The following is a 115,343-nucleotide window of genomic DNA, read 5'->3' on the forward strand; positions in this document are numbered from 1 at the left end:
GTATTGCTCTTCAAATGGCTGAAGCCAAGCTTACTTATGCTCAGCTCGATCAGACGTCAGATCAGTTAGCACAGCAAATTAGGACTCGTTATCAGCAATTGGCAGGAAAACATCTTTCACCGGATACGTTAATTGCGGTGTATATGGACCGTTCGTTTGAAATGGTGCTTAGTCTCTTAGCTATTTTAAAGGCAGGGGGGGCTTATTTACCATTAACTCCAGAGTCACCGGACGACAGAGTTCAGTTTATTGTAGACGATGCCAAGCCTGTTATGCTTCTCACGCAGGAGGAGTACATTGGAAAAATGGACTTTGTACTTGGTAAGACGCACCAGCAACCAGTAATTCAGACCGTTTGTTTGCCCGCTTTATTAGCAACTTCTTCTCCCAGTAAACTTAATATTATAAACGATCCACAAGATCTGGCTTATGTTATATATACATCTGGCACTACTGGGAAACCTAAAGGTGTTATGCAGACGCACTGTAATGTCTTACGACTATTTTCTGCCAGTGAGGAAGGCTTTAAGTTTAATGAGAGTGATACCTGGTTGCTGTATCACTCTTTTTCTTTTGATTTTAGTGTGTGGGAAATCTTTGGCGCCCTGTTATTTGGCGGGCGACTGGTCATTCCTGAGAAAGCGTGTATTCGAGACTTTTCGCGCCTGGCTCAGCTTTGCGCACAGGAAGAAATTACTGTATTGAATCAAACACCGGAAGCATTCTATGCTTTCTCGGATGTTGTGCTGTCAGAGTCGATTGTTTTTCCATCGTTACGCTATGTTATTTTTGGTGGGGATAAATTAAATATTCATCAGCTGAAACCCTGGTGGAATAGATTTGGTGATGAAGTGCCCAAACTCATCAACATGTATGGTATTACGGAAACCACAGTTCATGTGACTTATAAATCACTTTCCCGACAAGATTTAACTGCTCAGTCATTAATTGGAAAACCACTTTCTGATATGACAGCCCATGTTCTTGATGAAAGAGGAAGACCTTTGCCCATTAATGCGGTAGGCGAACTTTTCATTGGTGGAGGAGGCCTGGCAAGGGGATACTTGAATCGTGATAGCTTAACGCGTGAGCGTTTTATTGATACTTCTCAATACGGTAGGTTGTATAAGACTGGGGATTTGGCCCGCTGGCTACCCAATGGTGAGTTGGCTTATGTGGGGCGTAATGACCACCAAGTTAAAATTCGGGGCCACCGTATTGAGTTGGGTGAAGTTGAGCAGGCATTATTAGCCATTGATGGTATAAAATTATCAGTCGTTATTGCACTTCAGCGAGCTGGAAAACAAGTTTTGGCTGCTTACGTTGTGATGGAAGACGGTTGCGTGTTTATCGCTCAGAAAATCGCAGATGCGCTAAATCAGAGTCTACCAGAATACATGCAGCCAGCGAGTATAAATGTGTTAAATGCGATTCCATTGACGGTAAATGGTAAGCTCGATAGGGTAGCATTACCCGAGCCGTGTTTTAGTGCACCGGATCAATTTCATCCACCCCGAGACAATCTGGAAAAGCAGCTTTGTGAAATATGGCAGTCAGTGCTTGGAGTAAATCGAGTCGGTATTCAAGATAATTTCTTTCAGGTTGGCGGTGATTCTATTCTTGCAATACGACTGTTGGGTCGTCTTTCATTAATAGGGCTACAGTTGCCATTAAATGTTTTCTACGCAAACCCCACGATTTCAGGCATTACAAGTGGTGTTAATCAATCAGATGTGAAAAGCGACTATCAAGCGTTTAGTCTTCTTTCAGATGATAAAAAGAAAAATTTGATTAATAATATTTCAGATAATTTGACTGATGCTTATCCAGCAACACAGCTTCAGCAAGTTATGTTATTGGAATCGTCATTAAGCCGAGGTGTTTACCATGATGTTTTCCGTTATTCCATCAATATCCCATTTGATTACAAACGGTTCAGAAAAACACTTTTTGACCTGATACACCGTCATGAAACGTTACGAACTGCGTTTATTGAAGATGATGAACATGGGTATATCGGTGTGGTTCATCAGCATGTTGACCTCGTGATAGACATTGTTGAATCTCAAGACTGGAGCACATTACTTGATACGCAACATGATAAGCCATTTGATACGACTCAGCCTCAACTGCTCCGCTGTATTATTAGCGACATAACAACAGGCGGCTTTGAATTAAACCTGGCTATCCATCACGTCATTTTAGATGGCTGGAGTTTGGCAAGTTTAGTGACCGAACTACTGAATATTTATAGCAGTCATTGCGTCACTGAGCTAGTGTCAAATCCGCCAATGGGAATGTATGCTGAGTCGGAATTGGCTGCCATGTCGGATGAAGAGTCAGTGTCTTTCTGGAAACAGTATTTAGCTGGCTATGAGATGCCGGATTTCCCTATTGTGTCGCAGGATTGTCCACAACACTCTGAACTGGACAAAGCGGTCTATGAGCTTTCTGATGCCGAAAGTAGCGCGATACTAACATTGTCTTCAACATTGAATATTTCAGTTGATACTCTCTTTTTGGCTATTTATCACCATACAATTTCTAAAATACAAAACTGTGATGATACTGTTATTGGATTGATTGCTAATAACAGGCTGGAAATACCTGGTGGCGATAAAATGTTAGGCGTTTTCCTGAATGTTTTGCCCTTCAGACCCCAAATTTCATCGAACATGGGTACCATCGCTGACTGGTTAAAAAGTTATTCATATGAGAAAGACAGAGTTTTGCGACACAAACGAATTCCTTACACCAAAATAAAGGAATCTTCATTAAAAACAAATGTCACTTTAAACATCTCGTTTAACTACACCCATTTCCATGTTTACGATGAAGTCAGCCAAGATAAACGGATTCTTCAGAAGGGGCAGGGGTATGATAAAAATGATATTCCCCTGACGCTGAATGTTGTTCGGCATCAGGACCGTTTTATTCTTTCATTGCAAGCACATAAGCAGTCAGTCAGCAAGGTTGTTTTTCAGCAATTACATCAATATTTAGGAATGATGGTCAATGAGATGAGCAAAGTGTCAGCTCAACATCCATTTCATCATTTATCAAGATTAACTATTGAAGACCAAAAAAGACTAAGAGATTGGCAGTATGGAACGCGTTCCAAAGTAGTTTCTGATAGCTTGAGTGATTTATTTGAACGTCAGGTGGCTCGTTCTCCAGAACATATCGCATTGGTGTTCGGTAATAAAGTAATAACGTATAAGACGTTAGATGAAAAAGCAAATCAACTCGCATGCTTGATATCTGAACAGTATCAACAACAATGTGGTCAACCCTTTGAGGCGGGAACCATGGTTGGGCTTTTTTATGACCGTGGCATTGAAATGGTTATTGCGATGCTGGCAGTGTTAAAAGCAGGCGGTGTCTATGTGCCAATCTCACCGTCTTACCCGGATGACAGAGTTGGATTTATTGTATCAGATATTCAGTCACCTGTTCTGCTGACACAGCCGGCTTTGAAAACGAAATTAGTAAAATGCCTGCAAGATCCCGGCAGCTATTCGTTACTGACTCTGGAACAATCAGCGCAAAGTGAAAAATATCCACACCATAGACAAGTAACAGAGAGTGATTTGGCATATGTCATATATACATCAGGTACAACGGGAAAACCGAAAGGGGTTAAAGTTACCTCATCAAGCGTATTGAACTTACTTAACAGTGAACATTTCAATACCAGTTACGCAAGGTGTTGTTGCTGGACAAACTATGTGTTTGATATCTCGGTGGTTGAAATATTCTCATCCCTGCTTAATGGCAGTACATTGCATATTCTGAACGATGATACTCGTTCAGATCAGCAACGCTATTTCGATTACTTACAGGATCATTCTATTGAATCTGCCTATGTTCCACCGTTTTATATCGGGGCACTGTCGAGGTGGTTAGAAGAAAATACTGGTCAACTGCATTTGAAACGCGTACTGACAGGGGTGGATAAAATCTTGCCTGAGCATGCAGCAGGCCTGCTTAAGCAGGGCGTTGTTCTGATTAATTCGTATGGTCCGACGGAAACAACCGTAGCCAGCACTGCTTTGCATGTCACCGCAATAAATCCGGAGTGGTCAGTGATACCAATCGGGAAACCCACGGACAATGAAATCTGTTATGTACTTGATAAACAATTGCTGCCTGTTCCAGTCGGTACGGTCGGGGAACTTTATATTGGCGGAGCAGGTGTCGCGCAAGGTTACGTAAATCGACCTGAGTTGACCTGCGAGCGTTTTTTACCCGATCCTTACGCAACATTGGCTGAGAAGGAAAATGGCTGGACACGAATATATAAAACCGGTGACTGGGTTCGGTGGCTGCCAGATGGAAACCTTGAGTATCTGGGGCGTACTGACGGACAGGTAAAAATTCGTGGGCATCGTATCGAATTGGCTGAGATCAGGGCAGTATTGGCAGAGTTGCCACAGGTTGCTGATACGACTGTCATATTACAGACTGTGGCGAATGAGCCGGCCATAGTGGCATACGTGGTGCCAAAGCCGGGTTGTATTTTGGAGTCTGGCTCGTTGGCTGCGTGGGTGGCAGAGAAATTGCCTGTGTATATGCTGCCGCAATACTATGTAGTGATGAAATTACTGCCATTAACGATAAACGGTAAGCTGGACAAGCAGGCATTACCTATACCAGAAGTGACGGAAAGCCAATCACATCACTTACCTCAAACTGATCTTGAAATTAGCCTTGCTCAGATTTGGCAATCGGTTCTTGGGATTAAGTCGATCGGCTTAACGGATAATTTTTTCTATATTGGCGGGCATTCACTACATGCCATACGTGTGCTGGCCAAGATAAAAGAAGACTTGCAATTGGAAGCCACTATAGGATTAATGTTCTCTTATCCTACCATTGCGGAAATTATTCCTCATTTGCAGCCACTTGCCAAGTTATCTGCGGTAATCATGCCGTTGGGTATGTCAAAATACCCCCTCTCATACGCACAGGAACGAATGCTGTTTCTAGATGCTTATGGTGCCGCGGGAAGCGCTTATAACGTGCCATATTTATTGATGCTGGATGAAGATGTGGGTGTAAACTGTCTTCAGCAGGTGCTCAATATTGTAGTTAAGCGTCATGCAGTGTTGCACTCAGTGTTTAACATTGATGAGAATGGAAACACGTATCAGCAAATAGTAGAGGCCGCCCCTGAGCTTGTTTGCCATCATTGTGAAAGCCAACAGGAAATCAGAGAGTATACTGAGAAGCAGTCTGCGATTCCTTTTGTACTCTCAAAGGAAATTCCGCTTCGAGTATCATTGATCGATAGTCCCGACGGTTGCTATGTCTTTTTTCTTTGGCACCACATCGCCATTGACGGTTGGTCTGTTGATATTTTTATCAATGAATTTATGTCGTGTTATCAGGCGATTAAAGCGCATCAAATATGGCATGCTCCAGAACTAACCATAAACTATGGTGACTATGCTTACTGGCAGCGTCAGCAAGAGAAAAAGGAACGGTATGCAGTATCTCAAGCGTTCTGGTTTGATGCCCTAAAAAATCTCACCCAACTGGAATTGCCAACCGATCACCAACGTCCTTCTCAAATCGATTACACTGGTAATAATGTCAGTATCAACTTATCTGAGGAACAGGCTGAAAATCTTCTTTTACTGGCTCAGCAAGAAGGCGTTACTCTGCATTCTTTATTATTAAGTGGATTCATGCTGACATTGTCTGTGCTGAGTCGACAGGAAGACATTGTGGTTGGTATTCCTGCTGAGTTGCGGGATATGGCAGAGGTTCAGTCTCTGGTTGGCCTTTTCGTTAACAGTCTGCCAATCAGGGTATCGGTAGACCAGACATGCAAGGGTTCTGAGTTTATTCATCAGGTTCATAATAATGTCGTACAGGCTAAATCTCAGCAGAACCTGCCATTTGAAAAGCTTCTGGATGTTTTACAAATTCCTCGTGATCCTTCAAGACATCCTATATTCCAGGTAATGTTTACTTTGGAACAGCAGCAAGAGAGAAACACAGCGAATATACCTGAGGGGGAGCAGAGAGATATATCGGGCCTTAACTCAGCGAAGTTTGATTTGAGTATGCATTGGCAAGCATCGCCAGGCAGCTTACAAGGGACAATGAACTTTGCATCCCGGCTATTTGACAAAGAAACTATCGAGAGTTGGAGTAAGCTTTATATCCACGTACTAGATCAATGGATAACTAAGTCAGAGCAACCAATGACAGCGCTGACTTGGCTATCAGCGAGAGATCATCAGGATTTGATAACCCGCGATATCTTTCAGTCTGAACAAATACCGTATTCTTCGTTGCCAGCGGCGTTTGAAGCGCAAGTTAGCCGGTATCCTGAGCGTGTTTCGCTTGAATTTGGCGATAAGAAACTGACATACCGGGAGCTGAACAATAAAGTCAATCAGATGGCTGTTTATTTGAGTCATTGTGGTGTGCAGCGAGGCAATTTCGTTGGTTTACTGTTACATCGCTCTATGGAACAAGTCATTACTCTGTTGGCTGTCCTTAAAATCGGGGCAAGCTATGTTCCTATTGACCCAGTTAATCCTTTAAATCGTATAAAGTATATTATAAATAATGCAAAGCTTTCATATTTGCTGACTCATGATGAGTACTCTGATGCTCTTCTGGGTGTTGTGCTGTCAGTGATTGACGTGGATAAAGTACTGGAGGAGAGTTCGTTTTGTTCTCAAGTGTTCGACTTAAAAGAAACTGAAGTGACTGGGGATGATACGGCCTATGTGATTTATACATCAGGTTCAACAGGGGAGCCTAAAGGAGTAGCAGTCAGCCACCATAATGTTCTTAGATTGTTTCGGGCTTGCGCAGAATATTTTGAATTTTCTTACCGTGATACTTGGACGCTTTTTCATTCTTATGCTTTCGATTTTTCGGTATGGGAGATATGGGGGGCCCTACTGAAAGGAGGACGCTTGGTGATTGTGCCTGATGAAATCGTGAAATCGGCTGAGGCAATGGTGCAACTGGTGAGCACAAAACAGGTTACTGTACTCAGCCAGACACCATCTGCCTTTAATCTATTTTCTACAGAAGCGGTCAAAGCCGGTATTCGAAACTTCTGTCTGAGGTACGTGATCTTTGGGGGTGAGGCCCTTAAGCTGAAAAAACTACAGCCCTGGATAGAGACATACGGTGATGAAACACCGCAACTGGTGAACATGTATGGTATTACAGAAACGACTGTGCATGTTACGCATCGTGTTATCCGACATAGCGACATGGAACGTTCAGCGAGTATTATTGGCAAGTCATTATCTGATCTATATACCTATGTATGTGACGATCAGGGTAGGCTACTTCCACAAGGTGCAGTTGGAGAATTGTATGTCGGTGGCGATGGGGTGACTACAGGGTATTTACATTTACCAGAATTAACCGTGCAGCGATTTATACCTGATCCTTTCTCTGAGGGGAAAGGACGAGTTTATCGAAGCGGTGATTTGGTGCGGCGAATTCATGATGGAGAACTTGAATACTTGGGGAGAATGGATCATCAGACCAAGTTAAGAGGTTATCGTATTGAGTTAGGCGAAATTGAGCAGGTTATTTTACGCAGTAAACTGGTAAAAGATTGCGTTGTATTGCTGAAATCTCATGGTATAGGTGAGCCTCAACTTATCGCATTTATTGTGAATACATCGAAGGAAACCCAAGAAATAGCATCGAGTATAAGATCTTTTCTTCTGACCCTGTTACCCGATTACATGATTCCGGCTCACTACGCAGTTATTCCTGAGATACCGTTGACAGTAAATGGTAAAGTCGACCGCCAACGGTTGCTTAGTGCTACAGAAATACAGGTTGCAAGTGCAGCTTACGTAGAGCCTGGCGACGAAGTTGAATCAAAGCTTTGCAGTATCTGGCAAAGCTTACTGGGTCTTGAACGTGTTGGAATCCATGATAATTTCTTTGCGATTGGTGGTGACTCAATGAGCGTAGTCAAGCTGGTGATGCAATCCAGCAGACAAGGTCTTCACTTTTCAATCAAGGAGTTATTTGAATATCAGACTGTTGCTCAGATAGCAAAGGTAGTCCGTGTTAATAGCAATGATCTCTCTAGCACGTTAAAACCTGCTCCAATGGCCTTGCTAAGTACTAAGTTGTCTGCTGATGATAGGTACCTGGCTCACCAGGTTGGTGCTGAAGATATTTACCCTGTAAGCAGTATGCAGGCGTTAATGATCCATCACCATAAAGCTTCCTCTGATATCGGCATCTATCAGCCGCAGGTTCTATTTAGCCTCAGTGGCTTACATGTTAACGTCTCCGCCGTCACACATGCTATGAAAGAAATGCTAGAGAAGCATCCTACGCTTCGGACTATCTTTATTCGCAGTGACAACAGTGAGTACAGGCAGTTGGTAATGCCAGCTGATGTTGTGGAAATATCGGTGAACGATGCTGATCAGATCCCTCATTCGGAAAGAAATGCATTTTCACTGGCCATTTGTAAACAGGAGCAGGTCCAAAAGTTTGAGCTAGGTAGTGCAAATACGAGAGTGAAAATTCTTCGCTACGATGACTCTCGAGTAGACTTCATGATGACCACGCACCATGCAATTGAAGACGGCTGGGGCCTTGTTGAACTGTTAAACGCATTATTCTCAGAAATAGAGAATAATGGAAAAGGCATAATTCAACCGAAAAATACGTCAGTGGTCAATGTGTTTAAAGAAGCCGTAGCCTTGGAGTTGGAAGCTGCTTCAAATAACACTTTTAAGTCGCAATGGACAGAATTATTGTGTGACTATTCACCTATGCCTCATTTACCAACCAATACTCAATCGACGGGTTATCAGAAAGTGACTCGTTCTATTGATACCCTTCGCTGGCAGAAAGTATCAAGAGTGGCTAGTCATCTTGGTGTACCGGTAAAAACACTCTTTCTCTATGCTTATCATAAAGCGCTGGGGAACGTACTGAATACCTCTTTGGTAACCGTTGATGTGGTGTCAAATGGGCGTTCCGAGCGTTTAAGCAACCCGCTCGATGGCGTTGGTCTTTACTGGCGATTTTTGCCACTTACTCTCAATGTAGGCTTGCCTGTTGAACAAGCAATAGAAAAATTGGCAAAAAAGCAGATCCAAGCTGAAATGTGTGCATTGTACCCAGTTGATGATATTGCAGGGCTTGTTGGAGAAAAGTCGTTAACATATGCTGCGTTTAACTTCATGCATTTTTCAAATATCGCTAGCAGGAAGAACGATAATGAAATGGATGTACGTTGTTTATATTCGGCGGATAGATTTCATCATGCAATTAAGCTCAGCCTTAATGTTGACCCAGTTTCCAAGCAAATTAATGCTGAGGTTGATTACAATTCTTGTTATGTATCATTATTGCAATCCGAATGCATTATGACGATGTTTGAGGGTCTGCTGAAACAGATTCTATCAATGTATGAAACTCAAACTACATAGGTGTTATGGTCACAAAAGAACAGTATTTTATTAACCTGACTTCACTGAGTATGATAACCTCATGAAGTCAGCTATGAACGGTGAAGATAAAGAATAATATGAGTGTTAATGGAAGATTTGTTTGTTATAAACCTAACGCCACCGCCAAAGTAAATTTAATTTGTTTTCCGTTTGCGGGCGGAAGTGCGTCTGTATTTTACCCATGGGCAGCCAGACTGCCTGCTCATATTCAGCTACTGGCGTACCAACCGCCAGGAAGAGCACAACGTATGGCTGAACCTGCGTGTATGAGCATACAAGATTATATGGATGATATTTGGCAGGACATTAAGAGTATTACTGATAAACCTTTTATTCTATTCGGCCATAGTATGGGCGCACTACTTGCTTATGAAGTAATTAAAAAATTGGATGTCCATAAGATATGCATGCCTGTGAAAGCTGTATTCTCTGCCGCAAAGTCACCATGGAAAAACAACAGGGCAAAACTCATCAGCCATCTTCGCGATAATGATTTTATCAATGAGTTGAAAATAAAAGGTGGCTTTCCTGAACAAATCCTTAACAACAAAGAGTTGATGGAGTTGTGCACTCCCTATATTAAATCTGATTACAGTATAGTTGAGGATTATTGTTCTGAGAAAAAGTATAAACTATCTGTGTCATCAATAGTTCTTTCTGGAATGGATGATGAAATTTCTGATAATGAGTTAGCCGAGTGGGGAGATGTTTTTTCGCAAGTGCCAGAAATTCACAGTTTCCCTGGCGGTCACTTTTTTATTAACAATGATAATGTATTAGATGATATTATTTCTCTAATCACGAAACAACCTTGTGAGTAAAGATATCTGCATTCACCCACTTAATTGAGGATGTTTAGTTGCAGTATGTTACTTTAAATTGAGTTTGAGTAGGGGGGACATTCTAATAATCTTAATAATCGATATGGCTACCACAGAAATGGTTTTCTCACAAAGCTGATACTAGTTCTGTGTTAACAGAAAGGCCTTCTTTAAGATGTTTTTATTTCAAACAGGTTAAGAAACAGCCTAGGTTTATAGATATAGATATAGATTAGGTTGTTGCATTTTATTGCATGTGCAGATAGAATTTATGAATGATAACTAGTGATTCCCTGAAAGTCCTTTCAATTTTTTGGTGGCGTTCTTCTTAGAACGGCACTGAATTTTCACGTTCATTTGCCGTCATTTGGCTGCTGATGAACGCACTACATTTCTTTCGAATGAATGTTTCCTTAGTAGCCACTGGCGTTTACTACACTGAGGAAAACAGATGAAAGAACAAGTACTGACTGGTGACAGACCGACCGGCCCCTTGCATTTAGGGCACTTTGCCGGTTCACTTCAGCAACGGGTCGCGCTTCAGCATACCCATCAACAGACCATACTGGTCGCTGACTTACAGGCGTTAACCGATAACGGTCATAATCCGGGAAAGGTGGCAGAAAACATTTTGAATGTAGTGGCTGATTATCTTGCCGTGGGTATTGAGCTGGATAAGACCACCATCTGCCTTCAGTCTTCGCTACCGGCTCTGCCTGAGCTCGCCATGTATTATGCCAACCTTGTGTCTATTGCGCGCTTAGAGCGTAATCCGACGGTAAAAAATGAAATCCATGCCAGAGGATTTGGCAGGGCAATCCCGGCTGGTTTTCTTACCTATCCAATCAGTCAGGCTGCTGATATTACAGCATTTCGGGCTGGTCTTGTTCCTGTGGGTGACGATCAATTGCCTATGATTGAACAGACGAATGAGATTGTTCGGCGTTTTAATCATGTTACTGGGCAACGCATTCTTGAGGAGTGCAGCCCTTTGATCAGCAATGTACCCAGATTGCCAGGGCTGGACGGTAAAGCGAAGATGTCCAAGTCACAGGGGACGGCCATCACGCTTGGTGCAAGTGCAAAAGAGATACGTGCGGCTGTGAAAGCAATGTATACCGATCCAAACCACTTAAGGGTTGAGGATCCCGGGCAAGTCGAAGGCAATGTGGTGTTTACCTACCTGGATGCATTTCATCCGGATACCGCTTACGTAAGAGCACTGAAGCAAGAGTACCGTCAGGGCGGACTGGGTGATGGTAAAACGAAACAGATACTGGAAGAGTGCTTACAAACGCTGCTGGCACCCATCAGGCAGGAGAGAGAGCGGTTACTGTCAGATAAAACCATGCTGACTGATGTACTGAAAAAAGGGACGGAGAAAGCCAATTTAGTCAGTCAGGATGTGCTGCATGATGTGAAGCGTGCGTTAGGGATAGCCATGTTCTGAAGAACACAGAATGCTGAAATACAAAATCAAAAATCCGGCATAAAAAGCCGGATTTTTGAAGTAACAGTGAAGTCTGGATTACAGACGAACCCCTTCGACATGCAGCTCCATGTCTGCGTAGCTGGAAGTGCCCATCACCTGGATACCAAAGTCAGCCAGCTCAACACGGGTTGTGCCCATGAAACCAGCGCGGTAACCACCCCATGGGTCTTTGCCTTCACCGACTAACTCAGCATCAATCGTGATAGGTTTTGTCTGGCCGTGTAGTGTCAGGTTGCCATCGATGGCCAGTTTACCGTTACCTTTGTCAGTGACTTTGGTGCTGGTAAAGGTGGCTTTTGGATACTTGCTCACTTCCAGGAAATCTTCGCTGCGAACGTGCTTATCACGATCCGCGTGATTGGAATCAAAGCTGGTGGTATCAATGTTCACAGCCACTTTTGACGCGGCAATGTTTTCAGGGTCATAGCTGAAAGTACCATCAAAGGTATTGAAACGTCCTTTAATCCAGCTGTAGCCGAGGTGGCTGATTTTCAGGTTAACTGAGGCGTGAGCGCCTTTGTTATCAATGGCATAATCGGCAGCATTTGCGATGCCAGGTAAAACTAGGGCCGCAGCCAGGCTCAACGCGGTAAGATGCTTCTTCATTTTTCCTTAACTCCCAACATTTTCTTTAAGGTATTATCTTTATTAACAAAGTGGTGTTTCAATGCAGCCACCGCATGTAGGGTAGCTAATCCGATTAAGGTGTAGGCGAGGTACTCATGAATTTCGCCTGCCACGTCGGATTGATCCGGAAAGAGTTCACCCATTGAAGGAACGGTTAACCAGTCAAATACATCTATGCCACGTCCGTCCGACGTTGAAATGAGATAACCACTGACGAATAAACCGAACAACAGAACATAAATGACCAAGTGTGCCAGCTTGGCGAGTGCTTTTTCCCAAGTAGCTCCTTCAATAGCGGGTTGTTGCTTCACTGTTTTCCATAGCAGTCGGAACAAGGTCACAGCTGCCAGTGTTAAACCTACTGACTTATGCCAGTGGGGCGCAACTGTGTACCAGGATGAATAGTAATTGAGATCCACCATCCACAGGCCAACAGCAAATAGCCCAATGATGACAACAGCACTTGCCCAGTGGAGGGTTACTGAAACCCAATCATAATGATTGACTGCTTTTTTCATGTACTTGGGTACCCTGATTAAAAACTACCTACCTATTCTAGTGGTAAATATTTCAAAAATCAGTGTATTAACTTGAACAACCTGGTCAAAGAAATTGAACAAGCTCGAAAAAGAGTAAGAAGATATTTCAGCCCTCTGTATTTAAGGGCTGAATAGCAAAAACAGGCTTACAGAAGGGTTATCGTTGAATGTCGTTTTCGTGATGCCAGTTCATTATGGTCCATTCCTGCATTTGTGCATGTAATGCAAGAGCCGGATCAGGATTCACAGCAAAAGGATGATCAACAGCCTGGAGCAGAGGCAGATCGTTAATCGAGTCGGTATAACAATACAGCGCATTAAACGAGCTGGCGTGCGCTTCCAGCCAGGCTTCCAACCGAACCACTTTGCCTTCTCTGTAGCTTAAGGTGCCGACTGTATTCCCTGTCAGGGTGTTGTTTTGGGTTTCAAGGTTGATAGCCAGTACGTCATCGACCAGCAGCAGTTTAGCAATCGGATTGACCAGATGTTCGCCGGTTGCAGAAATAATAATGACGGTATCACCGCGGCGTTTATGCCAGTCAATTCGTTCAATTGCGGCCGGAAACAGTGCAGGGCGAATGCATGTCTGAACGAATTCTTCGATTAACGGTGTCAGCTCATCGGTGCTCATACCTGCAATGGGCGCTAATGTCGCAATCATGTATGACTGCATATCCATGCTGCCTTTCGCGTAATCTTTCATCAGGTTTTGTTCTTGCTCAATAAGAAGTGGCGATGCCAGTCCTTTATTGACAATAAACCTGACCCACAGTGAAGCTGAATCAGCGGCAATAAGCGTTTCATCTAAGTCGAAGATGGCAAGGTTAGGCAATTTAGTTATGGGTTGTGTGTTGGATAGCAACGTGTTTTTCCTTTTCATTGGATCTAGTGGCACAGGTTAGGTGTAAATAATGACACTAATGTTTCAGGCAGGTGTCGTTTTGAAGTCAGAAACATGCGTGGAATACATAGATTTAACTTTTTTGTGACATTTTCCTGAGGAATATCGCATAAAATTATTCTGTCTCAACGTTAAGACAGTTTCTGGTCGTTAATATCTATATATTCGGCATTTTTTATTTAGCGGCGCAGGCCATAACATGCGATCCGCTAAGTGTATGCCTTCCCGTTTTCATATGAAGAGATGACGTGTGAGTGAGATTATTGCCACATTGGATGAGATTAACAGGTACTTAACTACAGAGGCTGATGGCAGTTACAGTGCTGTGTATGATACTTATCATTTGAAGACGGCTTTCCAGCCCATTCACCAGATGAATGGTGACCTTTTCGGGTTTGAAGCGCTGGTAAGGGTGTTTAATGAATGCGGCGACGAGTTAAACACTGAACCTTTTTTCGCCCCTGAATACTACGATGAAATCGATCAGGTCAATATGGACAGGTTGGCCAGAGTGATTCATGTGAAAAACTTTGCTCAGTTTTTCGCGTCTTACACCTTGTTTATCAATATGGTGCCAGATGCCTTGCTGATACACAGCAAAAATGTGCCGGCAGCACTGCTTCATCAGCGCCTGAAAGCGTTAGGATTGAAATCCGAACAGGTGTTTTTTGAGTTACTGGAACACGATTGCACCAGCAATATAGAGCTGTTAGATATATTGCAGCAAATGCGGGCACAAGGTATGAAGGTCGCTCTGGATGATTATGGCGTTAAAGCATCATCTGAATGCCGTGCTCGCTTTTTACGGCCCGACATCATTAAAGTGGATCGTTCACTGCTGGCGGATTTTCTCTCTGGTCAAGAGTCACCTTTACGTAAAGTGGTAGGACTTGGCCGGGAGCTTGGCGCAAAGCTGCTGATTGAAGGGGTAGAAAACGCAGCAGGTTTGAAAGTGGCCAGAATGCTTAATGCTGATTATATCCAGGGCTTTTATCTGGGGCGGCCACAGCTGCTTTCAGAGATCTTATTGTCAAGGGTCAGCTGAGGCTAACCCTTGACAATTATGATGCTGAACGCCGTTTTGTGACGATAAGGCATTAATGCTTAATGCTTGTGTTAATGAGCAACACCGCCTGTGGTGAGTTTTTGCGGGTCAAGCAAACGTTCAAGTTCCTGCCGCGACAAATCGGTTTCCTCTTCCGCGACATCCAGAATATCTCTGTTCTCTTTGTAGGCTTTCTTGGCAATCTCAGCCGCTTTCAAATAGCCAATAACCGGGTTGAGCGCTGTTACCAGAATCGGGTTTTTCGCCAGAGCTTCCTGCAGTTTATCTTCCCGTACATTGAAACTGGCAATGGCTTTATCGGCCAGCAGGTTGAAAGTATTCGACAAAAGTTCAATGCTTTGCAGCAGGTTATAGGCAATAACAGGTAACATCACATTGAGCTGAAAATTCCCGGACTGACCGGCCACTGTGATAGTGCTGTCGTTGCCAATCACCTGGGCGGAAACCATAGCCGCGGCTTCAGGTATCACAGGGTTCACTTTACCCGGCATGATGGATGAACCTGGCTGCAGCGCTTCGAGTTCGATTTCTCCCAGGCCAGCCAGAGGGCCTGAATTCATCCAGCGCAGATCATTGGCAATTTTCATCATAGCTACAGCGGCGGTTTTCAACTGACCCGACAGGCTCACGATAGCGTCCTGGCTGCTGAGATTGTAGAAAAAGTTATCGCTGCTGGTAAACGGAATTTCTGCCGACACTGAGAGGTTATTGGCAAACACGGCCGCAAATGCCGGATCGGCGTTTATCCCGGTGCCGACTGCCGTTCCCCCCTGAGCCAATGCTGAAACATTGTCCAGACTATGCAGTATGCCCAGGCGTGCTTTTTCGAGCTGCGTCTTCCAGCCAAGCAACTCTTGCGCCAGCGTGACCGGCATGGCATCCATCAGGTGTGTCCGGCCGGTTTTGACGATATGGCCGACAGCAGAGGCTTTCTCATCTAGGGTATGACAGATATGCGCCATCGCTGGCAGCAATTGCTCGTGGCATGCCAGCGCAGCGCTGACCTGAATCGTAGTTGGGATCACATCGTTACTGCTCTGTCCCATGTTGACGTGATCATTCGGGCTAACAACTTGACCCGCACGCTTTGACGCGAGCGTGGCGATGACTTCGTTGGCATTCATATTGGAGCTGGTTCCTGAGCCGGTCTGGAACACATCGATCGGGAACTGGTCAAGGTGGTGACCATCAATGATTTCCTGACAGCTGTCGATAATGGCATGGGCGATGTCTGAATCCAGCAGCTCAAGGTCGAGATTGCTTCTTGCGGCCGCTTGTTTCACAAATGCCAGGGCTTTAATGAACTGGACAGGCATTGTCAGCCCGCTGACGGGAAAGTTGTTCACGGCTCGCTGGGTTTGCGCCTGATAAAGTGCATCTTTCGGGACGTTCACTTCGCCCATGCTGTCTTTTTCAATGCGGTAGGATATCGTCATTTCCGTGGTTCCTTATAATCCGGAGGAATGATGTAACTGTAGAAGGCTTTGTTTCAGAGACAGGAATTTACTGACGTGATTGTCGCCATAACATTTTTTCAGAGCGAGCAAGGGACAATGCAGATAATCCAGGCAAATACGGCGAAAAACACGGGATTGGTGTTTATCTTCAACACTGTTGCACAAATGAAAGAAGACGCGCCTCAGAAACAGCTCCTGAAGCAGAGGGTTGCGCAATGCGTTCTGTTGCCCGTAGTACGCTGCCAGATTCATTCCGGCCTGCGTCATGTCAACGATGACATCCTGTTCGAACCCTGGGATAAGAGGGTGATTCAGAAAACGCTCTTCTGCCAGAAAGAACTGTCGGTACAGCGTACTGGATCTGCTCATCAATCGCTCCACACTTAATAAACTTTAATGATAATTATTATCATTGTTATGGCGGGGTTACAAGTCTGTGCCTGAAGTTTATACAAGACCCTAAGTTTAGGAGATAAGACGACTGCCTGTGTTTTCGGATGTCGGAATGAGGATCACCATAGAAACGGGCCGGACCAGGCAGTCTGACTGGTGAATATTCCGAGCAGCCAGCTGATCCTCGGCGGTATCAACCAGGCAAGTCCAGCTGTGCAGTGACGATGGCAAGCAGAAGCGTACCGGATAATCATCAGGGTTGAACAGATAAAACAGGGCGTTATTTTCGTCGGCCTGAATCAGACAGGAAAAAGGCTGGCGCATGGCCCAATTCTGGTCATCCATAGGTGTTCCTGTGGGAGTCAGCCAGCTAATCGTGGCTGGTGCAGACGTCTTGCCTGTCATTGCTTTCATGATAACTGGCATGACAGTCTGACGTTGCTGAATCAGTGACTGCAGCCAACTTCTGAACTTGTACTCTTCACTGGAGAGTGCCCAGTTTACCCAACTGGTGTCATTGTCCTGACAATAAGCATTGTTATTTCCCTGCTGGCTGTGCGAGTGCAGGTCAGCACCTAACAGATGGGGAATACCCAGGCTGAACAATAAGCTGGTCATCAGGTTGCGTTTTTGCTTTTCCCGTCTTTTTTGAATGGCGGCTGTTGCAGCTAAACCTTCTGTCCCCTGATTATTGGATCGGTTATCAGGATGGCCGTCCCGATTATTTTCGCCATTGGCATGATTATGCCTGTCATTGAATGACACCAAATCCTGCAGGGTGAATCCGTCGTGATAACAGATGTAATTAATACTGTATTTTTGCGGCCAGTGTTGGGCAGGAAACTGTGCTTGCGAGCCCAACAGGTGAGGGGCAACCGCAAAACCAGGGGCGTTATGCAACCAGAAGCTTCGCCAATTGTCCCGGAACTGGTCGTTACATTCATGCCAGCCGGCCGGAAAAGCGCCTGACTGATAGCCATCCGGCCCTATGTCCCAGGGCTCGGCAATCAGTTTTACGTTGCTGAGCACCGGATCATTATGTATGGCAGTAAAGAAAGCAGACTCTGACGAAAAATGACTCTGGCGTCGGCCTAGTGTCGTCGCAAGATCAAACCGAAACCCATCTACCTGATAATTCAGTACCCAGCTACGCAATGACTGCAATATCGCCTGCAACATGGGCGGGTGGCTGACATCCAGAGTATTGCCACAGCCGGTATAGTTTTTGAACTGCCCCAGCTCATCCTTTAAATAGCTATGGCTGTCGAGTGTTTTAAAGTGAAATACCGGGCCGCCATCCCCTTCTTCGGCGGTATGGTTGTACACCACATCGAGAATGACTTCTATGCCATGGGCATGCAGGGTGCGAATCATGGTTTTACACTCTCGCACCGGATCGGTTGAGGCAAAGCGTTCGTCCGGTGCAGACCATGCGATAGGGTTGTAGCCCCAGAAATTGGTCAGACTCTTGGCAGAGAGGTGCGTTTCATCCGCTTTTGCGGCAATTGGCATTAGCTGTAGGCAAGTGATGCCTGATTGTCTGAAATGGGCCAAAGTTGCAGGGTGGCACAGACCTGAATAAGTGCCGCGCAGATTGGCGGGAAGATCCGGGTTGGCCTTGGTATAGCCTTTCACATGCACTTCGCACAGAATGGTTTTCTCCGGAGCAATTGCAGGCCGCTCACACCCTTGCCAGTCGAAATCATGGCAAGTGGTGTAGGCTATCCATTCAGGGTTAGTAACCAGATCAGAGCCCGGATGGGATGCTGGTTGGTGCTGCACCCTGTGTGCATGGGGATCAAGCAGCCATTGCGCTGAAGGGCCAGTTGCTGTAGTCACAAGAAAGGCATAGCCGGTATTTTCACCGATACCCCGAATGAAAACATGCCAACTATTACTCTCTTGGCGCTCAAGACTATGACGCGCAGTGGCAATGCCTTCCTTGTCGAATAACACCACCTCTAAAGTAATAATATCCGGGCTATGTAAACGAAAATGGCACCCTTCGCTGGTGAGTGTGGAGCCAAAGCCAATGTCGGTATGCTGCATGAAAGACAAGTTTGTAATTCCCTGAAAAGCAACAGCCAGTCAATAGCGACTGGCTGTTTTTAACACACGGTATCAGTGTTTGATTACCACCAGGCTTCAACCTGAGCACCAATGTTGTACTCAGTATCGTTACCAGTGCCGAAGGCATTGTCGTTATCGTAATCAGACAGGTAGCTGGCGTAGAAACGCAGTTCAGGACGTGCCCAGAAGCTTGGTCCTGCCGTTAAAGCCTGAGCGATAGTCAGCTTGCTGCCAGATTTGTCGACGCCAGAATTGTCTTCGTCATAGTAACCGGCTTCGAAGATAGTCTTTACGTTGTCGTTCCACTTGTACTCAGGGCGGATAACGGCACTAATGATAGTGTGGTCATCCTTGCTGTCGTAGCTGGTGTTTGCGTAAATCAGCTGGTGGCCAATTTCCCAGGTTGAAGAGGGTGCAATAACGCCCCAGTTGATCAGACGGTAACCCTGCGCACCATCATTTGAGGTGGCATTGAAGTAGTGACCCGCACCCAGGCCGGCCATTTGCTCACCGTAACCTTCGGTACCAAACTGCAGCACAGTTTTATTGAAACCGTCCAGGAATCCGCCCTGAGTCAGCTCTGCTGTCAGCATTACACCGTCGTTGAAATCACTGGCTGCATCTTGAGCGTCAGTTGCGTTGACCAAGCCGTAGTTCACGCCCAGCTCCAGGCTGGCATCGTTCCACAGACCCAGACCGGCATAACGCAGATCAAAGTTGTTGACGTTCACCTCGCCGGAATCATCACGAATCACAGCCACAGACATTTTACCCGGACCTACACTCAGGTTTTCCAGACCGGCACCGGCGCCTGAAGTGTCCCAGTAGTAGAAGTCAGAAATATGGATATCGTGGCGCTGGTAGAAACGCTTACCTGCCCAAACAGCGGCATCCTGATCGCCTGCAATGAAACCTTTCGCCACCACATTGAACTGGCGCAGTGCAGCAGTGAAATCATCTTTACAATTTACTTTCGATGGGTCATTACTATCGACTTCGCAAGAAGGTGATGTCCCTTCCCAGTCATTTGAGCCATTGGAGGTGACTGCCAGCATTGAGTCTAGATAAAAACTTTTACCATTCTCGTTGTACACTTCCTTGCCAAGACCCAGTTCGCCATAAACGTCATTTTCATTGCCCAGACGACCGACTTTATTTTTCTCATAAGCGACAGTTGAACCGTTTTCACCGCTCACACCAACACCCGCACGCATATAACCGTGAAAGTCCACTTCTGCATAAGCAGCGGCAGACATCAGTGCCGCGGAGACGGCAGCAGCTGTCAGGCAGATTTTGTTCAGTTTCATTGCTTAACTCCTTGATGGATGCGTTTTTATTATCATGTTTGCTTTCGGCTCCGCCGAATGCAGTAATCAGAATGCTCAGGTACAGGTAATGCTCACCCTGATTAGCGCGCCCTTCAGTCAACTTTCACACTGCTGAAATTAATCCTAGTGCTTTTTTGAGAAGGATTGCGTCCGTAACGGATGTTTTTATTTTGCGCCTGCAATAAAGGCGTAACATCCTCCCTGAAGCTACTGATTTATGGAGTAGCAGGGGGGCTGAGTGTGTGGATCACACTTTGTAGGGGGGGATTCAAAAAAATAGGATCAAGAGTAATTTTTTGATTATTGGATCACGAAATTTCACCAATGCGCTGTTAGCCAAGTTGAAAATGGATAGTGAGATCACGTTTTGTCCGGGAGGAGAACAATAGTTCGTCAATCATGATCTGTGAACAAACACATGAACGCTGTTTGTAACTGATTTGTTTGTTATCACTCCATGATTTAGAGGGTGCCCACAGTTTAATAGTTCAACTGCCGGCCAGGCCGAACTTTGTTGGTTGTAATCAGCAGAGTTGCATATCTTTTTCTATGTTCTTCAATAATGATTTTGTGCAAAGGATTGGCAATGCGGTTTTTTGTATGTTTATTCGGGTTACTGGCTTTTCAGGTGCAGGCAAACTGGTTCAGCGCTGAATATGCACATGGTGTGACTCAGGAAAAGGTTGAGGTGCTGGCTAAAGCACAACGTGAAGGGGCTGTACTGTTCATTGATACCCGAGAACCGGATGAATATGCAGAGTCGCACATTCCGGGCGCAATAAATATTCCACTGCGAGAAATCAATGAGCTTAATGTTTCATATATGGAAGGCTATGGCTATGTTGTCCCGTATTGTTTGAAAGACTTCCGTGGTTTTGAAACAGCAAAAGCACTGCGGAATAAAGGGCTTAAGAATGTTGTTTTAATGGAACCTGCGGGTTTAAACGGCTGGCGTTCCGCCGGACTCCCAACTGAAAATTAACCATGAGCCAGGGAGCGGTGATGTTGAAAATCAATCGGGTGCAATGTCTCTTTGTAACGTTGTTTGTCGTGTTTCTGCCACTGATCGTATGGAGCAAAAATACCGGCAATCCGTTTCTGTATTTCACTGATGTCGTCCCTGCTGGTCAGGGGTTTTACGTCCTGTCTAAACTGGCGGCGTTGATTTCTCTGCTCCTTTTTGGTGTTCAGGCGCTCATCGGACTATTTCACGTCAAATTCAGTTTTGCAAACAAGCAAAAGGTGCATCGTTGGGTCGGGGCAAGTGTGCTCCTGATGATCTTGCTGCATGTCAGTGGCTTTATTGCGGCAACCTCACTCAGAAGCGGTCATTTTACAGGCCATTTTTTACTGCCGGATATTGACGATTATTACCACGCGCGAATTACGGTAGGGCTGGTTGCGCTGATTCTGATTTTGTCGGCTGTTTTTGCCAGAATCTGGCTGTCCGGGACATTGCAAAAATGGGGTCACCGGTTTGCGATTCCAGCGTTTTATCTGGCGGCCTGGCATGCGTTGACGATCGGGACGGAGTCGCGTCATCCCATCATACAGATGGTGTTGATTGTGCTGATGATACTGATTGGTCTCGGTATTCTCCGAAGGTTATTGCTTCGTCCGAAACCGATGCGAAGGGCCAGTACAGGATGAAGGCATGGCTCATCTTCCTTGTTGCTCTGTGGCTACCGTCGTTGAGCCTAGCACAGGATTTATTACCCCGCGGAATGTCGTTTATTGGTCTGACAGCCGAAGGCTGGCGGGCATTTACTGTGGATGAAAATGGTCTGCCTGAGCGAGTCAGTGACTTAACCGAACCCCGGGAATTCACCTGGTCGCCGTCAGCAAATCGCATGGTATTTATCCGTGCGGACGGCACGATATCGGACAGACAAAACGCCGTCACGAACACTTTAGTACCCAGTGATGCTGCGGATGCTTTTACGCAAATCCGGCTTGGTGAACAAGGTCAGTCGCTGATTGCCATTCGGTTGTTTGAGCGGAAAAGTGAACGGACAGCGTTGACTGTATGGCAATCCCGGCAACAGCGTTTTTCTGATATTCATCAGCAGCTTGGAAAAATTTTTGATCCCGATTTTAATGATGAAAATTTCCTGTTCAGTGTGGTGAGCTGCATGCTGGACTGCGGCGGTATTGTTCAGGAAGCCTGGCTCAAAAATCGGGTCACACACCGCGCAAAGCAACTGACGCTGCACAATGGGATCGTCAGATATCCGGTTTGGGATACGCAACAGCAACGCACTGTGTATAGCTTCAGAGCGTCAACTCATTTTCAGTTGTGGCAAACGGATTCATCCGGCCGGTCGACGCAGTTAACCCATTCCGAAGGCACGGATCTCTGGCCATCGCTGTCCCCATCCGGAGTGCTCTATTTCGTGCGCCGGGCCGAAGGCCGGGGCCGGTTGATGCGATTGGGGGCGAGCGGGGCTGTTGAAATCAAGCTGGAACATATTCTTGATATCCGGGATTTGGAGATTACACAGTGAAAATAGTGGAAAGTCGTTATGCTTGGTTAGTGATTGTCATGATGACAGTGTTTCCATGGTTTGCTCAGGCTGATTCGCATCCTTTTGTAATAGAATCCTTTACTTCTCATACGTTTGATATTGCACGCGATAAACAATTCCCGGTGTTGATTCGTGTGACCAAAGCGGTTGAGTTGCAGGTGGATATTGTCTCGCCTGATGGTGATTTGGCGAAGACGTTATATCCGATGCAATCTACAAATGCAGGTGTACTCAAGCTGTCCTGGAACGGGACGGACATGCGGGATCAGCCAGTGCCAAACGAAGCCTGGTTCCCTGTGGTGCGATACCGGCAAAATAACACCCAGATTTCGGTGTCTCCGCGAGACAGTTCCGGTGGGGAAGTGATCGCGCATGTACCGCTCTCTATCGAGTCTCCCTATCGATTGAAAATCACGCTTGAGAAACCAGCGCGCGTATTAATGCGGGCAGGTATTCAATCCGGGGCAATGTTAAGAACGATTGTGAACTGGCAGCCGAAAGCTGCCGGGACGCATGTGATTCAATGGAACGGGCGTGATCGTTCTGAAGTCTTTCCATTTACCGGGCTGGCGAATTTTGCGGTGATGGCCACGGCCTATCAGCTTCCCGAACACAGTATCCTGACCTGGCAGAATGAATCCATCAGCTACACGCAGTGGCGTCGGTCGCTGGGGTATCCGGAACAGTCAGCGGATCAGCGAGCCAGTATTCAGGAAACAAGAAAGGGGCAAGTACTCTCAAAGGTATTTTTCAAACCCAAGTACCTCCCTTTAGATCCCCGGGTTCAACTGGCGCTTCAACAAAATCCGGACAGTCAGCTGACCACCGTTGAAGTGGATATTCCTCTCGCGGATCGGGGGCTGGTTGAAGAGAGTTTATATGAAGTCGGCTTTTTCATTGACGGTGAATTCGTTTCGGAAGAAGAACAGGGTTATGTCCCTTTTACCTGGCAATTTAAGCCTTCGAATTATTCAAAGGGCGTGCATTATCTGACCGTCAACATTACCGGATTCGACGGGCAAGTGGGTGTTTCGTCCGTCAAATTTGTGAATGAATAATTGTTGATCAGGGCAAATTGCCAGCACGTTTCCTGATATTTCACTGACCGTCATACTGCGCACAAATCAAACAAGCCTCTGAAAGAAACTGATGGAGTTGTCATTTTCATAGCAAATTGCTGCTTCTCACCTTTCTGATAATCCACATTAAAAAGTAAACAAACAGCGGCTCTCGTTGTCTAGGCTTTTTCTATTCATTTATCCTCAGGTTCATTCTAAGGAAGCATGATGAAAGCTTTTCATTATGTCGCTTTGGCAATTGTATTTTTTACGAGTTGTCAGGCGGTAGCCGTTGAATTATTTGATGCTCCCCCATGGCAGGAAACCCAGATTTACCGCGGAAAGGATCTGGTGGTCTATGACGAGCATTTATATCTGGCGAAGTTCTGGAACCGGGGCGAACAACCGGACGTGTCTCCGCATGTTTGGACGCCGGTTTCTATCAATGGTCTGCCGCCTGCCTGGTCTCGCCATGAAGTGTATCGCCACGGGGATGCCGTATTTTTCCATGGGAAGATTTATCTCGCAGCCTGGTGGACGATTTGGCTGGAACCAGGCAGTTTATCGCCCTGGGGGCCATGGGTCTATCTGGGCGAGGCAGACTTGACCGGGCCAGAGGTAGCGCTTATCAGCCCCGAGCCAGGTGAACCGCTGACGAATGAATATCAGCCAGTGATTGTACAGGTGACAGATGCACATCTGTCTCAGGAACCTGCAGACTATAGAGTTACATCAACAAAGAATACTGAATTTGCGTTGGAATGGCTGGAAGATAATTTAATCATCAAGCCGCTTTCTCCCTGGGCGGATGGTGAATTTACTCTGGTTGTGAAAGCGAAAGATACCTGGGGTAATCAGTCAGAAGCACAGTTTTCTTTGCTCGCTGAAATTTCGGTGCCGATTCAATCGGAAATTATCGCAGTGCCAGCTTCCGGTGAAGCTCCGCTGAAAGTCTTGTTCAGTCCGAATATTACAACGGATAAAGCGATTAATTATTATCGCTGGGATTTTGATGGTGACGGGGTATTCGATCGCCAGGATACCGTTGGCAGAAGCCAGAGTTATACCTTCAATATGCCCGGTACTTATCAGACAGCATTGGAAATTACCGACTCCATTGGTCGAAAAGATACGGGGTATATTGACATTGAAGTGGAGAATGCAGCGCCTGTTGTCAGTGCCACAGTGAATCAAACCAATGGTCATGTGCCCCTGACTGTGCAATTTACGGCAAGTGCAACAGATAATGAGGGGATCGCGAGCGTTGCGTGGGACTTTAACGGTGATGGGCAGGTGGATACGACCAGTGATACTGCCGGAACCGTGAGCTTTACTTTTGAGCAAGTCGGCAATTTTCAGGCGTCCGTGTCTGTGACCGATACGCTGGGCAAACAAACCCGGGTTGCGTTACCGAATATTGAAATTCGCGCTGTGGATCCGGACTCACCGACGGCCCGTGTTTCACTAGATAACCCGGCAGGGGATGCTCCGCTGACGGTGACTTTGACACCGGCGGTAACCAACAGGGATTTAGTGGCTGTTCAGGATTTGCTCTGGGATTTCGATGGCGATGGGCTCACCGATGAAATCACTTCTACCCTGGATCCGGTTCAGTGGGTTTACAAAAGTGCCGGAACCTTTTTCCCCACGCTGACGGTGCAGTTCAGTGACGGCAGCAGTGCCAAAGATGTTCAGCAGGTCACTGTGCAGGAAAGTCTGAGTCTGAGCATTATTGGCAACAGTATCGATCCGACAGCCGGGCAGGCCGCTCGGGTGAAAACCGTCATTAGTGCCAATCTGTACCTCACGGTGCAAATTGAAGATCGCCTGGGTCAGATCGTCCGTACGCTTGTTCCCTGGCAGGAGAGGGAGGCAGGCACTTATGAAGATATCTGGAATGGACTGGATGCTCAGGGACAGCCACTGCCACAGGGCGATTATTATGCCGTGCTGAACTATCGCAAAGACGGCAGGGTTGTGCGTTTTGATTTACGTCCTTCAACCAGTGGCGCGGCCTATAACCCCAGTCGCAGCCGGATCCCCAGCACTTTTGAGCCCTATAACAACAAACCTTTGGTGATTGAGTTTACGCTGAACAAGCCTTCTGAGGTGACGGCGTTTATGGGGTTATTCAATACTAATACCCGCTTGGTGACCTTTAAAAACCGTGAACCGCTGGGTAAAGGCAAGCACCGCATCGTGTGGAGTGGTTTGGGCGATGATGGCAAGCCGGTTGTGACGACCTCTTCGAACAAGTTCCTGTTTGGGATTTGGGGATATTCGATGGGGGATAATACCATCTTTTTGTCCTCCGGCCCGGTGCTGAACAGCTTTAAGGCACAGCCTTCTATCGTGGTACCGAATACCCATACCGAAACCAGCGATGGCAACAGTCATCTGTCTTTCTCACTGAATAAACCTGCCGATATTGAACTTCGCGTCAGCGATATCGATACCGGTGCACTGGTTCGGCGGCAGATATTCAGCAATGTGGCTGCGGGGAGTCAGCAACTGGTGTGGGACGCAAAAGCCGACGACGGCAATAGTGTTGCCCCCGGGAAATATCGCCTCGGCATCCGTGCTATTGACCCGCAAGGGTATGTCAGCCCGTACCTCTATACCGTCCAGCGGGTGTATTACTAATGATCGTTCGTCTTATCAAATTACAGGTAAGCAGACTATGAAATTTCTTATTGCCGTATTGTTCGCATGGGTAACAGCGCCCGTTATGGCCGCATGCAATCTGAGTATTGAGCAGTATGTTTCCATTGAAATTGAGTCACGCCAGCATACGGTGGATGGGATGGCGCAACGCCTGATCTTGCTACAGCAACAGGCCAATGTGGATTTGATGTATGAAGCCGACTCGGAGATTGCGCAGAAAGTGAATGCAGCCTTCGCACGTTATGATTGTTCACCGGCAGAACATGCGCGTTTTGGCGTTGTGCATGAAGGGGATATTGCCGTGTACCTGCTGTCTCATCCGGAAAAACAGGCAAAGCTGGAGCAGATAAAGACACGATTCAATCAGTACACGCAATCTATTCGCGCTATCCAGCCTGAAACGGTTCCCGCAGAGGAGAATGCATCATGAAGATCAGACTCGCAGCGGTGACGGCATTTTTCAGTGCGCTGTTATTCAGTTCTCCGTTACTGGCGTATCACTACCCGTGGGATCAGGGGCACGATACCACGCTGAACAATAATCCGAAAAATGAGCCTGGGCCCGGTGAATCGGAAAGTGAAGAGAGTAGTTGTGAACAGGGCTCCCCGGTTTATTTAAAAACCGGCCACTTCGTTTGGCATGACGTGGATTTGGTCGTGGGCCAAGCGACGCCTTTGTCGATTCGCCGGGTCTTTAACTCGAATGACCCGAAAGATGGTCCCTTCGGGAAAGGCTGGACCTTCAATTGCGAAATTTCTCTGTTTAAAGTCACCGATACGCAGGAGACCGCTGATGGCGGCGTCGAAACCATCACGAAATTTGTGTATCGCGTTGGCAACGGTCGCCGGATGACTTTCCTGCCGGATGGACAAGGCGGCTATCAGTCGCCGGATCGCGTGAAAGCAACCCTGATTGATGGTGAAACACCAACCCTTGCCTTTGAACAAGGCCACTCGGTGACCTTTTCTTCGTCAGGGTTGGTGCTGCGAAAAACCGACCGCAACAACAATCAGGTGCAGTATGAATACGATGAAAATCATCGCCTGATCAAATTGAGTAATGGCTTTTCTCAGTCGCTCACACTGGCTTATAACGCGAGCGGCCGTGTGCAGGCCGTGACCGATCAGGCCGGACGTCAGTGGCTGTATGATTACAATGCGGATGGTGAACTGGTTTCTGTGACTGATCCTATGGGCCAGAGCCAGATCTATCAGTATGGCCGGTATCAACCCAGTGGTGATGCTTTTGTTTACAGCCAACTGAAAGAAATCCGCGATGAAGCCGGCATTGTAGTGACCTCGGTCACTTACAACGACGCCCGCGTGAAATCTTACACCGAGGGCAGTAATACCTTCAATTACGACTACAGTGCCGACTGGGTGACCAAAACGGACAGCACCGGCGCGAACTGGCGTTTTAAACTCAGTGCGGGTGGTCAGCGCATCGAAGATATTGATCCACTGGGTTACAAAACCGTGTATACGCGGGATGAAAAAGGCTATGCGACTTCTGTGACCGATCCCATGGGTTACAGCCAGACGGTGAGCCGGGATGATGCCGATCGCGTGACGCAGCAGCACCACGGTTATCTCATCACGCAGTACCAGTATCCGGGAGAAAGCCGGTATCCGAATGCCATGGTTTATCTGCCTGCCAATGGCAGTCTGGAAACCTCAGACAGTGGCGCATCCCGAACCATCTCGCTGACTTATGATGCCAGCCACAATCTGACCTCCGTCACGACGCCGAAGGGGGAGACGACACATCGCAGTTATCTGGCAAATGGCCTGCTTGCCAGCAGCACAGACCCGGAAGGCAATGTCACTTCCTTCACATACAACAATCAGGGGCAGCTTGTTGCTGTCGTGAATGCACTGGGGCAAACCCAAACCCTGAGTTATGACGGCAATGGCTACTTAACGCAAGTGACGGATGCCGCCGGGCAAAGCTGGCGTTATCAGTACGATGCATTAGGCCGTCAACTCAGCGAGCGGGACCCGGCAGGTCTTGAAACCCGCTATACCTACGACGAAGCCGGAAAGCTGACCGCTGTGATTGCACCTAACGGCGCTACGGAAACCTACAGTTACGACAGCGATGGCCGGTTGAGTGTACTGACCCGCTATGACGGCAGCAAAGAAACCTATACCTACCGGACGGATAACCTGCTGGCCAGCAGTACCGATCCGATGGGGATCGTGACCCGATATGAATATGACGATGGCAAGCGGCTGGTAAGGCTATCGGTTGGCTCGGAAGTGGTTGAATACGCTTACAACGCACGTGGTCAACTGACCCAAATCAGCAATGCCAACGATACGCTGACTCGCGCCTATGACCAATGGGCCAGGCTGACGTCGGAAACCAGTCAGGGGTTGACCCATCAGTACAGCTACACCCCATTTGGTGAGATTGCACAATGGGATAACGCAGGGACCCCCGTCAGTTTTGCTTATGATGCGAATGGTCAGATCCAGAACATGACCACGCCGCAGGGGAGCTATTCGTTTACCTGGAATGCCAACGGGATGCTCACCCGCCAGCAAACACCCGACGGGCTGATGCTAACCAATCAGTACGATGCATTAAACCGTTTAACCTCACGGCGGTACAACCAGGGTGCGTTCAGTAAAGACTGGCAGTATGCGTACAGTCTGTCGGGGTTACTGGAAAGCATCACTCAGGATGGTGTGAATCAGACTTTTGTATACGATGCCAGCCAGCGCTTAGTGCAGGCGAACACAGTCACTGGTGAATATCAGTATCAGTACGATGAATTAGGCAACCGCTTAGAATTCGGCGGTGTTTACAGCCCGGACGGCAAGTTGCTGGAAGATAATCAGTTCAGCTACGAATATGACCTGCGCGGTAATCTGAGCAAGAAAACCCGTAAAGACGGCAGCACCATCGAAACTTTCATCTATAACGACGCAGAACGTTTAGTTGGTTACCAGCGCGAGCGGGTGACCAGCGCAGATGCCGGAAATGGTGAAACCACACTGCAATCCAGCATCGAAGTGACCGCTGCCTATACCTATGATCCTCTGGGACGCCGGATCAGCAAAACCGTGAATGGTGGGCAAACGCAGTTTGACTGGCTGGGGAACACTTTACTCCGTGAAAACGGCCCTCAGGGTCAGAAAGACTATACCTACGGCGCCACAGGTTATGCCCCCGTCACTGTTGATGTAGACGGTCAGATTTCAGATGTGCTGAGTGATCACCTGTCCGCCCCGGTCGGGCTGATTCAGGCACAAAACCTGATCTGGCAACAGGCGAGGAGCCCGTTTGGGAAAACAGGAGGCACTGCTCAGCCAGTCACCTTCAACATTGGTTTTCCAGGGCAATACCGGGATGCGGAGTCCGGCCTGAACTACAATTTCTACCGGGATTACGATCCGAATACAGGGCGGTACATTCAGCGGGATCCGATTGGGTTGGGTGGGGGAGTAAGCGTCTATACTTATGTTTATAATAATCCTATTAGATATATTGACCCTACTGGTGAATTTGGTCTTTTCGGTGGTATCTATGGTGCTATTTCTGGTGGTATTGGAGGCTATATTTCTGGTGGATGGCAAGGAGCATTAGCTGGAGCTGGTGCTGGTGCATTAGTTGGTGCTGTTAATCCGTTTGGGGCTAGTGCTGCAGGAGCAGCCGCTGGAGCTGGTATAGCAAGCCTTTTGGGCCAAGGTGCTGGTAATGTCGTTGCAGGGAAAGATATCACTAATCTTTGTAATTATGACTTTTCAGCTGCTGGAGGTGCAGCGTTAGGTGGCGCATTAGGCGGTCCATTGGGTACTGCAATTGGTCGTTATGTAGGGCCTTACCGTTTCCCAGTTATTGGGCGACCTCTGGGTGCGTCAAGTATAAGTAATGCTCCGGGAAATACTGTAGGGACCATTGTTGAAGGCATATCAGTGGGTGTGGGTGAATTAGGAGGACAGCAGTTCTAATATGATGTGGTTATTAACGGCAATTTATTTTCTATTATACTCATTTGTGCTATGGGGAGGGTTTATCATTTATGGAAAATCTTTATTGTACCTAGGTAAGTCAGGGGGAGGGTTGAAATTTTTTGGAGGATTTATTATCTATGCAGTATTTGCATGTGTGTTAGTTTCCCCTTTATTTTTAGCACTCACGATGATCGATGATTGGCGAGAAAGTTTTAAATTAAACCCAATTTATATGATTTATTTCTTTGTGTTGTTTCTTCTTGCATCAGTTCCTGGTGGCATTTATTTCAAGAAGCATTATTTAAGTGATCTGAAAAAACTCGGATATTTTGCACAGAGACGATAGGTAAAATGATAAAAAATAATTTGTATTTATGGGTTCTCTGGCTGAACAGTATGTATAAAACCTATTTGTGAACCTAGAAACTATTGTTGATAAAGTGTATTAATAGACAGGACCTTAAGTATTAAGCTTTTCATAAATTCCATCTAAGGTTCTGTAACTTAACAGCGCTGAGTTTTGATGTCGCGGGATTAGCGATACCCGGCGTAACGGGATTGGGGGCTGCGAGCCGGATTGCGAAGGGGGCTGGTACTGAAACTGTTCAGCGCTGGATGTCTAGAGCGGAACTGAAAGCGACTCAAGAAACTGGGTTGTTACGTGGTGGGCGAGATGGAACGCATTACGTTACTGATTCTGCAAACTCAGATGCCCTTCGTGCTCGTCAGCGGTCTGCGCTGCCTCAAACTCCAGAGGTTAGGGTTACGTTAGAAGTGCCTAAGGGAGTGTTCTCAAAACCTTCAAAGGTAGCGCCGGCGTTTAACATGCCAGGAGGAGGTATGGAGCGTACGGCAACGGGAAAGATTCCTGTAACGATAAAGAGAGTGCAATAATGTCCTCTAATTTAGTTGGAAAAAAAATAATTATTCGTAGTAATGAATTTGTTCACCATGATACGAACGCTTCCATTGTTATGGTTGATGCTGGCAATAAATTTATTTTGTTGGTGCTTGATGAACCTTTAATAACTATAAGTGATAAGTATCAGTATGTTGTTGCATCACCTAGGCTATCGAAAGATGAATTAGATGCATTTAATGTAATGAGAAGTTTGGGTTGTTCAGTAACTTGGGTGCCGGATCGCAAATATAATCATAAAAAACCAATGGATTTAAGTTGGTGGAGAGGTGGGGCTGCTGCAGTTACAGATTTGTGTATTTATTAGTTGTTATAGACAAATCTGATAATGTAATTTGTGTGGTCAATGTGATGGTGAAATAAAAAATATCATATTTCCACAAGGTTATATCATGACTTGGGTGAGAAATGTCGGGACAGACGTCTTAATCATTCGGCACAGCTCAGCCAGTCACCTTCAACATTGGTTTTCCAGGGCAATACCGGGATGCGGAGTCCGGCCTGAACTACAATTTCTACCGGGATTACGATCCGAATACAGGGCGGTACATTCAGCGTGATCCGATTGGGTTGGGTGGGGGATACAACCTATACAGCTATGCCGGTGCAGACCCGCTGAACTATACGGATTCGACAGGGTTAATCATTGACACTGTCGCTGACATCGGGTTTATTGGCTATGATTTATATCGGATTTTAACGGACAATGTTCTTGGCGACTGCGGCAACTTAGGCAGTAACCTAACAGCACTGGGGGCTGATTTAGCCGGGTTAGCAATACCCGGTGCAACGGGGCTGGGTGCTGCGAGTCGGGTTGCAAAGAAAGCTGATGACTATGTAGATCTTGCTTCTTCTCAGCGTCGTAGGCACATCCTTGACGGTGATGCCACAGGCGGTGGACATAGACCTGGCACTGGTAAGCCTGGAAAGAGTGAGTTTCCTCAAAACTGGTCAGACGACAAAATTATGCATGAAATATCTGATGTTGCGACTGATCCAAATTCCGTAACTCATGCGGGACGTGGTGGACGAATGATTACTGAAGGAACGCGTGATGGAATTGATATAAGAGTGATTCAAGAGCGCAACGGTGATATTGTCTCAGGGTTCCCAACTAACGTGCCGAGGAACCCGTGATGACTACCCACGATTATCAATTTGTCGAAAATCTGTTGTTACGATTACTTAGTTTACTGTTAGAAATATTTACCGATTCTGAAAAAGGTGAAGTACAGGATTTCATTGATGTTGGCGAATATGGTCTGGCTTTGGATACTTTGGTTGATATTGTGATTGAGGAGAATAAACAGATTCCTGGTGAGTCTTTGGCACTTGTCTATGAGTTGGCAGATGTAATGCAATTGGATAAAAAGATGTTTGAAGAGAAACTGCGTGGCCACGTAACTGATAGCTAGGTTTTGATCTGTACCGGTCGAAAATGTTGGGACAGAAATCCTAAAAAAACTGATTGTCACATCAGGTCGATTTCGATGAACCATAATTCAATTATTCCTGCCATACTTCATCTGGTGTGACTTGCTTTACCCCTTTGATTTTGTCCATGACAAAATGGCTCGCCCTCATTGGGATTTAAATGATAGGAAAGGTCCAGGGTGGAGGATTTATCCAGATGCAACAGTTAAACCAAAATAATAACATTAACATTGATATTGTTAATGTTGACGTTGAAATAGTCAGAAAATATATTAATAGCTACTTCAATGATAGTAATGAGTTTTATAAGAGCTTGATTGAAAAAATAAGTAATGATATTTATCCATGCTACGTAATTGTACCTAAGAATTTTAATGCTATTTCTGAGGTAAATCTCAGTTCGGGTGGTGTGTTTAATGTGAATTCAAAGGGTAATCAAAATGGCTCTGGAATAGTGAAAGTTGTTGATTCAAGTGATTGGCTGTCATTATTTATTTATGATTTAATAAAAAGGAATGATTTGTGTTGTGTTTTTGATGATGTAATGGCGAGTGAAAATGAAATAAATGACTTTAAATCTCGAGGTTTTTTATATAATGGCGATGCCTATTATTATATAAGTAAACAGATGGTTGATTCAGATAAAGATTTACTTGAATTGATTTACGCAACCAAGCTAAGTTGGCACTTTGTATGTGTTTTAATCGAATGTTTCAGTTCAAATGATAATGTAGATGATATAAATAATTTTTTTCTAATGTATTGAAGAAATTGAATTTTATTATTCTTGGGATATTTGATGGTGAGAGTTATTTAGTTATTGATTTAAAAAACAAATAACCTAGATAAGACCGATATTGGCGAAACACTCTAATTAAACAATAGCATCGAAACCTTCACCTACAACGACGCAGAACGTTTAGTTGGTTACCAGCGCGAGCGGGTGACCCGCGCAGATGCCGGAAATGGTGAAACCACACTGCAATCCAGCATCGAAGTGACCGCTGCCTATACTTATGATCCTCTGGGACGCCGGATCAGCAAAACCGTCAATGGTGAGCAAACGCAGTTTTACTGGTTGGGGAACACTTTACTCCGTGAAAGCGGCTCTCAGGGTCAGAAAGACTATACCTACGGCGCCACAGGTTATGCCCCCGTCACTGTCGATGTAGATGGACAGGTTGCAGATGTGCTGAGTGACCACCTGTCCGCCCCGGTCGGACTGATTCAGGCACAAAACCTGATCTGGCAACAGGTGAGGAGCCCGTTTGGGAAAACAGGTGGCACTGCTCAGCCAGTCACCTTCAACATTGGTTTTCCAGGGCAATACCGGGATGCGGAGTCCGGCCTGAACTACAATTTCTATCGGGATTACGATCCGAATACAGGGCGGTACATTCAGCGTGATCCGATTGGGTTGGGTGGAGGATTGAATATTTATTCATATGTTAGGGGAGATCCACTGAGTTATATCGACCCATTGGGATTAGCGAGATTTGGGTTCAGGCCATTAGGTGGTGATGAATCTTATTATAATAGCAATGGTATTCCCGATGGGAGCAGCAACCATCCCCGCGCACATGGACAGCTTTGGTTTGACGATAATCCAGCTGAAAACGTTGGATTTTTTGCTGGCGATGTTCGTTCAGATGATGGCTATTACAGAAATGAGTATAACTTTTTTGGACCTGTCTATGACGATAATTTAATGCGCCAAGCATTGGATAATATTCGCGAGGATTGGGATAACAACACATACTGTGTTGTGGGCAAAAATTGTCAGCATTTTTCAGATGCACTGAGGCAAGAGTATGACCGACTAGCAAATCCTCCAACTTGCCGTATGACAAGACGTGGTAAGAGGTGCAACTAATGGCTAGAAAGCTGAGGATTTATCTTAGTCTGTTGATTTTGATTTTCCCGGTTGCAACATATCTTCTGGGAATAGTGAACGCATCAAATGGATTAGTGTGGTTAGCCCTTGATACCGGTTATTACTATCCTGTTTATGTGATTACACCATCTTTATTTAAAAAGTTAGAAATGGGGCTGCTTGTACCTATGTTGGGAGGGCGATTACTTGCTTTTTTGTTGTATTTACTCTCGCTCTTATTATTTTTCAAAATGAAGGATAAGCTCTTTCCTAACTGATAAATGACGCTGGCTGCTGGTGAAGGTTGGCAATGAAAATCCAGTCAGGGGTTGACCCATCAGTACAGCTACACCCCATTTGGTGAGATTGCACAATGGGATAACGCAGGAATACCCGTCAGTTACGCCTATGATGCGAATGGTCAGATCCAGAACATGACCACCCCGCAAGGGAGCTATTCATTCAACTGGAATGCCAACGGGATTCTCACCCGCCAGCAAACACCCGACGGGCTGGTGCTAACCAATCAGTACGATGCATTAAACCGTTTAACCTCACGGCGATACAATCAGGGTGCTTTCAGCAAAGACTGGCAGTATGCGTACAGTCTGTCGGGGCTGCTGGAAGGCATCACTCAGGATGGTGTGAATCAGACCTTTGCATACGATGCCAGCCAGCCAGCCAGCCAGCCAGCCAGCCAGCGCTTAGCTTAGCTTAGTTCAGGTGAATACAGTCTCGATGCACTGAAAAACCTTCAAATATGGCTCAGAAGCAGCGGCAATCATTGTCAATGGGACCAGTTGTACTAAGCCCATGCAGCCCCCAAAAGCGGTATACACTTTCTTGTGTTCAGAGTGCAAAGTGGTGTCCCGGATTGTCTTGGAACAACAGCGAAAAGGAAAGCCAACTAGAGACACGATAAGAGGCTAGTGGTATATATGTAACAAGATGTTTCTTTGGCTGAATTATGAATATTGAATATTTCTTTCAAAATCCAATGATCCCTTTTCCTGAAGGGTATCTTGTTGTCAAAAACAAAAAACACCAGATTGTCGCCTGCAATGAAGCACACCAGAAATTAGCCGGGAAGCATGAGCACGCACAGCTGCTAGGTTTAACTGACAATGATTTACCTTGGAGAAGTTACGCCAATCTCTATCAAATGTATGAAAAAGATATCATGAGAGGGCGACAATACAGCTTGCGCCTACCCTTAATCGATGTGTCAGGGTGCGTTCACCAGCTGTATATAAAAAAGCGGGTAATTCTAGACCAGCATGGCTTGATAGCAGGAACAATGACACACGCACTATCGATGAGCAGTAGTGAGAATGAATACATGGTCACCACACAGTTTGCTGCCATTGAACAAATATCCCGCTTGAAGGACAAGCGCTTATTTAAGGTTTGTAAGCGACTGCTACTGAATCCGCAGTGCGATCTGCCCATTGAGCAATATGCTGCGGATGTTGGTATGACATCTAGAAGTTTATCGAGACTGTTTAAATCAGAGCTTGGAGAATGCTTTTCTCAAATGCGCAGGCTGATTCGGGTTTATCTCTCGATTCCTCAATTGTTACATGGCCGCAAACCAAGTCAGGTTGCGCTGGATTTTGGCTATCAGTCTCAAGCCAGTTACTCAACTGTCTTCAAGCAAATCACAGGTTTATCTCCCGGAGGTTACGTCAAAGCCCATTCTCATCAGTAAGCTGGGAAATGGCTGGGTGCTTTTTACTGAGGTAAGAACCGAAGTCATCTGGTCACGCTTTGACTAGTGACTGACATCGTTATCCTCCTGTAACCATTGAGCGACGCGTCTGGCAAAGTAAGTCACCACGATATCCGCACCAGCACGTTTGAAACCGAGCATGGTTTCCATAACTGACTGCCGTTCATCGACAAGACCAGCCTCTATCGCATGTTGCAGAATCGCGTACTCTCCGCTGACTTGATAGACGGCAACGGGCAGGTTGGTGTTTTCACGGATGCGATGAACAATATCAAGATAGGGTGTGCCGGGTTTGACCATTAAGATATCGGCACCTTCTTGTTCATCCATTGAAGCTTCAATCAGTGCTTCCCTACCGTTTGTCGGATTGGCCTGATAGGTTTTACGATCGCCTGATAATTCACAATCCACTGCTTGGCGAAATGGGCCGTAAAATGCAGAAGCGTATTTCATTGAATGAGCCAAAATGCCGACATGATGGTAACCGGCCTGATCGAGAGCCTGACGAATCGCCTGTGTCTGGCCATCCATCATGGTTGAAGGAGCCAGTATGTCAGCTCCGGCTTTTGCTGCGGTCACAGCTTGCTTGGCTAAATTTTCTAATGTGGCATCGTTATCGACATCGTCTCGGTGAATCACACCACAGTGGCCGTGTGTGGTGTATTCACAAAAACAGATATCGGGGATCACAACAATGTCTGGGCATGCCTGCTTTATCGTCCGGATCATACGTGCCAGTAAGCCATGCTCATCCCACGTATCAGAGCCTTGGTTGTCTTTTGTATGCGATATGCCAAATGGCATCACGTAACGGATGCCGAGCTCGTACAACTCACGAACTTCCTGTGCCACATTCTGCTCTGCATAGCGTACTAACCCCGGCAGCGCATCAATAGGCTTATTGGTTGTGATCTGCTCTTCGATAAAAAGAGGCTGAATTAAATCCTGAATACCGATCTGGTGTTCCTGAACGAGTTTTCGAAGATGAGGACTCGCTCTGAGGCGTCGTTGTCGACGGCACATTGTTGTCATTATGATCGACCTTTTATTGTTCGTTTGAATGCATTGTTATGTTTTGAGGGCGAGATGTATTTCGCAAATCGGACACTTTTTTATTCAAATCGGACATGGGCGCCACCGCCTTTGAGTGACTTACTCGGCGGTAAAATGACTGTTAAGCGCGTCAGTGAAAATACGTCTGTAAGTGATACGATGTTTACGATTTTGAAGGCGATTAGCCGATGGACTGCAATTAAAGTGTCATGAACTAGGTGATTGGGCGGTTGCTGGAAATCGGGGACTGGTTGGTGTGTTTGACATCTTTCCCGCCAATTCAGCCCCGCCAATTCCAGAAATGCTGGCGATTCCCGGTGACGATTCGCCCGGCCATAATCAGGCCGGGCTGAGGAATATCTTACTGGTGGTAATTACTCTCCATCATCGGGATAGAAGCGACCTTCCGGGGTGTAAGGTTCTTTATCATCCACAATACTGCGCTGGCCACGAATTTCTCTCAGTTGGTGTTCAAGCATTCTTACCTGCTGATAATCTCCCTCCTGATAAGCGGCTGTGAGGCGTAGTTCAATGTCTTCAATGCGTTCTCGGATACTCATTGTGACCTCCGGCTCAATAGCTGTGACACAGTGCCAGTCAGTGTCTTCCTGACACGTTCCACTAACAAGCATACTGTAAAAAAGCCGACCTGTTTATTCCTATAAGAGGCAGGTTGTACTGTGTATTAGATGTATTAGAAATAAAGAAACCGGAAAGCCAGATTGGCTCCCCGGTTATTGAGATGAAAATGGAGCAGATTCAGTTTTATAGCCGATGGGTAGGCGAATTAACTGATGTCCGGGCGGATTGAGATTACACCCCAAATTCCTGGAAGAGTCTGCGGCAAGCCTGGCCGTCGCGATGGAACAGGTGACAGCGATGCGCCGGAATACCAACTTTGAGCACCTGGCCTGCATCGACATCCAGTATGTCTGGCTGACGGTAAACGAAATCGGCATCAACCCCTTTAAGGTTCAGATAAACCTGAGTTTCGTTGCCCAGCTTTTCTACCACCTGAATATCACCTTCTACTGTGGCGTCACCTTCATCACCTGAGAGCAGGTGTTCAGGACGAATGCCCAGCGACATGCGGTCCCCGCGGGTGACTGTGGTGCCATCAACAGGGATCCAGAAAGTGGTGCCGTTAGCAAGCTGAACCATCACGCGCTCTTTTTCAACCTGCTCGACAAACACGCTGATGAAATTCATTTTAGGCGAACCAATGAAGCCGGCAACAAACCGGTTCTCTGGGTAATGGTATAACTCAAGAGGCTTACCAACCTGAGAGACGAAACCGCCATCAAGCACGACAATCTTATCAGCCATCGTCATGGCTTCTACCTGATCATGGGTCACGTAGATCATGGTGCAACCGAGTTGTTTATGCAGTTTGGCGATTTCAATCCGCATTTGGACACGAAGCGAAGCGTCGAGATTGGACAAAGGCTCATCGAGCAGGAAGACATTCGGTTGCGCGACCAGTGTACGGCCAATAGCGACACGCTGACGCTGACCGCCTGACAAAGACTTGGGCTTGCGGTCTAAAAGGTGGCCTAACTGAAGGATGTCGGCGGCGTTTTCTACCCGCTTACGAATTTCTGCTTTATCGGCTTTCGCCAGTTTCATTCCGAACGACATATTGTCGAACAGGTTCAGGTGCGGATACAGCGCATAAGACTGAAAGACCATACCCACACCGCGCTGGGCAGGTGGGATATCATTCATACGCTGTTCACCTATGTATAAATCACCTGAGGTAATGTCTTCCAGGCCAGCAATACAGCGCAACAGAGTGGATTTACCGCAGCCTGATGGCCCGACAAACACCACAAATTCTCCTTCAGCGATATCCAGATTGACGTTTTTTGAAATCAGGTTATCGCCATAAGCTTTACTAACATTGCGTAAAGTGACACTCGCCATCTGGCTTCCCTCTATATTTTGTCTCTGGCCCGCACAATGGTAGATGTCATTAGGCGTGCCAGTAAAGTCGGTGTAGAAAAAACAGGGTAGCGCCCAAAGTACAGCGGCATTGGAGCGGCAGCTACCCGTAAACTGCGAAAATGACTTCCCAACACTCTCGCAGGTGTGACGATGCCAAGTGGTGGACATCAATGTTGCTTCATGCAGCAACAATCAACAATAAAAAGACAGTTTACCGTTGAACACGCTCAAGCCTTGTTGAGGTTGATGTCATTGTGCGGAAAACACCTTAATACAACATCCTCCCTGCACTATTCTTCTCAGGGGGATGAGTGGGGGAGGAGTATTCAGATCACATTTTCTCAGACGTCGTGCTGCCTGTTGAAATCATTGCAAGTAGTATGTGCTCTCTGTCACGAATGGTCGTTGTTTTTTGAACTTGGTCACCTCCGTAAATGATAAGGATCACGATTTCCACTCTGCGCTATGGGGGGCGTAGCGTCTGGGATGATGCTTCATAGGGATGACTGATAGATGATAGAGGCTGGAAAATGTGTTGCCGATTGAAAACGCAACGATAACCATCTGGAAGGATATAACAATGAAGAAAGTCCTCAGTACTGTCGCACTCTGTACCCTTGCCGCACTCAGTTCTGTTTCAGCGCATGCTGCTATTGAAGAAGGTCAGATCACTATCTGGATTAATGGTGATAAAGGCTATACTGGCCTGGCCGAAGTGGGCAAAAAGTTTGAAGCTGACACGGGCATCAAAGTCACGGTTGAACATCCTGATAAGTTGGAGGAGAAATTCCCTCAGCTGGCATCAACCGGTGATGGTCCGGATATCGTACTCTGGGCACACGACCGTTTTGGTGGCTACGCTCAGGCAGGCCTGCTGACAGAAGTGAAACCTTCTGATGCGTATCGTAGCAAGTTTGCTGATTTTACCTGGGATGCCGTGTCGTACAACGGTAAATACGTAGGTTATCCGGTTGCGGTAGAAGCATTATCATTGATTTATAACAAAGATTTACTGCCTGAGCCGCCAAAGAACTGGGAAGACGTGGTTGCTCTGGATGCTGAGCTGAAAAAGCAAGGTAAACGCGCCATTATGTGGAACCTGCAAGAACCCTTCTTTACCTGGCCACTGCTTGCAGCTGACGGCGGTTATGCCTTTAAATTCACCGCTTCCGGCTATGACGCGAAAGATGTTGGCGTAAACAACGAGGGCGCAAAGCGCTCAATGAGCTTTGTGAAGAGCCTAGTTGATAAAGGTGTGATTGCCCCTGACGTCGATTATGCCATCGCTGAGGCTGGTTTTAACAAAGGTGATGTGGCTATGACAATCAATGGCCCCTGGTCTTGGGCGAACATTGATAAAGCGGGCATTAATTATGGCGTGGCCATGCTGCCTAAGTTGAATGGTAATCCGTCCAAGCCATTTGTTGGCGTACTGACTGCAGGTATCAGCTCTGCTTCGCCAAACAAAGATCTGGCCGTTGAGTTTATTGAGAACTATCTGCTGACTAACGATGGTCTGCGGACTGTCAACAATGACACCCCGCTGGGTGCGGTTGCGTTGAATTCGTTTCAGGAAGAGCTGAGCTCGGATGCCCGTATTTCTGCGACGATGGGGAATGCGATGAACGGTGAAGTCATGCCGAATATTCCTCAGATGTCTTCTTTCTGGTATGCAGAGAAAGCAGCGATTAACAATGTGGTTAACGGGCGTCAGTCTGTGGAAGACGCATTAAATACTGTTGCTGATCGAATGACCAAGTAAACTTACCTATCGGAGCAAGCACCTGCTTGCTCCTTCCTCAGACGTACTGCGAGGAACGCTGATGCAGTCTCATCATGTTGCCGAACTGGCCCTTGACGCTACCGATATGACAATGAACTCAAAAAACAAACCTGCCCTGCGAACCTGGCTCAAGTGGGCCGCGCTGGGCGGAGTGAGCGCCATTAACGGTTATGCCACCATACTTATGTATGCACGTGCTGAATATGCGTTTGCATTACTGACCCTTATTCTGACAGCTCTGGGCGTTTATGTGTTTGCCCGCAAGAGTACCTATGCGCATCGTTATATTTATCCGGGTGTCGCCGGGATGATTCTGTTTATCATCTTTCCTCTCGTGTATACCGTTGGCCTCTCCTTCACAAACTACAGCGGGAGCAACCAGCTTAGCTTTCAGCGCGCCCAGTCAGTGTTAATGGAACAGTCCTTTCAGACAGGTGAAAGCTATAGCTTTTCTCTGTATGGCGAGGAGGGGCGCTATCAGTTAGCACTCAATACTCAGGATGGCTGGTATCTGAGTGAACCCATTGACCTGAAGGCATTGCCTGAATCGTTAAGCTTGTCTCTGTCCCAACAGCCGTCGACAGATGCGGCGCCACTAAAAACAGTGATTCAGAACCGTCAGCAGTTGAGCGCTCTGGTCGTCAACTTGCCAAACGGCGAAAAACTGACAATGTCAGGCTTGCGTAAGTTTGCCGCCAGCCAGTCGCTTTTTGCACTGCAGAATGATGGTGAAACGCTGATCAATCAACAGACCAAGCAGGTGTACAAACCCAATTGGGAAACGGGTTATTATCAGGAAGTCAACGAGGCAGGGCAGTTTATCGGCGAGTCGATGTCGCCGGGCTTTATCGTCAACAGCGGCTGGGACAACTTCACCCGGATATTTACCGATCCTGGTATTCAGGGGCCATTTGTCAGTATTTTTATCTGGACCATAGTGTTCTCGGCCCTGACTGTTGTGTTCACTTTGGCGGTTGGTGTCGTACTGGCACAGGTGGTGTCCTGGGAGGCATTGAAAGGACGTGGCCTTTACCGCGTGCTGCTCATTTTGCCTTATGCCGTACCTGCCTTTATTTCGATTCTTATATTCAAAGGCCTGTTTAATCAGAGTTTTGGCGAAATTAATCAGGTATTGCAAGGTCTGTTTGGCCTGAGTCCATCATGGTTCACCGATCCGTTTCTGGCTAAAACCATGATTCTGATTGTGAACACCTGGCTGGGATACCCTTATATGATGATTCTGGCAATGGGCCTGCTGAAAGCCATTCCTGATGATTTGTATGAAGCTTCCGCCATGGATGGGGCTGGCCCGTTGGATAACTTCTTCCGCATTACGCTGCCCATGCTGGTGAAACCGATGGTGCCACTCTTGATTGCCAGTTTTGCCTTTAACTTTAATAACTTTGTATTGATTCAACTGCTGACAAACGGCGCGCCGGATATGCTGGGTACCAGCGTACCTGCCGGTCATACGGATCTTCTGGTGAGTTATACCTATCGCATTGCTTTTGAAGGTGCGGGCGGACAGGATTTTGGTTTGGCTGGTGCGATTGCCACATTGATATTCTTGCTGGTAGGCGGATTGTCGTTACTGAATATGAAATTCACAAAACTGGATGCTGAGTAAGGGGAAGACTCATGGCGATGGTACAACCAAAATCTTTGAAATATCGCGTTTGGGCGACGCATATAGCAATGTGGTGCTTTCTGGCGCTGATCATGCTGCCACTGTTGATGGTAGTCGCTATTTCCTTCCGTGAAGGGAATTATGCCTCTGGTGAACTTATCCCAAGTGATCCGTCGCTGGAACACTGGAAACTGGCGTTAGGGATTGCTGTCGAACATGCCGATGGCAGTAAAACAATGCCGCCGTTTCCGGTACTGACCTGGCTTTGGAATTCTGTGAAAGTTGCCGGGCTCACTGCCATTGGAATTGTGGCATTGTCCACAACTTGCGCTTACGCTTTTGCCAGAATGCGCTTTGCCGGTAAAAGCCAAATTCTGCGTGCTATGCTGATATTACAGATGTTTCCGCCAGTTTTGGCATTGGTAGCATTGTATGCATTGTTCGACCGCCTGGGCGCCTATGTTCCGTTTCTTGGCATGAATACTCACGGTGGTGTGATCTTTGCTTACATGGGAGGTATTGCTCTGCACGTGTGGACAATAAAAGGGTACTTTGAATCCATCGACAACTCACTGGAAGAAGCAGCAGCGTTAGATGGGGCAAGCCCATGGCAGGCATTCAGGCTGGTTTTGCTACCGTTATCTGTACCTATCCTGTCTGTAGTGTTTATTCTTTCGTTTATTGCCGCTGTAACCGAAGTTCCTGTTGCATCCTTGTTATTACGTGATGTAAATTCCTACACGTTAGCTGTTGGAATGCAGCAATATTTGTATCCGCAAAATTATCTATGGGGTGACTTCGCAGCCGCTGCTGTGTTGTCCGCATTACCGATTACTCTGGTATTTTTGCTGGCTCAGAAATTTCTTGTCGGTGGTCTGACTGCCGGAGGGGTAAAAGGATAATTATAAACAGGCCTGCTTTCACTTAGGTGCAGGCCACTCCCGGGATGAATACTTAGCTTTGGTTTGGCCGCCGATCTGTTAAGTCACTTCTCTCACATTATTGGCGTTGCTGCATAGCTGGACCTTCTCTCTGTTTTTATACAGACAGTGGTTTGATTGGTAACCATAGCCCGGTGTTTTCACCGGGCTTTTTATTATTGGAGCAATCAATACCATTACATTTCGAAGGGAGCTTCTGACGTTCGCTCATAGCCATTCCCATTAGTCCCGCCCACTTTTCCCTCTTTAAACGCCACCTGAAGAATGTGTCTTTTATTCATACAGTGAATCCTGGATATTGAACTTTTTTGCTTGCAATAATTTTACTTGTGTTTGTGGACAAAAATAATAATCTGATATGCGACTCGTTTTATTGTGAATGAGTTGGTACGGGTTAATCAGTGTTCGAAGTGCAGGGAGCAGGCAATGGATCCAATATTTTATATTGAGATTGAGGGGGTCATCTGGAAAGTGATGCCAGACGGAAGCTGGCAAAGACTGGCTCCGGATGAGCACATGGATCCAGCCATCACGCTGGTAGAAGATACCGCTCAGCTTGAGCAAGCCGTACAAGTTGGCGAGCAAGACTCCTCATCGTCGGTTCCGGCAGCTTCTGACATTGATACCCCTGCATCATCAACATCGACCTCTTCAGACGATAGCCAGGATCTCTCCAGCGACAGCGCAGGCTTTGTTACTTATATCTCGCCAGATTTACCTGAAGTGTTGCCGGAAGCCGGCTTCAACACCCAGCCGACTTCGTACCGGGCTGAAACGAATTCTCCGCCTGACGGTGTACTCAATCTGCTTAGCGCAGAAGCCAGACTGACGGTACAGATCGATGACGGTGGTGATGGCTATGAAAATCGATTTGAAGTGCCTTCGGTAACGATCAGCGGTGATGCCTTTGAAATCCGGGACGGCTGGACCATTTCCGTGACTGTCACTGATGTAAACGGACAAACAGTGTCGCTGACAGCAAAAGTCAGGGATGAAAGGTACGAGATTGATAATGTTGATTTGAGCGGCCTTGCCGAAGGGCCACTGAACGTTTATGCCATTGCTACAGACGTACTGGATAATAGCGTTGATGCGACGGATGCCACCATTAAAGACACACTGGCCGAGCTCTGCGTGGACATAGACGGCAACGGCGATAATTATCTCAATCTGTCCGAAATCAGTCATGATCAAACCAAAGTCACACTACTGCTGACTCATGTCGAAGATGGGCAGGCCGTAAAAGTCGTCATTTCTGATTCTTCGGGTAACACTCTGGTTTATGACGGTATCGTTTCAGGTGGCCAGGTTGTACTGGAGCAACTGGATCTGTCATCACTGTCTGATGGCCAGTTAACCGTTAGTGCTGTCACCAAAGATGTGGCGGGCAACCCGGCCTCTGGCACAGACACCATCATCAAAGATACTCAAGCTGCTATCACTGTGGGTGTATTTGGTAATGGTGATGAATACCTCAATAAAGAAGAGTCTCTGTCAAGCTGGGCTGGCGGAACCGTTACTCATGTAGAAAACGGGCAGTCTGTCTATGTCACTGTGACGGATTCAGCCGGTACAAGCATTCAGGTTGAAACCCAAGTCATCAACGGCAAGTGGCTCGCAACTGGTGATATCTCGTCGTTGGCGGACGGTGAGGTAACAGTAACGGCAGAAACCACGGATATTGCAGGTAATCCGGCGATCAGTACGGACACCATTATCAAAGATACTCAGGCCGCCGTCACAGTGGATATCGACGGGCAGGGTGATAATTTCCTCAATCAGTTTGAAGTTCCCGTCAGCGATATCACAGGCACAGTCGATAATGTCGAAGACGGCCAGACGGTGTTCGTCACCATTACAGACATCAATGGCGATACAGTGACCGCTCAAAGCACGGTAGCCGGCGGAGCCTGGAGCCTGCCGGATCTGGATTTCAGCGGCTTGTCAGACGGCGAACTGAGGGTACAGGCGGACACCACAGACATCGCGGGCAACCCGGCCACCAACACAGACACCATCATTAAAGATACCCAGGCCGCTGTGACTGTCGGGGTGTTCGGTAATGGTGATAACGTTATCAACCAGGCTGAATCAGTCTCCAGCTGGGCCGGTGGTACTGTAACCAATGTTGAAGACGGCCAGACAGTGACGGTATCGGCCACTGATATCAACGGGCTGACTGTTCAGACGCAGACGACTGTGGTGGACGGCAAGTGGGTGGTGAACGGCGATGTGTCGTCACTGGCGGACGGTGAGCTGACCATTAAAGTCGAGACCGTGGATGTGGCGGGTAACCCGGCTTCCAGCATCACAAGTATTGTGAAAGATACGCAGGCGGCCATCACGGTAGATATTGACGGCAAAGGCGATAACTATCTCAACAAAGCCGAAGTTTCTGTTTCTGATATCACAGGCACAGTCACAGGTGTTGAGAACGGCCAGAGTGTCACTGTCACCATCACAGACATTCATGGTGCGACTGTGACAACAGAAGCCACTGTTTCTGCAGGCGTCTGGTCTGTCGACGATCTGGATCTCAGCAGCCTGGCAGACGGCGAGCTGACGGTTCTGGCGGAAACCACAGACCTAGCAGGCAACCCGGCCTCAAACACAGATACCATCCTCAAAGACACACAGGCGGGCCTCACAGTTACCATAGACGGCAAAGGGGATGACTTCCTCAATGCGGCTGAAGCCCCTGTCAGTGATCTGTCCGGTACGGTCGACAACGTAGAAGACGGCCAGATTGTGTCTGTCACTGTGACTGATGTTAACGGTGACACTGTCACCAAAGACACCACAGTCTCGGGGGGTGTCTGGTCTGTCGACGATCTGGATCTCAGCAGCCTGGCGGACGGCGAGCTGACGGTGCTGGCAGAAACCACGGATATCGCAGGTAACCCGGCCGCGAATACCGATACTATCGTCAAAGATACACAGGCGGCCATTTCGGTTGAGATAGTAAGCCATGGTGATAACTATCTGAATAAGCAAGAGTCCGAGTCGAGTTGGGCTGGCGGTACGGTGTCCAATGTGGAAGACGGCCAGACTGTGCACATTACCGTCACGGATTCGTCAGGAAAGGTGGTGGAGCTGGAAACGACTGTCGTTGATGGCAAATGGACCATCAACGGCGATATCTCGTCACTGGCCGAAGGTGAACTGACAGTCAAAGCCGACACCACGGACCTGGCAGGCAACCCGGCCACATCAGCAGCCTCGGTGATAAAAGACACACTGGCCGCCGTCACAGTGGATATCGACGGGCAGGGCGATAATTTCCTCAATCAGTTTGAAGCTCCCGTCAGCGATATCACAGGCACAGTCGATAATGTCGAAGACGGCCAGACGGTGTTCGTCACCATCACAGACATCAATGGCGACACAGTGACCGCTCAAACCACGGTATCCGGCGGAGCCTGGAGCCTGCCGGATCTGGATCTCAGCGGCTTGTCAGACGGCGAACTGACGGTACAGGCGGACACCACAGACATCGCAGGCAACCCGGCCACCAACACAGACACCATCATCAAAGATACCCAGGCGACTATTACGGTTAATGTAGACAGTGGTTCTGATGGTTTTCTGAATCCGTCAGAACTGCCAGCCACGCGTTTGTCAGGCGCTGCAACTCATGTTGAAGATGGTCAGACGGTGACCATAGTCGTTACCGATAGTAATAATGTGTCGCAAAGCTTCACCGCCATTGTTAACCAGGGCATCTGGGAAACCACGCAAGATTTGTCAGCGCTGGCTGACGGCCCGCTGAGTGTCACGGTAGCCACCAGCGATCTAGCCGGTAACCCGGCCACTGCGACAGATAACACAGTGGTTATTGATACTCAGGTGACTATAGACATAGACACGCTTGACGGTCTGGGTATTTACAACTTCAAGGGCGGCAACCTGACCTCGCTACAAGGGACGACTACAGGGGCCGAAGAAGGCCAGGCCGTCACAGTGACTGTCTCTGATGGGGCGAACAGTGTGTTGCTTACCGGTCAGGTCGCGGCTGATGGCAGATGGCTGATTGAAAATATAGATATCAGCTCGCTGAACGCACAGGCAACCTGGACGATGGATGCCAGCGTGACCGATCTGGCTGGCAACCAGGCAATCGATGATATGCCGACACTGGTGCTGCCTGGCAGTGTCGTGCTGGAAGAATCTGAATTAGGTCCAAATGGTGATGGCACATCCGAAGCGGTGTCAGAGATTAATATTCAATTTGCTGAGTTCAGTATTCATGCGGATCAACCCTACCTCAATGCGCTGACGTCAAATGGCTTGTCAGCCAGTGCAGAATTGTCTGCTGATGGTCAGAGCCTGAACGTCATTCGCAGCGATGGCAAATTGATACTAAGTGCCGTGATTAACGGAGCAGGCGATGGGATAACCGTTACTTTGTATGCGCCCATCGATCAGGGGATTGGTACCGACACCACCCAAACGGCCATCATGATAGAAGGCACACAGCATGATGCGGACGGCACCACAGAAACCGTGCTCGCACCTGTTGTCACCTATATTCTCGATTCAGAGCCTGTTGCGACGGATGACTCTTTTGATGTTGTTGAAGCCTCGCTGAGTTCAGGCAATATCCTTGATAATGACTATGACCTGGATAAAGGGCTGGTGGTGCGTTTCATCCGTCACGATTTTGATGGCGATAACGTGATGCAGGATGCAGCAATTCCTGTTGGTGGAAGTGCTGTATTTACGACCGCACAGGGTGTGCTGACGATATTCAGTGATGGTCGGTGGACATTAGAGGCAGATCGTAACCTGGATAACAGTCAGGAACAGGCTGTGCGGTTTTCTTATCTGGCCGGTGACAGCGATATAGATTACGACATTGCAGATGTCGTCATCAATGTCCATGACGGCGCTGCAGGATCGATAAGCGATGATGCCGCGACGGCCACTGAAGGCAAAGTGTCAGACAGCCCCCAGTCTTTTGACGGCAGCATTCAGTTTATTGCCGGTTCTGATGATCCCGCTACAGCGACGTTTGCTTTCGACCCGGCGACGTTAGCATCATTAAATGCGCTTCAATTGACGACTGGTACAGGTAATCAACTTGTCCAGTTTACCTTAAGCAACGATGGCCGGGTGATCACCGGGACCACGGCTGAGGGCGAGATCGTACTCAGTATGACAATGTCAGGCAAAGTGGTTGGCAGTGATATTGAAGGCAATATTCAGCTGACGCTGGCACGGCCGATTAATCATACGTCGTCGAATGATGCCATCAGTCTGCCGGTGATCATTCTCGGTGAAGACTCGGACGGCACGACGATTCCTGCCGGTGAATTTGTCTGGACGTTAAAAGATGGTGCTGATCCTCAGCTGACCTCTGTGTCAGGTGTCAACCTCAATGAAGATGATCTGGAATCCGGGGATGTTACCGGGCAGGGCAGTTTCAATCTCACTGTCGGCAGTGATGCCATTCAGAGCCTGGCATTTAATCTTGCTGATCAACCGGAATTAAGCAGCGGTGGAGAGCCGATTACCTACACGCTTTCAGCCGATGGCAGTCTGTTGACAGCCTGGGCCGGTGGTGAAGAAGTCTTTACTGTTCAATTGGGAAGCTATCAGCCGGAAGCTGACGCCACAGTGACTTATGACTTTACGCTGAAAAAAGCCATCGATCAGCTCAACGGAGATACTGCGCTGCCTCTTGTCGTGACGACGATTGACGATGACGGTGACAGTTCAACATTAACCCTTCCCATTAATGTTAATGACAGCCAGTCCGGTGGCATTACTTCCGGGGCCATATCAGTTACAGAATTACCTAAGGTTGAAGCGGCACTTGATGCAGACGCGACAGTCTCGCTCACTGTCACTGCGAACAAAGATCCGATTATCAAAATTGGCCTTCAGCTGAGCAATGGCGATCCTGTAATGGACAGTAACGGCCAGCCCGTCACCCATAATCATGAAGCCCTGATCTGGCGCGACAACGGCGATGGCAGTTACGATGCCGTTCTGCCAAATGGCCAAAGCGTGTTTACGGTTTCCTTGCCTGAAACAATCTCTGTTGCTTCAGGTACAGTGGCCAATGTTGATCTTAACTTCACCCTGCATCAGCCTGTCGACCACGGCAACTCTGGCCTGGAAGATACTCAGCTTGAGCTGAATTTACCTGTGGTAGTCACAGACAGTGATGGAACAGAGCAGCAAGCAGACACGACAGTGACCGTGTTTGACGGCAAAGATCCGGTGTTGTCTGTGGCAGGCTCCATCTCTGTGGATGAAGATGGGTTGCTGGGTGATGGCACAGAAGATGGCGTTTCTTCAACAACCCCTGTGATATCAGTCGCTAAAGGCAGTGACGACATCGCTGAAATTGTACCGGATGTGGATGCATTTAATGCCTTGGGCTATCAGAGTGGCGGCGAGGCTGTGTTACTGAGTGATAAAGATGCCAATGGCTGGTATATCGCTAAAACTCAGACATCGGGTGACGAGGTATTCAGGCTCAAACTCAACACCGATGGTACAACGGAGTTTGTGTTGGTTTCTTCACTGGATCACCCGACGGGTAACGGTGAAAACAACCTGCCGCTCAACTTTGACGTCCATGCCGTTGATATGGATGGCGACACGTCAGCCAGCGTGACGCTTACCGTGAATGTGCAGGATGCTGTGCCGGAAAGCACCGACAGTACGCTGGAACTGGTTGAGGGGGAAATCTTTTCGACCAATCTGCTTAGCGATGTTCGCATGGGCGCGGATGGCGGAGAGCTGAACCGTTTTATCTATAACGGTGTTGAATATAACTTCGAGACCGCGGGTGTGGATTATTTCGATGTCGATTTGGTCAACACTGAGAATAATGAAACCTATGGCTCATTTCGTTTGTACAAAGATGGCCGGCTGGATCTGACCACAAAGGGCTCGGTGCAGACAGATCCAACTGTAATTGATGATCTGACTTATGTGGTTCGTGATAACGACGGCGATGAAGCAACCAATACCGCAAACCTGATCCTTGGCGATAATGCCGGCAGTATAAGAACATTGAATACTGAAACGCTGGAAGATACCCAGACTGGCTCTCTGCATATCTTCGTAACCCCAGGCGATAACGATCAGGGCGAGCGGGTAGCATCAATTCAAATCAGTGAGGCGTCGTTACAGGGTGGCACCTTGTATCTCAATGGTCAGGCACTAACGGCAGAAAATGGTTATGTCACATTGACGGGCGACCAACTGAGCAGTCTTCCCGGCGAAGTGACTGTGTTTCCTAATGGTAGCCTGACGTATATCCCACCACAGAATCAGTCGAATACGACAACGACAATCTCGCTTGATGTCAGTGCTGTGATAAGCACAACGAATGGGGATAAGTTGATCGATGGCACCCTTGATGTTTCCGTCTTACCTGTCGCGGATGCCCCGGAATGGGCGGAGTCCACTTTTGCCTATGCCCTGGTAGAAGATGACCCCAATGTAGTCAATGTAGACATCACAGCCAATCTGGTGGATCAGGACGGCTCAGAAAATCTGAGCTACAAACTGAGTGACATTCCTGACGGCATTACCCTGATGCTGAACGGCAGTGTGGTTCAGGAAGGGAAAGCCTATACACAGGCGCAGTTGTCACAAATGACAATACGTACCGACGCCAACCTGGCAGGTGTTTTCACCTTCACCGTTATTGCCATTGCAGCTGAGAGCGGCAATGTGTTTGCTGACAGCAGTGATAAAACAGCACAGATTACTCATGAAGTCACGGTCAATGTCAGTCCGGATGCTGATGTCCCTAAATTATCTGTTCAGGATTATAAAGGGCTTGAAGATCAGGCTATTAACCTGAATAACATTATTACGGGTCAGTTAACAGATAAAGACGGCTCAGAAACACTCTCTTACCGCATTGAAGTGCAGGACGGCTGGTTGATCGAAGGTGGTACGGCGCAGGAAATGTCGCCGGGTGTCTATATGGTATCCGCGGATGAAGTGGCGGCAGGCCAGATAAGATTAATTCCGAAGCAGGATATCAGCTCTGTGACGGAATCGCTGTCCATCAAAGTGACGGCAATTGCCACTGAGTCCTCGGCGGATGGGCTGGATCCGATTAATCAGACGGCAGAGAGCGATACCCAAACCATTACGATTGAACTCAAAGGTGTGGTGGATACCCCGGATGTAACAGATGGCGGGCAGGGACACTGGCAGTTTGATACTGGCACACAGGTGATCACGGGCACCCAGTCGTTTGCCGAAGATAGCCTTATTCCTCTCGATTTCATTATCAGTACGTCGGACGATGATCAGTCTGAAGTGCTGAATTTGCTGTTAACCAATCTGCCTGATGGTTTTACCCTGGTTGACAGTGCGGGTAATCCCGTTGTGTTGCCAATTGCCAATGTCGACCCTGACACCGGTATCCAGTACCAGATATCCAGTGAACAATTACAGAATACCTACCTCAAGGCGCCGCAGGATTTCAGCGGTGATATCCACCTGGATATTTTGGTGGTTTCAACAGAACCGGATGGCGACTCTGACACGTTCAATCTGGGGGTTGATATTAGCGTTTCTCCTGTGGTTGATGAACAGGATGGCACAATATTCACCGCTGACGGTATAGAGGACAGAGCCGCCAGTTTTGCCGTTTTGCCTGTTCCCGGTCAGGATGCGGATGGCAGTGAAACACTGACGGGATACAAGATTGATTCCCTTCCTGATCAACTGACGTTCTTCTTTGACGGTGTAGAAATTCAGGTACCGGAAGGCGGGCTGGATATCAGCACGCTTGACCCGGACGCGACCCTGGCCGAACTGATCCAAAGTGGCCGGATGACTGTTCGTGCTTCGGAAGATTTGAGTGGTATCTTTACGCTACCGGTGTCTTATCAGGTCACGGACACCTCACCTGATAATGCCTCAGATACAGACGTCAAATGGATTCAGGCACAAGTGGATGTTCAGTTTCATGGTCGGGTTGAGTTGGATACGCATCTGGAATCAACGACAGAAGTGCTTGAAAGCACAGATGGCGGGCCAATAGATTTGTCAGATTCGGTCTGGTTTGTCGATGCGGATCTGGATGGTTCCGAATACCTGGATTATATCCTGATCAAGATGCCTCCCGGTTATAACTTTATTGTTGAGCATCCCAACGGGGCGACACAGGATGCCGAGGGGAACTGGGTGATCCCCGCCACAGGGCTGACCAGCGACTCCGTCAGGGAGCAGGCAGCTATGCTGCTCCAGCAGGCCACAATATCCAGTGCCTCAGATACAGACGTGGTCGAAATCATTGTCAGTGCCCGTGTCATCGACGATCAAGATGCGCGATTTATTGATACCTCATTGAATATACAAATAACGGGTCATTCAGGCGGCGGCACCTGTGATCCTGTCGGGCCACCGGACGATATTCGGGATAACAACGAGCCGGTTCATACCAAAGAAGGTGAACCGATTGATCTTTCCGGTTTACTCAATCCGGATGTTGCCAGCGATCCGGATAATGAGCTCTCCTTCTTCATTGATGCCTCAAGCTTACCTGAAGGCGTGACAATTCAGGGGCAGGGAGTGATCACTGAATACGATAACCAAGGCAATGTGATGGGTTACAGCATTCCGCCGGAAGGTTTATCAACGCTGCAGGTGGTGGGACTGGATGAAGACTGGGCGGGCAATCTGGTTCTGAATGTTGCAGTGATCGAAACCTCGGGCTGTAACGGTGACAGTGTCACGACCAATCAACAGGTCAACATAGTTGTTGAGCCGGTTGTCGATGATATTACGCTTACCGCAGATGTCACCAGCATCCAGGAAGATGTCGCAACGGATATCAATCTGGCCCTTATCCTGGGAGACAGTATTGAAACTGGCCAGAGCATAGAGGGAGAGGGGATCCCCGCTGAAGGGAAGGAAACGGTCAATACACTGACACTGACCCTGCCCGCTGACTGTGAACTGGTTGCCGATGATCCGGGACTGTTAGCTTATCAGGGCAATGGCGTATGGGTGATCAGTGATCCAGCCCGGCTTGATGAAATCACCTTAGTTCCGCCTGCTCATTTCAGTGGTGACATCACGATAACCGCGACCGCGAACATCACAGACGAAGCAACGGGCGTGGCTGTCACAGATACCGCAGACAAGTCTGCCACGATCACGATTAACGTTGCCCCCGTTACCGACTTGGCCCAACTGACGGCAGAGGATGTTGTTGGTGACGAAGACAGCTATATCGCGCTGTCTAATATCAGTGCATCTCTCATTGATACCGATGGTTCCGAGACCTTGTCCCTGTCAATTAAGGGCGTGCCTGATGGCGCGGTACTGGTGCTGAAACAGGGCGAAGAGTACGTGCTATTACCAAACAATGGCTATGACGGAGGCACATTTAACGGCACACCGACAATGGCCTGGCAGGTGCAGCCTGATCAGTTGGCGAATATCTATATCTTACCGCCGCAGGATTTCAGTGGTGATTTACCACTGTCGCTGGAGGCGATGACCCAAGAGATCGGCACCACAGATGTGAAATTTACCACTGAAGATTTTACCGTTGGCGTCAATCCGGTTGGTGATCATGCCCAGTTCTTTGGCGTGCCTGATACCCTGTCAGGTAGTGAAGGCGATCCGATTACTGTCCCGGTTAATATAACCAGCACTGAAACCAACAGTGATGAGTTCATTTCGTTGACAGTCACTGTAAATGCGGACTCTGACCCAACCGCCCTGATTGGGCTTGATCGCATCAAAGTCGGCGATCTTTTCGCTCGCTTCACTGTCAATGCCGATGGCAGTATGCAAGCGACTTTGATTGTCCAGGCCAATCAGGTAGACAGCTTTGAGCTTTATGCCGGTGACGCATTTGGTGATCTGAACATCACTTTGACGGCCTCGACGGTTGATAACAATCAGGTGCTGGGCAATCCGGTAACAGATGTCGGCCCCGAGACCGCAGAAGACATGGTGATCTCGATAACGCCGGTTGTTGATGAGCCGGTTTTAACTGTTGAGTACCCCAGTATTATTGCTGAAGCCGATGGTCAGATACCGCTTGGATTGTCTTTGTCGCTGATTAATCCCGCCGGCAATGAGGAAGGAACACTGACCATTTCCGGATTACCGGACGGCCTGACGTTATCGGCTGGCACCAGGCAGGGCAGCGACTGGATTATTGATCAGAGCGATGTGGCCGGATTGAGTATTTCCGGTGGCTACAGCGGCAGCAGCGATTTTGAGCTGTCGATAACCCCTTCAGCAACTCTGGGTGGCGATACCGCAACCGGTATGCCGCAGAGCATTCAGGTCAGCCTGGTTGCCCCCGGCGATAACACTTTGACCGCAACCAGTGAAGCTGATCGTTTTGTTATGGATGGCGGTACAGCCGGTATTCCCTCAACCGACACTGTCATTAACTTTGATTATTCTGCCGACAGCGATGCCATTGATTTAAGTGGCATATTGGCTGGTCTGAACATCACCGACGGCGTGGCGGCAGATACTGTCATTGATTTCACGCAAAGCGCATCGGGTATCGAAATTCAGGTAAAACCGGATGAAAGCCAGATAGAGCAAATCATAGTGCTGGATAACGTTTCCCGTGATGATCTGTATGGTGGTAATGCATCGGGTGTGTCTGAAGCAGAATTGCTCCAGAAAATGATTGATGATCAAAACTTAATCGTAAATAGCTGAGCATGAAAATGTCTGAAAAACCGGGTAAAGATGAGTGGCTGGAAACGATCATCTGGTTCTGCTGTCATTACGGCCTTCGTTGTCACCCCCTGAAAGTGACAGCGGGCCTGCCATTGGAGCAAGGCCAGCTGACGGCTGAGCTGTTTATACGGGCGGCCGCACAGGTGCAACTGGAAAGTGGTGCGATAGACAAACGCCAATTAGGGCAAGCGACCTTGCCTGCTGTTGCTGTTTCGTTAACGGGCCAGCCAATGATTCTGGTTGCGAAAGAGCAAGGGCAGTACAGGGTGCACTTGCCGGGGCAAAGTATTGAAGATCAGTTATGGTCAGACACTCAGCTGTTGCAAATGATTCAGCCGGAAATCTGGCAGGTATCTGCAGTGCCGCAAAGCGACAGTCGGGTAGACGATGTCAAGCCAGCCAGACAGATGCATTGGTTTCGTGCCGTTATCAGGGAAGTGCGGCCCTGGTACAGGGATATGTTTGTGGCATCGATTGTCATCAATTTGCTTGCTCTGGTCATGCCGCTGTTCACTATGAATGTGTATGACAGGGTTGTTCCTAATCAGGCATTTAACACACTCTGGGTGCTGTCTGTTGGTGTGCTGGTGGTGATTGTTTTTGACTGGTTGCTGCGTAGCGCCCGAAGCTCAGTTACAGATATGGCCAGCCGGTATCTGGATAACAAATTATCGGCGCAGTTGTTTCAGCGAGTCCTGGGTATGCAACTGGAGCACAGGCCGCAGTCGGTGGGAGCGTTTGCCCGCCAGATCCAGGAGTTTGACAGCGTAAAAGACTTCTTTACGTCGATCACACTGGTTGCGCTGATCGACCTGCCTTTTACCGCCCTGTTTTTGTTGCTTATTGGCTGGCTGGGCGGGGCGATGATGTTTGTCCCGGTCACAGTCATGCTGGGTTTGCTGTTATTAAGCGCCGTGATGAAAAACAAAATAGCCGACACGTTTACGGAATCGGGCCGTTACTCAACTCAGCGTCAGGCGCAGCTGTTTGACAGCCTGAGTACTCTGACGGAAATCAAACAGAATAATGCCGAGGGGCTGGTACAAAAACGCTGGGAACAGACGGTTGTTGCACTGTCGGAATGGCAGACCCAGTCGAGATATTATTCAAATCTGGTATCGCATTCCATTATGAGCAGTCAGCAACTGGTTACCGTATTTTTGATTGCACTGGGTGTGTATCAGATTGCGGAAGGTCACCTCAGCATGGGCGGGTTAATTGCCATTGTGATGTTAAGCGGACGAGCGGCAGGATCGGTCAATCAGTTATCTATGCTGCTCCTGCGTTATCAGCAAACCCGTTCAGCCATCGATGGCCTGAATCAGATCATGGCGTTACCACAGGAAGAGACGCCTCATCAGGTGATAGATCGCGGTGAATATAAAGGCAGTTTTGCACTGGATAATGTGAGCTTTCGGTATCCGGATTCAGAGCTGGACGTACTGGAAAATATTACATTCAGCGTAAAAGGCGGCGAGCGGATCGGTATTATTGGTAACGCAGGCTCAGGTAAATCCACACTGATGGCGCTGATCGCCAGGCAACTGCAACCGACGCACGGGCAAATGTACTATGAGCAGTTGGATGCCAATTTGTGGCCACCCAGTGTAGTACGGAATGCTGTCGGCTGGGTCGGGCAAACGCCAGGATTCATCTTTGGTACTGTTTACGAAAACATCACGTTTGGTAATGACGTCATTGATGAAAGCCGTCTGGCGAATGCGATTGAGCTATCCGGATTAAATGCCTACATGCCACGTTTGATACACGGCCTGGAAACCCAGGTAGGTGAAAACGGGCGACATCTTTCTGGCGGTCAGAAGCAGGCTGTGGCTATCGCAAGGGCATTTTATCGTCATTCTTCCCTGTTGCTGATGGATGAACCCACCACAGGTTTGGATAAACAGGCAACCACTCAGCTTTTCCAAAGTATACAAGGCTTGCCGAGGGATACTTCGATTGTCATCTGCTCGCATCAGTCGTCATTTTTGTCGCTCTGTGATCGGATATTGGTGCTGGATAAAGGCAAGCTGGTGGCCGATGGTAAGCCTCAGGACATCCTGTCACATCAGGAAGGCAGGCAAACCAGCCGAATTCGCTCGGTCAGCATAGTTAAAGGAGGCCAGCATGAGTAGTCAGATCATGTGGTCTAACAATCGGCAGGCTTACCGCTCCCGTAAGTTGATCTGGTTATGTGTGGCGTTGTGTGCGGCAACCCTGATTTGGGCCAGTTGGGCCAGGCTGGATGAAGTTGTGGTGGGTGAAGGTAAAGTTGTCCCTACCTTGTCGGTACAAAAGATACAAAGCCTCGAAGGCGGAATTATCAGGCAGGTGTTAGTGAATCAGGGCGACCGGGTGAGCAAAGGGCAGCCTTTAATGATACTGGACGATACCCGCTTTCGCGCGGCCTATCAGGAGGCTGGCCAGCAGGTACAGAGCTTGCTGGCGCAGGAGAAACGGCTTAAGGCCGAGCTGCACAGTGTAAAGGTCAATGCCAGGGCGGCAGACTGGCACCACCAGGTTACGATTGACATGCAGCCACTGGCGGTTGACCCGGCGATACCTGCGGAGCTGAATGCCAGAGCCAATTATGCTGAGCGGTTAGAGCAGCTTGCCTCCGAATTGGAACAAGCCAAGTTGCGCATCGATCAACAGGATCAGGCCTACCAGGACACGCAAAATACCATTGAGACACTCAAACGCAGTTTGGAAATCGTCGAAAAAGAGATCTCAATGCTTAGAGATGTCGTAGCAAGCGGTGCTGTGGCTGAAGTCGAACTGCTTAAATTGCGACGCGACTATGTGAAACTGATCGGGGATTTGGCCAGTGCCAACACTTTGGCACAAAAACAGAAAGCAACCTATTCCGAAGCGATTGTCGATTTTCGGGGCATTGCATTTGATTTTCGCTCCAAGGCACAAGGCCAGTTAAACGAAGTTGCAGCCAAACTGGCCCAGTTGAATGAAAGCCAGCAGGTGTTGGCCGATCAACTGAAAAGGACACAAATTTTATCCCCAGTGGAGGGCACAGTAAAAGATGTGCTTATCCGCTCGATTGGCGGCGTTGTTCGTCCGGGTGAACCCATTATGGAATTGGTGCCTTATAACAGTAGTTTGATTGTCGAGACCAAAATTTCGCCTCAGGATATCGCTTTTGTTCATGTGGGTCTCGAAGCAACGGTAAAGTTCTCCGCGTATGACTTTGTTATCTATGGCGGCAAGAAAGGAAAAGTGATCTATGTCAGTGCGGATGCATTGCAAACGGAAGAAGGGGATGCCTATTACCGGGCGCATATTCAGCTTGATGCGAACGAAGAAGTTCAGCCCTTCACCATCATTCCCGGCATGCAGACCGTTGTGGACATACTGACCGGACAGAAAACTGTTTTGAGTTACTGGCTCAAACCTTTGTTAAGAGCGAAAGAAGTTGCTCTGCGTGAACCCTAATAACAACAAGGACAGGATAGGTAATGCGATCCAAACTACTTTTGATGAGTTGTATGCTTGGTTTGACTCCGATGGGAATATCCTCAGCTTATGCGCTTTCTCTTGAAGAGTCGGTCGCTGCAGCAATTGATTACAGCCCGGACGTACTGGGGCAATATGCCAGATTCCAGTCTGTCGTCAGAGATCAGGACGAAGCCCAAGGCTTTTATTTACCCCAGGTTAACCTTTACGCCGCGGCCGGTTATGAAGAAACCCGCTACAGCAGCGGGAATAAAATTGCGCCGGATGACAGGGGGCTGACACGTACTGAAGTGGGCGTGAAAGTGTCACAGCTGATTTTCGATGGCTTGAAAACGTCCGCCAATATTGACCGGCTGGGTTATGAGGCTGAATCTGAACGATTAACACTGATTGCCGACGCCGAAAATGTTGCACTGGATGTCGTGCGGGTCTATCTCGAATATCTGAAGTCGCAACAAATTCTTGAGTTAAGCAAACGGAATGTTATCGACCATGAAACCATTTATAACAATATTCTTGACAGGAAAAACAAAGGGCTGAGCAGTAACTCGGATCTGGCTCAAATCGCAGCCCGTGTGGCAACGGCAAAATCCACGCAAATTTCTGCCCAAAACAATCTGTACGATCAGGAAGCGCAGTTTATGCGATTGGTCGGGCTGCCAACTAAAGAGTTAGTCACGCCTGTATTTGATTACAGCTTATTGCCTCCCGATCTGGACATAGCGATTAACCAGGCTGTTGAAAATCACCCGGAAATACAGGCTGCCATTCTTGATATCAAAGCGGCCCGCGAAGAAGTCAGGCGCGAAAAAGGGGGTTATTACCCTGAGCTGAAACTGGAGGCTTATGGTAATAAAAATGAAAATATCGGGGGCGTAGAAGGGCCGGAGGAAGATGCTCGTGTCATGCTCACTTTAGATTATGACTTGTTTAACGGGGGAAGTACCAATGCCCGCATCGAGTCGGCAGCATGGCGGGCAGAGCAAGCCAGATCAATCCGGTTAAGAGCTGAACGCCAGGTACGGGAAGGTACAACACTGGCATGGAATGCCTACAACATGCTGGCGACTCAGAAGCAATTGTTGCAACAGAACGTCGATGCGGCCAAAGCAGCAGAGGATGGCTATGTGCAGCAGTTCAACGTCGGACGTCGCAGCCTGCTTGATGTACTTGATGCAAAAGTGGAAGTCTTTCTTGCCAGAAAGAACTACGTGAATGCGTCATACGATCACACCCTGGCTGCTTACCGAATGTTCAATGCTATGGGGATTCTGACTTATGCATTGCGTGTAGAACACCCTGAAGAATGGCAGACAGAGAAGGAGAAACAAGGATGAGACATAGTCAGATTGGATTGATCACCCTGTCTTTATTAATACTGTCTGCCTGTGCTGACATGCCGGATACGGCAACAACACGTCATCAGATTGATGACCTGCGTGATGCCGATCAGGATGGTGTGATCAATCAAAGAGATATCTGTTTAGACACTCTCCGGGGCGCCCAGGTTGATGAGCATGGCTGTGCTTCTTGGCAGGTGTTTGAAAAATTAGATGTTTTATCTGTGTACTTTAACTTTGATGATGACCATATTCGGTTGGATCAGTCAGACTCATTTGATGAGCTTTTGACTATCATGAATGACAATCACGAAGCCAAAGTGATTTTAGTGGGGGACACCAGCCCGGAAGGTACCGATGAATATAATGATGCGTTGGCACAAAGGCGTACAGGTGTCATCAAAGATGCACTGGTGCTGAACGGTATTGCCCCGGAACGTATTTCTGAGCAGCGATATACGCAGATAACGTCGCTGACCCAGTTTTTAAAAGTACGTAAACGCCGCACTATTGCTGTTGTTACTAAGCAGGAAATGGCAGTGAAGCCGGCTTGGACAATTTTCAGTTCCGAGCAAACTCAGTGACAGGATAAATCACACCATGCGATTGATGACACACACCCTGCTTGCAGCGGGGATCATGCTGGCCACCGGTTCAGTGCAAGCTGCGGTAGCCGTTGAAAAAGAGCTGAATGTAATGGTCAAAGAACTGGCCAATGCGCAAAATACCCCCGTTCAATTGATTGAGAAAGGCGATATTCAGGCAGCCATGATCGCCGATGAAGCCCGTCTGGGTATCAGCTCCCGCAAATGGCTGGATAGCGAAATAGCCTTGTTTGAGAACGCATTCGGTTATCGTCCAGTACAGATATTTTTTACCTACGATGCGGTTTCTATTCTTGTTAATAAAGATAACCCCGTAAGAGCCATGTCGATGGGACAGCTGAAACAGATTTTTGGTTGCCAGGATACACCTCAGAAGCTGGACTGGCGTCAGCTGCCAGATCATCAGAATGACGACTTTTCTGAGGCTGTTCCTTATGCTGTCTCGGGTGAACTGGACACGCATTTAAACTTTTCTAAGCTGGTGGACTGCGGCAGTGAGCAATATCTGGCTACACAGTTTCTCCGCAGCCATGATGAAATGAATGATAAGATTCGCAGTGATATCAATGCGATTGGTTACTCGGTATTACCCGAGCTGCCTGATGAGCTGAAACGGATTGCAATTTTGGATGACAGAGGCAAAGCCTTCACCATAGATCCGGAAACCGTGCTGTCGGGGCGTTATCCATTGGCAAATGTCTATTTTCTGTCGTTGAACATCCCACCCAAGCAGCAAGGGCTGACAAGTGAGCAGCAGGTGCTGGTTGACTTAACGCTTGACCAGGAAAACCAGTCAATAATTGAAAAGCATGGTTTTCTGCCGCTGCCTGCAGAAGCGGTGCACAGAAATCAAGTCAAATTAAAGCAGGTATTGCCTATGGTTGTCGGCGGTTATAAATAGTCACTGGACAGAAAGAAATGTAACAGCCTTATCAATACGATAAGGCTGTTACGCTTTTAAACAGATTGCGAGCGACAGGTGTGTTACACAACCTGATTTCGGCCGTTTTGCTTAGCTTTATACAGTGCTTTGTCTGCCACTTTTAAAACGTTAGCGGTTCTGGAGTCTTCCAGGCTGTCTGCAACACCAATACTGACGGTAATTTGTACCACTTCGGATTGCTTGCTCTTTCCGCGTTTTCGCTTACCGTCTTCATCATCAGAAGGTCGCTTTTCGAAATCTCTGATGTGCATAGGGTAGCTTGCTATGGCTTCGCGTAATTCTTCAAGCGCATCAAGACACTGATTTTTGGTTTTTCCCTTAATTAAGATGGTGAACTCTTCGCCACCATAACGGTACACATCCGCTTTGATATTGATATTAAGGAGTAGCTGGGCAACTAAACGCAGTACATCATCACCCGTCTTATGGCCGAATTTATCATTGAATTTCTTGAAGTGATCGACATCCAGCATTGCCAGTGTGTATGTGCGGCCAAGGTGCTTTAACTCAGTTTCCATTGCCCGGCGTCCGGGTATGCCCGTCAGCGGATCAATGAAAGCCAATTCATGCGAACAGGAAATCAGATTCAGTAAAAGCAAACTGGAAGCGGCTGTAAAGGCAACACTGGAAATATAGGGCTGCTGGAACTGAAATAGCGTTAGCCCGGTAAACAGCAGACAGATGAAGGTGGCCTGATCATAGCCTTGATTTCTTTTCAGAATAATAGAAGCGCTGGCACAAGCCAGGGCAACAATCATGATTATTAAGAGCAGAGGTAACGGTGAATACTCACCGATGGTATAAAAATACATCTGCCAGGTGGCGTTATAATGTTCAGGGTTTACATGATTGATCAGTAACCAGCCCCAGCAAAGCTGCAGGCCCAGCACGCTGAGGTAGATCAAACCAAAGCGCGAGAAAAGCCGCCTTTCAGGAATAAAGTGAAGTTGGAACAGGTTAAGCGGCAGCAGTACTGCCAGTAAAATATATGTTACCCCGGTTTGCGACTGAGAAAGTGGCGCCTGCAGGTTTTGCTGAATCAGATAGTAGGCAAGTAGCATCAGCATTGCGCTGATTCCAGTTTTACTTTGGTTGAATGGCTGACACAACATCATTACCAGACTCAGCAATATGTAGGGAAGCAGTAGCAAAACATCAACGTGTTGCGACATGATAGCAACGATGTCGCTATGAGCCGCAAAAGTGCCTGCCACAAGGGCCAAAGGCAGAGCGAAACGCATTTTGGCGTTTCTAAATACTGAAAATGAGAGTGTATGCATTACAATATTCCCTATCAAGGAGATATCATAGCTAACTTAATGCTTAATCCCAACACATTTGAATGTTTACACTCGATAAGGTTGGTCAATGAGTTCTTTTGATTCATAGGTCAGAGGTATGAAATTAATAAGCCCTGCATGGTTATCATTTAGGCTTTGCTAAATAAAAACGGGAAAAGACGGCGAATGTCTTTCTCGGATAATGCATTCATTTTTTCAATATTGCGCTCAGGTATTCCTTCAGGATCAGGATAGTGAGCCAGCACTTTTTCCATACTATCTTCACGAATGAGGTGAAAGATGGGGTACGGAGCCCGGTTTGTCAGGTTTTCAGCATCTTCTGGTCTAGTCCCGTAAAAATAATAATCGGGGTGAAAACTGGCAACCTGATAGATACCATCCCGGTCGCACTGTCTGATTAAGGCATCCACCATATCAAGAAACTGATTGTACTCGTCAAAATCCTGTAAAACGTTAGGGCAAACGATAAGGCTTGTATCAAGATCACACACTGGTGTCTCATCCAAACGTATTAACTCCTGATAGATACTTTCCATCAGTGTTTCGAGAGAATCCGTCTCATAAATTGCAATACGAATTTGTCCCTTTCTGCGCGGTTTTGCTGCAAACGGGCACAGATTCAAACCAATGACGACATTATCAAGCCATTGCTCAACGTTATGGAGATATGACATGGAATACCAGAGTGTGTATGACTATTCAGATTGGAGAGTGAAACCAGGTTGGAGAGTTCCAACCTGGTTCTTGGGATTATCACGCTTTTTCGGTTTCGGCCTGATTTTCTTCGGGTTCCTGAGCGTTAATCTCAGGGAATTGCTTAACAGGTTTGGCAACCAATTGACGTGTAGTTTCACGGACTTCTGTCAGGACGATGTCGAAGTGATCACCAAGCTGGAACTCGCGCACTTTATCGATATTAATGATGCCCAGATCACCGTTACATTCGATGCGTTGCTTATTGTCCAGAATCAGTGGCGCAGGAATAAAGGCCGAAGCACCGTTTTCAAGCAAGCGAACACGCATGCCGGCGCGATTGATATCGAACACTTCAGCGGTAAAGACTGTACCTTCCTGAACCGCGTCTTTTAGCAGGCGAACATATAGCCAGTCAGCTACATCACGTTCTGCCATACGGTGATTACGGCGATGGGTGGCAATTTCCTCACCAATATTGTCATCTGGCGTTTGAGTCGGCTCATTGCCGGAAATGACCGCTTTCAGCATCCGGTGATTGATCATATCGCCGTATTTACGAATCGGAGAAGTCCAGGTTGCGTAGACATCCAGGCCCATTGCGAAATGCGGAGCAGGTGTGTTGCCTACTTCACTGTAAGCCTGGAATTTGCGCAGTCGGTTATCCAGATAAGTGGTATCAAGCGTGTTCAGCCAACGGCGAAGGGCGCTAAAGCCTTCCAGCGTCAGCAACTGCTCTTTGTCGAATGGCGCTTCTGCATTGGTCAGGAAGTCCATGGCGGTATCGAGTTTTTCAGGATTGAAGCCGGCATGAGTGTTGTAAACACCTTTGCCGAATTTTTCCTGAAGCATACGTCCGGCACAGATATTCGCGGTGATCATGGCTTCTTCGATCATTCGGTTCGCAGTGCGACGAGGATCGGTATGTATTGCGATCACATCGTTGTCTTCGCTCAATTCGAAGCGGTAGTCCGGACGATCCGGGAACACCACGGCGTTTTTGCTGCGCCATTCGCTACGGGCATTGGCAAAAGCCTGCAGGGCTCGTACCTGCTCATCGATAACTGCAGAAGGAGACCAGTTTGCTGAGCTGCCATTTTCCAGGTAGTCGGAGACATCATCGTAGCTTAAACGGCCTTGCGAACGGATCCATGCCGCAAAGAAAGTAATGTCGTCGCCAATCACACCGTCTTTATCAACCGTTACACGGCAACATAGGGCAGGGCGTTTTTCATTCTCCATCAGAGAACAAAGCTCATCGCTCAGCTCGCGCGGCAACATGGGGATGTTGCGGCCTGGCAGGTAGATTGTGAAGCCGCGCTCGCGAGCTTCCTTATCCATTTCATTGCCAACTTCGATGTAAGACGTCGGATCGGCAATCGCTATAGTGATTTCGAAGCTGCCATCTTCTTTCGCTACGGTATAAATGGCATCGTCCATGTCTTTGGTTGATTCGCCATCAATAGTAATGAAAGGTATTTCTGTCAGGTCTTCACGTGTCAGACCTTCGTCAAGCATGTTCCAGCTCTCTTGCGGAGCAGGTTCAGCATTAGGAAGATCATGGCGTGCCAGCGTGACCCACCATGGGGCAATTTTATCTTCGCTATCGGTAATTTTTTCTTTGATTTCACAGAAGAAAGTCTTGTTATCGCCAACAAGAGGATGGCGAGTCAGATGAGCGACAACCCAGTCACCTTCTTTCAGGGTTTCAGGGTTTAATCCCTTGACTGTACGAGCTTTGATAGCTTCTTTCAGCTGTGGATGATCCGGAACAACATTCAGGCGGTCTTTGATCAGTTTGACGCGGCCGATAAAGCGAGTCACGAACTGTTCAACCAACTCTTGCGGCTCAGCAACTTCACGCTCTTTTTCTGTACGAATAACAGCAATGACACGATCGCCGTGCATTACCTTTTTCATATAGTTAGGTGGAATGAAGATGCTTTCTTTTCCATCGACTTCCAGAAAACCAAAACCGCGGTCAGTGGCTTTGATTTGGCCTTCCTTCTTAGGAAGCGATTCTTGAATTTGTTTTTTCAATTGTGCTAAAAGCGGATTATCTTGAAACATTATGCCTGGTCCCGGATTATGAACCGTCACACTATACGTATTAACAGGCTCAAAACCAAGGGTAATCCGACTTTTCCGGCTTTCACTGTCAAGAAGGGCAGTGAGTGCTGTTGATAAAGCTATTCATTCAGCAGAAATTCTGGTTATCCAGATCTGGGTAATCATTTGTCGGAAAAGTGTCAGAACGACTTAATATACAATGATATACCTATCAATAGCCGGGTAAACGCCTCTGGCGGAATAACGGACATTAATTGTTCATATTAATGATTGGTCACAAATGTTGCAGAAAGTTATCCTTCAATTTTCGAAGTGTGCATCTGAGGTCGTTATTATTTTCAATCTGGAGTATTTTGTACTCTGTTCTACCCACGATGAAGTGATAAGACAGATAATCGCGTAAGGAAAAGCATGCCGTTTAAACTCAACGATGAGTTGGATAAACTCGTTGATACGCTTGCCCGTCAGGCAAACATGGAGCGTTGGTGCCATCGTTTGCTTTCAACGCTGCATCATATGCTGGATTTAACCTATCTGACATTGCTAGTTGAGCATGAAGGCCAATCGAAAGTGCTAGCTAGCTGGATGGGTAATGAAGAGTTTAAGTATTACCTGCATCCTTTACCCTTGTCGAACTACAATGGTGTACCAGCAGATTTACTTTTAGAATCCAAACAATCCCGTAAGGCCGTTTCTGCCCAGTCTGCAACGCCGTTCAAAGCCATCTGGACAGAACAGACAGGCGATTGGCGCCGGGTGATTTTTCCGATCATAATGCACGAAAAAGTCGTTGCCTATTTATACGCAGAAACGCCACTCCCAGAACGTCTGGATGACAACCTGAAAGCCTTCGAGCGAGTACTGTTATTGATAGCGTCTGATATCAGTGTACATATGCTGCGTGAAGAAGCACTGACACATAATATCAGCCGGCGCAGTGTTGAGGCTGAACTGGAAGTTCGTAACTACTCGCTCAGAGAATACTTATCTTTACTAAAGCAGTTACATGAGGTCACGCTGGCACTTGCAGAATCCAACGATCTGGATTGTCTGTACAGAACCGCGATAGAGCTGGGCCGGCAAAAGCTGGGGATCGATCGGTTAGCTATCTTTCTGACCGATATGCAGCAGTACACCATGCAGGGGACGTACGGCACTGATCCTCAGGGCAATGTTGTATCCCGCCGCACTTTTGTTAACGATATTCCTGATCATCCGCTGGTCCATGAAGCACTCAGTCGCAAAGACGTGGTAGTGGTTAAGGAAAATGCGCCTCTTTATTATGGTACGCAGCAGGTCGGTACAGGCTGGAATGCCATGATATCAATGTGGAACAGTGACAACTGTATTGGCTGGATTGCAGCGGATAACCTGATCAGCCAGCGAAGCCTGACTGATCACCAGAAAGAAATCATGAAATTATTTGGCGCGGCGCTGGGCCAGCAAATCGTGATTAAGCAAAGTCATGAAGCATTAACCAAGCTGAATGCTGAACTCGAACAGCGCGTGCATTTACGCACCCAGGAATTACAGCAGACCAATAAGGCATTAGAAGACGCTAACCGGCGGCTGGAAGCCTGGTCCATGCAGGATGGCCTGACCGGCGTGGCGAACAGACGGTTTTTTGATTTGACGTTGAAGCGTTATTGGCATGTGGCCAAACGCAAACAGTTACCGCTAAGCATTATTATTCTGGATGTGGATCATTTTAAGTCTTTTAATGATACCTATGGGCATCAGAGAGGCGATGTGTGTCTTAAACAGGTCGCGGTGACATTAGACAATATAGTGAACCGGTATGAGAAAGCGGTATTCAGCCGTTATGGCGGTGAAGAGTTTGTCTGTCTTGTACCGGAAATGGATGCTGAGACGCTCCGGTTACTGGCAGAGGAAATGCTTGATGCCGTCAATCAGTTAAAGATCCCGCATTCTGGTACGCGTCAAGGGGTTATCAGTATCAGTATGGGTCTGTATTCCAGAATGCCGACGGAAAACATTCAGGAAGAGGTGCTGTTAGCAGGTGCTGATCAGGGGTTATATCTCGCGAAACAAGGTGGCAGGAATCAATATTTTCAATGGGATGAGAATCAGTATGCCTAGAAAACTTGTCAGAATGTACATATCGCAAGCTGTTTGAATAATAAATAATTGCTTAAGTTATAATTTGTGACAGCAATCAATTTTTTCTGGTAATTTCGACTTGAATAGCGCACAATGCGCGCCTTAGTCGAGGCCCATGCTTGTGGATACAGTTGCTGAACCGTGTTAAAGGCAAAGGGGCCCCGTTTACGTTCGATTACCTATTGGGATCCCAATGCAAGAATCTGTTACAGAATTTCGCCAGTTAGAACTGGCCGACACTCTTTTATCCGCACTTGATGCGATGGGCTTCGTGGCACCTACTCCAATTCAGGCTGCTTCCATTCCACTTCTTTTAACCGGCACCGATGCGCTGGGTCAGGCTCAGACTGGTACAGGTAAAACTGCTGCATTCTCTCTGCCTCTGCTGAACAAAATTAACCTGAAGCAACATAAGCCTCAGGCAATTGTTATGGCTCCTACTCGTGAGCTGGCTATTCAGGTTGCTGCTGAAATTAAGAACCTGGGTAAAAATATCCAGGGTCTGAAAGTATTAGAAATCTACGGCGGTGCGTCTATCGTCGATCAAATGCGTGTGCTTAAGACTGGCGCTCACATTGTTGTTGGTACCCCTGGTCGTGTGAAAGACCTGATCAGCCGTGATCGCCTGCACCTGGATGAAGTCCATACTTTCATTCTGGATGAAGCCGATGAAATGCTGAAAATGGGTTTCGTTGACGACGTTACCTGGATTCTGGAGCAAGCGCCAGAGTCAGCACAACGCGTACTTTTCTCTGCAACTATGCCACCTATGGTGAAGGAAATCGTTGACCGATTCCTGCGCGATCCTGCACGCATTGATGTTGCGGGTGAAAACCGTACCGTAGCGAAAGTAGAACAGCAATTCTGGGTCGTAAAAGGCGTAGAGAAAGACGAAGCTATGATTCGTATGCTGGAAACTGAAGAAACCGATGCATCAATCGTTTTCGTCCGTACCCGTCAGGATACTGAGCGACTGGCTGATTGGCTGTCTTCACGTGGCTTTAAAGCGGCTGCACTTCACGGTGATATTCCTCAGTCTCTGCGTGAGCGTACAGTTGATCACATCAAACGTGGCGTTATCGATATTCTGGTAGCCACTGACGTTGTTGCTCGTGGTCTTGATGTACCACGTATTACGCACGTATTTAACTACGACATCCCGTTTGATGTTGAATCTTATATCCACCGTATTGGTCGTACTGGCCGTGCAGGACGTAAAGGTAAAGCGATTCTTCTGGTTCGCACTAACCAGATCCGCATGCTGCGTACCATTGAGCGTGTAACGAAATCCCGTATGGAAGAGATTCAGCTTCCTATGCGTGATGACGTAGCTCTGGCGCGTTTGGATCGTCTGGGTAAAGAGCTGGAAGAGCAGAAAGAAAGCGCAAGCCTGGAAGCATTTGTAGAGCTGGTTGAGAAACTGCAAGGTTCAGTGGATGTTGATGCGACCACTTTGGCAGCCATTCTGCTGAAACGTCAGCAAGGTAATCGTCCTTTGTTCTATAAAGGTCCGGACCCTATGATTGCTGCGATCGAGCGTGAGAAACAACGTCGTGATCGTCGTGGTGACCGCCCTGAACGTGGCGAGCGCAGTGAACGAGGCGAGCGTCGTGAACGCCGTCAATCCAACAATGCCGATTGGGATACTTACCAGTTGCAAGTTGGCCGTGAACAAGGTGTTCAGGTTAAAGACATCGTTGGTGCTATCGCGAACGAGCTGGGTCTGAGCAAAGACTATATCGGTGCTATCAAACTGGCTCCTGAGCATACTTATGTTCAGTTACCTAAGAAGATGACCCCGGAGATCATCGCTCAACTGAAGAAACTGCGTATTCGTCAGAATGACGTGAAAGCCGTGGTTGTTGAAGACAATGTTCTTCGTGAACACCGTCGTGGCGGCCGTGATGGCGCACCACGTGATGGTGCACCGCGCGGTGGACGTGATGGAAACCGTGGCCGTCGTGAAGGCGAGCGCCGTTTTGATCGCAACCGTGGTGGCGATCATCGTGGCAGCTTCCGTGGCGAGCGTAACCACGCTCCACGTCAGGAACGCAGTAAGCCAAGCGCTGAGTAATTGCTGACTGAAATACCATGAAAGAAAAACCGGGGTTTCCCCGGTTTTTTTATGCCTGAAATTCACCGGGAACACTATGACAGAAAATATATGACAGATTTATCCTGTTACTCGTATTCTGATGGGCTCGGGTAACCCCAGGGCTTTTTTATTTATTCTGTCCATTTCCTCAACGCGTTCAATTAAATAGTCTTTAAAATTAACACAACGTACAGGCATGTACTTACGGGGTTTAAAGTAAAGATTAAGTTCAAACTGGCTGCTGACATAATTTTTGAGAACAGCTTGAAGCTGGCCGTTATTTAATTCTTCACTGACAAGACTGTAAGGCAGATAAGCGATACCTCCTCCGGCAAGCGCAATATTCTTCAGTATTTCGCTGTCGTCAGCTTCAACGGTTTGGGCTATTTCTACGGAATTGTACTCACCATGTTGCTCAAAAATCCATTTATTGCCACCGACCAGTGTCGTAGCGTAAAGACAAAAATGCTGTTTTAACTGTTCGGGGAGGCGCGGCTCACCGTACTGTACGATATATTTGGGTGAACAACAGGCGATAAGTGGTTCACGGATGAGCGATCGTTTTACCAGCAGACTGTCTTTATCCTGAAAACCTCTGTAGGTTGCGTTTGCACGGATAGCGAAGTCAACTTCATGAACATGATCGACTTCAAATGCTGTTTCAAGAACAACAAAATTGATAGACGGATGGAGCTGGACATATTCACCAATAATCTGGCTGAGGTAATGCTTAGCAAACAAAGGCGTGCTGGCTATGCGTATCTGGCCTTTATCTTCATTACTCAGATTCTGAACTTCATTGAATACATCATTAATCTCACCGTTTATCAGGTTAAACCTGTCATACAAACGCTGTCCTGCCTGGGTCGGTGATATTTTCCGTGTCGTCCTTTTTAACAGGCTGACCCCCATGCTTTCTTCCAGCTCATTGAGCCAGCGGCTGCCGGCAGACGCAGAAATCCCGTATTGCTTTGCAGCTTCACTTAACGAGCCATTTCGCACTACGTGTAGAAAAAAAACTACTTTATCAAGCATGTCTGCATCTGATCCTTGCGCACTTCCCTGATACATTTATAGCAAATGCCGTCTTCATTACCAGTGAAGAGTTCATGACGAGGGAGTGATAACGACTAATCCTCTGTTTTATATGGAATAGTACAGGTGACTCAAGGGAGAAATGCGGCGTGTGTAATTTAATGTCATATTGGTAACAAACTGTCTTGATAAGGTTATGATTATCGCCCAGGTATTCAGCAGGGCGATTTGATTAATAGATTCATTAGAGTGGTCGCAAAGGTGAATTGCAGCATTGAGGGTAATCTTTTGATTTGTTTCATCTAAAATCAACATGATGGAAGTGAGCGGTGAAGCAGTGTGCCCGCACTGGATTCGATTTTCGCTTCAGTTTTTTGAACTAAGAGGGAATTAAGTATGTTGAACAATAAAGTTTGCATCGTTACGGGAGGCGCACAAGGCATAGGCCGTTGTATTGTCGAGACCTTTGCTAACCAGCAGGCTGAAGTTGTCTATGCCTGTGATATGAATGCAGCAGCAATGGCTGAACTGGAGAAAACTTACAAAAATGTAAAAGCCATTGAGTTGAATGTCTGTGACCGGGAGTCGGTTAGTCGCTTTGTTGACAACATTGTAAAAGATTATGGTCGTGTAGATGTGCTGGTAAATAATGCGGGGATCACCAGAGATAATCTGATTGATAAAATGACGGAAAATGAGTGGGATATGGTATTGGACGTGAACCTGAAAGGGGTGTTCAATATGACGCAGGCAGTGGCACCTGTGATGATGGCGTCCGGCGTAGGATCAATCATTACTATGTCATCTGTGGTAGGTACCGATGGTAATATTGGACAAAGCAATTATGCCGCCACTAAAGGCGGAGTGATAGCGATGACTAAGGGCTGGGCTAAAGAATTTTCACGAAAAGGTGCTCAGGTGCGAGCTAACTGTATCGCTCCTGGCTTTGTGGAAACGCCGCTGACCGTTAACCTGCCTGAAAAAATCCTGGAGTATATGAAATCGAAAACACCATTGCAGCGTATGGGTAAGCCAGAAGATATTGCAAACGGTGCGTTGTTTTTAGCCAGTGATAATTCCACGTTTATCACTGGGCAGACACTGAAAATTGATGGTGGCCTTGTCATTTAATTCTCAGGTTTCTGCCGTTGCTTTGTTCACAGAAGCCTTGAGAAATCGAGGCTTTTTTGTTTTTAAGTCTTTCAAGTGAGATCTCAGTCCAAAGATGCATTTATGGTCATTTGTCCTAATAATTATGCCACTCTGAGTGAATGTAAATGTGTATAAATCATCTTTAAATATTCCGTATAACACCGTATTATTCCGGTCATTGGCATATTTTTGAGGTGAGTGAGTGCTTTTGGGTTATATTGCACCAAGTTTGCTGCTTATCGTTGTAGGGTGTTTGTTCACACTTGCAATGGCATTACATAAGCAATGGCTGTGGCTGACTCGTCTCTCGCTGATTGGTTTGCTGCTGGCAGCCGCGATGGTTGTTAAGTATCAATATCAGGATCTGCAGTCAGTAGGCTCCTGTCTTCATCGCCTTGAGAATCCTCGTTCTGTCCAGCATGGCTGCATACGGATGGATTAATCCCGTAACAAATAAGAAGCTTGTTTTTCATTACAGCATGCTCTGAGGGTATTTCCCTGCTCGCCATTGTCATCTTGTTGTTAACTTTCGTTGCGGATAATGCTTTGACTGCAATAACTCGTTAAGCTTGCTCAAAAAGCGAGTGGAGCAGTCAAATGAAAAAATTAATGATAGCCGCTACGGTAAGTATGCTATTGGCAGGTTGTGGCTCAGATTCAGATGACCAGTCGACGGGAAAACTTTCCCTGGCTATGTCTGACGCCCCGGTTGATGGTTTAAAGCAAGTCTGTGTGGCATTTGACAATATCACGGTTCATCACACAGGGGGCAGCGAAGCGTCTTGGGGAACAACGTCTTTTGCCGCTGCTCAAAGCTCAGCATCGTGCGTGCCAGATGGACTTTCTATTCCTGAAGATGCGAACGGGAATCCTGAGTTCATGGTGATTGACCTGCTGGATTACCAAGGTGCAAATGCCCTTCAGGTGCTGAGCGATGAAGTATTACTTGCCGGTCAATATACTCAGATGCGCCTCTCTGTATTAGAAAAGGGCACATATACTGACGGCACACCTTATTCGCATGTTGTTACTGAAAGTGATGCTGTGGAAGGTATTCGCGTCCCGAGCGGTGAACTGAAACTTGATGGATTTACTGTCGAGGCTGATTCAACCCAGGCTTATACCATTGAATTTGACTTGCGCAAAAGTATGGTACTTAATGCCAACGGCTACCAGCTGAAACCTCGTGGTGTCCGTGTGGTTGATAATACAGCAGTCGCTGCCATTGACGGCACGGTAAGCGCATCGTTGTGTAGTGGCGACTTGTCTGATGCATTTGTCTATGTGTATTCAATAGCCAATGGCGGTCAGTTTGGTGATTTAGGTTCTGACAATGAACCTGTGTCATCAGCAGCTGTTGATCCTGTCACAGGTCAGTATGAGATTGGTTACCTGCCATTAGATACTTATGACTTGAACCTGGTTTGTAACGGTAATGAAGATAACCCAGAGCAAGCCGGTGATACCCTGATTGTTGATATCACACTACTGGACCAAATACTTGGCACCGATGGTTTGACCGTGAATTTCTAATCGGCCCACTCAAGAAATTAACCGCCGCAAGGCGGTTAATTTACACTTGGTTATTCCTTTGCGCCCAGCTGCCAAGAAAGATGAAAGTCCCCACTATTACGGTAAACAGCCATACATTACTCATCCCGCTCAACTGCCTGGCTAACCAGGGTGCGGCAGCAATGATCATAAAGCCATAGCCGAATGCATTCACAAAAATGAAGGCACAGGTGCGCAGGATAAAGTTCGTCCCCGACAGATAACGCCGCAGTATCATATTGATATCTGAGCCAAATACCACGAGCAGGCATGCCATCATGGCCGTTGCAATGTCGCTGATCCAAGGGCGTAAAAACTGGCCAGATTCTGCGATATACCCCAGTAAAATATTCATAACTGACTGTTGTAAAACATAATGATTGTTGATGACGACAGGATACGCTCACTCAAGGAAACGATGAATCCCCCCGCAGGCGAGATGCAGAGCAGATCACATATTGAAGGTGTTATCAGCCTGGGTAATTTGGCTTTTCACTGGCATTTAATGCTTCAGGCCCAGATAATACCAGTAGGGAAGTCCAAACGATTAAGTGGTTATGTTGCAGATATCGAACACAGTACAAATAGCAGACTGGGAAATAGAAATTACCGCCATTCGCGCTCAGGGAGCGGGAGGGCAGAATGTCAATAAAGTCTCTAGTGCCATACACTTGCGTTTTGATATTAAGCGCTCCACTTTGCCTGATTTTTATAAAGAAAAGCTGTTGCAGCTCTCTGATCAGCGGATAACCAAAGAGGGTGTGATTATCATCAAGGCTCAGCAGTTCAGAACTCAGGAGCAGAATAAAGAAGATGCTCTGCAGAGGTTGCAGACCTTGATTCAGTCAGCAACCAGGCAAGAGAAAAAACGCCAGCCCACAAAGCCGACCAAATCCTCTCAGCGGCGGCGGGTAGATAAGAAAACCCAGCGTGGGCAGGTCAAATCGATGAGAGGCAAGGTAACGCATTAAGCGTTTGAATAAATTTGCCTTAAATGCGCCTGTTTATTCGTTTGTTTGCCGCAAAGAAGGCTGGCATACTGAGATTCTCTTCAAGTTTTCTGATAATCCAAGTGGTGATGATAAGGATGAAAAGCATTAATTCTGTAGCCGTTGTGGGCGGTACTCACGGTAATGAATTCAGCGGTATTTATTTGCTGCGCAAATGGCAGCAAGATGCCAGTCGCATTACCCGAGAGAGCTTCACTACGCAGACTCTGTTTGCTAATCCCAAAGCGCATGAAGAGAATAAACGCTACCTTGACAGCGATCTGAACCGTCAGTTTGCGGTAGAAGATCTGGCCAACCCTGAGCTGGCGAACTACGAGCAAAGCAGGGCAAAGGTCATGAATGCGGTTTTGGGGCCAAAAGGGGATGCCAAAACAGATTTCATCATTGATTTACACAATACAACCAGCAACATGGGGCCTACGTTAATAGTGCTGCAATCGGATGATTTCAATATTCGAATGGGCGCGTATGTTAAAGCACACATGCCTGAAGCTGTAGTGGTCTTTGAAGATCAAATTCCACTGGCTGAGCATAAGTTTGTCTGCTCTATTGCAGAGCAGGGTGTGATTGTTGAGATTGGCCCTCAGCCGCAATCTGTCATTCGCCAGGATGTGCTGGATTGGATGGAGACAATGACAGGCCATATCCTGGATTATGTCGATCTGTATAACAAAGGCCAATTGCCGGAACTGCCCCCGACCTATGAAGCATTCCGTTACACAGAAACCTTAAAACTGCCAGAAAACGCGCAAGGCGAGCGAATCGGCATGGTGCATAAAAATGTACAGGATAACGATTTCAGACCTCTGCATGGCGGCGATCCTATCTTTACCCTGTTTGACGGCAGTGAGATTTGCTGGGACGGCGATTATGAAGCTTACCCGCATTTCATTAATGAAGCGGCGTACTACGACAATAACCTGGCTATGTCTCTGGCGGAAAAGATTACCGTTGAGCTGTAAAAATCTCAGTGTGCACGGGTAATTGTTTACCCAGCCAGCGAGCATGAATTGTGTGATCATTGAGCTCATTTTCTGATACCGGGTGGATCAGTACAGACAGACCTTCTCTGTGCTGATCCAGCCAATCAATAAAGCCTGTCTGGTTATCGGCAAAATGCATTTCAAACATCGGTTTGTCGTGTGGGCCTACCAAGCGTGGCACCAGCGGGTAAATCGCCAGAATATCGGCTTTTCTTTCTGCAATGATGCGCTGGCGCACCTGCTCAGCTAAATCCAGTTGTGGTAAATCAAAATACACGTGAGCGTGAAACATACTGACTCCCCTTCTTGCAGCGAATGCCTTTCCCATGCCTTCATCTTACTTTGACCATGGCGCAGTACCAGAGTGCCGAAGTGAATAGATCGTTCGAAAAAGTTGAACTAGCCGGAGGTTAATAGCGACATCAGGATTGTTAATTTAAGGGTTTAACTGCATATTGTGCATTTGTTGACTGACTATCACTGACATTCTCTCCACCACACAATAATGTAAGGACACACGATGAAAACAGCCGTTCTGGTTATCGACGTACAGCGTATCTGCTTTGAACCTGAGCCTCAGCCATTTGAAGCGGATGCCGTGGTTGCACGGATTAATCAGCTCACCACATGGGCCAGAGAGAAAGCCTTGCCTGTGATTGTTGTTCAGCATGAAGAGCCTGATACTGAGATAGCCTATCAGAGCGAAGGCTGGCAGTTGCATACCGATCTGATCACCGCAGAAGGCGATGTTTTTGTGCGTAAAACGACGCCGGACGCCTTCCATGATACGGTACTGAAAACCACCTTGGATCGTCTTGAAATCGAACAACTTGTCGTCTGCGGTTACGCGACGGATTTTTGTGTGGATACCACCACGCGGCGTGCGGCAGTGCTGGGTTATGAGATTGAATTAGTGTCTGATGCGCATACAACCCATGACAAGCCGTATGCTTCCGGCGAGTTGATCCGGCAGCATCATACCTTTGTGCTGTCGGCAGCCGATAGTTTTCCAACCAAGATTAAGGCGGTCACGACAGCAGATCTGCTTGAACGCTGATTGTCTGCAAAAAAGAGCCGGGGATGAGTTGTGGGGGAGGAGAGCCTCCCCCTGTTTAATACCTGAGTATCAAGATGCCTGGTAACCCATCAGGCTAAGCAGTTCCTGAGCAGTTTCAATGGCTTCGCTGCGGTTAGCGATGTTGAGCTTCTGATACAGATTACGAATGTGCGTTTTTATCGTCGTAGCGGCTACGTCCAGTTCAGAAGCAATCTGCTCGTTGCTGTAACCGGTATAAATTAATCCCAGCACCTGCCATTCCCTTTGTGTCAGCGGACTGGTTCTAATCAGCTCGGGCAAGTCAGGTAAATTGAGCAACTTTTCCACAAAGGCTTCATCAAAATGGACCAGCCGATGGCGCTCTTTACTGTTCATTTCACGCAGTAACTGACGTGCCCTGTGTTGCGACAACTCGTTTAATAGTTTTTCATCAATCAGTTCTTGCAGTAAGTCCTGAATGTCTTCGGCTGCAATCAGGAAGTTGCCGACCATGCCTGTGCTGTTGGTCAGCCGTAGTGCTTCGGCAAGGTGGGTTAACGCGGCGTTGCGATCACCGGCTTTTTTCCTGATCACGGCCTGAAGGATCAGGTTACGGTTTCTGTCGGTTATCAAATGATGCTTATCGCAACTGTCCAGCAGCATGCTGAGAATATGCTGGGCCTCGTCAATCTGCCCCAGCATCAGGTGCGCCATGGCCAGATTTCGCCATTGTTGCTGCTGGAAATGGTTGCAGGCGCCTTCCGGCTGTTCTGCCTGTGATAACCAGTGGCGGACACTCTCCAGCTCTTTGGTTCGTTGCCAGTAAAGCAGATTAGCGACATCGGTATTCGCCCGCCAGTCGATGTGGAAATCCGCGGTTTCCATGAGGTCATTACAGCGTTGCAGATAACGGGCGGCTTTGTCCTGTTCACCCCGGGTGATAGCAATTCTGGCCAGCATTGAGTAAGCCTGCAGGGATTTAGTGTCATCATAGGGGGCCAGCACATCCAGGCTTTTCAGTGCTGCTTCTTCTGCTTCATCAAGCCGGTTCCAGCACCAGAGTATCTGCGACTTCAGACGCAGCAGAAATTCATGCATGGGGACCTGCTGTAATTGCTGTTCACGGACTAACTTGAATCCTTGTTCCAACAATTCATAGGCGGGCTGTACTGAGCCCTGCGCCAGCAGTATTTCACTTTGCTGCAACAAGGCCCAGAGTGCCTGATGATACACATGGTATTGGCGCGCCATTTTTTCAGTCTGCTGCATCATAGGAAGCGCACGGCTCAGATTGCCGAGGCAGTGATGGACTTCACCCACCACAGAGGTGGCGACGATGCGGCTGCGATAGGTGTTGGCCGGCAATTGTCCCAGAGCCTGCTCAGAGAGCAATAAGGCTTCCTCAGGTTTGCTTTGATTAATCGCAACCTGCGCACGTAGCGCATTGAATTCGCCCTGAAGGGCATCATTGAAACTGATGTTATTACTTTGCATTTCAGCTTCAGATTCCGCAATCAGATCGCCCACTTCGTTATACCTGTGCTGGCTTTGAACCAGCCAGAGTCTGAGCAGGATCAGGCGCGGGCTGCTAAAGAGCATGCTGCGATCTAACGTTGCTATGCATTCTTCCAGCAGTTTGAGTTCTCCGTGGTGAAACATACTCCAGCCATGATCGCTGAGAATAGAAACCATCATCGGCTGATTGTTGCTTTTTCGCACATGGTAAAGCGCTTGCTGCGGGCTGCTTTGATTCAGCCAGGCTTTCGCCGCTTTGTTATGCAAATCCTTTCGCTGTTCAGGAATATGCGAGTGACGTTTGTGGCGCAGAAATTCAGCAAAGAGGTGATGGAATCTGTACCAGTTATCTGCCCCTTCCAGCGGGGTGATAAAGAGTCCGTAGCGGTTCAGGTACTCCAGCTTCACCAGTGCATCGCTGCGCCCGGTTAAATCAATCACCAGTTCAGCGTTAAACATATCCAGCACAGAGCATTGCAGCAGGAAGGATCTCGTGTCTTCATCGAGTAAATCAAAGACTTCTTCAGCCAGGTAGTCCCAAAGGTGGCTGCGATTAAAGTTGGCCAGAGACAGCGCCGATTCAATCAGATGGTTCGGCTTTTGCTGCGCATGCAGGGCAATCAGCTGCAAGGCAGAGGGCCAGCCTTCCACCTGAGCACGAAGACTGCTGAGTGCACTGGTTTCGATCTCATTGGCAACACGTTTGCTGAAAAATCGCGTGGTTTCTTCTTCATCAAAGGCCAGCCATTCATGATCGACTTCGATCAGCAGATCTCTGACCCTCAGGTTTGCTGTCCCCAATGGCGGCAGGCTGCGGCTGGTGACGACCAGAGTCAGTTCATCCGGCATGTTTTTCAGGAAGAAACGCATACCGTCATGTATGTCTTCGTTATTGATGACATGATAGTCATCCAGAACCAGATAGGTCTGGTGCGGATAATCCTGCAGTTCGGCAAATAATTCACTGAACAGGGTGTTCAGACAGGCGAATTGCCGGCGCTCCGCCATCGCCCTGGTTTTCAGACAGGCGTCGTTTGTGGCTTTATTGAGGGCCTGTAACAGGTAATTCGCAAAGCGGAAGGTGTCATTATCACTGTCATCTAGGTTAATCCAGCCAGTATGCGGATGCTCATTCAGCCATTGAGAAGCCATGGTGGTTTTGCCATAGCCCGCCGGCGAACGGAAAAGCACCAGGCGGTATGAGGGGGCCTGGTGCAACAGGTCCAGCAGTCTGGGACGCATAATCGCATTGTGTAACCGTCCGGGACGGGTAAGCTTTGAAGGTATCCACATAATTCTGATTAATCTTTATTGTGATGAATGATTGTGCAGGCGCATTTATCATTACCCGAGTTACTCACTAAATCATCAGTTGTTATACCTCTCATCCCCATAAATAAGGGGTCGGTCACATTTCCATAACCTGTACAGTTATTTTTATTACTTCCCTGTACAAGCGCATTGCAGCGATATTTGTGATAAACATCGGAACCGCAGCGGTGAAGCCCCCGAAAAGTCAGCGGCTTGTCACACTATTCTCGCGAACTGATCACTACGCCCTCGTGCTCCTCCCTCCACCTCTACAGCATGGGATGATGTTTTTCCAGTACCGCGCAGGCAGCATTAGCCTCAACAGTTTTTCCTTTTCTACAATTACAACCCGACAGCGAGAAACGAATGATGCAAACGCAAACCAAGATGCCTACCTTTGATAAGGCGGCTTTTCAGGCTTCGGTTGAGCAACATCTTCTGGTTACCTATGCGCAGACACCAGCGACAGCGACGTCACGCCATTGGTATCTGGCCATGAGCCGTGCACTGGCAGACATAAGCACAGGCAACCTCATTGAAACCGAGCAGCAGTTATCTGACCAATCCTGCCGCAGCGTGAATTACCTCTCACTGGAATTTTTGATTGGTCGTCTGACCGGTAACAATCTGATCAGCCTGGGCTTGTATGAGCAGGTTTCCGGCGCCATGGCTGCGCTTGGTCAGAACCTGACAGATTTGCTGGAAGAAGAGCGCGATCCTGCGCTTGGTAATGGCGGACTGGGCCGGTTGGCGGCATGTTTTATGGACTCACTGGCCGCGCAGGAGTTTCCGGCTGTGGGTTATGGTTTGCACTATGAGTACGGGTTGTTCAGGCAATCCTTTGATCATGGCCGCCAGATGGAAGCCCCGGATGCATGGCGAGGTCAGGAAGGCTATCCCTGGGAAGTTTTGCGTCCGGAGCTGAACCAGAAAGTTGGCTTGTATGGTCATGTCGAGGTGTACACCGATGACGCTGGCGCAGAGCGTCGCCGCTGGGTGCCGGGTATGCAAGTAGACGGGATCGCCTGGGATCTGCCGATTATCGGTTATCAGAATAACAGCGTTTATCCTCTGCGCCTGTGGGAGTGCCGTGCGCCGGCACCGTTTGATCTGGCGCTGTTTAACGACGGCGATTACATCGCGGCGCAGCAGGCGGCGATTCAGGCTGGTAGTGTCACGAAAGTGCTGTACCCGAATGACAATCATGAGCAGGGTAAAACCTTGCGCCTGATGCAGCAGTATTTCCACTGCGCCTGCTCGGTGGCCGATATTCTGCGTCGTCATCTGGCCGCAGGCCATGCGATTGAAGATCTGGCCAAGCTGGAAACCATTCAGCTGAACGACACCCACCCGACAATCGCGATTCCCGAACTGATGCGCATTCTGCTGGATGAGCACTACATGAGCTGGGACGATGCCTGGTCTGTCTGTAACTCAGTCTTTGCCTACACCAACCATACCTTGCTGCCGGAAGCACTGGAGACCTGGAGCGAATCACTGATCGCTAATCTGTTACCGCGTCACTTAGAGATCATCTTTGAGATCAACCACAGATTCATGGATCTGGTCGAGGCAAATTGGCCGGGCAATGATGAGGTGAAGCGTAAACTGTCTGTCATTCAGGAAGGCAACCAGCGTATGGTGCGCATGGCAAACCTGTGTGTGATTGGCGGTTATGCGGTGAACGGGGTGGCAGCGCTGCACTCGGAGCTGGTCAAGCGTGACCTTTTCCCTGAGTTCGACGCACTGTATCCGGGTAAACTTCAGAACGTCACTAACGGTGTGACCCCGCGTCGCTGGCTGAAATTCTGTAACCCGGCACTGAGCGCACTGATAGATGAAAAAATCGGCACAGACTGGCCGGCTAAGCTGGAACAACTGTCGTCGCTGGCTGACTTTGCCGATGATGCCGAGTTCCAGCACGCTTTCATGGCAGTGAAGAAGGCCAACAAACAGCGTCTGGCCGATTGGGTGTCCGACAACATGGGGATTACGCTTAACACAGATGCCATCTTCGATGTGCAGATTAAGCGACTTCATGAATATAAACGCCAGCACCTGAACCTGGTGCATATATTGTCGCTCTATCACCGTCTGCTCAATGATCCTAAGTTTGATATGCAGCCGCGGGTGTTCATTTTCGCGGCCAAAGCCGCGCCGGGTTACGCGCTGGCGAAAGACATCATTTTTGCCATCAACAAAGTGGCAGACAAAGTGAACAATGATCCGCGTCTTGCTGGCAAGCTGAAAGTGGTCTTCATTCCTGATTATCGTGTCAGTCTGGCGGAGATCATCATCCCGGCTGCGGATGTGTCGGAGCAAATCTCGACCGCAGGTAAAGAAGCCTCCGGCACCGGAAATATGAAACTGGCCCTGAACGGTGCGCTGACTGTCGGCACCATGGACGGCGCCAATGTTGAGATCCGTGAAGAAGTCGGCGATGACAATATCTTTATCTTTGGTTTGCTGGTGGACGAAGTCATGGAACTGGTTCAGAAAGGCTATCAGCCAACCCGTTACTACGAGTCTGACAGTCTGCTGAAAGCCTCGCTGGATCTGCTGCTGGGCGATACGTTTACACCGGGTGAGCCTGACGCACTGGCAGGCATTCGACACAACCTGCTGGAAGGGGGCGATCCGTATCTGGTGCTGGCCGATTTTGCTGATTACGTCACGGCGCAGGAACGCATTGACCACGCTTACCGGGATAAAGCCGGTTGGGCGCGAAAAGCGATACTCAATACCGCGCTGGTCGGCAAGTTCAGCTCGGACCGCAGTATTCGCGATTATGTAGAGAACATTTGGCAACTAAAAGCGGTAAAACGCTGATATTTTTGCCGGGGCTGTGTAGTCCCGGCGTTATTGTAAGTAGTGACATAGGCTGAATTTGTGGGAGAGACAGTCAGCCTTAACCGTGTCACGGAGAAGAAGAATGAGAACAGAAAAGGTTGTGAAAGAGATTGCCAGACAGGCCGGGCTGGCTGACAGCTACATCAGTGCCTGGGGTGCGGAAACATCTGTAAGTACTGAGACACTGAGCCGGTTACTGAGCGCACTGGGTTACGATACCAGCAGTGATCAGGCGCTGGAATCCTCAGCGGCCAGATTACAGCCGAGAGAAGTGCTGGCCCCGGTGAAAGTCGTCCACCGCGGTGAACCTGTGCATATCGAACTGACTTTGGGACGCAGTGCCCGTATCAGCGATTTCAGCTGGCGGCTGGAAACGGAACAGGGTGAAGTCATGGAAGGCTGGCTGCAGTCGCAGTTGGTGACAGATGACCGTGAGCAGGGCGGCGGTATGACGTTTGCGCTGCCTGACCTTGCGCTGGGCTATCACAGGCTTGAGATTTTCCGTAAACGCCGTCAGTCACCTTATGAGATGACATTGATTGTCACCCCCACGGCTTGTTATAAGCAGCCGGCACTGGATAAGGGCAAGAAGCTCTGGGGCGCCAGTGTCCAGTTGTATTCAGTGCGTACCGGTCATAACTGGGGTATCGGCGATTTTGGCGATCTCAAGCATCTGGTGTCTGATATTGCCTCTCGTGGCGGCGATTTTGTCGGCCTGAACCCGATCCATTCTTTGTTTCCGGCCAATCCGGAAGGTGCCAGCCCGTACAGTCCGTCTTCCCGCCGCTGGCTGAACATTATCTACATTGATGTGTGTTCCGTCCCGGAATTTGCTCAGTGTGATGAGGCGTTGCAATTAGTGGGCAGTGACGAATTCCAGCAGCGCCTGGTGGCGGCCCGTGACAGTAACTGGGTCAATTACAGTGAAGTGGCCTGCCTGAAAATGACTGTGTTGCCAATGCTGTTTCACACCTTTCAGCAGCGTCATCTGGCATCACTGACCGCCCGTGGCCGACAGTTTCTTGATTTCGTTGAAAACGGCGGTGAAAGCCTGCTGCACCAGGCCGCGTTTGATGCACTCCATGCCGAGCTGAAAAATCAGCACGATCAAACCTGGGGCTGGCCGGTTTTCCCGGAGCAGTATCGTCACTTCGATAACGCCGCGGTAAAACAGTTTATCGCTGCGCATCCAGAGCAGGTTCAACTGTATATGTACCTCCAGTGGCTGGCAGATACCCAGCTGGCTGAAGCGCAGCAACTTGCCGAAGAGAAAGGCATGGTCATGGGGCTTTACCGGGATCTGGCCGTCGGAGTATGCGATTCCGGCGCCGAAACCTGGGCAGATCATGATGCGCTGTGCCAGGGTGTCAGCGTTGGTGCGCCGCCGGATATTCTGGGCCCGCTGGGACAGAACTGGGGATTACCACCGTTTAACCCGCAGGCTTTGCGCAAAACCGCCTATCAGCCGTTCATTGAATTGCTGCGTGCCAATATGCGCCATTGCGGTGCGCTGCGTATCGATCATGTACTGGGTCTGCTTCGGTTGTGGTGGATTCCAAAAGGCGAATCGGCCAAGCAAGGCGCTTATATGTACTATCCGGTCGATGATCTGATGGCGATTCTCGCGCTGGAAAGTCACCGCCATCAATGCACCGTGATTGGTGAAGACCTGGGTACAGTGCCTGATGAAATTGTCGATAAACTGGCGAGCGCTGGTATTCACTCTTATAAGGTGTTTTTCTTCGAAACCGCTGAAGACGGTGGCTATTATTCGCCGTCGCATTATACCGCTCAGTCTATGTCGGCCCTGTGTACCCACGATATGCCGACCTTAAGAGGCTTCTGGCATTGTGACGATCTCAAGCTCGGGCGTGATCTGGGTTTGTACCCGGATGAGCAGCAACTGCAGGGATTGTTCGACAGCCGTGCCGAGAGCAAACAGCGCATTCTGGACAGCGTCAACTGGCATGGCTTCCTGCCGCACAATGTCGGCCGTGATGCTCAGTATGTGCCTATGGACCGTACTCTGGCCGAAGCGCTGCAGTTGCATCTTGCCGCGGGTTCCAGCGCATTGCTCAGCCTGCAGCTGGAAGACTGGCTGGAAATGGATAAGCCGGTCAATATTCCGGGCACGGTAGATGAGTATCCGAACTGGCGCCGCAAGCTGTCGGTGAATCTTGAAGACTTGTTTAACCGTCAGGACATCATGGATCTGACTAAGCGGTTGACGGATGTACGCCGCCAGGCTGCCGAGAAGCAGGAGTAAATCGTGAGCGCCGGACATGTAAAGATCAAAGACTGGTTGCCGGATCTGGCTGAACTGGCTCACCCCTCAAGCCAGTATCACCATATGGGTGCGCAACTGTTAACGCTGGAAACCGGCGGCTCACCGATCTCCGGCGTACGTTTTCTGGTGTATGCGCCTAATGCCTCGGCGGTGAGCGTGGTGGGTGATTTTAACCACTGGGACAGTCGCAGCCACCCTTTATCCTCGCTGGAGCAAGGGTACTGGGGCTGCTTTGTCGACGGTCTGGCAGCCGGTGAACGCTATAAATTTGAGCTGCGCGATCAGGCGGGTAACAGCCTGCCTCACAAGGCCGATCCCTGGGGCTATCAGGCCGAGCAGTATCCGTCATTTGCGTCCAGAGTCTATGATCACAGCCGTTATCACTGGCAGGACTCATCGTGGCAGCAGCGGCAGGTGACAGCCAAACACGAACAGCCGCTTTCGATTTACGAGTTGCATCTGGGCTCGTGGCGACGGCAGGCATCCGGTGAAAGCTTGAGCTACCGGCAGCTGGCGGCAGAGCTGATCCCGTACCTGACGGATATGGGATACACCCATGTTGAGCTGATGCCAGTGGCGGAACATCCCTTTTACGGCTCCTGGGGCTATCAGCCGGTGGGGCTGTTTGCCCCGACCAGCCGTTATGGCTCGCCGGATGATTTTAAGTATTTCGTCGACCAGTGCCATCAGGCCGGGGTGGGCGTGATTCTTGACTGGGTGCCGGCACATTTCCCAGCCGATGATCACGGCCTGGCCTTTTTTGACGGCACCGCCTTGTTCCATGATCCGGATCCGCGTCGCGGCTGGCATCAGGACTGGCAGAGCTATATCTACGACTATGGTCGAGAGCACGTGCGCCGTTTTCTGGTCGCCAATGCCCTGTACTGGTTTGAGCATTTTCATATCGACGGCCTGCGGGTCGATGCTGTCGCATCTATGTTGTATCTGGATTACTCACGACAGCCCGGAGAATGGATACCCAATGCCGAAGGCGGCAACATCAATCATGATGCTGCCAGTTTATTGCGCTGGATGAATGAAGAAGTGTACCGCCTGTATCCCAATGCCATGACGATTGCGGAAGAGTCGACCAGTTTTCCCGGCGTCTCCAGGCCAACTTATGAAGGCGGGCTGGGGTTTGGGTTCAAATGGAACATGGGCTGGATGCACGACAGCCTGAGTTATATCCGGCAAGATCCGATTTACCGGCAGCACCATCACGATACGCTGACTTTTCCTTTGGTATACGCCTTTAGCGAGAATTACGTTCTCTCGCTGTCACATGATGAAGTTGTCTATGGCAAAGGTTCGCTGCTCAATAAAATGCCGGGCGATGAATGGCAGCAAACCGCCAATTTGCGCGCCTATATGGCGTATATGTATGGTCAGCCGGGCAAAAAGCTGAACTTTATGGGCGCAGAAATCGCCCAGAGTGCGGAGTGGAATCACGATGGGGTGCTGGAGTGGCATTACCTGCAGTATGACCGCCATACCGGCGTACAGCGTTTAGTGCGGGCGTTAAATGCCCTATATCAGTCAACCCCGGCTCTGTATGAACTGGATTGTGATGCTTCCGGCTTTGCCTGGTGCGTGCACAATGATGCGTCCCGCAGTGTGATTGCTCATGAGCGCTTCGCCCGCAATGGCGACAAGGTGCTGGTGGTCAGTAACTTCACCCCTGTGGCGCGGCAACACTATCTCATACCTGTCCCTCAGCCGGGTCAGTATCGGTTAGTGCTCAATAGTGATGACAGTCAGTACTGGGGCAGCGGGATGCCGGTAGAACAAACGGTGAACACCGTCTGGGATGAGGCGTCGGGTAGTGAAGTGCTGATGATTGATTTGCCGCCATTGTCGACCTTGTTCTGGCAATGTATGCCCGGCGAAGTGGCGATTTCAGATCTCCGCTGAGTACAAGATCCCGCATGGCGCAGACCTGTCGGTTGGAGTGAAACAGCAAGGGCCAGTTTATGGCCCTTTTTTACGTCAAGCGCAGCCTTTGACTTCCAGCCGGTTTTTATTATCCCGGTTCGAGACGATTTGCTGATGATCATCAATGGCGTCCAATGTTTTGGCTAATCTGTCATACAAGACCACATTGACAGTCGCAGCCAGATTCATGCAGCCATTGGTGGGCACATACACAACATGATGGGCTTTATCGACAACCTCTTGTGGCAGTGAGCTGTCCTCTGGGCCAAACACATACACAGCGTTTTCAGGATGGGTAAAGCGAGGCAATGCCGTTGCGCCAACCACCAACTCAACACACACGATTTCTACATCATCGGCTAACCCGGCCGTAAGCTCGTCCATCTCAACCAATTCAATACGTTCATGGCTGTTATGGGTATCGGTGTGGAATTTTGCTGCGCGGTTATAGCGGGTACCGTTATAGCGCACTTCTGTCGCGTCGTAGCAGCCTGCGGCACGCATCACTGCGCCAACATTCGTCGGGCTTTTGGGGTTGTACAGTCCAATAATGACCGTTGACTGTGTTGTCATTGTGTTTGATCTACTTTTGTATTGCTTTAAGGGTTGAGTGTGGGGGATTATCGCCCTAATGCAGCAGAAGTGCTATTGCGGGGTAACATTTTTTGGGATTCGGTGAGTATGTCGCGCTTGAGTTCAGTATTCATTTCGGCATGGTTTGATGCGCGCCAGGTACTCTTTGTTGGGGCAAAGAGTACCCAGAAAGCCCCTTTTTGTTCTTTGGTGTTGGCCGGGGCGGTTATAGGCGCTCCCGGCGCCGACAACCTAAAAATTCGTCCTGAATTTTTCCCTGGGGGAGTGGGTTTCTGTTGGTTTTTTGGGTGTTGTGACTGTCGATTTTGGTACGGCTGAGGTATGTCGCGCTTGAGTCTGGTGGTTCTTTTAGCATGGTGCAATGCGCGCCAGACACTCTTTGTGGGGACAAAGAGTGCCCAGAAAGCCCTTTTTTGTTCTTTGGTGTTGTCCGGGGCGGTTGTAGGCGCTCCCGGCGCCGACAACCTAAAAATTCGTCCTGAATTTTTCCCTGGGGGAGTGGGTTACTTGAATCTTGTGGTGGTTGCTGTGGAGTGTGTTTTCAGGCATACATCATTACCTATCTCTGTCATTGTCGCGCAGGCAGCAACCCATACAGCGAGTGCGGTTTTTGGGGTTTGGTGAGGATGTCACCTGTCTGCTGCATCTGTATGCGGATTAAGTGACTGATGTCTCTTACTCACAAGCCTATGTGCGCTGATTTTTGCGGTAAGTCATGAATTACAAAGAAAGCAAAGAATATCAATTGGGTGGCATAAGAAGTTTGATTGTGATACTTGACATGGTGTCGTATAATTTACTGTTTTTTTATATGGTTAAGTATGAGTAATTAAATATAATCAATTGCTTAGTTGAGTTTTGGTAGGCGGCATACGATATGGTGTTGTACAGCAAAATGTTATGCGCTAAGCCAAAACCGTTATCTATTTAAAAAACGTGTAGCATGTTGTTATTGTCCTTACGATTTGAAGAACATATGTTAGAATTCGTAAATCGATTTTGCAGGAAATGAGTGGATTTCAAATGCCAACATTTTATGAATTTTTCGCAGGTGGCGGAATGGCTCGCTCAGGGCTTGGCGAATCTTGGGATTGTATTTTTGCTAACGATTTTTCTGATCAGAAAGCAAAGTCATACCGTGCGAACTGGGGAAGTGAGCATCTCATTGTTGAAGACATCAACAAAATTCATTCATCTGACTTGCCCGGACATGCTGACTTGGCATGGGCTTCGTTTCCGTGCCAAGATCTTTCTCTTGCTGGGAATGGTGCTGGGCTTCAAGGTTCCCGTTCTGGCACTTTTTGGGGTTTTTTGAAGATCATTCAAGAACTACAATCGGAAGGCCGTAAGCCCTCAATGATTGTTCTTGAAAATGTGTATGGAACATTAACTTCACATGAAGGTAGGGACTTTGAAGCAATTGCAAAGTCTTTAGCTGATGAAGGCTATAACTTTGGTGCAGTTGTTATGGATGCGGTTCATTTTGTCCCGCAATCTAGGCCTCGCGTTTTCATCATTTGTGTTGATGAAAGGCTAGCTATTCCAACTGAAGCCATTTGTGAAAGGGCTTCATCTGCTTGGCATCCTGAGAAAGTAATTTGTGCGTTTAACGCGCTTCCCAACAGAATCAAAAATAAGTGGGTCTGGTGGAATATACCTGAACCTAATCAACACTTAATGACTTTAGCTGAAATTGTTGAGGTTGAGCCGCAGGGTGTTAAATGGCATAGCGATGAAGAAACTCAAAGATTACTTTCAATGATGGCACCGCTGCACCGTAAAAAAGTTCTGTCAGCACAACAAAATGGATCATTGCAAGTCGGAACGATCTACAAACGGACTCGTAATGGCATTCAAAGGGCTGAGGTTCGCTTTGATGGTGTTGCAGGTTGCTTGAGAACACCTGGTGGTGGTTCAAGTCGCCAAACTATCATGGTAGTTGAGGGTTCTATTATCAGAACGCGATTGATCTCACCACGAGAGGCAGCGCGCTTAATGGGTTTGCCAGAGAATTACGTCCTGCCACAAAAATATAATGAAGCATATCATTTGGTTGGTGATGGCGTGGTGGTTCCCGTTGTTTCACATATTAACCAGAATATTCTTCTTCCGATTGTTAATGAAAATTTACAATTTCAAGTTCAAGAATATATTGCATAAGGATGTTCATGTTGGAAGGTTATCTAAACGAGCCAATTGCTGAATATGCTGTTCCCACTGATTCAACCACTGAACTACCTTTTGAAACTAGTGAGCTGCGTAGACTTTTAGAGCAATTTTTGAATCGTATTGTTGACGACCCTTTTAATAAAAAACAAATTAAAGTTGGAAATTTTAAGTGGGGTGTTTATTCATTTTATGACTATGATGATGAGCCAATCTATGTTGGACAAACAAAAGAGTCTTTAAGAACAAGAATACGGAGACACCTGACCAATCAGCGCACTGATGCTGTTGCTATGAATGTTCTTGACCCATTTGAGGTTTATAAGATCGTAGTTTACCCTCTGCCGCAGTTAGAAGTCGCAACTGCCGCAGAAGCAAAAAACATCTTGGATGCTCTAGAGCACAAAATCTACAACCAAGCTATTAAAAACTCAAAGTTTAACGCAATTCTCAACGAAAAGGAGCCTCTAAACCCGCAGGTTGATGTTGATATCCCTACATCCTATGAGGGCGTTATTGTATCTGATGAAATCAAAAAAATTCGTGAGCATCCAGATATCCGCATCGCTAGAAGGACTCAGACTATTTCTCGTCTTGCTCAAGTCATTAGTGAAAGGAAAGTTCAAAAGGGTCTTAGGAAAGTTCTGCTCACACAGGCAAAACGGCTTGAGTGGTTGGCACAGAGAAGGCTGGAATATACGTCTGATCTTTCCGATCAAGATACAGATTAAGTTCCAATAAAGGTATATAAAATAAGGATAAGTGTTGCCGCGCGACACTTATCCGGGTGTTGGACAAACCCAAAGCGGCATTATTATGGAAATAGTTTGGTTGAACGCCGGAGGGCGGCGATGCGGACTATTTTTATCTGGCACAGCAAGCCCATCAGCTCTAAAATGGCTAATAACTTCAGTTGGTTACATGATTGCGCTGAAAGGTGCGACATATTTTGGAGCCATGATCTTTGGGGTATAGCTTAGCTAGCCCTCGGAGCCAGTAACGATAGGCACCACAGGCCTCCATCCCAACAGTAGACTGCGGGATATTGGCAAACGTCTTGAGGATTTTTGATCGCGTGATTGTTTTGTGGATCAAGATCTTGCCTTGATGATCTTCACCGTGGATACTGAAGCTATGTTTGGCTAAATCCATGACATAGAAATATTGTGACATGGTGGCCTCCGGTAATTTCGTAGTCAGACTTACCTAGTTTGGTAAAGCCTGATGAGGGGCATGTCATTCGTTATGTTTAATCAGCATCACAAATCACCACTGTTTTTATATACAGAATCTCGTGTTTGCTTATTATGGCTAGCTTTGAGCACTTTCGAAGAATTAAAGATGACCAACTATCTAGAAAACGGGATTAAAGAACTTGTTGAAGAGTTCATCTCTAGTGGGAAACTCTGCCCATCTAAACAAACTATTTCTGAACGTCGGACAGGCTATCTTTCAAGCACAGTGCTAGCCGGCTCCAGTCCCGAAATGGAAGACGAGTTTGTTGATGAATTTAATAATATTCAACTCAAAGTTTATAAACCATCTGATAAAGCTAACTTACCAATTACGATTTACTTTCATGGTGGTTGTTTCATTAGTGGTGGCTTTGAAACACATGAAGCACAACTAAGGCAGTTAGCTCATTTATCAGATACGATAGTGGTTTGTATTAAGTACCGATTGGCACCAGAGCATACATATCCCTCAGCTCATGACGATGTATTACAGGCCGTGTTAAGTATCAAAGAACATGGTCATAAATATGGCGGTAATACTGAAAATGTGTTTTTTGTCGGTGATAGTGCTGGCGGGCAGTTAGCTCTTTCTACGACACTTCGCTTGAAAAACAAAAGACTGTGGCTACCTAAAAAACAAGTATTAATATATCCAATGGTCGATCCCCTTGGGGAGTCTGAAAGTTACCAAAAAACGGCACTGATTTTATCATTACTGCTCAAATGTTACTTTCGGGTTTTCAGCTTTATGCTAGTGATCCAAAGCAGTTGGTTTGTGAACCGGAACTTAATTTACTTGCAAGAAAAGATTTTCAAGGTTTACCGCCAACCTTGATTATTACTGCTGAATTTGACCCACTGCGAGATGAAGGAGAGCAATTGTATAGGTTGCTTCTGTCACAAGGAGTTGAAGCCTATTGTGAACGCTATCTAGGGGTTATACATGGCTTTTATCAATTGTCAGGTGTAAGTGAATCAGCAAGGCGTTGCATTAGAAATATTGCAGACGTAATCAAAAATTAAACATAACAACTAAGAATAAATGTCGCGTAGCCGACACTTTATCCGGGTGTTGGACAAGCCCGAAGTGGCATTATTAAGGAAGTAACTTGGTTGATCGCCGGAGGGCGGCGATGCGGGCTGTTTTTACCAGGCACAGTAAGCCCCTAAGCTATCAGGTGACTAATATTTCAGTTGGAGCATCTGGCTCATTACAAATTAGGAAAATTTGTGAAACTAAAGCAAGTGAGTAAGGAAAACTGCCTTGATCTCCTTTCAATTTTTATTGAGCTTGAAAAGTACTATTTCGGGGATAAAGCTGCATCAGAAATCGAATTGGTTAACTACTTAAGCCAGCAAGTGTTTTCAGAGCATTCAGGTGTGAAAGTGGTTGCGGCCATTGATAACGATAAGGTTGTTGGATTCGCGACCTATGCGATGATGTTTCCCGCGCCGAAACTCTCTGGCCAGATGTACATGAAAGACCTGTTTGTGTCTGCTTCAGCACGCGGTAAAGGTGTAGGTTTGACGTTGATGAGGCACTTGGCTTCAATTGCTGTGAGCCATGATTGTCAGCGTCTGGATTGGACTGCAGAGAGTACGAATCCAACAGCCGGAAAATTCTATGTTTCTATCGGAGCCAGTTTGGTCCAGGAAAAAGAGTATTACCGTTTTGAAGGCAAGGCGTTGAGTGACTTTGCACAGTCTTTATAACAACCGGCTTCGCGGGACTGTGAAACTGTGGCGGTGCTCGTCCATATCTTATTGAAATAGCCTGATGAGGGGTATCCATGTCATTTGTTAGCTGTTTGGGGAGGTTTTTTGAATAATCGGGTCGTTTTTGCTGGTGGCCCTAGTTCGCGTCATCCACTTTTTGAGAAAGCACAGAACTCAAGCGCGACACACCAATACCACTTTTGAAATGGCACTTCTTTACTGGATTCCCGATTGTGCGAGAAAGACAGACCAAGCGTACTTTTCTAAACGAAAGAGATCCCCAACCCCAGAGGAAAATTCAGGACGAATTTTTAGGTTGTCCGCGCCGGGAGCGCCTACAACCGGCCCGGACAACACCAAAGAACTCAAAGGCATTTCTGGTTACGCTTTGTGCCAGCAAAGAGTAACTGGCGCGCGTCACACAATGCCAAGAGATGCACCAAACTCAAGCGCGACAAACCAATTACACTTTTGAAATGGCACTCGCTATCAGGTTTTCCACGGTTGTGTGAATGACGAACCGACGAACCAAGCGTATTTTATTAGCGAAAGTGATCCTCAACCCCAGAGAAAAACTCAGATCAAACCTCAAGCCGCCGGTACTGGCGGCGCTTTCAGATCCAGCGTTTCTAACGGGTTAGGGCAATACTGCCGGGTCTTCTCCATCACCTGTTTTTGCAAGGCTTTATCAGCCTCGATCTCAGGGTACTGTTTCCTGAGATCTTCCATGCACGTCTGCGTGGCTTCCATCATCTTAGTGAGCTCGTCTTTGGAATTCATCAGGCCGGAAAGGTCATTACCTTTATCTGTTTTCACCGCCTGTAACGCTTTCTCAAGTTCGGCATAGGGCTGGGCGAGGCAGCCGCAGACATCTTTTGCGGCCTGGTCCAGATCATCGGCCTGAACAGGAAAAGCCGTCAGGGAGGCGATAAACAAGGGGGCTATCAGGAATTTCATCTCTACCTCCTGGCATGTCCATAAAAAAAGAAAAAGTTTGGTGCTATGCATCAGGTACAGTGTCAGAAAAGTAAATAGCCTGACTTCAACGAGTTGCTCAAGGATCCTGTACCCATTACATACTGAGGCGTAATACTTCGAATCGCAAAAAAATCGTAGTGTTATTTTTGAGACGCTGCTCAAAATTTCACCTCCCTATACTCAAGAGGAAAGCACTTGTGACGATGTATTAGATACGTCTAATGAAGGCGTACGGATAACATAAAGCGTGTAGTTTAGGGGGCTGTATGAAGAGCGCACATCGGTGTCGCGGTGTCGGGTTGTCTGTCGTGGTTGTGGCAGTCACTTTACCATCACTTGCATGGGCAGACAGCGATAAATTCAGCTTTGTCAGTTCGGTATCTGATGAGGTGATCGACTCTTTATCGTCAATGGCCAGCGACGTCAGAGTAGATAAACGCAGTAAGAAAGAATCCCTTCACCCAGCCGCCAGTCTCAATACTTCATCTTTTGCTTTATATCCCGGTGATGTCAGTACACGAACAAGCAGTGTCAGGGAAGATAACCGTCTTCGCACATTCAGTTCTTCATACTTTGGCAGTGATTACGCTAATTCATCCTATTTCGAAAATTCGCAGAGCGGTTTGGGCACCTATATGCGAGTCGATCGCTCGCAGCCGCAGCTTCATTTCAAATCGTCGCTGGTTGATCGCACTGTGCCTGTTAATGATGGTTACTCATTGACCATGGGCGGCGACTATCTGCTGAATAATAATTACCTGTTTGGTTTAGCGCTGGGTATGCCGTCGTACCGAACATCCGGTACTGAAAATGAAAGCAGCAGTGGCGTTGAAGGCTTAGTGGCATCTGGCTATTTCAGCTATTTTGAGAACGAGTGGTTTCTCGATTTTTCCGCCAGCTATGCACTGATAGACAAAGACATGAAACGTCAGGTCAATATGTATACCGATCCTGTGGTCAGCAGTATGGATGATGCCGATTCTGACGTGTGGGTATTTACTCTGGGCGGCGGCTATGTGGTTGACTATCCCTATGCGACCATTGCATTAGAAAGTTCGGTGCAGTACACCTTGTCCGATCAGGACAGGTACAACGAAAGGTTGTCGAAAGGCAATTCAAACTATGTGATTTCACAGGTTGATGATGTCAATAACCTGGAAGGGACCACCTTTATTACTGGTGCATCGATTTCAAAACCCTTCCGAACCAGCTTAGGGCTGTTCCAGCCTTATGTGAAAAGCTATCTGCATTATGACTATCAGTTCGATTCAGAGCGTATTATCAGCCAGTTTAAATCTGCCTACAGCAGCAGTAACCTGCCTGTGATTACTCAGTCGGACGATCAATTTTACGGTCGGTTTCACGCCGGTGTGTCTGGTGCATTTAATGACAAATGGATCGGCTACGCTGAAGCGAGTACGCTGGTTGGGTTAAATGATATGAACCCCACTTTATACAGCATGGGCGTGATTATCCCGTTTAAATAAATTGGGATCTGCAGCTTCGCTGAAAACTGTTTCATCCTCCGGGTATTCTTGTCACCTGCAGGCTATCGCATTGATAGTCGTATCGGTTTCGCGCTACCAACTTTCAGGCAGATGGGTGCTCAGGTAATCGAGAAACAGACTGAGTTTACGGGATCGCTTACTTTTCTCCGCCGATACCAATGCTACGATATTGGCTTTAGGTAACTGATAGTCAGTCAGCACCGGGACCAGCAGACCGGCATCAATTTCCTTCCTGGCATCCCATTCAGAACGCTGAATGATTCCGTAGCCATCCAGAGCCCATTGCTTGGCGACCTGACCGACATTGCAGGATAACTTGGGTTCGATCCGAATACTGATAGTTTGCTTCGACGGAAGATTGAATTTCCACATGGTGACATCTTCGTCATTCTCTTTCAGTGCAATACACGAATGATGGTGAAGGTCTTCCGGTGTTTCCAGCGGTGGTGCGGAAGCCAGGTAACCGGGCGACGCGAGAAGAAAGCGTTTGTTCTCAACCAGGTGAATACATCGCAGCGATGAATCTTTTAACCGCCCGATATAGATCATGACATCCGGCTTGATAGGGTGCGACCAGCTCGGTTTGTCGGTGAGCGTTAAATCAATAATCAGATTGGGGTATTGATTCTGAAACCTGGCGATGAGTGGCGCAATGTGGGTTGTGCCAAATCCCAGCGGGGCAAGGACATTCAGTCTGCCTTCGATCATTGACTGGTTCGACAGGAGATCATTTTGAAGTGCTTCGAGTGCCAGCAGTATCTCTCTGCCTTCTCGGGCAAGCTTTTTTCCTTCCTGCGTCAGCTTGGTGGTTCTCAGATTTCTGTCTACCAAAGTGACGGACATTTTCCGCTCTAATCCCTGTAGACGCTGGGTGACACTGGGTGGTGTCACATTGAGTTTTCTGGCGGCAGCCGCCAGAGAGGGACTGTCTGCAATCACACTGAAAAATTCAATATCCTGAGAATTTATCATTAATCTCTATCTTAATATGGCAATAAATAATGATTAATTTAACTTAATATGCAACCTTGTTACAACTATGTCCGCTCCTTCTAACTGATTAAGAGTGGAATAATTACAATGACTCGTCTTGACGCAACAATTGCTTCATTGGCTAGTGAAGCGAAGCCCCTGGCTCCAAGCTTTGGTTTGGAGTTTACCAACAAGCAACTCGCTACTTTAGTATCAGAGCAGTTCGACGAACTGTACTCGACATTGGTCCGGCATAAGTTACTCATTTTTCGCAAGCAGGACACATCGTCTCAGCAGCTGATGCAGATTGCGGAGCAGCTCGGTAACGTGCAACGCTATCCATTTTCGAGCGGCATTGAAGGCTTCCCGGAAATTGTCGAAATCCGTAAAGAGCCGGATCAGAAAAATGTGTTCAGTGGTGTATGGCATATCGACTCCACTTATCTGGAATCTCCGCCCGATTTCACTCTGCTGGCGGCTAAACAGACACCGGAAGTTGGCGGAGATACGGTATTTTCAGATTCTCAGAAAGCGTTTGCTGCTTTGTCGGAAGGGATGCAGAAATTTCTGCTGTCGGAAAAAGCGGAATTCATTTCAAATAAAATTCAGGAAGCCGGTAATAAAGCCCCGCATCTGGTGAATTTTACAGATATCGCAATGGCTAATACCTTCTTTAGTGCCTCACATTTTGCTGCCAAGCGACATGAAGAATCAGGGATCCCTGGGATCTACGTGAACGCTGAGCACACCAGCCGCTTTACGTCTATGTCAGCAGAAGAGAGTGCGCCTATCCTGGAATATCTCTTTAGCCATATTACCCGTGATGAGTTCACGGCCAGAGTGCGGTGGGAAAACGATACGATTGTATTGTGGGATAACCGTGGCCTTCAGCACCATGCCGTAAACGACTATTACGGCCAGTTGCGTGTGATGCACCGTATTATTGTCCGTTCGGCAATGCGTTAAACAACATACATGTACAGCGCCCGACAATTTGTTGCAGCGCTGTACATGTGGTTGATGAATGAAGTAGTTGAAAAAAGAAAGGAAAGAATATGTTGGAATCCATAACCTTTGTTCCCTCAGACAGTGTATTAATCATGCTGTTCTGTGCGGCATTTATTGCCGGTATTGTCGATGCTATTGCTGGTGGTGGCGGTTTAATTACGGTTCCGAGTCTCTTGCTGGCCGGTGTGCCGCCGCTGACGGCTCTCGGTACTAACCGCTTACAGGCTGTAATTGGTGAGCTGACGTCTTTTGTGACCTATTTGTGGCACAGAGAAGTGAACCTCTCCGGCCTGTTGCTTGGCATGATAGCGACGGCAATAGGAGCAACGGCGGGTTCTTTTGCTGTCAGCTTGTTCCCGGCTGATATTCTGAGGGCGCTGCTGCCCATACTGATGGTGGCTATCACTGTTTATTCCATTTTGTCTAAACGTCTGAAAAATGTCGTTGCTGAACAGGCGAAGGTGTCTTCCCGAACTTTCATGCTGTCTATGGGGCTGATCATTGGTTTCTATAATGGTTTCTTCGGGCCGGGCACAGGTGCGATCTGGATGATCGCGTTTGCAATCTTGCTGGGATACACGATCAAACAGGCCAGTATTGCCACTAAACCATTAAACCTGATGGGTAATCTGGTTTCGCTGATTTTCTTTATCTCAATCAGCAGCGTGAATTATCAGATCGGGCTGGTCATGGGCGGCGCTCAGGTGCTGGGGGCTGTGCTGGGCAGCAAAGTGGTGATTCGCAATGGCGACAGAGTCGTGCGGCCGATATTCATCACGGTCACTTTATTGATGACGGTTAAACTGATTTACGAAACAGGTACAGGGCCAGTGCTTGCTTTCGTTGCCGGACACTGATCGTCCAACGGCAATATGTCCTGAAAAAAACGGACCGTCACAGTTAATGACGGTCCGTTTTTCTTGCTTTACGGTCTGATGGCTAAGTCAGCAGCCAGCAGCCAACAGTCGGTAATCAGTAATCAGCGTAAAGCTCTGGCCCGGTAAGAGCGGCTTTTGATTTTATCGCTGGTGATTTTAGCGAGCGCTTTTTTCATGACTTTTCTGTCAACGGCAACATAAGCACGAAAATCGGTAATGTGAATTTTTCCGACTTGCGTACCTTCAATACCGTTATTGCTTGTGAGTGCGCCCAGAATGTCACCAGGACGCAGTTTTTGCTTCTTGCCGCCATCAATCTGGATAGTGACCATGGCAGGCGCCGCAGGTGTATTATTCAGTAACGTCGTTGGCGGCAAGGGATCGCTGGTGATCTCGCGCTCGAAATGATCAGTAAGCAATGCCATTTTGTAGCCATCTTTTTCGCCATAGAAGGTATACGCGTTACCCTGGCTGCCGGCACGGCCTGTTCGGCCGATACGGTGAATATACACTTCGGTATCGTGGGCCATGTGGTAGTTAAAGACAGCGTCCAGGGCATCGATATCCAGTCCGCGGGCGGCAACGTCTGTAGCAACCAAAATACAGGCACTTTTATTGGCAAATTGCAGCAGTGTCTGATCTCTGTCTCTTTGTTCCAGATCGCCGTGCAGCGCTAACACGCTGAAGCCTGAGTCGGCCAGCTCATCTGCGACTTGCTGTGTTTCGCGCTTGGTATTACAGAACACCACGGCACTTTCCGGTTGTTTATCCAGCAGCAGCAGACGCAGCGCCTGCATGCGTTCTTTGTTGTCTTCCAGACGGAAAAAGGACTGGGCAATGGTGCTTTTTTCATGCGTCGAGGCGACTTTCACCATCACAGGTTTGTGAAGGATTTGTTCCGCGACAGACTGGATCTGTTTGGGAAACGTTGCACTGAACAGCAGGGTTTGTCGCTGTTGCGGGGCCTGTTCAATGATGGCATCCAGTGCGGGCTGGAAACCCATTTCCAGCATGCGATCGGCTTCATCAAGCACCAGCATATTCAGATTGCTTAAGCTTAAACGGCCGCGCTCTAAGTGATCGAGCACGCGGCCAGGCGTGCCGACAATAATATGGGCACCGTGTTCAAGAGAACCTATTTGACGGCCCATAGGCACACCGCCACACAATGTCAGTACCTTGATATTGTGAATACCACGAGCCAGAGTACGGATGTCCTGCGCGACCTGATCGGCCAGTTCGCGGGTAGGGCACAGCACCAGCGACTGCACTCGAAAACGTTTTACATCCAGTTTGTTCAGCAGACCCAATCCAAAAGCGGCGGTCTTACCTGAACCGGTTTTACCCTGGCCGATAACATCGCTACCGTTCAGAATTGATGGCAGGCTTTGTGCCTGAATCGGCGTCATAGAAGTAAAACCTATAGTGGCGAGGTTTTCCAACAGTTCAGGCTTCAATGACAGTGCTGAAAAAAGCAGCGGGTTATCGTTCGGCGGAGTCGAAGCAATGTCGGCATGGCTCAAGGTATGTGTCCTGTAATAGGTGGTTAGTATGACTAACCACGAAGAAATAGGGGGTTAGCACGATCTGCCATTAAAGTTAGCTGTGTTCATGATAAACGCCGAACCGTGCTTATAGGCATAATGGCCGCTATTGTACCAACCCAGACTGTGCTTCGCCTTAACTATTCGTTCTGGTACTGATTTGTTACACACTGGCTTTGTGTGGTTTACCCTGCCGTAACATCAGGGTCGGGGAATGCTGCGGTAAAGCTGATTAAATTGCCGGTTTTTGGTGAAATACAGTTCTATTTCGGCCAGAAGGCCAGGGTTGGCTTTATAGTCGAACTCTTCCTGGAAGTTGATAGTTGGTGTTAATTTCATATACAGCCAGTTTTTATGCAGCCGTCGTTGCCAGCTGAAAGCAAGCCAGGCGTTTTCAACCGCGAGATCAGGCCGGCTGTTGGCACTTACGCCTATGGTGTAAGTGAACAGATTACGGCTGCTGACTCTGTCATAAATCTCTGCAAGGTTAACGAATTGCCAGTTATTGTCATCATCGAGAAATTGTGCGCTGGTGCCTGCTCTGAGAATGGTCAGCTCTGTGGGATCGACAGTGTAATAGAAGTCAGCAGAAGTGACGCTGCCGGGGCCTCGGCTGTGGAAATAAAAAAACTCCTGCTGCAGTAAGGCTGTCCAGCCTTCGCCCAGTTTGTCTACGCGCCGGAAATGTGCCCGGGTGAAAGGATCTAACGGCAAACGCAGTTTCAGACCGATATCAAAATCGGCATACCACTCGCCAATCTGACGGCTTTCAAGCCGCACGCCGCCAATGGCCCCCCGATTGCCGGTTCGGGTTGTTTCCACCAGTCCCCGCTCTTTGTCTTCGAGACTATCGAAGTCTTCAGGATCCGTTTCAAAGATCAGTTTCCAGTTTTTTTCGGTGTGGGGAAGATCCATCCGCAGCGATATGCTTGAATCAAATTCAAAGTATTCCCTGTGCGAGTAGTTAGGCTGAATGCGAATCCGCAGGTAGCTTTCATTGATCATAGGCTCTTCATCGTCTTCCAGACTGAGGAAGTGGTCAATATTTGAGCTCATATCGATAATGGTTTCTGACAGCGATGTTTGAGTTTCTTCCAGCCAGCCTGAAAAAATAATGTCTTCCGGACCGTCTTCAGGAAGCAGCCGGGGATCAGTCTCTGGCGGGTCATCTGCCAGGCATACCACAGGCAATGCAAGCCAGATGGCAGGTATCAGTAGGGTGCTGAAAAGTAGCAGACATCTCATGTAAGCCCTCGAAACCGAATGCTAACAAATTGAAACTCAAGCCAATTGAGTATAGCTATCAGGGATAGGGTGTAGCCATTTAATATTGAGAATAAAAAATTCGAAGGTGATCTAAGTTTTGTAAGCAACAAATGAAATTAACAAGTGGGCGCGTAATCAGGATGTGCGGAAAACGCTTTTGCCGCGGTGAGTTATCGCAAATAGGAATGATTTACGAATATTTTGCCCTTCAATCGGCAACTTTATTGTCACAGAACTGGGCTACACTAATCTGGATTAGAAAATCTATACATGCCTGTATGGGTTATTGTGGTGAGGTGTAAGATGGATATGTCAGATTTTGATGGAATCAAACGTGATATCTCACTAAAAGTAGAACATATTTTCGAAGTCTACGAAAAAGAACATTATTGCATGCCGACAGTGGAAGAATTTCGGACCATGTTTAATGAACATATTGATCAGTATGTCGGGCCTGATGATTCGCTGAAAGGCGCCGGGTTGAACATGTCATCTGATACCAAGCAACGACGTGAGCAGAAGGTATGGCGAGTGGTGAATGAGCTGGAAGCAGAACAGCGATTTTTGCGTTCTGACTGACGTTTTCACCGGAGTAGAAAACATGACCAGTAATAAGGCTGGTCATGTTTTTTTATAAGCTATCTGTTATCTGTCTGAGTCGCCTGCTAAAAGTGCCAATGCTGTATTTGAAGCAGGGGGTTTGCCCAATTGCTTGCAAATGAACTCACCCGCCTGAGCCAGCTTCATGAGATCGACCCCCGTCGATATTCCGGATTGCTCACAAAGGTAAACCACATCTTCGGTGGCTACATTACCGCTTGCGCCCGGAGCATAAGGGCAACCGCCGAGACCGGCGACACTGGCATCCACAGTGCTGATCCCCATCAAAAGCGCCTGATAAATATTCGTCAATGCCTGTCCCCAGGTGTTATGACAATGCACCGCCAGTGCATCGGCAGGGATATGGGAGAGGCAGGCGTCCAGCATACGTGCAAAGCGCAGCGGCGTGGCTTTGCCGACCGTATCACCCAGTGACACTTCATAACAGCCCATCTGGTACAGCAGTCTGGCGACATTGGCAACTTGCTCAGGCGTTGTCTGCCCGTCGTAAGGGCAATCGGTGACGCAGGACAGATAACCACGTACACGAAGTTGATGCTCTCTGGCTCTCAGTAACACAGGCTCGAACCGAACCAGGCTCTGGGCAATACTGCAGTTGATATTCTTCTGGCTGAAGCCTTCCGACGCTGAAGCAAAAATGGCAATTTCGTCAGCGCCGGCCGCAATGGCGAGATCAACACCTCTGGCATTGGGGGTCAGGGCTGAATAAACAATTCCCGGCGCTCTGTGAATGCGCTGGAACACTTCGCTTGAGTCGGCCATCTGTGGCACCCATTTCGGTGAGACGAAAGAGCCGGACTCAATGTGCGTCAGCCCAGTTGCTGACAGCATATCAATTAGCTGAATTTTATCGCTGAGGCTGACATTGGCTTCATTCTGAAGGCCGTCTCGCGGGCCGACCTCGACGATTTTTACCCGACTCGGCAGATCGCTGGTGGCAGGAAAAAAAGCTGTCATTATTTACACACTCTGGTTTCAATCGGCTGAATCGGTGGCCGGGCTGAGCTGAACCAGCTCCTGGCCATGCTGTACCTGATCACCTGTGCTCGCCAATACGGACAACACCTGGCCTTGATGGGGGGCGCGCACTGTGTATTCCATCTTCATGGCTTCAATCACAATCAGTCCCTGATCTTTGTTTACCTTGTCTCCCGGCTGGCACAGCACGTCAACCACTATGCCATTTAACGGCGCCGTCGGACTGTCTTTAGCGCCGGACTCATGCGGGCCAAAGGTCGGCCGAAGCTGATAAGCGTACTGTTCCTGTCCGGTGAAGGTCAATACAGTCTGTGCAGCACTATCGAATACCAGACGGACATGTTCGCGTCTCCCTTCGACCTCAAGCGTGACGTCCGTGACATGCTGAACGGATCTTGTCGACAGCAAGCGCAGGGACAGCGGGGATAACACCAGTTCTTCACTGTCAGTATGCTGCGTTCGGGCCACTGAACAGTGGGTAAGTAATACATGATGGTGATCGTCTTTGTCTGTGACGAAGCTGAAAGTGTTGGCCGCCATTTCTGTATCATATAGAGTGATCAGCTGTTGTGCTGCTTGGTTCAGCCGCCAGCCGGACTGGTGGTCGGTATCGTTCTGAATCACGCACAGACTGGCGGCACTGAGCACCAGATTTCGGGGTAACTGATATTCAGCGCCGTCCGGTGTTTGTACATTGATAAGGCTGGCAGCCGCTGCCTGCAGGGAATCCTGATAATGCTCGATGAAATGTGTGGTCAGTTGGCCCTGAGTGAAAGAAGGGTGGGCCAGAATCCGCTGCAGATACTGGATATTGGTGGCAACACCGCCAATCTGGTACTGAGACAAGACAAACTGTAACTGATGGATAGCAGAAGCCCTGTCTTCACCCCAGGCAATGACTTTCGCCAGCATAGGGTCGTAATAAGTAGTGACAGTGTCACCTTGCGCGATGCCACTGTCGATACGTGAGCGGATCGCTTGCGCTTTACCGACAGAAAACGCGCCTGATTCCGGCTCGCTGAGAAAGTGAACCAGACCTGAGGCCGGCAGAAAGTCTTGCTGCGTGTCTTCAGCATACAGCCTGGCTTCCACGGCATGCCCCTGATGACGGATCTCAGACTGGGTAAGCGGCAAAGGCCTGCCTTCGGCTACCCGGATCTGCCATTGCACCAAATCCTGCCCTGTGATCATCTCAGTAACCGGGTGCTCAACTTGTAATCGGGTGTTCATTTCCATGAAGAAATAGGTTTGCTGTCGGGCGTCATACAGAAATTCGACAGTACCGGCTCCGACATAGTCGATGGCTTGTGCGGCCTGAACCGCCGCTTCGCCCATATGCTGGCGCAGTGAGTCGCTGAGGCCGGGTGCTGGGGCTTCCTCAATAATTTTCTGGTGGCGTCGCTGGACAGAGCAGTCACGATCTGAGAGATAAACACAGTGGCCGTGCTGATCGGCAAAAACCTGGACTTCGATATGACGGGGCTCGGTCAGGTATTTTTCTAACAGTAATCTGTCATCGCCAAAAGCGGATTTTGCCTCCCGTTTCGCTGACAGCACGGCCTCGGCGAGATCGCTCTGCTGGCGCACGATTTTCATCCCTTTACCACCACCGCCCAGCGCCGGTTTGAGGATGACAGGAAAACCTATGCGTGCTGCCTCGGTGGTTAAATTTTCAAGGCTGTCGTCATCGCCATGGTATCCGGGTAACAGGGGGACGCCAGCCGTTTCCATGATGGCTTTAGCATCTGATTTTGAGCTCATGGCCGCCATAGCATCCGGGCATGGCCCGACAAAGATAATGCCATGCTGCTGGCAGGCCTTGGCAAACGCCACATTTTCCGAGAGAAAGCCGTAGCCCGGATGAACAGCGTCAGCCTGGGTGGCTGAAGCGGCTTTGATCAGTTTATCAATGGCGAGATAGGAATCCAGCGCAGGGGATGGGCCGAGATATATCGCCTCGTCCGCCATATTGACATGTTTGGCATGGCGATCGGCATCAGAATATACCGCGATAGTGGTTATCCCCATTAACTTGGCGGAGTGAATTACCCGACAGGCAATTTCTCCCCGATTGGCAATCAGCAAGCGACGAATGGGGGTCTGCGCACTGTCCATTTCGCTTACAGCAGTGTGCTGGGCGTGCAGAGCCGGATGCTCGGAAACGGGGTGCAGCAAATCGCCTGGTTTACTCATTGTGCTCTCCTTGCCCTGAGGTGCTGTGTTTCACCCAGGCTGGGCGACGTTTATCAAAAAAAGCGTTCAGTCCTTCCTGTCCCTGAGAGGAAACGCGAATATCGGCGATCATTTCGCTGGTTTGCCGGATAAGGGCTGCATCAATTGGCTGCTGTTCGCAAAGCTTGCACAGGGTTTTGACCTGAGTCATCGCCGCCGGACTGTTCGCCAGCAAGCGGTTGAGGGTCAGTTGCAGCAGGTTTTCCAAGGTTCCAGAGCCGGTAGAGTTATCCGTGTCTGCGCCACTGTCATTGGCACTGACATTACGACTGACCTCATGAAGTATGCCAAGCTGATGCGCCATGTCAGCATTCATGGTTTCAGCGGTCAGCATCAGCCGTCTGGCCTGCCGTTGTCCTATGGTGCGGCAGACATAGGGAGCAATGGTTGCCGGGATGAGTCCGAGTTTTACTTCGCTGAGAGAAAAGCGCGCATCCTGATTGCCCAGGGCAATATCGCAACAGCAGATCAGGCCCAGTGCGCCGCCAAACGCCGAACCCTGCACCAGGGCAATGGTCGGATGGGGGAAGGTATCCAGTTCATTCATCAAAAAGGCCAGTGCCTGCGCGTCGTTCAGATTGTCATGGCGTTTTTTCCGGGCCATGGCTTTCATCCAGCGCAAATCAGCACCGGCCGAGAAATGTTTTCCCGCTGCGCGCAACACCAGCACGGAGACCTCTGAATGACTCGCCAATTGCTGAAGATAATGCCGGATTGCCGCAATCAGCTGGTCATCAAAGGCGTTCGCTTTATCCGGGCGATTCAGTGTGAGTGTGGCAATCCCCTGACGGCTGATAGTACAGAGCACAGGGTCACTGGCTGTCGCATGGAGAATTTCTGCGGTATCGCTGTATTGAAATACCGGGGTAATTTTAGAGGTCATGATCCATCCTCACAGTCGTCGGCTGTTACATTCGGAATATGCCAAATTTCGTGCTTTCAACAGGCGCATTGGCTGCCGCTTGCAACGCCATACCGAGTACATCCCGGGTTTGCGCGGGATCGATAATGCCGTCATCCCACAGGCGTGCACTGGCAAAATACGGTGATCCTTCTTTTTCATACCGTGCTTTAATCGGGGCTTTGAAGGCTTCTTCCTCTTCAGCCGACCATGTCTCGCCATGACGCTGTTTGCTGTCCCGCGTGACCTGAGCCAGTACACCGGCTGCCTGATCACCGCCCATCACGGATATCCGGGCGTTTGGCCACATCCAAATCATAGTGGGATCATAAGCACGGCCGCACATGCCATAGTTACCTGCGCCGTATGACCCTCCGATGATGACAGTGAATTTCGGCACATTGGCACAGGCAACCGCCATCACCATTTTGGCACCATGCTTGGCGATACCTTCCGCTTCATATTTTTTTCCGACCATAAATCCAGTGATGTTTTGCAGAAATAACAGCGGGATGTTGCGCTGGCAACAAAGCTGAATGAAGTGCGCCCCTTTTTGCGCGGATTCAGAAAACAGAATGCCGTTGTTGGCAACAATGCCGATGGGATATCCGTGTAAACGTGCAAATCCGCAGACCAGGGTTTCGCCGTACAGGGCTTTGAATTCATCAAAATCTGACCCATCGACCAGCCGGGCGATGACTTCACGGACATCAATTTGTTTGCGCAGATCGGTGCCGACAATGCCGTAGAGATCGCTGGCAGGGTATCGGGGGGGCAGAGCAGAAGCTGGCTGCTCAGTCACTGACACAGGGCGGTGACAGCTGGCGACCGCCTGTCTGGCTAATGCCAGAGCGTGGCGCTCATCATCGGCGTAATAATCAGCAACGCCGGATGTTTTACAGTGCACATCGGCCCCACCCAGTTCTTCCGCGCTGACATCTTCACCGGTGGCTGCTTTTACCAATGGCGGACCTGCCAGAAAAATGGTGCCCTGATTTTTTACCATAATGGCGACATCGGCCATGGCAGGCACATAAGCACCGCCTGCCGTACACAAGCCAAGGACGATGGCAATCTGCGGGATCCCTTTGGCCGACATTCTGGCCTGATTAAAGAAGATCCGCCCGAAGTGATCTTTGTCCGGAAAGACTTCAGCCTGATGGGGAAGGTTAGCGCCGCCCGAGTCCACCAGATACAGACAGGGCAAGTGGCAGCGCTCGGCAATTTCCTGTGCCCGTAAATGCTTTTTCACCGTGATCGGGTAATAGGTGCCCCCTTTAACGCTCGGGTCGTTGGCGATGATCATCACATCTGCGCCAGACACGCGGCCAATACCGGCAACAACGCCCGCACAGGGTATGGCTTCATCATAGACTTCCCAGGCCGCAAACTGGCCGATTTCAAGAAAGGGGCTGCCTGAATCCAGCAAACTGTCGATACGTTCTCTGACGGGGAGTTTGCCTTTTTTGCGTTGCCTGGCCTGCGCGTCCTGGCCGCCGCCCTGCAACTGAAGGGCAAGGCGCGTGTGAAGATCATCGACCAGCTCAGCCATGGCTTGCTGGTTGTGCCGGAACTGTGAGTCATGTGTCTGGATATGACTGTCTATGATTGCCATGATGCCGTGTCCCTGTTAACTGTCTTTTGGTGACTGTGTTCTGGCGACTGTCTTTTGCGATAGTCGTTAAAATCCTGTTTAACGGCTTTGCTCAAATAACTCCCGGCCGATCAGCATGCGACGAATTTCCGATGTACCTGCACCAATTTCATACAGCTTGGCGTCCCGCAGCAGGCGACCAGCAGGAAACTCGTTGATATAGCCGTTTCCGCCCAGCAGTTGTATCGCATCCAGCGCCATCTGAGTGGCCAGTTCAGCGCAGTAAAGAATGACGCCCGCGGCATCCTGGCGAGTGGTTTCTCCGCGATCACAGGCCGCAGCCACAGTGTAAACATAGGCACGGGCTGCGTTCATACGCGTGTACATATCCGCGATTTTGGCTTGTACCAGCTGGAATTCCCCGATGGATTTTCCGAATTGTTTTCTGTCGTGGATATAGGGCAGGCAGACATCCAGACAGGCTCGCATAATACCCAGCGGCCCGGCAGCCAGCACCACGCGTTCGTAGTCCAGGCCGCTCATCAGCACTTCGACGCCTTTATTGAGCGGGCCCAGCAGGTTCTCCGCCGGCACTTCGCAGTCGGTAAACACCAGTTCACAGGTGTTGGAGCCGCGCATACCTAATTTGTCGAGCTTCTGGGCGCGGGTGAAACCGGGAAAGCCACGTTCAATGATAAAGGCGCTGATGCCTTTCGACCCTGCCTGGGGATCGGTTTTTGCGTACACGACAAAGGTATGGGCATCCGGTCCATTGGTGATCCACATTTTGTTGCCGTTCAGAATGTAGCGATCGTCTTTTTGGTCTGCCCTGAGCTGCATGCTGACCACATCGGAACCCGCGTTGGCTTCACTCATAGCCAGAGCACCGACCTGCTCACCACTGATGAGGCCAGGCAGATATTTTTCTTTCTGCGCCTGGGTGCCATTGCGGAAAATCTGATTCACACACAGGTTGGAATGTGCGCCGTAACTGAGCCCGACCGAGGCCGAAGCCCTGCTGATTTCCTCCATGGCGACCACATGCGCCAGATAGCCCATACCAGCCCCGCCAAATTCTTCACTGACAGTCACCCCCAGCAAACCCATTTCACCCAGCGCAGCCCATAAGTGGGAGGGAAACTGGTTGTCTTTGTCAATTTGTCCGGCAATGGGAGCAATGGCATCGGCGGCGAAGTGGTTGACGTGATCGCGTAGCATATCCAGTGTTTCACCGAGGCCAAAGTTGAGCGGGGTAAACAGGTCTTTCATAGGATCTCCTTTATCCGGTAACCGGACTGGTCCTGAGAAACGGCTGTATTCTCAACAAGATGTCGTGATGCTCAGTTGGCGATTAGCCAACGGGCTATTTTTCTTTCGTTTTACCGTTCAGTGCCAGTTTACATCGGCTTTTGGCGGCGTTCAGTTCTTCCATGACAACCTTAATGTCGTCTAACTGGCGTTGAAGTTTGTGCTGTTTTTCGTCGATCATTGTGATCATTTGCCGCAATTGGCCGTCACTTTGGTTGGTATCGTACAGGTCAAACAGCTCGCGGATTTCGGCCAGCGAAAAACCCAGTCGCTTTCCGCGTAGAATTAATTTCAGCCGTGTTTTGTCCCGCCGCTGATAGATGCGTATGGCACCTTCTCTGTCTGGCTGGAGCAGCCCCACATCTTCATAAAAACGAATGCTGCGGGTGGTGATACCAAACTCTTTGGCAAGTTCACTGATCTTAAAGGTGTTCACCACGCTGCTGTCCTCTCGTTGCGGATTAAGCGGGACTGAATAACCGACTGTCACAGAGTGGAGTCAGAACGCTGGCCAGGCCGGCATCATGGCAACAATTCTGTACGCCTATCAACCAAATAGAAGTGATACTGTTGTTGTTTTGTTTCTTAACGTTTACGTAAATGTTAGTGCTATGCTTACGTAAACGTCAAGAAAAGTGGAGCCGGGTAATGGAAACCACCACCAAGACAGCCGCACCCCAACGCGGCGAGTCTCAGCAACCGGAAAAGGAAGTCTGGATAGTGTCTGCCAAGCGAACTCCTCTGGGCAGTTTTCAGGGGCAGTTTTCTTCTTTGTCGGCAACAACACTGGGGGCGTATGCGATAAAAGGCGCACTGGAAAGCATTGGTATTTTCGCCGATGAATTAGCCCCCGATCAGCCCGATGGTCTGAACATTGACGAAGTGCTGATGGGCTGTGTACTGCCGGCCGGCTGTGGTCAGGCGCCGGCCCGTCAGGCGGCACTGAATGCCGGTTTACCCATTTCTACAGGCTGCGTGACAGTAAATAAAGTGTGCGGATCCGGGATGAAAACCGTGATGCTGGCTGCGGATATGATCCGTGCCGGCAGTATTCACACTGCGGTGGCCGGAGGCATGGAAAGCATGACCAATGCACCGTATCTTCTCCGGCAGGCAAGGGGCGGTTTTCGCCTCGGGCATCAGACAACGGAAGACCACATTTTTCTGGATGGTTTACAGGATGCTTACGAAGGCGAACTGATGGGCGTGTATGCACAGCAGATTGCCGATGCGATGCAATTTAGCCGCGAAGACATGGATGACTGGGCTGCAATGTCAGTAGAGCGGGCGCGTCTGGCGATAGAGCATGGCTGGTTTGATCAGGAAACCTGCCCGGTGGTGGTGGCGGATCGTCGCGGGGAGCATCTGGTGAAAACCGATGAACACCCCAATGAAGTCGATCCGGCAAAGATCCCGCAGCTTAAGCCGGTATTTGCCAGAGACGGCACAGTGACTGCCGCTAATTCCAGCTCCATTGCCGATGGCGCAGCCGCGTTGCTGATGATGGACAGTGAAACTGCCCGCCATCATGGTTTATCGCCCATAGCGATCATTCGCGGTCAGACAACCCATGCACGCCTGCCGTCTGAATTTACCCTGGCACCGGTAGACGCCATCCGTCAGTTGCTGGATCGTCTGAACTGGTCAGTCGATGAGGTGGATCTGTGGGAAATCAATGAAGCGTTTGCGGTCGTTACGCAAATTGCGGTGCGTGAACTGCATTTAAATGCCGACAAGGTCAATATTCATGGCGGCGCTTGTGCCCTGGGGCATCCGATAGGGGCCAGTGGCGCCCGAATCATCGTCAGCCTGATACATGCCCTTCGGCGACAACAGCAGGAAGACGGCGCCGTCTGCAAAGGTATTGCCTCGTTATGTATTGGTGGCGGGGAAGCCACAGCAATCGCAATTGAATTACCGGCTCAGTAACATTCGTGCCTGGCAGCGGTGACGCCAGCTATGGAAAGACAGGTGAGAGGACGTGAAAATGATTGAGAAAGTACCTCTGTTTATTGAAGGAAAATTTTGCCAGTCGCAGTCAGATGAATGGATTGATGTGACTAACCCCGCGACCAACGAGGTCATCGCCCATCTGCCTTGCGCGCTGACATCCGAGATCGATAAAGCCATCGCCAGTGCCAAAGCCACCTTTGAGAAATGGAAAACTGTACCCGTGCCTGAACGGGCCAGACTGATGCTGAGTTACCAGCAACTGCTCAAAGCACACCATGATGAATTGGCCTGTTTGCTCTCCAGTGAAACCGGCAAAATTCTTGCCGACGCCAAAGGGGATGTCTGGCGCGGGATTGAAGTGGTTGAGCAGGCGGCAAACATCGCCAGCCTGATGATGGGTGAAACCACTGAAAATGTCGCCACTAACATCGATACTTACTCTCTGATTCAGCCACTGGGTGTTTGCAGCGGTATTACGCCGTTCAACTTCCCGGCCATGATCCCGCTGTGGATGTTCCCTCTGGCTATCGCTGCCGGTAATACCTTCATCCTTAAACCTTCCGATCAGGTGCCTCTGACATCAGTCAGGCTGGCTGAATTGTTCGAACAAGCCGGTGCGCCTCCCGGTGTGCTGCAGGTCGTACATGGCCGCAAAGCCCAGGTTGATCATCTGCTGGAACATCCGGATATCCGTACTGTGTCTTTTGTCGGCTCAGTGCCGGTCGCACGCTATATCTATCAAACCGGTACACACAATCTGAAACGTGTTCAGGCGTTCGCGGGTGCGAAGAACCATCTGGTTGTCATGCCTGATGCGAACAAAGAACAGGTGATCAACAATCTGGTGGGGGCGTCCGTCGGGGCGGCTGGTCAACGTTGTATGGCAATTTCGGTTGCCGTGTTTGTTGACGGCGCAAAAGCCTGGATTCCCGAACTGAAAGAAGCCATGGCAGCCATGAAGCCCGGCGGCTGGGATGAGGAAGATGCCGCTTACGGTCCTCTGATCAGCGCGGAGGCCAAAACGCGGGTACTGCGACTGATTCAGGAAGGCAAAGCGCAAGGGGCGGTGTGCGAGCTGGATGGTACTGAATGCACAGTGAAAGATTACCCGAATGGTAACTGGGTCGGGCCGACGTTATTCAGTGGCGTCACCCCGGAAATGAGCATTTACCGCGAGGAAATTTTTGGTCCTGTGCTGGTCTGTGTCGAAGCGGCTTCGCTTGAAGAAGCGATTGCACTCATCAATAACAACCCTTACGGAAACGGGACGTCTATTTTCACCGCCAACGGCGCGGCGGCGCGCAAGTTTCAGCATGAGATTCAGGTTGGTCAGGTGGGTATCAATGTGCCGATTCCTGTGCCATTGCCTTTCTTTTCATTCACGGGCTGGCGCGGCAGTTTCTATGGTGACTTACATGCTTATGGCAAGCAGGCCGTCCGTTTTTACACCGAGACCAAAACGGTGACAGCGCGGTGGTTTGATGACGACATCCCGAAAGGACCTAACCTGACCATAAATATGGATCATTGATGACTACCTGTGCCGGAGTAAGCGATGGATTTTGAACTCAATGAAGATCAGCGTGCCTTTGAAGAAGCAGCACGTCAGTTTGCCAGGGAGCAGTTATTACCTATGGCTGCCAGCTGGGACGAAACCTCTACTTTCCCCAAGGATGTGTTGCGTCAGGCCGGTGAAATGGGATTTCTCAGCCTGTATACACCGCCGGAGCAAGGTGGCATGGGGCTGAATCGGCTGGATGCCTCCGTCATCTTTGAGCAATTGGCAATGGGCTGCACCTCGACCACAGCGTTTATGACGATACACAATATGGTGAGCTGGATGGTTGCCAGTTTCGCGACCGATCAGGCCAGAACTGAATGCTGCCCGAAACTGAGCTGCGGTGAATGGCTCGGATCTTATTGTCTGACTGAAGCTAACGCAGGTTCTGATGCGGCATCGCTGACGACCAAGGCGGTGCGTATAGGGGATCATTATGAGATCTCTGGCGCTAAAGCCTTTATTTCCGGTGCCGGAGATACGGACTTGCTGATTGTGATGGCCCGAACCGGTGAAGCCGGGCCTGACGGCATCTCGGCGTTCATAGTGCCGGCCGGTGCTGAGGGCATCAGCTATGGCCGCAAAGAGCCTAAGCTGGGCTGGCACAGCCAGCCAACACGCGCGGTGACATTCGATAAAGTCCGGATTCCGGCTTATTACCTGTTAGGTGAAGAAGGCCAGGGATTCAGATTCGCCATGAAAGGCCTGGATGGCGGCCGGATCAACATAGCAACCTGCTCCGTGGGTACCGCGCAGCAGGCGCTGAATCTGGCTCGCCAGTACATGACAGAGCGCAAACAGTTTGGCAAACCGTTGGCTCACTTTCAGGCCCTGCAATTCAAACTGGCCGATATGGCGACTGAACTGGTGGCGGCCCGTCAGTTGGTGCGATATGCCGCCAGCAAGCTGGATCGCGGCGATCCGGAAGCGACGGCGTATTGCGCCATGGCAAAACGCTTTGCAACCGATGTGGGTTTTGCGGTCTGTGATCAGGCGTTGCAGCTCTATGGCGGCTATGGCTATATCCAGGAATATCCGATTGAACGCCATTTCCGCGATGTGCGGGTACATCAGATTCTGGAAGGAACCAATGAAATCATGCGCTTGATCATCGCGCGCCGGTTATTGAACGACGATACTGCACTGCTTTGAATCGTTGTGCTCAGTCCACAGGCAAGAAGTTACCCAAACTACGTAATCACAGAGTACGCAATTAAAGATAAAGAGGGCGGGATGATGCACCCACTGACACAAACAAACGGCCCGATTGAGGTGACGATTGATGGCCATGTTGCAGTACTGACCATGAATAATCCGCCAGCTAACACCTGGACGGCAGACAGTCTTCATCAGCTGAAATCTCTGGTCGAAGCACTGAATGCAGACAAATCCATTTATGCCTTGGTGCTGACGGGAAAAGGTGAGAAATTCTTTTCTGCCGGTGCCGATCTCAAACTCTTTGCCAGCGGCGATAAAGGCGTGGCAACTGACATGGCCTATTGCTTCGGTCAGGCCTTTGAAACATTGTCGTCCTACCGGGGTGTCTCGATTGCTGCGATTAACGGTTATGCAATGGGCGGTGGCCTTGAAGTGGCGTTAGCCTGCGACATCCGCATTGCTGAGGCCCATGCGGTGATGGCATTACCTGAAGCCAGTGTTGGCCTGCTTCCTTGCGCTGGTGGTACGCAGAACCTGGCCTGGCTGGTGGGTGAAGGCTGGGCAAAACGTATGATTTTGTGTGGTGAGCGGGTGGGCGCCTCGCAGGCGCTGGACATCCGTCTGGTTGAAGAAGTGGTGGCGTCAGGGCAAGGGCTGGAGACGGCAATGAAACTGGCGGCGGAAGTGGCTAACCAGTCCCCGACAGCGGTCACAGCCTGTAAGGCATTGATACAGCAAGCAAGGTTTGCGCCTTTACATCAGGGGCTCATTCAGGAAAGGGAGCGTTTTGTCCGCCTGTTTGATACAGCCGATCAACAAGAAGGGGTGAATGCGTTTCTGGAGAAACGTGCACCTGTCTGGAAAAACGAATAATACAGAAATACTGGATGTCGTGTCCGCCACAATGGTTCTGGCTGACACGCAGGATGGAAAGATCATGAATGGAGAATTCATGAATGGAGAGATCATGACAGGAACAATCAAATTTAACGAGCTGGAATGCGCAGACGGCTCCCGCATTGGTGTCGCGGCACTGGAAAACCCCGCAGCACTGAATGCACTGACACTGCCAATGCTCAAGCAGTTAAGCATTCAACTGGCTGACTGGGAAAATGACAGCAATATCGCGTGTGTTTTTCTTCACAGCGAGCACAGCAAAGCCTTTTGCGCCGGCGGTGACGTGCGCGCCATGTACCATGCCATGATTGAAGCCGATGCCCACAAGCAGGCCGGCGAAAGCGGCGCATCGCCTGAAGCTTTTCTGACTGAGTATTTCAGTGTTGAGTATCGCTGTGATTATCAGATTCATCAGTACAAAAAACCGCTCATCGTATGGGGTGAAGGCATTGTGATGGGCGGCGGAATCGGCCTGTATATGGGGGCGAGCCACAGGGTAGTAACCCCGACCAGTATACTGGCGATGCCGGAAGTCACGATCGGCTTGTATCCGGATGTTGGCGGCACCTGGTTTCTGAATCAGTTACCTTCCGGCATTGGCCTGTTCTTGGGACTGACGGGGGCACGTGTGAATGCCAGCGATGCTCTCGATCTGAAAATGGCGGATTACATTTTATTGTCTGAGCACAAACAGGCCGTGCTTTCCGGTTTGCAGGCGATTGACTGGCAGCAGGCTGGGGAATCAGACCTGGCGGTCACAGCGTGTTTGGGTCAATTAGCGGAAGCCGCGAAACCAGCATGGCCGCCCAGCCAGATGATCCCGTACTTTCCTCAGATTCAGGCTGCCAGCGTAGGGCGAGACCTGAACGAAATTTGTCAGCAAATTCAGGCCATTGACGGCTTAGGTACCTGGCTGGAAACCGCGAAATCAACCCTGAAACAGGGCAGTCCGGTTACGGCGCATATTTGCTACCGGCAAATGACGGACTACAAAGCCCTTTCTCTGGCTGATTGTTTCCGCCTTGAGCTTGGTTTATCTGTTCGCTGCGGCATGCTGGGCGAGTTTCAGGAAGGCGTCCGGGCACGATTGATTGATAAGTGCGGCGAACCGAAATGGATTTTCCCCAATGTGTCGGCAGTAGATAGCAGCGTGATTGATGATCTCTTTGCACCCATGTGGAGTGATGATGATCACCCGCTGCGCAACTTAGGCGCAGAGTAATACCAGCACCCAACGCATAGAGCCGTGCTTACAGAGTCTGAACAGGAGTGTGTTATGGCAGCAATAGCATTTATTGGATTAGGCAACATGGGCAGCCCGATGGCGAGGAATTTACTCAGCGCGGGTTATCACGTCAATGTTTACGATATCAATACTGATGCGGCTCGTAAGCTGGAAAAAGAGGGGGCTAAGGTGGCGTCCTCTTTAAAAGAAGCAGTGGCCGGAGCGGATACCGTGATCACCATGCTGCCGGCAGGTCAGCATGTCCATGATGTCTATCTGGGGCCAAAAGGACAGCCTGAAGCCGGCCTGTTCAATCTGGTTTCATCCGGCACTTTTCTGATTGACTCTTCCACTATTGATCCCGCAACGGCAAAAGAAGTGGCCAGC

At 48.6% G+C, this 115,343-nt stretch carries 81 protein-coding genes and 2 pseudogenes (2 of these 83 cut by a window edge); 54 read left to right on the forward strand and 29 right to left on the reverse strand.

Annotation, left to right across the window (positions count from 1 at the left end; translation table 11 throughout):
• The 3 genes from L6J37_RS10435 to trpS all read left to right on the forward strand — a co-directional run.
• Nucleotides 1–9,446, forward strand: the 3' portion of a protein-coding gene (locus tag L6J37_RS10435; RefSeq protein ID WP_237795002.1) for a non-ribosomal peptide synthetase. It extends 1,609 nt beyond the left edge of the window; only the last 9,446 of its 11,055 coding nucleotides appear in the window; the start codon falls outside the window, past its left edge; its stop codon occupies nucleotides 9,444–9,446.
• 98 nt (nucleotides 9,447–9,544) lie between these two features.
• Complete coding sequence (locus tag L6J37_RS10440; protein WP_237795004.1) at nucleotides 9,545–10,288, forward strand: thioesterase II family protein; 744 nt, start codon at nucleotides 9,545–9,547, stop codon at nucleotides 10,286–10,288.
• Between the two features lie 451 nt (nucleotides 10,289–10,739).
• Nucleotides 10,740–11,738, forward strand: a complete 999-nt coding sequence (trpS, locus tag L6J37_RS10445; RefSeq protein ID WP_237795005.1) for a tryptophan--tRNA ligase — start codon at nucleotides 10,740–10,742, stop codon at nucleotides 11,736–11,738.
• 78 nt (nucleotides 11,739–11,816) lie between these two features.
• On the opposite strand, the gene L6J37_RS10450 is transcribed toward trpS, so the two are convergent.
• From L6J37_RS10450 to L6J37_RS10460, 3 genes are all read right to left on the reverse strand, one after another.
• Nucleotides 11,817–12,386, reverse strand: a complete 570-nt coding sequence (locus L6J37_RS10450) for a YceI family protein (RefSeq protein WP_192016907.1) — start codon at nucleotides 12,384–12,386, stop codon at nucleotides 11,817–11,819.
• Nucleotides 12,383–12,925, reverse strand: coding sequence for a cytochrome b (locus L6J37_RS10455; protein WP_237795006.1), 543 nt, complete (start codon nucleotides 12,923–12,925; stop codon nucleotides 12,383–12,385). Before L6J37_RS10455 ends, L6J37_RS10450 begins: the two co-directional genes overlap by 4 nt.
• A 178-nt stretch (nucleotides 12,926–13,103) precedes the next feature.
• On the reverse strand, nucleotides 13,104–13,808 hold the full coding sequence (locus tag L6J37_RS10460) for an HAD family hydrolase (RefSeq protein ID WP_237795007.1): 705 nt from the start codon (nucleotides 13,806–13,808) through the stop codon (nucleotides 13,104–13,106).
• Between the two features lie 289 nt (nucleotides 13,809–14,097).
• On the opposite strand from L6J37_RS10460, the gene L6J37_RS10465 reads away from it, so the two are divergent.
• The gene (locus tag L6J37_RS10465; protein ID WP_237795008.1) at nucleotides 14,098–14,892 is read left to right on the forward strand and encodes an EAL domain-containing protein; all 795 of its coding nucleotides are present in this window, start codon (nucleotides 14,098–14,100) and stop codon (nucleotides 14,890–14,892) included.
• A 71-nt stretch (nucleotides 14,893–14,963) separates the two neighbouring features.
• Here L6J37_RS10465 and L6J37_RS10470 read toward each other — a convergent pair whose 3' ends face one another.
• From L6J37_RS10470 to L6J37_RS10485, 4 genes are all read right to left on the reverse strand, one after another.
• Entirely contained in the window at nucleotides 14,964–16,349 is a 1,386-nt protein-coding gene (locus tag L6J37_RS10470) for a class II fumarate hydratase (protein WP_192016911.1), read from the reverse strand.
• Nucleotides 16,350–16,361: 12 nt separating this feature from the next.
• On the reverse strand, nucleotides 16,362–16,739 hold the full coding sequence (locus L6J37_RS10475; protein ID WP_027251583.1) for a hypothetical protein: 378 nt from the start codon (nucleotides 16,737–16,739) through the stop codon (nucleotides 16,362–16,364).
• A 96-nt stretch (nucleotides 16,740–16,835) separates the two neighbouring features.
• Complete coding sequence (locus tag L6J37_RS10480; RefSeq protein WP_237795089.1) at nucleotides 16,836–18,812, reverse strand: glycogen debranching protein; 1,977 nt, start codon at nucleotides 18,810–18,812, stop codon at nucleotides 16,836–16,838.
• 83 nt (nucleotides 18,813–18,895) lie between these two features.
• Nucleotides 18,896–20,134 (reverse strand): maltoporin, encoded by a 1,239-nt coding sequence (locus tag L6J37_RS10485; protein WP_237795091.1) that lies wholly within the window; start codon nucleotides 20,132–20,134, stop codon nucleotides 18,896–18,898.
• A gap of 538 nt (nucleotides 20,135–20,672) precedes the next feature.
• On the opposite strand from L6J37_RS10485, the gene L6J37_RS10490 reads away from it, so the two are divergent.
• The 17 genes from L6J37_RS10490 to L6J37_RS10570 all read left to right on the forward strand — a co-directional run bounded on the left by L6J37_RS10490 (nucleotide 20,673) and on the right by L6J37_RS10570 (nucleotide 36,302).
• The gene (locus L6J37_RS10490) at nucleotides 20,673–21,143 is read left to right on the forward strand and encodes a rhodanese-like domain-containing protein (protein ID WP_237795009.1); all 471 of its coding nucleotides are present in this window, start codon (nucleotides 20,673–20,675) and stop codon (nucleotides 21,141–21,143) included.
• 20 nt (nucleotides 21,144–21,163) lie between these two features.
• Nucleotides 21,164–21,811, forward strand: a complete 648-nt coding sequence (locus tag L6J37_RS10495; RefSeq protein ID WP_237795011.1) for a hypothetical protein — start codon at nucleotides 21,164–21,166, stop codon at nucleotides 21,809–21,811.
• Nucleotides 21,808–22,665 (forward strand): TolB family protein, encoded by an 858-nt coding sequence (locus L6J37_RS10500; protein WP_237795013.1) that lies wholly within the window; start codon nucleotides 21,808–21,810, stop codon nucleotides 22,663–22,665. Before L6J37_RS10495 ends, L6J37_RS10500 begins: the two co-directional genes overlap by 4 nt.
• The gene (locus L6J37_RS10505) at nucleotides 22,662–23,744 is read left to right on the forward strand and encodes a hypothetical protein (protein WP_237795015.1); all 1,083 of its coding nucleotides are present in this window, start codon (nucleotides 22,662–22,664) and stop codon (nucleotides 23,742–23,744) included. Before L6J37_RS10500 ends, L6J37_RS10505 begins: the two co-directional genes overlap by 4 nt.
• 225 nt (nucleotides 23,745–23,969) lie before the next feature.
• Nucleotides 23,970–26,387 carry a FlgD immunoglobulin-like domain containing protein gene (locus L6J37_RS10510; protein WP_237795017.1) on the forward strand — a complete coding sequence of 806 codons (2,418 nt, stop codon included), beginning with the start codon at nucleotides 23,970–23,972 and terminating at the stop codon, nucleotides 26,385–26,387.
• A 37-nt stretch (nucleotides 26,388–26,424) separates the two neighbouring features.
• Nucleotides 26,425–26,838 (forward strand): hypothetical protein, encoded by a 414-nt coding sequence (locus L6J37_RS10515; protein ID WP_192016918.1) that lies wholly within the window; start codon nucleotides 26,425–26,427, stop codon nucleotides 26,836–26,838.
• Nucleotides 26,835–30,365 carry an RHS repeat-associated core domain-containing protein gene (locus L6J37_RS10520; RefSeq protein ID WP_237795018.1) on the forward strand — a complete coding sequence of 1,177 codons (3,531 nt, stop codon included), beginning with the start codon at nucleotides 26,835–26,837 and terminating at the stop codon, nucleotides 30,363–30,365. Before L6J37_RS10515 ends, L6J37_RS10520 begins: the two co-directional genes overlap by 4 nt.
• 1 nt (nucleotide 30,366) lies before the next feature.
• Nucleotides 30,367–30,714: a hypothetical protein gene (locus tag L6J37_RS10525; RefSeq protein WP_192017838.1), complete on the forward strand. Its 348-nt coding sequence runs from the start codon at nucleotides 30,367–30,369 to the stop codon at nucleotides 30,712–30,714.
• 212 nt (nucleotides 30,715–30,926) lie between these two features.
• Nucleotides 30,927–31,262 carry a TreTu family toxin gene (locus L6J37_RS21490; protein WP_442957010.1) on the forward strand — a complete coding sequence of 112 codons (336 nt, stop codon included), beginning with the start codon at nucleotides 30,927–30,929 and terminating at the stop codon, nucleotides 31,260–31,262.
• Nucleotides 31,262–31,594 carry a hypothetical protein gene (locus L6J37_RS10530; protein WP_237795019.1) on the forward strand — a complete coding sequence of 111 codons (333 nt, stop codon included), beginning with the start codon at nucleotides 31,262–31,264 and terminating at the stop codon, nucleotides 31,592–31,594. Before L6J37_RS21490 ends, L6J37_RS10530 begins: the two co-directional genes overlap by 1 nt.
• A 155-nt stretch (nucleotides 31,595–31,749) precedes the next feature.
• Nucleotides 31,750–32,424 (forward strand): RHS repeat-associated core domain-containing protein, encoded by a 675-nt coding sequence (locus L6J37_RS21415; RefSeq protein WP_330872792.1) that lies wholly within the window; start codon nucleotides 31,750–31,752, stop codon nucleotides 32,422–32,424.
• Nucleotides 32,424–32,702, forward strand: a complete 279-nt coding sequence (locus L6J37_RS10540; RefSeq protein ID WP_192016922.1) for a MafI family immunity protein — start codon at nucleotides 32,424–32,426, stop codon at nucleotides 32,700–32,702. The genes L6J37_RS21415 and L6J37_RS10540 overlap by 1 nt, the downstream gene beginning before the upstream one ends.
• Before the next feature lie 215 nt (nucleotides 32,703–32,917).
• The gene (locus L6J37_RS10545) at nucleotides 32,918–33,487 is read left to right on the forward strand and encodes a hypothetical protein (protein ID WP_237795020.1); all 570 of its coding nucleotides are present in this window, start codon (nucleotides 32,918–32,920) and stop codon (nucleotides 33,485–33,487) included.
• A 177-nt stretch (nucleotides 33,488–33,664) separates the two neighbouring features.
• On the forward strand, nucleotides 33,665–34,594 hold the full coding sequence (locus L6J37_RS21420) for an RHS repeat-associated core domain-containing protein (RefSeq protein WP_330872790.1): 930 nt from the start codon (nucleotides 33,665–33,667) through the stop codon (nucleotides 34,592–34,594).
• Nucleotides 34,594–34,872, forward strand: coding sequence for a hypothetical protein (locus tag L6J37_RS10560; RefSeq protein WP_234205710.1), 279 nt, complete (start codon nucleotides 34,594–34,596; stop codon nucleotides 34,870–34,872). Before L6J37_RS21420 ends, L6J37_RS10560 begins: the two co-directional genes overlap by 1 nt.
• Nucleotides 34,873–34,923: 51 nt before the next feature.
• Nucleotides 34,924–35,307, forward strand: coding sequence for an RHS repeat domain-containing protein (locus tag L6J37_RS10565; RefSeq protein ID WP_237795021.1), 384 nt, complete (start codon nucleotides 34,924–34,926; stop codon nucleotides 35,305–35,307).
• Nucleotides 35,308–35,561: 254 nt separating this feature from the next.
• Nucleotides 35,562–36,302: a helix-turn-helix domain-containing protein gene (locus tag L6J37_RS10570; protein WP_237795022.1), complete on the forward strand. Its 741-nt coding sequence runs from the start codon at nucleotides 35,562–35,564 to the stop codon at nucleotides 36,300–36,302.
• A gap of 63 nt (nucleotides 36,303–36,365) precedes the next feature.
• On the opposite strand, the gene hemB is transcribed toward L6J37_RS10570, so the two are convergent.
• The 3 genes from hemB to malK form a co-directional block, all read right to left on the reverse strand.
• Nucleotides 36,366–37,355: a porphobilinogen synthase gene (hemB, locus tag L6J37_RS10575; protein ID WP_237795023.1), complete on the reverse strand. Its 990-nt coding sequence runs from the start codon at nucleotides 37,353–37,355 to the stop codon at nucleotides 36,366–36,368.
• A 395-nt stretch (nucleotides 37,356–37,750) separates the two neighbouring features.
• Entirely contained in the window at nucleotides 37,751–37,936 is a 186-nt protein-coding gene (locus L6J37_RS10580) for a hypothetical protein (RefSeq protein ID WP_027251572.1), read from the reverse strand.
• Between the two features lie 253 nt (nucleotides 37,937–38,189).
• The gene (malK, locus tag L6J37_RS10585) at nucleotides 38,190–39,299 is read right to left on the reverse strand and encodes a maltose/maltodextrin ABC transporter ATP-binding protein MalK (protein ID WP_237795025.1); all 1,110 of its coding nucleotides are present in this window, start codon (nucleotides 39,297–39,299) and stop codon (nucleotides 38,190–38,192) included.
• Nucleotides 39,300–39,900: 601 nt separating this feature from the next.
• Here malK and malE point away from each other — a divergent pair.
• The 9 genes from malE to L6J37_RS10630 all read left to right on the forward strand — a co-directional run bounded on the left by malE (nucleotide 39,901) and on the right by L6J37_RS10630 (nucleotide 61,682).
• Nucleotides 39,901–41,082, forward strand: coding sequence for a maltose/maltodextrin ABC transporter substrate-binding protein MalE (malE, locus tag L6J37_RS10590; RefSeq protein WP_027251570.1), 1,182 nt, complete (start codon nucleotides 39,901–39,903; stop codon nucleotides 41,080–41,082).
• A 106-nt stretch (nucleotides 41,083–41,188) separates the two neighbouring features.
• Nucleotides 41,189–42,730 (forward strand): maltose ABC transporter permease MalF, encoded by a 1,542-nt coding sequence (malF, locus tag L6J37_RS10595; RefSeq protein ID WP_237795095.1) that lies wholly within the window; start codon nucleotides 41,189–41,191, stop codon nucleotides 42,728–42,730.
• Nucleotides 42,731–42,741: 11 nt separating this feature from the next.
• Nucleotides 42,742–43,632, forward strand: coding sequence for a maltose ABC transporter permease MalG (gene malG / locus L6J37_RS10600; protein ID WP_192013548.1), 891 nt, complete (start codon nucleotides 42,742–42,744; stop codon nucleotides 43,630–43,632).
• Nucleotides 43,633–44,097: 465 nt separating this feature from the next.
• Nucleotides 44,098–55,347, forward strand: a complete 11,250-nt coding sequence (locus L6J37_RS10605; protein ID WP_237795026.1) for a T1SS-143 repeat domain-containing protein — start codon at nucleotides 44,098–44,100, stop codon at nucleotides 55,345–55,347.
• Between the two features lie 8 nt (nucleotides 55,348–55,355).
• Complete coding sequence (locus L6J37_RS10610; protein WP_237795096.1) at nucleotides 55,356–57,503, forward strand: type I secretion system permease/ATPase; 2,148 nt, start codon at nucleotides 55,356–55,358, stop codon at nucleotides 57,501–57,503.
• Nucleotides 57,496–58,815, forward strand: coding sequence for an HlyD family type I secretion periplasmic adaptor subunit (locus L6J37_RS10615; protein WP_237795027.1), 1,320 nt, complete (start codon nucleotides 57,496–57,498; stop codon nucleotides 58,813–58,815). The genes L6J37_RS10610 and L6J37_RS10615 overlap by 8 nt, the downstream gene beginning before the upstream one ends.
• Before the next feature lie 23 nt (nucleotides 58,816–58,838).
• The gene (locus L6J37_RS10620) at nucleotides 58,839–60,173 is read left to right on the forward strand and encodes a TolC family outer membrane protein (protein WP_237795028.1); all 1,335 of its coding nucleotides are present in this window, start codon (nucleotides 58,839–58,841) and stop codon (nucleotides 60,171–60,173) included.
• The gene (locus tag L6J37_RS10625; protein WP_192013556.1) at nucleotides 60,170–60,760 is read left to right on the forward strand and encodes an OmpA family protein; all 591 of its coding nucleotides are present in this window, start codon (nucleotides 60,170–60,172) and stop codon (nucleotides 60,758–60,760) included. The genes L6J37_RS10620 and L6J37_RS10625 overlap by 4 nt, the downstream gene beginning before the upstream one ends.
• A 16-nt stretch (nucleotides 60,761–60,776) precedes the next feature.
• Nucleotides 60,777–61,682, forward strand: coding sequence for a PstS family phosphate ABC transporter substrate-binding protein (locus L6J37_RS10630; RefSeq protein ID WP_237795029.1), 906 nt, complete (start codon nucleotides 60,777–60,779; stop codon nucleotides 61,680–61,682).
• A gap of 83 nt (nucleotides 61,683–61,765) precedes the next feature.
• Here the strand turns inward: L6J37_RS10630 and L6J37_RS10635 are convergent, their stop codons facing one another.
• The 3 genes from L6J37_RS10635 to L6J37_RS10645 all read right to left on the reverse strand — a co-directional run bounded on the left by L6J37_RS10635 (nucleotide 61,766) and on the right by L6J37_RS10645 (nucleotide 65,788).
• Complete coding sequence (locus L6J37_RS10635; protein WP_192013560.1) at nucleotides 61,766–63,004, reverse strand: GGDEF domain-containing protein; 1,239 nt, start codon at nucleotides 63,002–63,004, stop codon at nucleotides 61,766–61,768.
• Between the two features lie 149 nt (nucleotides 63,005–63,153).
• A complete protein-coding gene (locus tag L6J37_RS10640; protein WP_192013562.1) occupies nucleotides 63,154–63,699 on the reverse strand; it encodes a DUF1415 domain-containing protein in 546 nt (181 codons plus the stop codon).
• A gap of 79 nt (nucleotides 63,700–63,778) precedes the next feature.
• A complete protein-coding gene (locus L6J37_RS10645) occupies nucleotides 63,779–65,788 on the reverse strand; it encodes an exoribonuclease II (RefSeq protein ID WP_237795030.1) in 2,010 nt (669 codons plus the stop codon).
• A 411-nt stretch (nucleotides 65,789–66,199) separates the two neighbouring features.
• On the opposite strand from L6J37_RS10645, the gene L6J37_RS10650 reads away from it, so the two are divergent.
• Together L6J37_RS10650 and L6J37_RS10655 are read left to right on the forward strand one after the other, a co-directional pair.
• A complete protein-coding gene (locus tag L6J37_RS10650; protein WP_237795031.1) occupies nucleotides 66,200–67,888 on the forward strand; it encodes a sensor domain-containing diguanylate cyclase in 1,689 nt (562 codons plus the stop codon).
• Nucleotides 67,889–68,102: 214 nt separating this feature from the next.
• Complete coding sequence (locus tag L6J37_RS10655) at nucleotides 68,103–69,983, forward strand: DEAD/DEAH box helicase (protein ID WP_192013569.1); 1,881 nt, start codon at nucleotides 68,103–68,105, stop codon at nucleotides 69,981–69,983.
• A gap of 99 nt (nucleotides 69,984–70,082) precedes the next feature.
• Here the strand turns inward: L6J37_RS10655 and L6J37_RS10660 are convergent, their stop codons facing one another.
• Nucleotides 70,083–71,039 carry a LysR family transcriptional regulator gene (locus L6J37_RS10660; RefSeq protein WP_237795097.1) on the reverse strand — a complete coding sequence of 319 codons (957 nt, stop codon included), beginning with the start codon at nucleotides 71,037–71,039 and terminating at the stop codon, nucleotides 70,083–70,085.
• Between the two features lie 396 nt (nucleotides 71,040–71,435).
• Here L6J37_RS10660 and fabG point away from each other — a divergent pair, with 396 nt between their 5' ends.
• Nucleotides 71,436–72,170: a 3-oxoacyl-ACP reductase FabG gene (gene fabG / locus L6J37_RS10665; protein ID WP_237795033.1), complete on the forward strand. Its 735-nt coding sequence runs from the start codon at nucleotides 71,436–71,438 to the stop codon at nucleotides 72,168–72,170.
• Between the two features lie 618 nt (nucleotides 72,171–72,788).
• On the forward strand, nucleotides 72,789–73,724 hold the full coding sequence (locus L6J37_RS10670; protein WP_237795034.1) for a DUF4382 domain-containing protein: 936 nt from the start codon (nucleotides 72,789–72,791) through the stop codon (nucleotides 73,722–73,724).
• 40 nt (nucleotides 73,725–73,764) lie between these two features.
• On the opposite strand, the gene L6J37_RS10675 is transcribed toward L6J37_RS10670, so the two are convergent.
• Complete coding sequence (locus tag L6J37_RS10675; RefSeq protein WP_192013579.1) at nucleotides 73,765–74,097, reverse strand: DUF3392 domain-containing protein; 333 nt, start codon at nucleotides 74,095–74,097, stop codon at nucleotides 73,765–73,767.
• Nucleotides 74,098–74,299: 202 nt separating this feature from the next.
• Here L6J37_RS10675 and arfB point away from each other — a divergent pair, with 202 nt between their 5' ends.
• The gene (gene arfB, locus L6J37_RS10680; RefSeq protein ID WP_237795035.1) at nucleotides 74,300–74,713 is read left to right on the forward strand and encodes an alternative ribosome rescue aminoacyl-tRNA hydrolase ArfB; all 414 of its coding nucleotides are present in this window, start codon (nucleotides 74,300–74,302) and stop codon (nucleotides 74,711–74,713) included.
• Nucleotides 74,714–74,829: 116 nt separating this feature from the next.
• On the forward strand, nucleotides 74,830–75,714 hold the full coding sequence (locus L6J37_RS10685) for an aspartoacylase (protein WP_237795036.1): 885 nt from the start codon (nucleotides 74,830–74,832) through the stop codon (nucleotides 75,712–75,714).
• Here the strand turns inward: L6J37_RS10685 and L6J37_RS10690 are convergent.
• Complete coding sequence (locus tag L6J37_RS10690) at nucleotides 75,698–76,027, reverse strand: DOPA 4,5-dioxygenase family protein (RefSeq protein ID WP_237795037.1); 330 nt, start codon at nucleotides 76,025–76,027, stop codon at nucleotides 75,698–75,700. The genes L6J37_RS10685 and L6J37_RS10690 overlap by 17 nt on opposite strands.
• Before the next feature lie 228 nt (nucleotides 76,028–76,255).
• Here L6J37_RS10690 and L6J37_RS10695 point away from each other — a divergent pair, with 228 nt between their 5' ends.
• On the forward strand, nucleotides 76,256–76,792 hold the full coding sequence (locus L6J37_RS10695; RefSeq protein WP_237795038.1) for a cysteine hydrolase family protein: 537 nt from the start codon (nucleotides 76,256–76,258) through the stop codon (nucleotides 76,790–76,792).
• 69 nt (nucleotides 76,793–76,861) lie between these two features.
• Here L6J37_RS10695 and malT read toward each other — a convergent pair whose 3' ends face one another.
• Entirely contained in the window at nucleotides 76,862–79,579 is a 2,718-nt protein-coding gene (gene malT / locus L6J37_RS10700) for an HTH-type transcriptional regulator MalT (RefSeq protein ID WP_237795039.1), read from the reverse strand.
• A gap of 384 nt (nucleotides 79,580–79,963) precedes the next feature.
• On the opposite strand from malT, the gene L6J37_RS10705 reads away from it, so the two are divergent.
• The 3 genes and pseudogenes from L6J37_RS10705 to glgB form a co-directional block, all read left to right on the forward strand.
• The gene (locus L6J37_RS10705; protein WP_237795041.1) at nucleotides 79,964–82,426 is read left to right on the forward strand and encodes a glycogen/starch/alpha-glucan phosphorylase; all 2,463 of its coding nucleotides are present in this window, start codon (nucleotides 79,964–79,966) and stop codon (nucleotides 82,424–82,426) included.
• A 103-nt stretch (nucleotides 82,427–82,529) separates the two neighbouring features.
• Nucleotides 82,530–84,713, forward strand: coding sequence for a 4-alpha-glucanotransferase (gene malQ, locus L6J37_RS10710; RefSeq protein ID WP_237795043.1), 2,184 nt, complete (start codon nucleotides 82,530–82,532; stop codon nucleotides 84,711–84,713).
• A gap of 51 nt (nucleotides 84,714–84,764) precedes the next feature.
• Nucleotides 84,765–86,645 (forward strand): annotated as a pseudogene (gene glgB, locus L6J37_RS10715) (1,4-alpha-glucan branching protein GlgB); the annotation flags it as partial.
• 75 nt (nucleotides 86,646–86,720) lie between these two features.
• Here glgB and L6J37_RS10720 read toward each other — a convergent pair.
• Complete coding sequence (locus L6J37_RS10720; RefSeq protein WP_237795045.1) at nucleotides 86,721–87,239, reverse strand: RNA methyltransferase; 519 nt, start codon at nucleotides 87,237–87,239, stop codon at nucleotides 86,721–86,723.
• Between the two features lie 1,044 nt (nucleotides 87,240–88,283).
• Between L6J37_RS10720 and L6J37_RS10725 the strand changes: the two genes are divergently transcribed.
• Nucleotides 88,284–89,420 carry a DNA cytosine methyltransferase gene (locus L6J37_RS10725; protein WP_237795047.1) on the forward strand — a complete coding sequence of 379 codons (1,137 nt, stop codon included), beginning with the start codon at nucleotides 88,284–88,286 and terminating at the stop codon, nucleotides 89,418–89,420.
• A gap of 8 nt (nucleotides 89,421–89,428) precedes the next feature.
• Nucleotides 89,429–90,157 (forward strand): GIY-YIG nuclease family protein, encoded by a 729-nt coding sequence (locus tag L6J37_RS10730; protein ID WP_237795049.1) that lies wholly within the window; start codon nucleotides 89,429–89,431, stop codon nucleotides 90,155–90,157.
• Between the two features lie 178 nt (nucleotides 90,158–90,335).
• Here the strand turns inward: L6J37_RS10730 and L6J37_RS10735 are convergent, their stop codons facing one another.
• Nucleotides 90,336–90,599 (reverse strand): hypothetical protein, encoded by a 264-nt coding sequence (locus L6J37_RS10735; protein ID WP_237795051.1) that lies wholly within the window; start codon nucleotides 90,597–90,599, stop codon nucleotides 90,336–90,338.
• A 168-nt stretch (nucleotides 90,600–90,767) separates the two neighbouring features.
• Between L6J37_RS10735 and L6J37_RS10740 the strand changes: the two are divergent.
• Nucleotides 90,768–91,684: pseudogene (locus L6J37_RS10740) on the forward strand (alpha/beta hydrolase).
• A 207-nt stretch (nucleotides 91,685–91,891) separates the two neighbouring features.
• A complete protein-coding gene (locus tag L6J37_RS10745) occupies nucleotides 91,892–92,374 on the forward strand; it encodes a GNAT family N-acetyltransferase (RefSeq protein WP_237795053.1) in 483 nt (160 codons plus the stop codon).
• Between the two features lie 591 nt (nucleotides 92,375–92,965).
• Here L6J37_RS10745 and L6J37_RS10750 read toward each other — a convergent pair.
• Nucleotides 92,966–93,334, reverse strand: coding sequence for a hypothetical protein (locus tag L6J37_RS10750; protein ID WP_237795056.1), 369 nt, complete (start codon nucleotides 93,332–93,334; stop codon nucleotides 92,966–92,968).
• Between the two features lie 287 nt (nucleotides 93,335–93,621).
• Here L6J37_RS10750 and L6J37_RS10755 point away from each other — a divergent pair, with 287 nt between their 5' ends.
• Entirely contained in the window at nucleotides 93,622–94,842 is a 1,221-nt protein-coding gene (locus L6J37_RS10755) for an autotransporter outer membrane beta-barrel domain-containing protein (protein WP_237795058.1), read from the forward strand.
• Between the two features lie 93 nt (nucleotides 94,843–94,935).
• Here the strand turns inward: L6J37_RS10755 and L6J37_RS10760 are convergent, their stop codons facing one another.
• Nucleotides 94,936–95,835, reverse strand: coding sequence for a LysR family transcriptional regulator (locus tag L6J37_RS10760; protein ID WP_237795060.1), 900 nt, complete (start codon nucleotides 95,833–95,835; stop codon nucleotides 94,936–94,938).
• A gap of 108 nt (nucleotides 95,836–95,943) precedes the next feature.
• Here L6J37_RS10760 and L6J37_RS10765 point away from each other — a divergent pair, with 108 nt between their 5' ends.
• Entirely contained in the window at nucleotides 95,944–96,801 is an 858-nt protein-coding gene (locus L6J37_RS10765; protein ID WP_192013615.1) for a TauD/TfdA dioxygenase family protein, read from the forward strand.
• Between the two features lie 89 nt (nucleotides 96,802–96,890).
• A complete protein-coding gene (locus tag L6J37_RS10770) occupies nucleotides 96,891–97,700 on the forward strand; it encodes a TSUP family transporter (protein WP_237795063.1) in 810 nt (269 codons plus the stop codon).
• Between the two features lie 122 nt (nucleotides 97,701–97,822).
• Here L6J37_RS10770 and dbpA read toward each other — a convergent pair whose 3' ends face one another.
• Nucleotides 97,823–99,199 carry an ATP-dependent RNA helicase DbpA gene (gene dbpA / locus L6J37_RS10775; RefSeq protein WP_237795098.1) on the reverse strand — a complete coding sequence of 459 codons (1,377 nt, stop codon included), beginning with the start codon at nucleotides 99,197–99,199 and terminating at the stop codon, nucleotides 97,823–97,825.
• A 267-nt stretch (nucleotides 99,200–99,466) separates the two neighbouring features.
• Nucleotides 99,467–100,510, reverse strand: coding sequence for a hypothetical protein (locus L6J37_RS10780; RefSeq protein ID WP_237795065.1), 1,044 nt, complete (start codon nucleotides 100,508–100,510; stop codon nucleotides 99,467–99,469).
• Nucleotides 100,511–100,834: 324 nt separating this feature from the next.
• Here L6J37_RS10780 and L6J37_RS10785 point away from each other — a divergent pair, with 324 nt between their 5' ends.
• A complete protein-coding gene (locus L6J37_RS10785; RefSeq protein WP_237795067.1) occupies nucleotides 100,835–101,110 on the forward strand; it encodes a hypothetical protein in 276 nt (91 codons plus the stop codon).
• 66 nt (nucleotides 101,111–101,176) lie between these two features.
• Here the strand turns inward: L6J37_RS10785 and L6J37_RS10790 are convergent, their stop codons facing one another.
• The 6 genes from L6J37_RS10790 to L6J37_RS10815 all read right to left on the reverse strand — a co-directional run bounded on the left by L6J37_RS10790 (nucleotide 101,177) and on the right by L6J37_RS10815 (nucleotide 108,601).
• Nucleotides 101,177–102,109, reverse strand: coding sequence for a hydroxymethylglutaryl-CoA lyase (locus L6J37_RS10790; RefSeq protein ID WP_218385816.1), 933 nt, complete (start codon nucleotides 102,107–102,109; stop codon nucleotides 101,177–101,179).
• 18 nt (nucleotides 102,110–102,127) lie between these two features.
• On the reverse strand, nucleotides 102,128–104,245 hold the full coding sequence (locus L6J37_RS10795) for an ATP-binding protein (RefSeq protein WP_237795099.1): 2,118 nt from the start codon (nucleotides 104,243–104,245) through the stop codon (nucleotides 102,128–102,130).
• 70 nt (nucleotides 104,246–104,315) lie between these two features.
• Nucleotides 104,316–105,245 (reverse strand): enoyl-CoA hydratase-related protein, encoded by a 930-nt coding sequence (locus L6J37_RS10800; RefSeq protein WP_237795068.1) that lies wholly within the window; start codon nucleotides 105,243–105,245, stop codon nucleotides 104,316–104,318.
• A gap of 25 nt (nucleotides 105,246–105,270) precedes the next feature.
• The gene (locus tag L6J37_RS10805) at nucleotides 105,271–106,878 is read right to left on the reverse strand and encodes a carboxyl transferase domain-containing protein (RefSeq protein WP_237795069.1); all 1,608 of its coding nucleotides are present in this window, start codon (nucleotides 106,876–106,878) and stop codon (nucleotides 105,271–105,273) included.
• A gap of 78 nt (nucleotides 106,879–106,956) precedes the next feature.
• Nucleotides 106,957–108,126 carry an isovaleryl-CoA dehydrogenase gene (locus tag L6J37_RS10810; protein ID WP_237795070.1) on the reverse strand — a complete coding sequence of 390 codons (1,170 nt, stop codon included), beginning with the start codon at nucleotides 108,124–108,126 and terminating at the stop codon, nucleotides 106,957–106,959.
• Nucleotides 108,127–108,220: 94 nt separating this feature from the next.
• The gene (locus tag L6J37_RS10815) at nucleotides 108,221–108,601 is read right to left on the reverse strand and encodes a MerR family transcriptional regulator (RefSeq protein ID WP_303457559.1); all 381 of its coding nucleotides are present in this window, start codon (nucleotides 108,599–108,601) and stop codon (nucleotides 108,221–108,223) included.
• Nucleotides 108,602–108,813: 212 nt separating this feature from the next.
• On the opposite strand from L6J37_RS10815, the gene L6J37_RS10820 reads away from it, so the two are divergent.
• The 6 genes from L6J37_RS10820 to mmsB form a co-directional block, all read left to right on the forward strand.
• Nucleotides 108,814–110,094, forward strand: a complete 1,281-nt coding sequence (locus L6J37_RS10820) for a thiolase family protein (protein ID WP_237795072.1) — start codon at nucleotides 108,814–108,816, stop codon at nucleotides 110,092–110,094.
• Nucleotides 110,095–110,152: 58 nt separating this feature from the next.
• Nucleotides 110,153–111,649 (forward strand): CoA-acylating methylmalonate-semialdehyde dehydrogenase, encoded by a 1,497-nt coding sequence (locus L6J37_RS10825; RefSeq protein ID WP_192013634.1) that lies wholly within the window; start codon nucleotides 110,153–110,155, stop codon nucleotides 111,647–111,649.
• A 24-nt stretch (nucleotides 111,650–111,673) separates the two neighbouring features.
• Complete coding sequence (locus tag L6J37_RS10830; RefSeq protein ID WP_192013636.1) at nucleotides 111,674–112,828, forward strand: acyl-CoA dehydrogenase family protein; 1,155 nt, start codon at nucleotides 111,674–111,676, stop codon at nucleotides 112,826–112,828.
• An 84-nt stretch (nucleotides 112,829–112,912) separates the two neighbouring features.
• Complete coding sequence (locus L6J37_RS10835) at nucleotides 112,913–113,707, forward strand: enoyl-CoA hydratase (RefSeq protein ID WP_192014517.1); 795 nt, start codon at nucleotides 112,913–112,915, stop codon at nucleotides 113,705–113,707.
• Nucleotides 113,708–113,801: 94 nt separating this feature from the next.
• A complete protein-coding gene (locus L6J37_RS10840) occupies nucleotides 113,802–114,953 on the forward strand; it encodes an enoyl-CoA hydratase/isomerase family protein (protein ID WP_237795074.1) in 1,152 nt (383 codons plus the stop codon).
• 54 nt (nucleotides 114,954–115,007) lie between these two features.
• Nucleotides 115,008–115,343 carry the 5' portion of a 3-hydroxyisobutyrate dehydrogenase gene (mmsB, locus tag L6J37_RS10845; protein WP_237795076.1) on the forward strand. It continues 579 nt past the right edge of the window, so only the first 336 of its 915 coding nucleotides appear in the window; its start codon is at nucleotides 115,008–115,010; its stop codon lies beyond the right edge, outside the window.

Origin of the sequence: Photobacterium sp. WH77 (genome assembly GCF_022014395.1) — a bacterium.
Lineage (GTDB): Bacteria > Pseudomonadota > Gammaproteobacteria > Enterobacterales > Vibrionaceae > Photobacterium > Photobacterium arenosum.

What these genes read in the sequence shown, in the direction of transcription:
- L6J37_RS10440 (WP_237795004.1), top strand. Translation starts at nt 9,545, where the DNA reads ATGAGTGTTAATGGAAGATTTGTTTGTTATAAACCTAACGCCACCGCC.
- trpS (WP_237795005.1), top strand. Translation starts at nt 10,740, where the DNA reads ATGAAAGAACAAGTACTGACTGGTGACAGACCGACCGGCCCCTTGCAT.
- L6J37_RS10450 (WP_192016907.1), bottom strand. Translation starts at nt 12,386, where the DNA reads ATGAAGAAGCATCTTACCGCGTTGAGCCTGGCTGCGGCCCTAGTTTTA.
- L6J37_RS10455 (WP_237795006.1), bottom strand. Translation starts at nt 12,925, where the DNA reads ATGAAAAAAGCAGTCAATCATTATGATTGGGTTTCAGTAACCCTCCAC.
- L6J37_RS10470 (WP_192016911.1), bottom strand. Translation starts at nt 16,349, where the DNA reads ATGACGATATCCTACCGCATTGAAAAAGACAGCATGGGCGAAGTGAAC.
- L6J37_RS10475 (WP_027251583.1), bottom strand. Translation starts at nt 16,739, where the DNA reads ATGAGCAGATCCAGTACGCTGTACCGACAGTTCTTTCTGGCAGAAGAG.
- L6J37_RS10480 (WP_237795089.1), bottom strand. Translation starts at nt 18,812, where the DNA reads ATGCAGCATACCGACATTGGCTTTGGCTCCACACTCACCAGCGAAGGG.
- L6J37_RS10495 (WP_237795011.1), top strand. Translation starts at nt 21,164, where the DNA reads ATGTTGAAAATCAATCGGGTGCAATGTCTCTTTGTAACGTTGTTTGTC.
- L6J37_RS10500 (WP_237795013.1), top strand. Translation starts at nt 21,808, where the DNA reads ATGAAGGCATGGCTCATCTTCCTTGTTGCTCTGTGGCTACCGTCGTTG.
- L6J37_RS10510 (WP_237795017.1), top strand. Translation starts at nt 23,970, where the DNA reads ATGATGAAAGCTTTTCATTATGTCGCTTTGGCAATTGTATTTTTTACG.
- L6J37_RS10515 (WP_192016918.1), top strand. Translation starts at nt 26,425, where the DNA reads ATGAAATTTCTTATTGCCGTATTGTTCGCATGGGTAACAGCGCCCGTT.
- L6J37_RS10520 (WP_237795018.1), top strand. Translation starts at nt 26,835, where the DNA reads ATGAAGATCAGACTCGCAGCGGTGACGGCATTTTTCAGTGCGCTGTTA.
- L6J37_RS10525 (WP_192017838.1), top strand. Translation starts at nt 30,367, where the DNA reads ATGATGTGGTTATTAACGGCAATTTATTTTCTATTATACTCATTTGTG.
- L6J37_RS10530 (WP_237795019.1), top strand. Translation starts at nt 31,262, where the DNA reads ATGTCCTCTAATTTAGTTGGAAAAAAAATAATTATTCGTAGTAATGAA.
- L6J37_RS10540 (WP_192016922.1), top strand. Translation starts at nt 32,424, where the DNA reads ATGACTACCCACGATTATCAATTTGTCGAAAATCTGTTGTTACGATTA.
- L6J37_RS10545 (WP_237795020.1), top strand. Translation starts at nt 32,918, where the DNA reads ATGCAACAGTTAAACCAAAATAATAACATTAACATTGATATTGTTAAT.
- L6J37_RS10560 (WP_234205710.1), top strand. Translation starts at nt 34,594, where the DNA reads ATGGCTAGAAAGCTGAGGATTTATCTTAGTCTGTTGATTTTGATTTTC.
- L6J37_RS10570 (WP_237795022.1), top strand. Translation starts at nt 35,562, where the DNA reads ATGAATATTGAATATTTCTTTCAAAATCCAATGATCCCTTTTCCTGAA.
- hemB (WP_237795023.1), bottom strand. Translation starts at nt 37,355, where the DNA reads ATGACAACAATGTGCCGTCGACAACGACGCCTCAGAGCGAGTCCTCAT.
- L6J37_RS10580 (WP_027251572.1), bottom strand. Translation starts at nt 37,936, where the DNA reads ATGAGTATCCGAGAACGCATTGAAGACATTGAACTACGCCTCACAGCC.
- malK (WP_237795025.1), bottom strand. Translation starts at nt 39,299, where the DNA reads ATGGCGAGTGTCACTTTACGCAATGTTAGTAAAGCTTATGGCGATAAC.
- malE (WP_027251570.1), top strand. Translation starts at nt 39,901, where the DNA reads ATGAAGAAAGTCCTCAGTACTGTCGCACTCTGTACCCTTGCCGCACTC.
- malF (WP_237795095.1), top strand. Translation starts at nt 41,189, where the DNA reads ATGACAATGAACTCAAAAAACAAACCTGCCCTGCGAACCTGGCTCAAG.
- malG (WP_192013548.1), top strand. Translation starts at nt 42,742, where the DNA reads ATGGCGATGGTACAACCAAAATCTTTGAAATATCGCGTTTGGGCGACG.
- L6J37_RS10605 (WP_237795026.1), top strand. Translation starts at nt 44,098, where the DNA reads ATGGATCCAATATTTTATATTGAGATTGAGGGGGTCATCTGGAAAGTG.
- L6J37_RS10610 (WP_237795096.1), top strand. Translation starts at nt 55,356, where the DNA reads ATGTCTGAAAAACCGGGTAAAGATGAGTGGCTGGAAACGATCATCTGG.
- L6J37_RS10615 (WP_237795027.1), top strand. Translation starts at nt 57,496, where the DNA reads ATGAGTAGTCAGATCATGTGGTCTAACAATCGGCAGGCTTACCGCTCC.
- L6J37_RS10620 (WP_237795028.1), top strand. Translation starts at nt 58,839, where the DNA reads ATGCGATCCAAACTACTTTTGATGAGTTGTATGCTTGGTTTGACTCCG.
- L6J37_RS10625 (WP_192013556.1), top strand. Translation starts at nt 60,170, where the DNA reads ATGAGACATAGTCAGATTGGATTGATCACCCTGTCTTTATTAATACTG.
- L6J37_RS10630 (WP_237795029.1), top strand. Translation starts at nt 60,777, where the DNA reads ATGCGATTGATGACACACACCCTGCTTGCAGCGGGGATCATGCTGGCC.
- L6J37_RS10635 (WP_192013560.1), bottom strand. Translation starts at nt 63,004, where the DNA reads ATGCATACACTCTCATTTTCAGTATTTAGAAACGCCAAAATGCGTTTC.
- L6J37_RS10640 (WP_192013562.1), bottom strand. Translation starts at nt 63,699, where the DNA reads ATGTCATATCTCCATAACGTTGAGCAATGGCTTGATAATGTCGTCATT.
- L6J37_RS10645 (WP_237795030.1), bottom strand. Translation starts at nt 65,788, where the DNA reads ATGTTTCAAGATAATCCGCTTTTAGCACAATTGAAAAAACAAATTCAA.
- L6J37_RS10650 (WP_237795031.1), top strand. Translation starts at nt 66,200, where the DNA reads ATGCCGTTTAAACTCAACGATGAGTTGGATAAACTCGTTGATACGCTT.
- L6J37_RS10655 (WP_192013569.1), top strand. Translation starts at nt 68,103, where the DNA reads ATGCAAGAATCTGTTACAGAATTTCGCCAGTTAGAACTGGCCGACACT.
- L6J37_RS10660 (WP_237795097.1), bottom strand. Translation starts at nt 71,039, where the DNA reads ATGCTTGATAAAGTAGTTTTTTTTCTACACGTAGTGCGAAATGGCTCG.
- fabG (WP_237795033.1), top strand. Translation starts at nt 71,436, where the DNA reads ATGTTGAACAATAAAGTTTGCATCGTTACGGGAGGCGCACAAGGCATA.
- L6J37_RS10670 (WP_237795034.1), top strand. Translation starts at nt 72,789, where the DNA reads ATGAAAAAATTAATGATAGCCGCTACGGTAAGTATGCTATTGGCAGGT.
- L6J37_RS10675 (WP_192013579.1), bottom strand. Translation starts at nt 74,097, where the DNA reads ATGAATATTTTACTGGGGTATATCGCAGAATCTGGCCAGTTTTTACGC.
- arfB (WP_237795035.1), top strand. Translation starts at nt 74,300, where the DNA reads ATGTTGCAGATATCGAACACAGTACAAATAGCAGACTGGGAAATAGAA.
- L6J37_RS10685 (WP_237795036.1), top strand. Translation starts at nt 74,830, where the DNA reads ATGAAAAGCATTAATTCTGTAGCCGTTGTGGGCGGTACTCACGGTAAT.
- L6J37_RS10690 (WP_237795037.1), bottom strand. Translation starts at nt 76,027, where the DNA reads ATGTTTCACGCTCACGTGTATTTTGATTTACCACAACTGGATTTAGCT.
- L6J37_RS10695 (WP_237795038.1), top strand. Translation starts at nt 76,256, where the DNA reads ATGAAAACAGCCGTTCTGGTTATCGACGTACAGCGTATCTGCTTTGAA.
- malT (WP_237795039.1), bottom strand. Translation starts at nt 79,579, where the DNA reads ATGTGGATACCTTCAAAGCTTACCCGTCCCGGACGGTTACACAATGCG.
- L6J37_RS10705 (WP_237795041.1), top strand. Translation starts at nt 79,964, where the DNA reads ATGATGCAAACGCAAACCAAGATGCCTACCTTTGATAAGGCGGCTTTT.
- malQ (WP_237795043.1), top strand. Translation starts at nt 82,530, where the DNA reads ATGAGAACAGAAAAGGTTGTGAAAGAGATTGCCAGACAGGCCGGGCTG.
- L6J37_RS10720 (WP_237795045.1), bottom strand. Translation starts at nt 87,239, where the DNA reads ATGACAACACAGTCAACGGTCATTATTGGACTGTACAACCCCAAAAGC.
- L6J37_RS10725 (WP_237795047.1), top strand. Translation starts at nt 88,284, where the DNA reads ATGCCAACATTTTATGAATTTTTCGCAGGTGGCGGAATGGCTCGCTCA.
- L6J37_RS10730 (WP_237795049.1), top strand. Translation starts at nt 89,429, where the DNA reads ATGTTGGAAGGTTATCTAAACGAGCCAATTGCTGAATATGCTGTTCCC.
- L6J37_RS10735 (WP_237795051.1), bottom strand. Translation starts at nt 90,599, where the DNA reads ATGTCACAATATTTCTATGTCATGGATTTAGCCAAACATAGCTTCAGT.
- L6J37_RS10750 (WP_237795056.1), bottom strand. Translation starts at nt 93,334, where the DNA reads ATGAAATTCCTGATAGCCCCCTTGTTTATCGCCTCCCTGACGGCTTTT.
- L6J37_RS10755 (WP_237795058.1), top strand. Translation starts at nt 93,622, where the DNA reads ATGAAGAGCGCACATCGGTGTCGCGGTGTCGGGTTGTCTGTCGTGGTT.
- L6J37_RS10760 (WP_237795060.1), bottom strand. Translation starts at nt 95,835, where the DNA reads ATGATAAATTCTCAGGATATTGAATTTTTCAGTGTGATTGCAGACAGT.
- L6J37_RS10765 (WP_192013615.1), top strand. Translation starts at nt 95,944, where the DNA reads ATGACTCGTCTTGACGCAACAATTGCTTCATTGGCTAGTGAAGCGAAG.
- L6J37_RS10770 (WP_237795063.1), top strand. Translation starts at nt 96,891, where the DNA reads ATGTTGGAATCCATAACCTTTGTTCCCTCAGACAGTGTATTAATCATG.
- L6J37_RS10780 (WP_237795065.1), bottom strand. Translation starts at nt 100,510, where the DNA reads ATGAGATGTCTGCTACTTTTCAGCACCCTACTGATACCTGCCATCTGG.
- L6J37_RS10785 (WP_237795067.1), top strand. Translation starts at nt 100,835, where the DNA reads ATGGATATGTCAGATTTTGATGGAATCAAACGTGATATCTCACTAAAA.
- L6J37_RS10790 (WP_218385816.1), bottom strand. Translation starts at nt 102,109, where the DNA reads ATGACAGCTTTTTTTCCTGCCACCAGCGATCTGCCGAGTCGGGTAAAA.
- L6J37_RS10795 (WP_237795099.1), bottom strand. Translation starts at nt 104,245, where the DNA reads ATGGACAGTGCGCAGACCCCCATTCGTCGCTTGCTGATTGCCAATCGG.
- L6J37_RS10800 (WP_237795068.1), bottom strand. Translation starts at nt 105,245, where the DNA reads ATGACCTCTAAAATTACCCCGGTATTTCAATACAGCGATACCGCAGAA.
- L6J37_RS10805 (WP_237795069.1), bottom strand. Translation starts at nt 106,878, where the DNA reads ATGGCAATCATAGACAGTCATATCCAGACACATGACTCACAGTTCCGG.
- L6J37_RS10810 (WP_237795070.1), bottom strand. Translation starts at nt 108,126, where the DNA reads ATGAAAGACCTGTTTACCCCGCTCAACTTTGGCCTCGGTGAAACACTG.
- L6J37_RS10820 (WP_237795072.1), top strand. Translation starts at nt 108,814, where the DNA reads ATGGAAACCACCACCAAGACAGCCGCACCCCAACGCGGCGAGTCTCAG.
- L6J37_RS10825 (WP_192013634.1), top strand. Translation starts at nt 110,153, where the DNA reads ATGATTGAGAAAGTACCTCTGTTTATTGAAGGAAAATTTTGCCAGTCG.
- L6J37_RS10830 (WP_192013636.1), top strand. Translation starts at nt 111,674, where the DNA reads ATGGATTTTGAACTCAATGAAGATCAGCGTGCCTTTGAAGAAGCAGCA.
- L6J37_RS10835 (WP_192014517.1), top strand. Translation starts at nt 112,913, where the DNA reads ATGCACCCACTGACACAAACAAACGGCCCGATTGAGGTGACGATTGAT.
- L6J37_RS10840 (WP_237795074.1), top strand. Translation starts at nt 113,802, where the DNA reads ATGACAGGAACAATCAAATTTAACGAGCTGGAATGCGCAGACGGCTCC.